At 65.6% G+C, this 114,110-nt stretch carries 99 protein-coding genes, 5 tRNA genes and 3 rRNA genes (2 of these 107 cut by a window edge); 51 read left to right on the top strand and 56 right to left on the bottom strand.

What is annotated here, in order from left to right:
* Positions 1-57, top strand: partial view of a TonB-dependent receptor plug domain-containing protein gene (locus CDA09_RS03525; protein WP_286164480.1) — the 3' portion only. Its footprint begins 1,995 nt before the window's first position; only the last 57 of its 2,052 coding nucleotides appear in the window; its start codon lies beyond the left edge, outside the window; its stop codon occupies positions 55-57.
* 16 nt (positions 58-73) lie between these two features.
* Here the strand turns inward: CDA09_RS03525 and CDA09_RS03530 are convergent, their stop codons facing one another.
* Positions 74-1,012 carry a nucleoside recognition domain-containing protein gene (locus tag CDA09_RS03530; protein ID WP_121427358.1) on the bottom strand — a complete coding sequence of 313 codons (939 nt, stop codon included), beginning with the start codon at positions 1,010-1,012 and terminating at the stop codon, positions 74-76.
* A 132-nt stretch (positions 1,013-1,144) separates the two neighbouring features.
* Between CDA09_RS03530 and CDA09_RS03535 the strand changes: the two genes are divergently transcribed.
* The gene (locus CDA09_RS03535) at positions 1,145-1,570 is read left to right on the top strand and encodes an acyl-CoA thioesterase (RefSeq protein ID WP_121427359.1); all 426 of its coding nucleotides are present in this window, start codon (positions 1,145-1,147) and stop codon (positions 1,568-1,570) included.
* Positions 1,571-1,651: 81 nt separating this feature from the next.
* Here the strand turns inward: CDA09_RS03535 and CDA09_RS03540 are convergent, their stop codons facing one another.
* The 3 genes from CDA09_RS03540 to CDA09_RS03550 are packed head-to-tail and all read right to left on the bottom strand — an operon-like array spanning position 1,652 to position 5,322.
* The gene (locus CDA09_RS03540) at positions 1,652-3,829 is read right to left on the bottom strand and encodes a malate synthase G (RefSeq protein WP_121427360.1); all 2,178 of its coding nucleotides are present in this window, start codon (positions 3,827-3,829) and stop codon (positions 1,652-1,654) included.
* Positions 3,830-3,847: 18 nt separating this feature from the next.
* A complete protein-coding gene (locus CDA09_RS03545) occupies positions 3,848-4,618 on the bottom strand; it encodes a sulfite exporter TauE/SafE family protein (RefSeq protein ID WP_121427361.1) in 771 nt (256 codons plus the stop codon).
* On the bottom strand, positions 4,618-5,322 hold the full coding sequence (locus CDA09_RS03550) for a haloacid dehalogenase type II (protein ID WP_121427362.1): 705 nt from the start codon (positions 5,320-5,322) through the stop codon (positions 4,618-4,620). Before CDA09_RS03550 ends, CDA09_RS03545 begins: the two co-directional genes overlap by 1 nt.
* A gap of 177 nt (positions 5,323-5,499) precedes the next feature.
* Between CDA09_RS03550 and CDA09_RS03555 the strand changes: the two genes are divergently transcribed.
* From CDA09_RS03555 to CDA09_RS03595, 9 genes are all read left to right on the top strand, one after another.
* Positions 5,500-6,417: a LysR family transcriptional regulator gene (locus tag CDA09_RS03555; RefSeq protein WP_121427363.1), complete on the top strand. Its 918-nt coding sequence runs from the start codon at positions 5,500-5,502 to the stop codon at positions 6,415-6,417.
* Positions 6,418-6,496: 79 nt separating this feature from the next.
* Positions 6,497-6,572, top strand: a tRNA-Thr gene (locus tag CDA09_RS03560).
* 164 nt (positions 6,573-6,736) lie between these two features.
* Complete coding sequence (locus tag CDA09_RS03565) at positions 6,737-7,162, top strand: cupin domain-containing protein (protein WP_121427364.1); 426 nt, start codon at positions 6,737-6,739, stop codon at positions 7,160-7,162.
* A 305-nt stretch (positions 7,163-7,467) separates the two neighbouring features.
* Entirely contained in the window at positions 7,468-8,892 is a 1,425-nt protein-coding gene (locus CDA09_RS03570; RefSeq protein WP_121427365.1) for a circularly permuted type 2 ATP-grasp protein, read from the top strand.
* A 51-nt stretch (positions 8,893-8,943) separates the two neighbouring features.
* Positions 8,944-9,921 carry an alpha-E domain-containing protein gene (locus tag CDA09_RS03575; RefSeq protein ID WP_121427366.1) on the top strand — a complete coding sequence of 326 codons (978 nt, stop codon included), beginning with the start codon at positions 8,944-8,946 and terminating at the stop codon, positions 9,919-9,921.
* A gap of 50 nt (positions 9,922-9,971) precedes the next feature.
* Positions 9,972-10,700 carry a proteasome-type protease gene (locus CDA09_RS03580; RefSeq protein WP_121427367.1) on the top strand — a complete coding sequence of 243 codons (729 nt, stop codon included), beginning with the start codon at positions 9,972-9,974 and terminating at the stop codon, positions 10,698-10,700.
* 55 nt (positions 10,701-10,755) lie between these two features.
* The gene (locus tag CDA09_RS03585) at positions 10,756-14,136 is read left to right on the top strand and encodes a transglutaminase family protein (RefSeq protein ID WP_121427368.1); all 3,381 of its coding nucleotides are present in this window, start codon (positions 10,756-10,758) and stop codon (positions 14,134-14,136) included.
* A 9-nt stretch (positions 14,137-14,145) separates the two neighbouring features.
* A complete protein-coding gene (locus tag CDA09_RS03590) occupies positions 14,146-16,773 on the top strand; it encodes a circularly permuted type 2 ATP-grasp protein (protein ID WP_121427369.1) in 2,628 nt (875 codons plus the stop codon).
* Positions 16,774-16,775: 2 nt separating this feature from the next.
* Positions 16,776-17,699 (top strand): transglutaminase family protein, encoded by a 924-nt coding sequence (locus tag CDA09_RS03595; protein WP_121427370.1) that lies wholly within the window; start codon positions 16,776-16,778, stop codon positions 17,697-17,699.
* Between the two features lie 32 nt (positions 17,700-17,731).
* Here CDA09_RS03595 and CDA09_RS03600 read toward each other — a convergent pair whose 3' ends face one another.
* Genes CDA09_RS03600 through tssJ form a run of 6 tightly spaced genes read right to left on the bottom strand, consistent with a single transcriptional unit; the run spans position 17,732 to position 25,435 of the window.
* Positions 17,732-18,478, bottom strand: a complete 747-nt coding sequence (locus tag CDA09_RS03600; protein WP_121427371.1) for a hypothetical protein — start codon at positions 18,476-18,478, stop codon at positions 17,732-17,734.
* Entirely contained in the window at positions 18,475-19,842 is a 1,368-nt protein-coding gene (locus CDA09_RS03605; RefSeq protein WP_164844364.1) for a LysM peptidoglycan-binding domain-containing protein, read from the bottom strand. The genes CDA09_RS03600 and CDA09_RS03605 overlap by 4 nt, the downstream gene beginning before the upstream one ends.
* Positions 19,835-22,654, bottom strand: coding sequence for a type VI secretion system Vgr family protein (locus CDA09_RS03610; protein ID WP_286164367.1), 2,820 nt, complete (start codon positions 22,652-22,654; stop codon positions 19,835-19,837). The genes CDA09_RS03605 and CDA09_RS03610 overlap by 8 nt, the downstream gene beginning before the upstream one ends.
* Positions 22,655-22,660: 6 nt before the next feature.
* Positions 22,661-23,419 (bottom strand): DotU family type IV/VI secretion system protein, encoded by a 759-nt coding sequence (locus CDA09_RS03615; RefSeq protein WP_121427373.1) that lies wholly within the window; start codon positions 23,417-23,419, stop codon positions 22,661-22,663.
* Positions 23,416-24,759: a type VI secretion system baseplate subunit TssK gene (tssK, locus tag CDA09_RS03620; RefSeq protein WP_121427374.1), complete on the bottom strand. Its 1,344-nt coding sequence runs from the start codon at positions 24,757-24,759 to the stop codon at positions 23,416-23,418. Before tssK ends, CDA09_RS03615 begins: the two co-directional genes overlap by 4 nt.
* Before the next feature lie 19 nt (positions 24,760-24,778).
* Positions 24,779-25,435: a type VI secretion system lipoprotein TssJ gene (gene tssJ / locus CDA09_RS03625; RefSeq protein WP_121427375.1), complete on the bottom strand. Its 657-nt coding sequence runs from the start codon at positions 25,433-25,435 to the stop codon at positions 24,779-24,781.
* A gap of 87 nt (positions 25,436-25,522) precedes the next feature.
* On the opposite strand from tssJ, the gene CDA09_RS03630 reads away from it, so the two are divergent.
* The 8 genes from CDA09_RS03630 to tssH are packed head-to-tail and all read left to right on the top strand — an operon-like array spanning position 25,523 to position 34,868.
* The gene (locus CDA09_RS03630; protein WP_286164368.1) at positions 25,523-26,191 is read left to right on the top strand and encodes a tetratricopeptide repeat protein; all 669 of its coding nucleotides are present in this window, start codon (positions 25,523-25,525) and stop codon (positions 26,189-26,191) included.
* A gap of 53 nt (positions 26,192-26,244) precedes the next feature.
* Positions 26,245-26,766: a type VI secretion system contractile sheath small subunit gene (tssB, locus tag CDA09_RS03635; protein ID WP_121427376.1), complete on the top strand. Its 522-nt coding sequence runs from the start codon at positions 26,245-26,247 to the stop codon at positions 26,764-26,766.
* Positions 26,763-28,250: a type VI secretion system contractile sheath large subunit gene (gene tssC, locus CDA09_RS03640; RefSeq protein WP_217351279.1), complete on the top strand. Its 1,488-nt coding sequence runs from the start codon at positions 26,763-26,765 to the stop codon at positions 28,248-28,250. The genes tssB and tssC overlap by 4 nt, the downstream gene beginning before the upstream one ends.
* 30 nt (positions 28,251-28,280) lie before the next feature.
* Positions 28,281-28,817 carry an Hcp family type VI secretion system effector gene (locus CDA09_RS03645; RefSeq protein WP_121427377.1) on the top strand — a complete coding sequence of 179 codons (537 nt, stop codon included), beginning with the start codon at positions 28,281-28,283 and terminating at the stop codon, positions 28,815-28,817.
* Positions 28,818-28,860: 43 nt separating this feature from the next.
* The gene (tssE, locus tag CDA09_RS03650; RefSeq protein WP_121427378.1) at positions 28,861-29,340 is read left to right on the top strand and encodes a type VI secretion system baseplate subunit TssE; all 480 of its coding nucleotides are present in this window, start codon (positions 28,861-28,863) and stop codon (positions 29,338-29,340) included.
* A gap of 1 nt (position 29,341) precedes the next feature.
* On the top strand, positions 29,342-31,168 hold the full coding sequence (gene tssF / locus CDA09_RS03655; protein WP_121427379.1) for a type VI secretion system baseplate subunit TssF: 1,827 nt from the start codon (positions 29,342-29,344) through the stop codon (positions 31,166-31,168).
* Positions 31,132-32,202 carry a type VI secretion system baseplate subunit TssG gene (gene tssG / locus CDA09_RS03660; protein ID WP_121427380.1) on the top strand — a complete coding sequence of 357 codons (1,071 nt, stop codon included), beginning with the start codon at positions 31,132-31,134 and terminating at the stop codon, positions 32,200-32,202. The genes tssF and tssG overlap by 37 nt, the downstream gene beginning before the upstream one ends.
* A 23-nt stretch (positions 32,203-32,225) precedes the next feature.
* Complete coding sequence (gene tssH / locus CDA09_RS03665) at positions 32,226-34,868, top strand: type VI secretion system ATPase TssH (protein WP_121427381.1); 2,643 nt, start codon at positions 32,226-32,228, stop codon at positions 34,866-34,868.
* A gap of 166 nt (positions 34,869-35,034) precedes the next feature.
* Here the strand turns inward: tssH and CDA09_RS03670 are convergent.
* The 5 genes from CDA09_RS03670 to rpsU all read right to left on the bottom strand — a co-directional run bounded on the left by CDA09_RS03670 (position 35,035) and on the right by rpsU (position 39,815).
* Positions 35,035-35,111: transfer RNA gene (locus CDA09_RS03670), tRNA-Ile, on the bottom strand.
* A 42-nt stretch (positions 35,112-35,153) separates the two neighbouring features.
* Positions 35,154-37,148 carry an RNA polymerase sigma factor RpoD gene (gene rpoD, locus CDA09_RS03675; RefSeq protein ID WP_121427382.1) on the bottom strand — a complete coding sequence of 665 codons (1,995 nt, stop codon included), beginning with the start codon at positions 37,146-37,148 and terminating at the stop codon, positions 35,154-35,156.
* A 49-nt stretch (positions 37,149-37,197) separates the two neighbouring features.
* The gene (gene dnaG, locus CDA09_RS03680) at positions 37,198-39,021 is read right to left on the bottom strand and encodes a DNA primase (protein ID WP_121427383.1); all 1,824 of its coding nucleotides are present in this window, start codon (positions 39,019-39,021) and stop codon (positions 37,198-37,200) included.
* A gap of 37 nt (positions 39,022-39,058) precedes the next feature.
* Positions 39,059-39,505: a GatB/YqeY domain-containing protein gene (locus CDA09_RS03685; protein WP_121427384.1), complete on the bottom strand. Its 447-nt coding sequence runs from the start codon at positions 39,503-39,505 to the stop codon at positions 39,059-39,061.
* A gap of 97 nt (positions 39,506-39,602) precedes the next feature.
* Positions 39,603-39,815, bottom strand: coding sequence for a 30S ribosomal protein S21 (gene rpsU, locus CDA09_RS03690; protein WP_011238288.1), 213 nt, complete (start codon positions 39,813-39,815; stop codon positions 39,603-39,605).
* Positions 39,816-39,960: 145 nt separating this feature from the next.
* Between rpsU and tsaD the strand changes: the two genes are divergently transcribed.
* Positions 39,961-40,989, top strand: a complete 1,029-nt coding sequence (gene tsaD / locus CDA09_RS03695) for a tRNA (adenosine(37)-N6)-threonylcarbamoyltransferase complex transferase subunit TsaD (RefSeq protein ID WP_121427385.1) — start codon at positions 39,961-39,963, stop codon at positions 40,987-40,989.
* A 12-nt stretch (positions 40,990-41,001) separates the two neighbouring features.
* Here tsaD and plsY read toward each other — a convergent pair whose 3' ends face one another.
* On the bottom strand, positions 41,002-41,595 hold the full coding sequence (gene plsY / locus CDA09_RS03700; protein ID WP_121427386.1) for a glycerol-3-phosphate 1-O-acyltransferase PlsY: 594 nt from the start codon (positions 41,593-41,595) through the stop codon (positions 41,002-41,004).
* 41 nt (positions 41,596-41,636) lie between these two features.
* Between plsY and CDA09_RS03705 the strand changes: the two genes are divergently transcribed.
* Positions 41,637-42,014 (top strand): dihydroneopterin aldolase, encoded by a 378-nt coding sequence (locus CDA09_RS03705; protein WP_121427387.1) that lies wholly within the window; start codon positions 41,637-41,639, stop codon positions 42,012-42,014.
* Positions 42,015-42,063: 49 nt separating this feature from the next.
* Here CDA09_RS03705 and CDA09_RS03710 read toward each other — a convergent pair whose 3' ends face one another.
* The 9 genes from CDA09_RS03710 to CDA09_RS03750 all read right to left on the bottom strand — a co-directional run bounded on the left by CDA09_RS03710 (position 42,064) and on the right by CDA09_RS03750 (position 50,702).
* The gene (locus tag CDA09_RS03710) at positions 42,064-42,426 is read right to left on the bottom strand and encodes an H-NS histone family protein (RefSeq protein WP_121427388.1); all 363 of its coding nucleotides are present in this window, start codon (positions 42,424-42,426) and stop codon (positions 42,064-42,066) included.
* A gap of 161 nt (positions 42,427-42,587) precedes the next feature.
* Complete coding sequence (ybaK, locus tag CDA09_RS03715) at positions 42,588-43,076, bottom strand: Cys-tRNA(Pro) deacylase (RefSeq protein WP_121427389.1); 489 nt, start codon at positions 43,074-43,076, stop codon at positions 42,588-42,590.
* A 52-nt stretch (positions 43,077-43,128) separates the two neighbouring features.
* Entirely contained in the window at positions 43,129-43,980 is an 852-nt protein-coding gene (gene xerD, locus CDA09_RS03720; RefSeq protein WP_286164481.1) for a site-specific tyrosine recombinase XerD, read from the bottom strand.
* Between the two features lie 59 nt (positions 43,981-44,039).
* Positions 44,040-44,531 (bottom strand): methylated-DNA--[protein]-cysteine S-methyltransferase, encoded by a 492-nt coding sequence (locus tag CDA09_RS03725; RefSeq protein ID WP_121427391.1) that lies wholly within the window; start codon positions 44,529-44,531, stop codon positions 44,040-44,042.
* A gap of 144 nt (positions 44,532-44,675) precedes the next feature.
* On the bottom strand, positions 44,676-45,953 hold the full coding sequence (locus tag CDA09_RS03730) for a glutamate-5-semialdehyde dehydrogenase (RefSeq protein ID WP_121427392.1): 1,278 nt from the start codon (positions 45,951-45,953) through the stop codon (positions 44,676-44,678).
* Positions 45,954-46,025: 72 nt separating this feature from the next.
* The gene (holA, locus tag CDA09_RS03735) at positions 46,026-47,033 is read right to left on the bottom strand and encodes a DNA polymerase III subunit delta (protein WP_121427393.1); all 1,008 of its coding nucleotides are present in this window, start codon (positions 47,031-47,033) and stop codon (positions 46,026-46,028) included.
* On the bottom strand, positions 47,030-47,539 hold the full coding sequence (locus tag CDA09_RS03740) for an LPS-assembly lipoprotein LptE (protein ID WP_121427394.1): 510 nt from the start codon (positions 47,537-47,539) through the stop codon (positions 47,030-47,032). The genes holA and CDA09_RS03740 overlap by 4 nt, the downstream gene beginning before the upstream one ends.
* 12 nt (positions 47,540-47,551) lie before the next feature.
* A complete protein-coding gene (leuS, locus tag CDA09_RS03745) occupies positions 47,552-50,173 on the bottom strand; it encodes a leucine--tRNA ligase (RefSeq protein ID WP_121427395.1) in 2,622 nt (873 codons plus the stop codon).
* 202 nt (positions 50,174-50,375) lie between these two features.
* Complete coding sequence (locus CDA09_RS03750) at positions 50,376-50,702, bottom strand: hypothetical protein (RefSeq protein WP_121427396.1); 327 nt, start codon at positions 50,700-50,702, stop codon at positions 50,376-50,378.
* A 338-nt stretch (positions 50,703-51,040) separates the two neighbouring features.
* On the opposite strand from CDA09_RS03750, the gene CDA09_RS03755 reads away from it, so the two are divergent.
* Positions 51,041-53,260: a UvrD-helicase domain-containing protein gene (locus CDA09_RS03755; protein ID WP_121427397.1), complete on the top strand. Its 2,220-nt coding sequence runs from the start codon at positions 51,041-51,043 to the stop codon at positions 53,258-53,260.
* A 43-nt stretch (positions 53,261-53,303) separates the two neighbouring features.
* On the opposite strand, the gene CDA09_RS03760 is transcribed toward CDA09_RS03755, so the two are convergent.
* Positions 53,304-54,083, bottom strand: coding sequence for a ParA family protein (locus CDA09_RS03760; RefSeq protein WP_121427398.1), 780 nt, complete (start codon positions 54,081-54,083; stop codon positions 53,304-53,306).
* 380 nt (positions 54,084-54,463) lie between these two features.
* Between CDA09_RS03760 and CDA09_RS03765 the strand changes: the two genes are divergently transcribed.
* The 5 genes from CDA09_RS03765 to dnaE all read left to right on the top strand — a co-directional run bounded on the left by CDA09_RS03765 (position 54,464) and on the right by dnaE (position 62,051).
* Positions 54,464-56,767 carry an NADP-dependent malic enzyme gene (locus CDA09_RS03765; protein WP_121427399.1) on the top strand — a complete coding sequence of 768 codons (2,304 nt, stop codon included), beginning with the start codon at positions 54,464-54,466 and terminating at the stop codon, positions 56,765-56,767.
* Between the two features lie 78 nt (positions 56,768-56,845).
* On the top strand, positions 56,846-57,046 hold the full coding sequence (locus CDA09_RS03770; RefSeq protein ID WP_121430719.1) for a DUF2905 domain-containing protein: 201 nt from the start codon (positions 56,846-56,848) through the stop codon (positions 57,044-57,046).
* Positions 57,047-57,092: 46 nt separating this feature from the next.
* The gene (locus CDA09_RS03775) at positions 57,093-58,067 is read left to right on the top strand and encodes a quinone oxidoreductase family protein (protein WP_121427400.1); all 975 of its coding nucleotides are present in this window, start codon (positions 57,093-57,095) and stop codon (positions 58,065-58,067) included.
* A gap of 14 nt (positions 58,068-58,081) precedes the next feature.
* Positions 58,082-58,471 (top strand): hypothetical protein, encoded by a 390-nt coding sequence (locus CDA09_RS03780; protein ID WP_286164370.1) that lies wholly within the window; start codon positions 58,082-58,084, stop codon positions 58,469-58,471.
* 85 nt (positions 58,472-58,556) lie between these two features.
* On the top strand, positions 58,557-62,051 hold the full coding sequence (gene dnaE, locus CDA09_RS03785) for a DNA polymerase III subunit alpha (protein WP_121427401.1): 3,495 nt from the start codon (positions 58,557-58,559) through the stop codon (positions 62,049-62,051).
* A 71-nt stretch (positions 62,052-62,122) separates the two neighbouring features.
* Here dnaE and CDA09_RS03790 read toward each other — a convergent pair whose 3' ends face one another.
* The 5 genes from CDA09_RS03790 to CDA09_RS03810 all read right to left on the bottom strand — a co-directional run bounded on the left by CDA09_RS03790 (position 62,123) and on the right by CDA09_RS03810 (position 67,827).
* A complete protein-coding gene (locus CDA09_RS03790) occupies positions 62,123-62,722 on the bottom strand; it encodes a peroxiredoxin (protein ID WP_121427402.1) in 600 nt (199 codons plus the stop codon).
* 200 nt (positions 62,723-62,922) lie between these two features.
* Positions 62,923-63,213 carry an acylphosphatase gene (locus CDA09_RS03795; RefSeq protein ID WP_121427403.1) on the bottom strand — a complete coding sequence of 97 codons (291 nt, stop codon included), beginning with the start codon at positions 63,211-63,213 and terminating at the stop codon, positions 62,923-62,925.
* On the bottom strand, positions 63,206-64,897 hold the full coding sequence (locus tag CDA09_RS03800) for a SulP family inorganic anion transporter (protein ID WP_121430721.1): 1,692 nt from the start codon (positions 64,895-64,897) through the stop codon (positions 63,206-63,208). The genes CDA09_RS03795 and CDA09_RS03800 overlap by 8 nt, the downstream gene beginning before the upstream one ends.
* 131 nt (positions 64,898-65,028) lie before the next feature.
* Positions 65,029-67,173 (bottom strand): methionine--tRNA ligase, encoded by a 2,145-nt coding sequence (gene metG, locus CDA09_RS03805; protein ID WP_121427404.1) that lies wholly within the window; start codon positions 67,171-67,173, stop codon positions 65,029-65,031.
* 78 nt (positions 67,174-67,251) lie between these two features.
* Positions 67,252-67,827, bottom strand: coding sequence for an OmpA family protein (locus CDA09_RS03810; protein ID WP_121427405.1), 576 nt, complete (start codon positions 67,825-67,827; stop codon positions 67,252-67,254).
* 169 nt (positions 67,828-67,996) lie between these two features.
* Between CDA09_RS03810 and apbC the strand changes: the two genes are divergently transcribed.
* From apbC to CDA09_RS03825, 3 genes are all read left to right on the top strand, one after another.
* Positions 67,997-69,088 (top strand): iron-sulfur cluster carrier protein ApbC, encoded by a 1,092-nt coding sequence (apbC, locus tag CDA09_RS03815; protein WP_121427406.1) that lies wholly within the window; start codon positions 67,997-67,999, stop codon positions 69,086-69,088.
* A gap of 111 nt (positions 69,089-69,199) precedes the next feature.
* Entirely contained in the window at positions 69,200-69,766 is a 567-nt protein-coding gene (dcd, locus tag CDA09_RS03820; RefSeq protein ID WP_121427407.1) for a dCTP deaminase, read from the top strand.
* Positions 69,767-69,906: 140 nt separating this feature from the next.
* On the top strand, positions 69,907-72,159 hold the full coding sequence (locus tag CDA09_RS03825) for an arginine/lysine/ornithine decarboxylase (RefSeq protein ID WP_121427408.1): 2,253 nt from the start codon (positions 69,907-69,909) through the stop codon (positions 72,157-72,159).
* A 49-nt stretch (positions 72,160-72,208) separates the two neighbouring features.
* Here CDA09_RS03825 and CDA09_RS03830 read toward each other — a convergent pair whose 3' ends face one another.
* On the bottom strand, positions 72,209-72,709 hold the full coding sequence (locus CDA09_RS03830; RefSeq protein WP_121427409.1) for a dihydrofolate reductase: 501 nt from the start codon (positions 72,707-72,709) through the stop codon (positions 72,209-72,211).
* Positions 72,706-73,500, bottom strand: a complete 795-nt coding sequence (locus tag CDA09_RS03835) for a thymidylate synthase (protein WP_121427410.1) — start codon at positions 73,498-73,500, stop codon at positions 72,706-72,708. Before CDA09_RS03835 ends, CDA09_RS03830 begins: the two co-directional genes overlap by 4 nt.
* Positions 73,501-73,661: 161 nt before the next feature.
* Between CDA09_RS03835 and CDA09_RS03840 the strand changes: the two genes are divergently transcribed.
* The 8 genes from CDA09_RS03840 to CDA09_RS03875 all read left to right on the top strand — a co-directional run bounded on the left by CDA09_RS03840 (position 73,662) and on the right by CDA09_RS03875 (position 82,712).
* A complete protein-coding gene (locus tag CDA09_RS03840) occupies positions 73,662-75,107 on the top strand; it encodes a cyclic-di-GMP receptor FimW-related protein (RefSeq protein ID WP_121427411.1) in 1,446 nt (481 codons plus the stop codon).
* 433 nt (positions 75,108-75,540) lie between these two features.
* Positions 75,541-77,076 (top strand): 16S ribosomal RNA (locus CDA09_RS03845).
* Between the two features lie 74 nt (positions 77,077-77,150).
* Positions 77,151-77,227 (top strand) — tRNA-Ile (locus CDA09_RS03850).
* 11 nt (positions 77,228-77,238) lie between these two features.
* Positions 77,239-77,314, top strand: a tRNA-Ala gene (locus tag CDA09_RS03855).
* 269 nt (positions 77,315-77,583) lie between these two features.
* Positions 77,584-80,466: ribosomal RNA gene (locus CDA09_RS03860) — 23S ribosomal RNA — on the top strand.
* Positions 80,467-80,551: 85 nt separating this feature from the next.
* A 5S ribosomal RNA gene (gene rrf, locus CDA09_RS03865) occupies positions 80,552-80,665 on the top strand.
* Together the 16S, 23S and 5S rRNA genes with 2 tRNA genes alongside form the textbook arrangement of a ribosomal RNA operon.
* 144 nt (positions 80,666-80,809) lie before the next feature.
* Positions 80,810-81,973 carry a UbiH/UbiF family hydroxylase gene (locus tag CDA09_RS03870; RefSeq protein ID WP_121427412.1) on the top strand — a complete coding sequence of 388 codons (1,164 nt, stop codon included), beginning with the start codon at positions 80,810-80,812 and terminating at the stop codon, positions 81,971-81,973.
* 16 nt (positions 81,974-81,989) lie between these two features.
* Positions 81,990-82,712, top strand: a complete 723-nt coding sequence (locus CDA09_RS03875) for a DsbC family protein (RefSeq protein ID WP_174718408.1) — start codon at positions 81,990-81,992, stop codon at positions 82,710-82,712.
* Positions 82,713-82,766: 54 nt separating this feature from the next.
* Here CDA09_RS03875 and mltA read toward each other — a convergent pair whose 3' ends face one another.
* Complete coding sequence (gene mltA, locus CDA09_RS03880) at positions 82,767-84,023, bottom strand: murein transglycosylase A (RefSeq protein ID WP_286164371.1); 1,257 nt, start codon at positions 84,021-84,023, stop codon at positions 82,767-82,769.
* Positions 84,024-84,076: 53 nt separating this feature from the next.
* On the opposite strand from mltA, the gene CDA09_RS23250 reads away from it, so the two are divergent.
* The 3 genes from CDA09_RS23250 to CDA09_RS03890 are packed head-to-tail and all read left to right on the top strand — an operon-like array spanning position 84,077 to position 86,044.
* A complete protein-coding gene (locus CDA09_RS23250) occupies positions 84,077-84,238 on the top strand; it encodes a hypothetical protein (protein WP_164844341.1) in 162 nt (53 codons plus the stop codon).
* A complete protein-coding gene (locus CDA09_RS03885; protein WP_121427414.1) occupies positions 84,231-85,106 on the top strand; it encodes an ATP-binding protein in 876 nt (291 codons plus the stop codon). The genes CDA09_RS23250 and CDA09_RS03885 overlap by 8 nt, the downstream gene beginning before the upstream one ends.
* On the top strand, positions 85,103-86,044 hold the full coding sequence (locus tag CDA09_RS03890) for a Nudix family hydrolase (protein ID WP_121427415.1): 942 nt from the start codon (positions 85,103-85,105) through the stop codon (positions 86,042-86,044). Before CDA09_RS03885 ends, CDA09_RS03890 begins: the two co-directional genes overlap by 4 nt.
* Here the strand turns inward: CDA09_RS03890 and CDA09_RS03895 are convergent.
* The 12 genes from CDA09_RS03895 to CDA09_RS03950 all read right to left on the bottom strand — a co-directional run bounded on the left by CDA09_RS03895 (position 86,035) and on the right by CDA09_RS03950 (position 97,633).
* Positions 86,035-86,238, bottom strand: coding sequence for a DNA gyrase inhibitor YacG (locus CDA09_RS03895; RefSeq protein WP_121427416.1), 204 nt, complete (start codon positions 86,236-86,238; stop codon positions 86,035-86,037). The genes CDA09_RS03890 and CDA09_RS03895 overlap by 10 nt on opposite strands.
* Positions 86,239-86,249: 11 nt before the next feature.
* Positions 86,250-87,005, bottom strand: coding sequence for a cell division protein ZapD (gene zapD / locus CDA09_RS03900; RefSeq protein ID WP_121427417.1), 756 nt, complete (start codon positions 87,003-87,005; stop codon positions 86,250-86,252).
* A 123-nt stretch (positions 87,006-87,128) separates the two neighbouring features.
* Positions 87,129-87,746, bottom strand: coding sequence for a dephospho-CoA kinase (gene coaE / locus CDA09_RS03905; protein WP_121427418.1), 618 nt, complete (start codon positions 87,744-87,746; stop codon positions 87,129-87,131).
* The gene (locus CDA09_RS03910; RefSeq protein ID WP_121427419.1) at positions 87,743-88,474 is read right to left on the bottom strand and encodes an SPOR domain-containing protein; all 732 of its coding nucleotides are present in this window, start codon (positions 88,472-88,474) and stop codon (positions 87,743-87,745) included. Before CDA09_RS03910 ends, coaE begins: the two co-directional genes overlap by 4 nt.
* A gap of 42 nt (positions 88,475-88,516) precedes the next feature.
* Entirely contained in the window at positions 88,517-89,881 is a 1,365-nt protein-coding gene (locus CDA09_RS03915; protein ID WP_121427420.1) for a TrpB-like pyridoxal phosphate-dependent enzyme, read from the bottom strand.
* 48 nt (positions 89,882-89,929) lie between these two features.
* Positions 89,930-90,658: a type III pantothenate kinase gene (locus CDA09_RS03920; RefSeq protein WP_121427421.1), complete on the bottom strand. Its 729-nt coding sequence runs from the start codon at positions 90,656-90,658 to the stop codon at positions 89,930-89,932.
* Entirely contained in the window at positions 90,655-91,464 is an 810-nt protein-coding gene (locus CDA09_RS03925; RefSeq protein WP_286164372.1) for a biotin--[acetyl-CoA-carboxylase] ligase, read from the bottom strand. The genes CDA09_RS03920 and CDA09_RS03925 overlap by 4 nt, the downstream gene beginning before the upstream one ends.
* A gap of 102 nt (positions 91,465-91,566) precedes the next feature.
* Complete coding sequence (ntrC, locus tag CDA09_RS03930) at positions 91,567-92,985, bottom strand: nitrogen regulation protein NR(I) (RefSeq protein WP_121427422.1); 1,419 nt, start codon at positions 92,983-92,985, stop codon at positions 91,567-91,569.
* A gap of 43 nt (positions 92,986-93,028) precedes the next feature.
* Positions 93,029-94,099, bottom strand: a complete 1,071-nt coding sequence (gene glnL / locus CDA09_RS03935; RefSeq protein ID WP_121427423.1) for a nitrogen regulation protein NR(II) — start codon at positions 94,097-94,099, stop codon at positions 93,029-93,031.
* Between the two features lie 59 nt (positions 94,100-94,158).
* Positions 94,159-94,626 (bottom strand): DUF4124 domain-containing protein, encoded by a 468-nt coding sequence (locus CDA09_RS03940; protein ID WP_121427424.1) that lies wholly within the window; start codon positions 94,624-94,626, stop codon positions 94,159-94,161.
* A gap of 137 nt (positions 94,627-94,763) precedes the next feature.
* Positions 94,764-96,173 carry a type I glutamate--ammonia ligase gene (gene glnA, locus CDA09_RS03945; RefSeq protein WP_121427425.1) on the bottom strand — a complete coding sequence of 470 codons (1,410 nt, stop codon included), beginning with the start codon at positions 96,171-96,173 and terminating at the stop codon, positions 94,764-94,766.
* Between the two features lie 278 nt (positions 96,174-96,451).
* On the bottom strand, positions 96,452-97,633 hold the full coding sequence (locus tag CDA09_RS03950) for a cation diffusion facilitator family transporter (RefSeq protein ID WP_121427426.1): 1,182 nt from the start codon (positions 97,631-97,633) through the stop codon (positions 96,452-96,454).
* Positions 97,634-97,687: 54 nt separating this feature from the next.
* On the opposite strand from CDA09_RS03950, the gene CDA09_RS03955 reads away from it, so the two are divergent.
* From CDA09_RS03955 to CDA09_RS03980, 6 genes are all read left to right on the top strand, one after another.
* The gene (locus tag CDA09_RS03955) at positions 97,688-98,140 is read left to right on the top strand and encodes a rhodanese-like domain-containing protein (RefSeq protein ID WP_121427427.1); all 453 of its coding nucleotides are present in this window, start codon (positions 97,688-97,690) and stop codon (positions 98,138-98,140) included.
* Between the two features lie 74 nt (positions 98,141-98,214).
* Positions 98,215-99,315, top strand: a complete 1,101-nt coding sequence (nadA, locus tag CDA09_RS03960) for a quinolinate synthase NadA (RefSeq protein WP_121427428.1) — start codon at positions 98,215-98,217, stop codon at positions 99,313-99,315.
* 22 nt (positions 99,316-99,337) lie between these two features.
* Positions 99,338-100,087, top strand: coding sequence for an endonuclease/exonuclease/phosphatase family protein (locus CDA09_RS03965; RefSeq protein WP_121427429.1), 750 nt, complete (start codon positions 99,338-99,340; stop codon positions 100,085-100,087).
* Positions 100,084-101,241 carry a cardiolipin synthase ClsB gene (clsB, locus tag CDA09_RS03970; protein WP_121427430.1) on the top strand — a complete coding sequence of 386 codons (1,158 nt, stop codon included), beginning with the start codon at positions 100,084-100,086 and terminating at the stop codon, positions 101,239-101,241. Before CDA09_RS03965 ends, clsB begins: the two co-directional genes overlap by 4 nt.
* Positions 101,242-101,337: 96 nt before the next feature.
* Positions 101,338-101,571 carry a DUF2789 domain-containing protein gene (locus CDA09_RS03975; protein WP_121427431.1) on the top strand — a complete coding sequence of 78 codons (234 nt, stop codon included), beginning with the start codon at positions 101,338-101,340 and terminating at the stop codon, positions 101,569-101,571.
* A 63-nt stretch (positions 101,572-101,634) separates the two neighbouring features.
* Positions 101,635-102,345, top strand: a complete 711-nt coding sequence (locus CDA09_RS03980) for an SDR family oxidoreductase (protein WP_121427432.1) — start codon at positions 101,635-101,637, stop codon at positions 102,343-102,345.
* A gap of 17 nt (positions 102,346-102,362) precedes the next feature.
* Here the strand turns inward: CDA09_RS03980 and gluQRS are convergent, their stop codons facing one another.
* Complete coding sequence (gluQRS, locus tag CDA09_RS03985) at positions 102,363-103,289, bottom strand: tRNA glutamyl-Q(34) synthetase GluQRS (RefSeq protein ID WP_121427433.1); 927 nt, start codon at positions 103,287-103,289, stop codon at positions 102,363-102,365.
* 16 nt (positions 103,290-103,305) lie between these two features.
* Positions 103,306-104,196 (bottom strand): ChbG/HpnK family deacetylase, encoded by an 891-nt coding sequence (locus tag CDA09_RS03990; RefSeq protein WP_121427434.1) that lies wholly within the window; start codon positions 104,194-104,196, stop codon positions 103,306-103,308.
* Between the two features lie 99 nt (positions 104,197-104,295).
* Between CDA09_RS03990 and CDA09_RS03995 the strand changes: the two genes are divergently transcribed.
* The 4 genes from CDA09_RS03995 (at position 104,296) to CDA09_RS04010 (ending at position 108,068) form a co-directional block, all read left to right on the top strand.
* Entirely contained in the window at positions 104,296-105,294 is a 999-nt protein-coding gene (locus CDA09_RS03995) for a glycosyltransferase family 2 protein (RefSeq protein WP_286164373.1), read from the top strand.
* A complete protein-coding gene (locus tag CDA09_RS04000; protein WP_174718409.1) occupies positions 105,291-106,937 on the top strand; it encodes a glycosyltransferase family 39 protein in 1,647 nt (548 codons plus the stop codon). Before CDA09_RS03995 ends, CDA09_RS04000 begins: the two co-directional genes overlap by 4 nt.
* Positions 106,934-107,359, top strand: coding sequence for a GtrA family protein (locus tag CDA09_RS04005; protein WP_121427435.1), 426 nt, complete (start codon positions 106,934-106,936; stop codon positions 107,357-107,359). The genes CDA09_RS04000 and CDA09_RS04005 overlap by 4 nt, the downstream gene beginning before the upstream one ends.
* Before the next feature lie 64 nt (positions 107,360-107,423).
* Positions 107,424-108,068, top strand: coding sequence for an RluA family pseudouridine synthase (locus tag CDA09_RS04010; RefSeq protein WP_121427436.1), 645 nt, complete (start codon positions 107,424-107,426; stop codon positions 108,066-108,068).
* Positions 108,069-108,128: 60 nt separating this feature from the next.
* On the opposite strand, the gene ychF is transcribed toward CDA09_RS04010, so the two are convergent.
* The 8 genes from ychF to CDA09_RS04050 form a co-directional block, all read right to left on the bottom strand.
* The gene (ychF, locus tag CDA09_RS04015) at positions 108,129-109,220 is read right to left on the bottom strand and encodes a redox-regulated ATPase YchF (protein ID WP_121427437.1); all 1,092 of its coding nucleotides are present in this window, start codon (positions 109,218-109,220) and stop codon (positions 108,129-108,131) included.
* 14 nt (positions 109,221-109,234) lie between these two features.
* Entirely contained in the window at positions 109,235-109,837 is a 603-nt protein-coding gene (gene pth / locus CDA09_RS04020) for an aminoacyl-tRNA hydrolase (protein ID WP_121427438.1), read from the bottom strand.
* A gap of 48 nt (positions 109,838-109,885) precedes the next feature.
* Positions 109,886-110,494 carry a 50S ribosomal protein L25/general stress protein Ctc gene (locus CDA09_RS04025; RefSeq protein ID WP_121427439.1) on the bottom strand — a complete coding sequence of 203 codons (609 nt, stop codon included), beginning with the start codon at positions 110,492-110,494 and terminating at the stop codon, positions 109,886-109,888.
* Positions 110,495-110,571: 77 nt separating this feature from the next.
* Entirely contained in the window at positions 110,572-111,522 is a 951-nt protein-coding gene (locus tag CDA09_RS04030; RefSeq protein ID WP_121427440.1) for a ribose-phosphate pyrophosphokinase, read from the bottom strand.
* 74 nt (positions 111,523-111,596) lie between these two features.
* Positions 111,597-111,673: transfer RNA gene (locus CDA09_RS04035), tRNA-Gln, on the bottom strand.
* Between the two features lie 20 nt (positions 111,674-111,693).
* Positions 111,694-112,548, bottom strand: a complete 855-nt coding sequence (gene ispE, locus CDA09_RS04040) for a 4-(cytidine 5'-diphospho)-2-C-methyl-D-erythritol kinase (protein WP_121427441.1) — start codon at positions 112,546-112,548, stop codon at positions 111,694-111,696.
* Positions 112,530-113,120 (bottom strand): outer membrane lipoprotein LolB, encoded by a 591-nt coding sequence (locus CDA09_RS04045; protein ID WP_121427442.1) that lies wholly within the window; start codon positions 113,118-113,120, stop codon positions 112,530-112,532. The genes ispE and CDA09_RS04045 overlap by 19 nt, the downstream gene beginning before the upstream one ends.
* Positions 113,117-114,110 carry the 3' portion of a tetratricopeptide repeat protein gene (locus CDA09_RS04050; RefSeq protein ID WP_121427443.1) on the bottom strand. Its footprint extends 722 nt past the window's final position, so 994 of the gene's 1,716 nt are visible here — the last part of the coding sequence; its start codon lies beyond the right edge, outside the window; it ends in the stop codon at positions 113,117-113,119. Before CDA09_RS04050 ends, CDA09_RS04045 begins: the two co-directional genes overlap by 4 nt.

Below are 114,110 nucleotides of genomic sequence, written 5' to 3' on the forward strand. Positions count from 1 at the left end.
GCGCCGCCGCAGTTTCTCGATCCGCGCTACTGGGCCAGCCTGACGCTGGAGTTCTGACGCGCCGTCCGCCGGTTCACGCGAGCAGTGCGTGACCGACGGTGCGCGCGAGGATGCCCACGCCCGCGCCGACCGCAGCCGGCTTCCAGACGCCGGCGACGCGTTTGCCCGCGGAGATGAGCACGGCGACCCCCGGAACGTCCAGCGGGTGGATGAGGAAGCCGGCGCTGCGGTTCAGCATCGCGACGCTGGCGGTACCGTCCCGCAGCATGTCGTCCATCACGCCCATCATCGCCGTGCCGCCGCCGATGTACTTGGTCAGGGTCGGCAGGATCAGCGCCGGGTCGATCGATATCGCGGCGAGCACCGGCGCGAGCGCGCGGGTGAGAAGGTCCACAGCGCCGCTCGAACGCAGCGCCATCACCGCGACGAGTGCGAGCACGAGCATGGGAATCGCGCCGACGGCGATCTTGAAGGCCTCCGCGCCGGCGCGGTTGATGACGTCGAGCACGCCCTTGGCGTCTTCGGCGACATGGTGGTGCAGGGTTTCGTCCACCGGGCCTTCGCTGGCCGACAGCCTGCGGCCGAAGCCGTGGTAGGTGACGGCTGCGGCAACCAGGCCGCCGACGACCGACAGCGCGAGCGTGAGGCCGAAATCGAGCCCCATCGCGATCATCGGAAAGGCCGCGTTGGCCTGCGACATCGCCATCACCATCGCCAGCGTTGCCGCCAGATGGCGGTCCGAGGCGCCGCGGCTCTCCATCATCGTGAGCGTCGCGATCGGAGCGGCGAAACTGACGAAATTAATCTGCAGGGCGGCAAAAACGCCCAGGCCGGTGAGCCCGGCAGGGCGCAGCAGCGGGGCCAGCGCATGCACGAAGCGGTCGAGCACGCCCTTCGCTTCGAGCAGGCGCATCAGCGACAGCATCACGACCATCACCGGCAGCAGGACGAACAGGGCGAGTTCGACGGCGGAACGGCCCGCGCGCAGGATGATGTCGGTGATGATGTCCATGCAGGGAACCCGAAATTGTGCAGTGCGGCGAATGATACCCGAGCATACAGGTCGGATGCCGCTATTGCCTTGGCGCCGCGTCGGGGCCTATCGTTCGCTTTCCAACAATTCGAAAGGACGAGGAGAAACGGCATGGCGATGGAGGAGACGGCGCGCGGCACGGCGCATGAATGGCAGCGGGATCACATGGGGCACATCAACGTGCGTGCCTACATGGAATTTTTCGATGCGGCCTGCTGGCAGTTTTACGGGATGCTCGGACTGAGTCCGTCGCGGCTGCGCAGCGGCGAATTCAAGCTGGCCGCGGTGCAGCAGAACATCACATACAAGAAGGAGCTCTACCCTGGCGACACCATCGTCGTGCGTACCGGGGTTGTCGAGATGCGCGAGAAGGTGCTGCGCTTCCGCCACGAACTCGCGAACACGGAGACCGGCGAAGTGTGCGCGATTTGCGAGTTTACCGTGGTGTGCCTGAACCCCGAAACACGCCGTTCGCAGCCGTTCCCGGATGCGGTGGTCGAACGCGCCCAAGGGCTGCTGCTGCCGCTCGTGACCTGAGCGGGCGAAAACGAAAACGGCACCGCGTTCGCGGTGCCGTCGATGGCGTCAGCAGGCCGCCGGCGCGGCCCGCAGCACGACTCAGCGTTGCGCCTTCTTCACCTGGCGCCACTGGTGCAGCAGCGGTTCGGTGTAGCCGCTCGGCTGCGCCCGGCCCTTGAACACGAGGTCCTTGGCGGCCTGGAAGGCGATCGACTGGTCGAAGTTCGGGGCCATCGGCTGGTACAGCGGATCGCCGGCATTCTGCTGGTCGACGATCACCGCCATGCGCTTGAAGGTTTCCGTGACCTGCGCCTCGGTGGTCACGCCGTGGCGCAGCCAGTTGGCGATGTGCTGGCTGGAGATGCGCAGCGTCGCACGGTCTTCCATCAGGCCGATGTTGTTGATGTCCGGCACCTTCGAGCAGCCCACGCCCTGATCGATCCAGCGCACGACGTAGCCCAGGATGCCCTGGGTGTTGTTGTCGAGCTCCTGCTGGATCTCGGTCGCGCTCCAGTTCGCGGAGGCCGCGACCGGTACGGTCAGGAGGTTGTTGAGGAGGGTGTCACGCTCGGCGGCGAGGCTGATCTTCTCCATCTCCTGCTGCACGGCATGGACATCCACCTGATGATAGTGCAGCGCATGCAGGGTCGCGCCGGTGGGCGAGGGCACCCATGCGGTGGTGGCGCCGGCCTTCGGGTGGCCGATCTTCTGCTTCAGCATCTCGGCCATCAGGTCCGGCATCGCCCACATGCCCTTGCCGATCTGCGCCTTGCCGCGCAGGCCGCAGTCGAGGCCGACCAGTACGTTCTGGCGCTCGTAGGCCTGGATCCACGCCGAGGTCTTCATGTCGCCCTTGCGGATCATCGGGCCCGCTTCCATCGCGGTGTGCATCTCGTCGCCGGTGCGGTCGAGGAAGCCGGTGTTGATGAAGGCGACGCGCGATTCGGCGGCCTTGATGCAGCCGGCGAGGTTCACCGAGGTGCGACGCTCCTCGTCCATGATGCCGATCTTCATCGTGCTGGCGGGCAGGCCGAGCAACTGCTCGACGCGGCCGAACAGTTCGTTCGTGAAGGCGGCTTCGGCCGGGCCGTGCATCTTCGGCTTCACGATGTACATGCTGCCGGTGCGCGAGTTGCGCTTGAGCTTCAGGTCGCGCATCGAGATCAGCGTCGTGACGACGCCGTCCATGATGCCTTCGGGGATCTCGGTGCCGTCGGCAAGCAGGATCGCGGGGTTGGTCATCAGGTGGCCGACGTTGCGGATGAAGAGCAGCGAGCGGCCGTGCAGGCGCAGCGTGCCGCCGTTCGGCGCGGTGTATTCGCGGTCCGGGTTCATCCTGCGCTCGACCATCTTGCCGCCTTTCTCGAAGGTCTCGACCAGATTGCCGGTGATCAGGCCCAGCCAGCTGCGATAGACGACGACCTTGTCTGCGGCGTCGACCGCGGCGGTCGAGTCCTCGCAGTCCATGATCGTCGTGACCGCGGCTTCGACGAGCACGTCCTTGATGCCGGCGGCGTCGGTCTTGCCGATCGGGTGGTTGCGGTCGAACTGGATCTCGAGGTGCAGGCCGTTGTTCTTGATCAGCACGGCAGACGGAGCCGCCGCGTCGCCCTGGAAGCCGGCGAATTTTCCAGCATCGGCGAGGCCGGTCTGGCTGCCGTCCAGCAGCGTGACGACGAGCTTGCTGCCGGTGACCGCGTAGGCCTTGGCCTGGTCATGGCTGCCTTGTGCGAGCGGAGCGGCCTGGTTGAGCAGGTTGCGGCCGAAGGCGATGACGCGCGCGCCGCGCACCGGGTTGTACGACGAGCCGGCTTCTGCGCCGCCGTCCGAGGGGATCGCGTCGGTGCCGTACAGCGCGTCGTAGAGGCTGCCCCAGCGTGCGTTCGCGGCGTTGAGGGCGTAACGGGCGTTCATGATCGGCACCACGAGCTGCGGGCCGGCCTGCTCGCTGATCTCGCTGTCGACGTTGGTGGTCGTGATCTTGAACGGCGCGGGTACCGGCTGCAGGTAGCCGATCTTCTCAAGGAAGGTGCGATAGGCCGGCATGTCCTGGATCGGGCCGGGGTGGGCGCGGTGCCAGTTGTCGAGTTCGGTCTGCAGGCGGTCGCGTTCGGCGAGCAGCGCGCGGTTCTTCGGCGCGAGTTCATTGGCGAGCTCGCTGAAGCCCTTCCAGAACGCGCCGGCGTCGATGCCGGTCCCCGGCAGGGCTTCGGTTTCGATGAAACGGTGCAGCTCGGCGTCGACCTGCAGTTGGTGGCATTGGATTCTCGTGCTCATGATTCCTCGCTCTCTAGGTCAGAGTGTCTTAAGAAAATAGTAGGTGGTGAGGATGCTGCCCACCCCGATGATGAAACGGCGCAACCACGCGGCCGGGACCTTGCGGGCACCGACCGCCCCCCAGTAGCCGCCAATGGCGGCGGTGACGATCATGACCAGCGTGTGCGGCCAGCTCACCGCGCCGGCGACGGCGAAGGTGACGACGGCGACGCTGTAGATGATCGCGGACAGCCAGTTCTTGAGTGCGTTGATGTCGTGGATGTCGCGGTGGCCCTGGATCGCGAGCGCGGCGATCATCACGATGCCCATGCCGGCACCGAAGAAGCCGCCGTAGATCGATACGCCGAGCTGGAACAGCAGGCCGCCCGCGCTGCCGTGCGACGGACCGTCGACGGGGCGCTGGCGCAGTCGCGTGAGGAGAGCGGAGATCCTGCCGCTGGCGGCGAACATCACGGTCGCGGTCAGGAGCAGCCACGGGATCAGCTGCGAGAAGGTGTCGTCCCCGGTGGAGAGCAACAGCACGCCGCCCGCGATGCCGCCGACGAGCGCGACCAGCGACAGCGCGGCGAGGCCCGTGCGGAAGCGCGCGAGCTCGCGGCGGCAGGCCCAGGCGCCGGACAGGCTCGCGGGCCACAGCGCGACCGCGTTGCTCGCGTTGGCGACCACCGGCGGTACGCCGATCGTCAGCAGCGCCGGGAAGGAGAAGAAGGTGCCGCCGCCGGCGATCGAATTCATCGCGCCCGCCATCGCCGCGGCCAGTCCGATGAGGAGGATTTCGCCGGCGGTCATCAGCGGGAGGCCGGCGCGCAGCGCGACTGCACGAACTCGACGATGTCGGTGAGACGCTGGCCGACGGCGGTGGGCGTCACGCCCAGCTCTTCCTGCGGCAGCTGGGTGCGGTTGATCCAGAACGTCGTATAGCCGAACCAGGTTGCGCCCGCGGCATCCCAGCCGTTCGAGGAGACGAAGAGGATTTCCTTCGCGGGCACACCGAAGGCGTCGGGACCGAGCTGGTAGGCGGCATCGGACGTCTTGTACTGGCGCACCGCGTCCACCGACAGGACGTGGTCGAAGAGTCCGGTCATGCCCGCGCTCTTGATCGCGACGTCGAGCATCTGCGGCGTACCGTTCGACAGCACCGCCATCGGGATGCCGAGCGCGCGCAGCGCCCGCAGCGCGCCGAGGTTTTCGGGAAAGGGCGACAGGCAGGCGTACTGGTTCATCAGCTGGCGTCGCTGCGAGTCGTTCATCGTCAGCCCCAGCCTCTTCGCCGCAAACACCAGGCCGTCCCCCGTGATTTCGAAAAAAGGCTTGTAGCGGCCGGACAGCGTGCGGATGAAGGAATACTCGATCTGCTTCAGGCGCCACAGCGCGGTCAGCGCCTCGCCCTTGCCCGGAAAGAGCTGCTCCGCAAGCGCGCCCACCGAGTACACGTCGAACAGCGTGCCGAAGGCGTCGAAGGCGACTGCGCGGATGCGCTCGGAGGGTTTCATGTGGGGGTCCCGTGTTGAAATTTGCGCCTTGCGTGGCCGGCATCGCTGCCGGCCACGTGGACGTCTGCACTTTCGGGTGGCGTCTCCTCCACCCTTCGTTGAGGATGAAGTGTATTGAACTCTTGTATAAGACTGAATACCCTGTACGGTCAATTTATCTTTTACTAAAAGTACAAAATGGACGCGTTCAAGCAGGTCGAAACCTTCGTTGGTGTCGCGACCAGGGGCAGTCTGTCGGCCGCCGCCCGGGCGGAGGGGGTCACGCCAGCCGTGATCGGGCGCCGGCTCGATGCGCTCGAGCAGCGGCTGGGCGTGAAGCTGCTGACGCGCACGACGCGCAGCATCTCGCTCACCTTCGAGGGCGCGGCCTTCCTCGAGGACTGCCAGCGCATCCTCAACGACCTCGCGAATGCCGAGGCCTCGGTGAGCCTCGGGGGAGTCAAGGCGAGCGGCCATATCCGCGTGTCCGCTCCGGCGGGTTTCGGGCGGCTGCATGTCGCGCCGCTGCTGCGCGAATTCCTGGAGATGAATGCCGACGTGTCGTGCACGCTCGATCTCACCGACCGCGTCGTGGATCTCGTCAACGAGGGTATCGACTGCGCGATCCGCATCGGCGAGTTGTCCGATTCCAGCCTCGTGTCGATCCGGCTGGCGGACAACCGGCGCGTGGTGGTCGCGAGTCCGGCCTATCTGGCCCGCCACGGTTCGCCCGAGACGCCGCCGGATCTCTCCGCCCACAACTGCCTGTCGCTGGGCCAGCAGCGCGGCTGGCTGTTCTGCGACGAGAAGGGGGAGACGCTCACGGTGAAGGTCGGCGGGCGGCTCGAATGCAACGACGGCGCGGTGCTGCACCAGTGCGCACTGGCCGGCGACGGACTCGCCTGGCGCTCGCTGTGGGAAGTCGACGCCGACCTGCGCGCCGGGCGCCTCGTGACCGTGCTCGACGAGTTTGCCGCGCCGACGATGGGCATCTACGCGGTGTTCCCGCAGCGCACGCGGCTCGCGTTGCGGGTGCGGCTCTTCATCGATCACCTGAAGAACCATTACGGGCGCCCGGATTACTGGCTTTCGTCGCCGCCGTCGATCGTCGAGTGAGCCGCGCTGGCGGATTCGCATCATCCGGAGGCAGGCACTTGTACGATCAAAAATCGTGCGGTATATTCTCGCCTCTTTCGCTGGTGTAGCTCAGTTGGTAGAGCAACTGATTCGTAATCAGTAGGTCGGGGGTTCGATTCCTCTCACCAGCACCAAACATGACAGGGGCTTGCAGCGATGCAAGCCCCTGTTGCTTTTGGGGCGCACGCCCGCACCGTCGGCGGGGCGTTCTCGACAGCGCCGGTTCGGCGGACTACCCTGAGTAGGACGCGATGCCTGCGACGCATTCGCGCCGCGTCGTCGCTCGCAGGAAGTGCGCATGTCGACCCCGAACCCGATTCCTTCCCGGACTGTGGTGGCCGTTCGTCCCGACCGCGAAATCGCCACGCGGCAGCGGCTGCCTTACTTCGTCGGCATCTCGGGCGAAACGGCCGGCAGCCGGGGCCTGTCGATGCACGTGGTGGTCATTCCCCCCGGCGGCGTCGCCGCTCCGCATCGTCATCGCGGCTACGAGACCGCGATCTACGTGCTGGAAGGCAGCGTCGAGACGCGCTACGGGCCGGGGCTGCGCGAGCGGGTGGTGAGTCGCGCCGGGGAGTTCCTCTTCATTGCGCCGGATGTCCCACATCAGGCTTTCAATCTCAGCGACAGCGAACCGGCGCGCGCGATCGTTGCGCGCAACGATCCGGCCGAGCAGGAGAATGTCGTTCCGTACGATCCTGCCGAAGACGGCGGCGAGCCTTGAGTTGTCCGCGCCCGGACCCGGCTTCGGTGCGCGGGCGGCGAATCGGGGGCCGCAGAGTGCACGATTTTTTCCTAGGATAAAGTTTATTGCTCCTTGTCCCATGGTGCCCCGCGCGGCGGTGTAAGGCGGGCGGGGGACGCTTTCCGGTGCAGATGCACGGCGAATGTCGGGAGCGAGCACAGGCTTGGTGCCTGTTCATGCGGAAATCGTGCGGATGACATGACTTTGCGTATCTTCACCGGGGAAGCGCGCCGTGGAACGGTCTTCGCTGATGTTCGATCAATTGCATCGGGAATCGGATCATCATGACGACGCTGTCTTTCGACGAAATGCACGACGCGGATGCGAAGACGCGCGCGCACTACGCGCCGTTCGAGGCGTGGGCGCGCGGGCTGTCGCCGGACGTGATGGCGCGCAAGCGGGCCGAGGCCGATCTTGCGTTCCGCCGCCTGGGCATCACTTTCGCGGTGTATGGCGAGGAGGCAGGCACCGAGCGGCTGATCCCCTTCGACACCATCCCGCGCATCATCCCCAATGCGGAATGGAAGACGCTGCGCGCCGGCCTCAAGCAGCGCGTGAAGGCGCTGAACATGTTCCTGGACGACATCTATAACGACCAGGACATCCTGCGCGCGGGCCGCATTCCTGCCGAGGAGGTGCTCGACAACGCGCAGTTCCGCCCGGAGATGAAGGGCTTCAAGGTACCGAACGGTATCTACGCGCATATCGCGGGCGTGGATGTCGTGCGCGCGGGGGCGGGGGAGTTCTACGTGCTGGAGGACAACCTGCGCGTGCCGTCGGGCGTGTCCTACATGGTCGAGAACCGCAAGATGATGATGCGGCTCTTCCCGGAGCTGTTCGCGCAGCAGAAGATTGCGCCGGTCGAGCATTACCCGGACCTGCTGCTGGAGACGCTGCGTGCGGTGGCGCCGGCCGGTGTGGAGGATCCGACGGTGGTGGTGATGACGCCGGGGGCGTTCAACTCCGCCTACTTCGAGCATTCCTTCCTCGCGCAGCAGATGGGGGTGGAACTGGTGGAGGGGCGCGACCTCTTCATCGAACACGACGCCGTGTACATGCGCACGACGCGCGGGCCGAGGCGCGTGGACGTGATCTATCGCCGCATCGACGACGATTTCCTCGATCCGCGCGCCTTCCGGCCCGATTCGATGCTGGGCGTGCCCGGCCTGCTGAAGGCTTACCGCGCGGGGCGGGTGACGCTGTGCAATGCGATCGGCACCGGCGTCGCCGACGACAAGTCCATCTACCCCTATGTCGGCGAGATGGTGCGCTTCTACCTTGGCGAAGAGCCTATCCTCAACAACGTGCCGACCTACCGCTGCCGCGAGAAGGACAAGCTGCGCCATGTGCTGGCGCATCTGTCCGAGCTGGTGGTGAAGGAGGTGCACGGCGCGGGCGGCTACGGGATGCTGGTGGGACCGGCCGCGACGAAAGCCGAGATCGAGCACTTCCGCGCGGTGTTGAGCGCGCATCCGGAGAAGTACGTCGCGCAGCCGACGCTGGCCTTGTCGACCTGCCCGACTTACGTCGAGAGCGGGATCGCGCCGCGTCACATCGACCTGCGGCCTTTCGTGCTCTCGGGCAAGGAGGTGTCGCTGGTGCCCGGCGGGCTCACGCGGGTCGCGCTGCGGGAGGGCTCGCTGGTGGTGAATTCCTCGCAGGGGGGCGGGACCAAGGACACGTGGGTGCTGGAGAACGGCAATGCCTGAGCCGCTCCGTCCCCGCTCCCCGACCGCGTCCGCCGCGCCGGAGTCCGGATCATGCTGAGCCGCACGGCCGATCACCTCTACTGGATGGCCCGTTATTCCGAACGCGCCGAGAATCTCGCGCGTCTGCTCGACGTGACCTACCAGATGTCGCTCGTCCCGCATGACGCCGAAACCGAGCGCAGCAACTGGAACGCGATCATCGCGCTGAACAGCCTCGAATTCGCGTACGCGAAACGGCACGACGAGATCACGGCGACGAACGTGCTGCACTTCATGGTGCGCGACGAGACGCAGCCGTCGTCGATCTACAACTGCCTGCGCGCGGCGCGCGAAAACGCCCGCGCGGTGCGCGGCACGCTGACGGCGGAGATGTGGGAGACGATCAACGAAACCTGGGTGCTGTTGCGCGACCAGAGCTTCGACGAGATCCATGTCGGGGGAATCGCGGCCTTCTTCGACTGGGTGAAGCAGCGCGCCTCGCTGATGCGGGGGGCGATGTTCGGCACGATGCTGCGCGACGAGGCCTTCCAGTTCATCCACCTGGGGGCCTTGCTCGAGCGCGCCGACAACACCGCGCGCATCCTCGACGTGAAGTACCACAGCCTCGCCGGCGTGCATCACGGCGAGGCGGACGATCTCGGCGAAGCCAGCGATTTCTACCACTGGGGCGCGTTGCTGCGCTCGGTGTCGGCGTTCGAGGTGTATCGCAAGGTCTATCGCGACGTGATCACGCCCGAGCGCGTCGCGGAACTGCTGATCCTGCGCGAGGACCTGCCACGGGCGCTGCATTCGTGCACGGAGGGGATCGTCCGGATCCTCGGCAAGGTGCGCAACAGCCGCTCCGACGAGACCGTTCGCCGCGCCGGCCAGCTCTACGCGGTGCTGCGCTACGCCCGCATGGACGACATCTTCGCGCGCGGGCTGCACGCGTGGCTGGACGATTTCATCGACGCGATCGGTGACCTGAGCGCGCGCATCAGCGACGATTTCCTCGTCGGCGGTGAGCCGGGCGAGCCCACCACCCCTTGATCCGCTGCGGTCGGCACCTGCGGCCCGTGGCCCTTTAGCGAGCGAATGCCATGACCTACTGCGTCGCGATGTGCCTCGAAAAGGGGCTGGTCTTTCTGTCCGACTCGCGCACCAACGCGGGGGTCGATCACATCAACACCTTCCGCAAGATGCACGTCTGGCAGCGGCCGGGCGAGCGCGTCGTCGTGATGCTCACGTCGGGCAACCTGTCGGTGAGCCAGTCGATCGTGAACATCGTCAGCGAGCGCCTGGCGCTCACCGATTCGGCCAACCTCTTCAACGCGCCGAACATGTTCGAGGTCGCACGCCACGTCGGCGACGTCGTGCGCGAGGTGCACCGGCGCGATGCGGACGCGTTGCGCGACTTCGGCGTCGAGTTCAACGCCTCGCTGATCGTCGGTGGGCAGATCTACGGCGAGACGCCGCGCCTCTTCAACATCTATGCCGCGGGCAACTTCATCGAGGCCACCGAGGACACCCCCTACATCCAGATCGGCGAATCGAAGTACGGCAAGCCAATCATCGACCGCGTGCTGCGCTACGGCTCCGCGCTTTCCGACGCGGCCAAGTGCGCGCTGGTGTCGATGGATTCGACGATCCGCTCGAACCTGTCGGTGGGCCTGCCGCTCGACCTGTGCGTGGTCGAGCGCGACGCGCTCTCCGTGAAGTCCCACCTGTCGATCGACCAGGATCACGCGTACTACATGCAGATTCGCGGGCAGTGGGGCGAGCGGCTGCGCGACGCGTTCGCCGAACTGCCCAACCCCGACTGGCTGTGAGCGTGCCGCATCGCAGCGGCTCGCCCGGTGCCCCGACAATCCGCGGAGATCCAGCGTGTCGATCCATGTCGCCCTGAGCCACGTCACCCATTACCGGTACGACCGGCCGGTCCGGCTCGGGCCGCAAGTCGTGCGCCTTCGACCGTGCCCGCACAGCCGCACGCGCATCCTGTCGTACGCGCTGAAGGTGCTGCCGGGCAAACACTTCATCAACTGGCAGCAGGATCCGCAGGGCAACTACCTTGCGCGCCTCGTCTTCCCGGAGCCGACGCGGGAATTTCGCGTCGAGGTGGACCTCGTCGCCGAGATGGCGGTGCTGAATCCGTTCGATTTCTTCCTCGAACCGGAGGCCGATCATTTCCCGTTCGCGTACGGCGAGGCGCAGCGCGTCGAGCTCGCCCCCTACCTGCACCGCATGAGCATCGGCAAGGGGCTGGGGGAACGCTTCGCCGCTTATCTGGAGGCGATCCCGCGCGGCAGGCGCCGCACCATCGACTTTCTCGTCGACCTGAACGCGAAGCTGCGGCAGGACATCGGCTACGTGATCCGCCTCGAACCCGGCGTGCAGACGCCCGAGGAGACGTTGGCGCTCGGCAGCGGCTCCTGCCGCGACACCGCCTGGCTACTGGCGCAGCTGCTGCGCCACCTGGGGCTGGCGGCGCGCTTCGTGTCCGGCTACCTGATCCAGCTTGCCGCCGACGTGAAGTCGCTCGACGGCCCGAGCGGCCCCGAGGCGGACTTCACCGACCTCCACGCCTGGTGCGAGGTCTATCTGCCGGGCGCGGGCTGGATCGGCCTCGATCCGACCTCGGGCCTCCTGGCCGGCGAAGGCCACATCCCGCTCGCGTGCAGCCCCGAGCCCTCGTCGGCGGCGCCGATCAGCGGCCTCGTCGACGACTGCGAGTGCGATTTCGCGCACGCGATGAAGGTCGAGCGCATCCGGGAGGCGCCGCGCGTCACCAAGCCCTACACGGACGCGCAGTGGGCACGCATCGAGGCGCTCGGCCACGAGATCGACGCGCAGCTCGCGGCCCACGACGTGCGCCTGACGATGGGGGGCGAGCCGACCTTCGTGTCGATCGACGATCCCGATGGCGACGAATGGAACACCACGGCGCTGGGGCCCACCAAGCGCCTGTTCGCCGCGGCGCTGTATCACCGCCTGCGCCAGAAATACGGCGCCCGGGGCCTGATGCACTTCGGCCAAGGGAAGTGGTATCCCGGCGAGCAGCTGCCGCGCTGGTCGCTGAACGCCTTCTGGCGCCGCGACGGCGAGCCGATGTGGCGCGATGCCGCGCTCTACGCCGACGAGCGCAATCCGGCCGGGGCCGACGCCGCGGCTGCGAACCGCTTCCTCGCGGGCGTCGCCGGGCGGCTCGCGCTCGATCCGAAGCACGTGTTCGACGCCTTCGAGGATGTCTTCTACTACCTGTGGCGCGAACACCGCCTCCCGGCCAACGTCGATCCCTTCGACGCGCGGCTCGACGATCCGATGGAGCGCGAGCGCCTGATGCGCGTGTTCGCGCACGGCCTGCCGAACGCCGTCGGCGCCGTGCTGCCGATCGCGCGTGACCCCGCCGGGCAATGGGTCTCCGGGCCGTGGTTCCTGCGCTCCGAGCGCTGCTACCTGACCCCGGGCGATTCGCCGATGGGCTACCGCCTGCCGCTCGATTCGCAGCCCTGGGTCAGCCGGCGGGATTATCCCTACCTGCACCAGCCCGACCCATCGCAGGCTTTCCCGCCGCTCGCGACGCATGCGCAACTGCGCCACCAGCTGCGCGAGCAGTCGGCGCGCGCCCGTGCCGAAGAGGCCAGAGCCCGCGAGGCGGCCGCTGCCGCTGCCGCTGCCGCGCGCATTCCCGGCAAGCACGAATCCGCCGCGTGGATCACGCGCACCGCGATGTGCGCGCAGCCGCGCGAAGGCACGCTGTACATCTTCATGCCGCCCACCGAGGCACTCGACGACTACCTCGCGATCGTCACCGCGGTCGAGGATACCGCCGCGGCGCTCGGCCAGCCGGTCATCCTCGAAGGCTACGAGCCACCGTCCGATCCGCGCCTGGCGCACTTCAGCATCACCCCCGACCCTGGCGTGATCGAGGTCAACATCCACCCGGCCGCCAACTGGGACGAACTCGTCGACCACACCACCTTCCTCTACGAGGCCGCGCGCGAATCCCGCCTGTCGACCGAGAAGTTCATGCTCGACGGCCGCCACAGCGGCACCGGCGGCGGCAACCACTTCGTGCTCGGTGGCGCGACCACCGCCGACTCGCCCTTCCTGCGCCGCCCCGACCTGCTCCGGAGCCTGATCGGCTACTGGCACAACCACCCCTCGCTGTCCTATCTCTTCTCCGGCCTCTTCATCGGTCCGACCTCGCAGGCGCCGCGCATCGACGAGGCGCGCAACGACTCGGTCCACGAGATCGAGGTCGCGTTCCGCGAGCTGGAGCGGCAGATCGGCCTCAGCGAACAACACTCGGGGCAATGCCCGCCCTGGCTCGTCGACCGCCTGCTGCGCAACCTGCTCATCGACGTCAGCGGCAACACCCATCGCGCCGAGTTCTGCATCGACAAGCTGTATTCGCCCGACGGCCCGGCCGGCCGCCACGGCCTGCTCGAACTGCGCGCCTTCGAGATGCCGCCGCACGCGCGCATGTCGCTCACGCAGCAGCTCCTGCTGCGCGGGCTGGTCGCGCGCTTCTGGCAGCAACCCTACGCCCCCGAGCGTCTCGTGCGCTGGGGCACGGAACTGCACGACCGCTACATGCTGCCGCATTTCGTCGAACAGGATTTCGCCGACGTCATCGCCGAGCTGAACGCCTTCGGCCTGCCGATCCGCGAGGAATGGTTCGCGCCGCATTTCGAGTTCCGCTTCCCCAAGGTCGGCGACTTCGCCGTGCGTGGCATCGAGGTCGAACTGCGCCACGCGCTCGAGCCCTGGCACGTGATGGGCGAGGAGGGCGCCGCGGGCGCCACCGTGCGCTATGTGGACTCCTCGCTTGAGCGCCTGCAGGTCAAGGTGAGCGGCATGGCGCCCGACCGCTACGTGCTGGCGGTCAACGGTGCAGCGCTGCCGCTGCAGGCCACCGGCACGGTCGGCGAGGCGGTCGCCGGGGTGCGTTACCGAGCGTGGCAACCGGCGTCCTGCCTGCATCCGACCATCGGTGTCGACGCGCCGCTGGTGTTCGACCTCGTCGACACCTGGATGCAGCGCTCGCTCGGCGGCGCCCAGTACCACGTCGCCCACCCCGGTGGGCGCCATTACGAGACTTTCCCGGTGAACGCGTTCGAGGCCGAATCGCGCCGCCTCGCGCGCTTCTTCCGCATGGGCCACACGCCCGGCGGTCGTCCTTCACGGATCGACACCGCGCAGCGCAACGCCGAATTCCCCTTCACGCTAGACTTGAGAGGATCAAGCAAAGCCAGGCCCTGACTTTCCGCGATGCCGCACAAGCTGCTCTCCCTCTACGTCCGCCCGACCGGCCGCTACGATGAAATGCTGGCGGGCGCCGAGCAATTGCGGCCGCACTGGCGACCGCTGTTCGAGGCCCTCGACGCCTCGACGCCCGACCAGATGCGCGCGCGCCAGGCCTTCGTCACCGAGCGCATCCGCGAGAACGGCACCACCTACAACGTCTATGCCGATCCCCACGGGGCCGACCGGCCGTGGGCGCTCGATCCGCTGCCCTTCATCCTGCCGGCCGACGAGTGGACGCATATCGAGGCCGCCGTCGCGCAGCGCGCCGATCTCCTCGACCGGGTGCTCGCCGACCTCTACGGACCGCAGCACCTGATCCGCAGCGGCGCGCTGCCCGCCGCGCTGGTGTACGGCCACAACGGCTTCCTGTGGCCCTGCCAGGGCACGCAGCCGCCGTCCGGCCATTTCCTGCACGTCTATGCCGCCGACCTCGCACGCTCGCCGGACGGCCGCTGGTGGGTGATCGCCGACCGCACGCAAGGGCCCTCGGGCGCCGGCTACGCGCTCGAAAACCGGCTGATCGTGTCGCGGCTGTTTCCGGAGCTCTTCCGCGACCTGCGCGTGCATCACCTCGCGGACTTCTTCCGCCACATGCAGGACAGCCTCGCGCGCTGGGCCCCCGTCGAGCGCGGCGAGACGCCGTTCACCGTGCTGCTCACGCCCGGCCCCTACAACGAGACCTACTTCGAACAGTCCTACCTCGCCCGCTACCTCGGCTTCCCGCTGGTCGAAGGCCAGGACCTCACGGTGCGCGGCGACGCCGTGTATCTGAAGACGCTGGGCGGCCTCCGGCGCGTCCATGTGATCCTGCGCCGGCTCGACGACGACTACACCGATCCGCTCGAACTGCGCGGCGAATCCTCCCTCGGCGTGCCGGGCCTCGTCGAGGCGGCGCGGGCCGGCCGCGTGCTGGTTGCCAATGCGCTGGGCAGCGGCGTGCTGGAATCCGCGGGCCTGCTCGCCTTCCTGCCCAAGCTCGCCGAACGCCTCCTCGGCGAACCGCTCGCGATGCCGGCTGTCGCCAGCTGGTGGTGCGGCGAAGCGCCGGCGCTCGACTACGTCGTCGAACATCTCGCCGAACTTGTCATCAAGCCCGCCTATCCCTCGCAACGCATGCAGGCCGTGTTCGGGCGGGAGCTGGACGCCCGCGGACGTGCGCACTGGACCGAACGCCTGCGCCATCGCCCGCACGCCTACATCGGCCAGGAACTGGTGCAGCTGTCGCAGGCGCCGGTGATGCCCGACGCCGGCAGCCCGACGCTCGACCGCCGTCTCCTCGCGCGTGCGATCGGGGTGCGCGTCTATGCAGTCGTCACGCCCGACGGCTGGCGCGTGATGCCCGGCGGACTCACGCGCGTCTCGGGCAGCGGCGACGTGGACATCCTGTCGATGCAGCGCGGCGGCTCGTCGAAGGACACCTGGGTCCTGTCCGATGTGCCGGTCAGCCAGTTCAGCCTGCTCAAGGGCGAACTCGGCGCCGGCGACATCGTGCGCGCCGGCCCCGAGATCGCCAGCCGCAGCGCCGAGAACCTGTTCTGGCTCGGCCGCTACGGCGAGCGCGTCGAAAACAGCGCCCGCCTGCTGCGCTTCGCGTGCGACCGGCTGAACGAGGAAGGCGAATCGGCGTCCGCGGCGGCTCGTCTCGGCGCTGCGGCACTCGGTGCCGCAGCGGGCGACTTCTTCGGCGAACCCGGCGTCCTCGCCACTGCCGTCGGCTACTGCGAGCGCTTCGGCCTGCTGCCGCCCGAGGAAGACCGGTCCGTGGCACGTCGCCTCGTCGAAGGGGCGCTTGACGAGAACGCCTCCGGCAGCCTCGCCGCCACCCTGCGCCGTGCCGTCTGGGCCGCCACCCAGGTGCGCGATCGTCTGTCCATCGACCACTGGCACTCCCTCAACCGCCTGCATGACATTCTGCGCCGGCAGCGCCTCGACGGCGGCGCGCCGTCCGACATCGCGACGCTGCTGTCGACCCTGGACCGCGTGCTGCTCGCGTGCGTCTCGCTTTCGGGCTTCGCGATGGACGAGATGATGCGCGACAGCGGCTGGCGCTTCCTGATCCTCGGCCGCCGCATCGAGCGCCTGCAGTGCCGCAGCCGCATCGTCGCGCATTTCCTCGAAGCCTGCGGCGGCCAACCGGCCGGCGTCGATGCGCTGCTGGAGCTGGCCGACTGCGCCGAAGCCTACCGCCAGCGCTATCTCCGCACTCCCGACGTCCTGCCGACGCTCGACCTCGTCGTATTCGACACCGACAACCCGCACGCCGTCGCCTTCCAGACCGACATGCTGCTGCGCTACCTCGAATCGCTGCAGCGCGACCTCGCCGCATCCGGGGCGGCAGAGGGGGAGGCCGACTATGGCATCCCCGTGTTCCGCGATGCCGTCGGTACACTGAACGCGTTTTCCCTGCACGAGCTGGAACTCACGCTGCCGGACGGGACGGTGGCGGCGCAGCGCTGCGCCAACTGTGCCGGGTGCAGCGAACTCGCACGAATCCTGCACATCGTTCACGACGCCTCGGCAACCCTGTCCAACCGCATCGCCGAACGTTTTTTCACCCACGTCCGCCCCGCTGCGCGCATCCTTTCCGCCTGAACATGCGCTACCACGTCCTGCACACCACCGAGTATCACTATTCGCAGCCGGTGCAGACCGCGCGGCATCTCCTGCACCTCGTCCCGCGGCCCGTGCCCTGGCAGATGCTCGAACGACAGGCGCTGCGCATCGACCCCGAACCGACGACGCGCGCGCACGGCATCGACGTGTTCGGCAACCCGGCTGACCGCATCGAATTCGCCGCCTCGCACGACCACCTGCACGTCGAAAGCGAGCAGACGCTCACGCTCGCCCCGCGACCGTGGCTCGCCACGCCGATCGACGGTCCTGCCTGGGAGAAGGTGCGCGACGCCCTCGACTATCGTGCAACCCCACTCGGGGAGTCGATCGCCGCTGCCCAGCACATGCGCTTCGAATCACCCGGCGTGCGCGTCAAACGCGAACTCGAAGACTACGCCGCCCCTTCGTTCGTCGCCGGCCGCCCGGTGATCGACGCCGCCCGCGACCTCGTGCGCCGCATCCACACCGAGTTCCGCTACGACCCCGAAGCCACCCGGGTCGGCACCTCCGTCCTCGAAGTGCTGGAAATGAAGCGCGGCGTCTGTCAGGACTTCGCCCACCTGATGATCGGCTGCCTGCGCTCGCTCGGCCTCGCCGCGCGCTACGTCTCCGGCTACCTGCGCACCGACCCCCCGCCCGGTCAGCCAAGGCTGACAGGCTCCGACGCCTCACACGCCTGGGTCGCCCTGTTCGTCCCCGAACTCGGCTGGATCGAACTCGACCCGACAAACGATTGCCTGGCCGACGAAAACCACCTGGTTCTGGCGTGGGGGCGTGATTTCGGCGACGTCTCGCCGATCCGCGGGGTCATCCAGGGAGGAGGAGAGCATACGCTGAAGGTGGGTGTGACGGTCACGCCAACGGACGTTGTTGGCACGCCGTTTCCGGTCGATGGCTCCGCTTGAGGTATCGCCCTACTCGCGGGCGCACGATATTGCTACTTGCGCTGCTTTGTCGCTTCCGTCCCGCGACAGCGCTTGAGCGCCACTCGGGCGTCCGGGATCGTTTCGAGCGCATTCGGGTTCGGAATGCAAGCGCCATCCTCCGCGACCGATATCCTGCCGTCGGCGAGGGTCAGCCGCAGCAGCGACGTCATCCGCGTCCAGCCTTTGCCGACCTCGTTCGCCGCGCGCGCCGCAGGCCGATCGATCGGGAAATACTGGAAGGTCACGAACAGCTCATTGCGTTCCTTGTCGGCAACGCCCATCGCCAATACCGCGTTGCAGTATGTCTCGTACCCCTCCTGCGGGCGGAAGCGATAGACGCCGATGTTCTCCAATTGTGCATTGAAAAACATCAGGTGGCAGGAAACCTTGTAACGCTGGCCTTCCTCACATTGATACGTGGGGGCCCTCGTGAACGAGGCGGGCGTGCAGACCTCGTCAGGACGGTCCTTCGCCATGAACAATGCGGGTTTGACGTAGTACTTCGTACCCTCGATGTAGAGTCTGAAGCCCAAATCCAATTCCGGCCGACGGCTAGCCGCCTTCTTGCCGGCGCTTGTGGCGCTGAGTGCGATGGCAGTCGCGAGCGTAGCAGCTTCCAGCCTGCTGCCTTCCCATTGTTCCAGGGGAACTCCCGGCTCAGACCTCCAGTTACCATCCACTGCGATTTCGGCTCTGGCGCCCATTGAGGAGAGCAGCAACATCAGAGCCGTAATACCTGCGAAAAGCCGCATGTTCATGTTTTCGAATATTCCTCGTAGGCGGCCCTGAGCATTTCGTCGTAACGATAGGTCTTGTAGTCCGGGCCGTTGTAATTGAAGGCGAGCGCGGCCCAGTTTTTTATCTTGACGGCGTCCCAGAGCGAGATCTCCTTCCCCAGCGCTTTGTTCTTCGGGTTCTTCCATGCTGGTGCCTTCCGGCGGATGAAAGCGGCGAGGAGTTTGATTTGGGCGTGTTCTGAGATACACGCCTCTCTGACGAAATTGTCGACAAAATCGTAACCACAGAGCTTATGGTTCTCCCCCATGATCTGGAACTTCCCCCATGAGCAGGATTTCAGCGCGGCTTCGGGGGCGAGACGGTATGCGTTGATCAGGCGCAGGTAGCCCCGGGCGTAATTGCCATACACGTCGTCCGCATCGACGGTGCCGTCGTGCATCAGCATATTCCTACTGCCCAATTCGGCATTCTTTCGATAGCTGCGTGGCCACGCGATGTCGGGGTGCCCATTGTCGTATTTTCCTTGGGTTAGGCGGCTGAAGTAATGACGTTCGAACACCAGCGCCGGAATCTGTGCGCCGTCGCGGCTATTGAGCCGCCAGAACGAGCTGCGGCCGCCGCTTTCCACGCGCGCGATCGCCCTGAGCACCGCAGGTTCACAGCTCAGGCCATCCGCAATGATCTCCCATTCGTCATCGCCGATGCTTCCTCCCTCGTACCACGCGAACAGCGCCATCAGGCCCGCGGGAAGATCGACGCTGACTTCGATTACCGGTTGTCCCTGTGGCCCCTTTGCGGGGCGTTTTTTCACGTTCCGGTTGTTCTTCGCCGCCGTGCCTTGCGCCGGCCGCGGAGCCGTGGGCTGAGTCTTGCTTGGTGTGGCGGCTGGGTTTGTCGGTTCGGGCAGTCGAGTTGGTGCGCTCGGTGGATGTGCCTCCGTTCGCCCGTCCACCACCAGGGCGTCGCTCACGAAACTCAGCAGTTTGTGCCCATGGCCTGACACGGCGTCGACCAGGCAGGTCCAGTTGCCCTCTACGGTTCGGACCCAGACTGCGACCTGCGATGCGGCAGAGCGCGTGATCTGGTGGGCAATCCGTCCGGACTCGTCAGTCACGCCAATGACGGTCCTGCCGTCATACTCGCAGCGAAAGGGAAGGTTGCTGATCGGGCAGCGCAATGCATCGAGAAATACAGCGCTGAACCCGAAGGCGGTCCGTTCGGAAAGGTAGAGCGTCTGACCGACATTTAGCCGGTGAGGGTTGGCGAGCCCGTTCAGGCGTTGAAGGTCCTTCACCGAACGATCCGCTCGCTTGGCGATGCCGGCGAGCGTGTCGCCATCGCGTACAAGATACGGATCGCGCAATACTTCCGTCGGCTCAGGCATCGTCGTCCTCCCCGAGCGGACTCGCATCGGCGAGCTCGACGTCCTCCTCCACGCTCCATTTTCGGGAGCCGAGCCAGAAGCGTACTTCATCCGGCGTGGCTGTCAGTATTGTTGATGAATGATGCATCGTGTCCGGTCTTGTCAGGTGCCCGATCGATTCCCCTGCGAGACGGACATCGATATGCGAGCTTGCGATATCGGGAAGCCACGACGATGGGAAATCCGCGTAGCCGAGCGTCTGGCTGTAGACCTGCTGAAGCGGCGTTGCCGGCGCGTCGAGCGTGGTTGCGCCGCTGGGCAGTCGCGGCAGCGATGCCGCGTTGCTGGCCGGCCCCTCGAACGCATGCCCCGCCCCCTTCACCGAAAACGTCCCCGGGCAGGCGAAAGTAATGTCGCCGCCCTGCAGCGTTACCGAGGACTGGCCCGCCTGCAGCACGATGCGGTCCTTGGCGGAGATGTGGATCTCGTCGTTCGAACTGGTCACCGCCACCGACTGGTCGGCGAGGATTTCCATCGCGTCGGTGTGCGCCTGCACGGTCTGGCTGCCGGCCGCGGCAATGCTCCTGATGCCGCCCGAGTGGCTGAACCAGCTGGCCCCTTCGCCGATCGTGGCGCTGAAGGCGTGTGCGGCGGCGACATGAAAGTCCTGCTGCGTGGTGGCATGCAGACGGCCTCCCGCGAAGAGCAGGGCCGCTGCGGGCGTGGAAAGACCGATGTCGTCCGGGCCCTCGGTGACAATGTACGGTTGCGAGAACCGCTCGGTCGGGGCGTCCGGCTCGCGGCTGCCGGGCCGGGCTTTCCGGGCAGCCTGGCCGCCGACGCTCCCCTCGAAGCGGCCCGCGCGCGAAGTGTCGATTGCGTCGATGAAGGCGCTTTGCCCGGCGTTGGCGGCGAGTGGCCGAGCGGACTGCGCTGCGGCGGCATCGGACAGTGCCTGTGCGGTGCGTTCCGCCTCCCGCAATTGGCTGACTGCATCGGCGACGTCCATCTGTGTCGAGGACGCGTTCGGGCGGGTGGCGGCCGAGATCAGGATGCCCTCGCCGGCGCGGATCGCCATCCAACCGTCGGTGCGCAATTCGAGCCCCGTCCCGCGCCAGGGGCCACGCACCGCGCTTCGTGGGTCATGCTCGACGAGGTGGCCGAGTGAAAGCTGCGATGCGGCGTAACTGCTGGCGAGTCTCGTGCGCAACTGGCCGGGTGCGTCGTCGGCGAGCCATTGGTTGAAGCCCGTATCGCCCCCGTGCGTGTCGCTCGTCCAGCCCGAGATCACGCCGGGGTGGTTGGCCGTGCTTGCGTCGCCGGCGCTGAAGGGGGGAAGGCCGACGCCGTTGTAGAGCTGACCGACCACAAGGGGGCGATCGATGTCGCCTTCGACGAAATCCACCAGCACTTCGGTGCCCGTCCGCGGCAGGAAGTGGCTCCCCCAGTCCGGGCCCGAAAGCCATTCGGCAACGCGCACCCAGGTGCCGCTGCGCTCGTCTCCCGGCGCGTTCTCGCCGCCTGTTTCGGAAGGCGTCGCCGCGAGCCCGCCGTCATTCGGCCTCTCGCCCCGTTGCCAGTGAAACTGCACCTTGATCCGGTGATCGCGGTCGGACGTCAGTGCGGCAGATGCCTCGCCGACGACCACCGCGGTCTCCGCATGTGCCAGCGGCTTGCGGCGCGGTGCAGGCAGGATGGGTGCTGCGGCAGGCTGAATCACGAAGCCGTTGCGATAGCTGCCGGGCTCGATGTCGTGGATGGGCAGGAGTGTCGTGGCGCTGCTGCCCAGGTTGTTGGCGGCGCGATGGTCGACGCTGAGGACGGCAAACTCCGCGTGCTCGCCGCTGAACGCGGCGTGGCCTTCCAGGGCGAATTGTGTCCCCGCAGTCATCGTGCGCATCGTGCCTTCGCCGCACAGGCGCCGATAGCGGCTTTCGTACCCGGCGAGGGCAAGATCCACCCGCTGCGCAGCCGATTCATCGGATTCGAAGCGGTACGCGCCACTGCCATCGTAATCCTCCAGACGGGGCAGGTCGTCGTGGTTGACTGCACTGCGAGCATGGGCACTGGTCGAGGCGAGGGTCCGATAATCCCATGCGCCGTGGCTTACGGCGTTCGTGCCGATACGGTAGGCGTCCGCGAGCGTCTGGATGGTGTCGGTGGCCTCCGTGGCGTCGGCGCGGTGATACCGGATGCGCTCCTGAAGTGATCGGGCGCGTTCGGCGTGGCGATCGAAGAAGATGACCGCGTGCCGGGAGCGGTCCGCCGCCTCGCCGGTCTCGGGCGCCTGCTCATGTTCAAACCGGAAGGAGATGCCTTCCTCGGCGAGCAAGCGCAGCAGGAAATCGAGATCGCTTTCGCGGTGCTGAATGCAGAGGCTGCGCTGGCGCAGCGTCTGGGTCACCTCGAAACGCCAGTTTGCATGAGTCGTGTAGCCGACAAACACGGCGTCGCATATTCCGCGCAGGTCAAGGTCCTGAAAGATGCGGCTGCGCCGCCCTTGGGCGAGCAGGGCGATCCAGGGCTCCAGCGTCAGTCGGTAACGTGCCAGCCCGCCGTCGCTGCCGAGCGGGGCTGCGTGCGTACAGTAGCCATGCCAGGTCCGCATGCCGCCGTCCGCCAGACGCAGGCGCAGTGCGAACTCCCTGCCCAGCACGTCCGGAAGGGGGATGTGTGCATCGGCCGCGATACAGTCGACGTCGAAACGGAACAGTTCGTTGACCGCTTCGCGTCCCGCCATTCGTTCGACGAGCAATGCCGTCGCGACGGGGGATCGGATTTCGATCAGGCGCGCGCGCTGTGACAGCAGGGAATCGGGTTCTGCGGATCGCATTTGCGGTCAGGGCAGCGTGATGGTGATGTGGGGACGTTTGGCCGCCACCTTGATGATGTCGTGATAGGGCGCAAGGGCTTCCCGCGTGGTGTATTCCAGATGGCTGCGGATGCCGGTGAAGGCGCCGAGCGCGCTCAGCGCAACCATGGCGACGGTCACCCATGCGGGCAGGCTGCGTCGCAGTTCATGCGAGATGCTGTCGGGGCGGGCGCCGTGGGGGGCGAAACCCGCCTTGCGGCCCTTGATGTGAGCGATCTGCTCGCCCAGCTGCGCGGTCAGGTAGGCCAGTCGCTCCGGCCCTTCGAGCAGATACTTGCCGCGAAACCCGAGCAGCAGGCACATGTGGAACACTTCCAGCGCCTGTATCCGGCGGGATCCCCCGTCGCGGGCGACGCCGAGCTTGTCGAAGAAGTATTCGCCGGCAAGCTGGTCGCCAAACAGGCTCAGCTGCAGCGGACGGCGCTCCCAGTCATCGCGGATCGAAAGCCGCGAAGCCAGGATCGCCTCGTCGACGGTTGCGCAGAACGCATATTTGGCGTCGAAGATGTCCTCGGGCGTGAAATCGTGCCGCTTCGCCTGGCGTTCGAAATCCGCGAGAAAACCGGTCACGCAGTCGGAAAACTCGCGCGCGTCGCGCGGCGTCTTCGAATTCCGCAGCAGGAACACCATGTAGAACCCCTCGTACAGCAGATCCGCAAGAGTGGTTTGAGGCGTGGAAGCCGCTTGTCCAGTGGGGGCGGCGAATATCGACGGATTGGCGTTCATGACGTGACGGCGATCAGTTCGAGTTTGAGGTCGGGATACCCCGCCGGGGCATAGATCGTGATGCTGCGCGCCTTGACCATGCGCTCGTACAAGGGGCCGTGCGGGTCGAGGCTGAAGTAGCAGGCTCCGGGACGCACGGGTATCGCGGGCGGTACCTGTGCGCAGTGCGTGAGGGACACGCCGCCCATGGCCGAAAGCACGAGCTTTTCGACATCGTCGGGAGCCCCCGCCTTGAAGCGGGCCGGGACCGACTCGATGATCTCCGACAGGGGAAGTGCTGCCGACACCGCCATGAAGAACCGCGAGTCGTGCGAGATCTTGTCCGAATCGATCCTGCCCAGATGAAACGACGGTTTCTGCTCGACCAGCGCAATCGCGAAATATCGTGTCGAGATCACGGCTTCGAGCAGACTGCGCAGGATGCCGTCGATCTTCTCGAAGCACGAAGCGGGGCGTCGGTGATCGTATGCGGGTAGATCCGCAAGCGTGTGGGATTTCGAGAACGTCATCAGTCCGCCTGCAAGGCGCAACAGTTCCTGAAAGAGACGTTCGGGATGGAGTGACGGATTCCGTTGGATGTGGGCGAGCGCTGCGAACGCGCTGCTCGCGGTGTGCAGGAGCCAGAATGACGCGACGTCCCCCGATCGGAATTCGATGACGTTTTTCGTCGGTTCGCGGTGGAATCCATACAGTGCATCGACTTTCGCCTGGAGCGCGTCGAGCAGTCGCCGCAACATCAGGCACAAGGCCGGCGCGCCATCGACGCGCAGGCTCGGAGCGATGAAGGAGGGATCGAATTCGTACCCGTTGGTCGTGGTCCTGCGGATGCGCAGGAGCGGGATCGTCAGGTACTGATCGGACGCCTGCGTGCTTGCGATCAGGCGCGACTGCTTGCGCAGGACGCTGATTTCCGCCTCCACTGCGTCGGTAAACAGGTCGGGAACCTGGTGCGTGTCGAGCACGTAACGGCTGTTGGTGGTGCCGCCTTCGCCCGCGTCGTAGTTGCTCCCGAAATCCCGCAGATGGTGCAGCGCGAGGTGAAGTTCGACCGGGCCGCCGTCCCAGTCGAACGGGTCGAGCGCGAGGGGAGACGGGAGCCGGTCCTCGCCCGGTGCGCAGTAGATTTCGCCGTCAGGCAGCACCACGTCGAGGCGATCGACGCGCAAGGTCCCGCCCGCGAGTGCGTCACGGTCGAGTTCAAGCGCACGCAGGCCCCATGCAAACGGCTCCGCCGCGAGCATGGCCTTGCGGACGTATGCCTCGTGGCGGGCATCCTGCTGCTGGAAGTGCTGGGGGCGGAGAAACAGTCCTTCGCCCCACAAGATCTTGTTGGGTGTCACGGAGTTCGGGTTTCCTGGTTCAGATGCAGCGCACGCCCGAGAGCGAGCGGGAAGATACGGTCATTGCGGAACCGGAAAGCTCACCGGTTCCCGCCGTCATCGCGCAGGCGTGGAACCCGATGGCGATGCCGGCTTTCTGCGATGCGTCGCGGTCGAACGCCAGCTTCCACCGGTTCGCCGCCGGTTTATGAAACTGCGCGACGACACCGATGACCTTGACACGTCCCGGTACCTGCTCCTCGAACCGGTAGATCCGGCCGGGGAGAAGCGTCATTTCGCGAACGGTCACGAGATCGTTCTGTAGTGCATCGCGTTCCGCGTCCGGGTCGCTGGCCTGCCCGTACGTCAGGCGCGCGAACGCGGTGTCGCTGCGCAACTGGTAGATGCGCACGACCAGTGCCAGCGGTTCACCGCCAGCCGTGGCGTTGGTCGCCGGGCCCGTCGACAAGGTCATGGCAAGCGGCTGCGGCGCATCCGGATCGGGGTGATCCTCCGTCTTGCGCAGCCCAGCCGCTTCCATGGCCACACCTGCGATCGTCCCTGCAATCTGGAGTGCAGGTGCAGAAGTGCAACCTGTAGCGCTCGCGGCGAGCGACAGGATGAGGGCAGCGGTCCCGAAGCGCGGGAATCGGCCCGCCATCGTTTCGATAGCAGATCCAATATGTGACAAATGCATAAAAAATAATGCCAAAAGATTGCACTATGAATCAATGCAAATGTACTATGCCGAGATTCTTGCTGCAATGATGTAAATGACATAAAAATGCTTTCAGAGGTGGTGATGGCAATCGGAAAACTACGAACGACGGGCGCTCTGGCGACGGTCTTGCTGGTTGCTGGATGTGCGTCCGCGCCGCAGAAGATGTCGCAGGGCGAGTTTTCGCAGTACTTGCAGACGACGACCGTGCAGGTCGATCAGCTGCTCTCGGAGAGCAAGCGGGACGAGGCGGTCGGCCTTCTGTCGAAGGCGGCCGATCTCAACCCCGCAGCCAAGGATCCGTGGGTGCGCATCGCGAAGATTCAGTTCGATGGCGGCAAGTACGGCGAAGCGATCATTGCGGCCGGTGAAGTGTTGCACCGCGATCCGTCGGATCGTGTTGCAAAGAGCGTCCGTGCCGTAAGCGGCCTGCGTGTGGCGACCGAGTCGCTTGCTGACTTGCGTACCGATGCCGAAATGACCGGTTCCGCGCGCGGCGACGCCGCTGCGCTTGCCAAGGTGATGCGCGAATCGCTGGGCGAGTCGGTGCTCATTCCGCCGCCTACACCTGAAGAACTCGAGGCTCGGCGGTTGGCCGAGGAGCGGGAAAAGAACCAGAAGCAGAAGGTCAGGCCGAAGGTGCGCCTAAAGAAGGTCACGCCTGCGGCGAGTGCGGCTGAGCCGGTCACGCCGAGCGCTCCCGGCGGCGCTGGCCCATTCAGCGGTCTTCGATAAGAGTGCCCACCGGGACGCCTGCTTGATTGGCGACGTCTCGCCAGGAGGAAACCATGTCCAGGAAGGAAAGCGTTCAGAAGCGTCTGCAGAAGGTCAGGCCGCCGCGCGTGCAATTGACCTATGACGTGGAGAAGGGTGACGCCATCGAACAGAAGGAGTTGCCTTTCGTTGTCGGCGTGCTCGGCGATTTCGCCGGTCGGAGCGAAGCGGGGCAGGCGAAGCTGCGTGACCGCAAGTTCGTTGGCGTCGATACCGACAATTTCGATGACGTGATCGCTGCGGTCGCGCCGCGTGCGTCGTTTCGGGTCAGGAACCGGCTTTCAGGCGAGGGGGGTGAGTTCGGCGTCGATCTGACTTTCAGCGCTTTCGAGGATTTTCGTCCCGAATCCGTCGTCCGGCAGGTCGAGCCCCTGCGCAAGCTGATGGAAGCGCGCGCCAAGCTTGCCGAACTTCGGAACAAGTTGGCGGGCAACGAGAAACTTGATGATCTCCTCAGCAATGTGTTGACGAGCACGGAGAAGCTGCGCGCCATCGGCGCATGCGGCAACGCCGCAGCGTCGGGGGAGGAGCGATGACCACGATGCACGCCGGTGCGGTCGATACCGTCGCTGCGGGATCCGAGGCCCTTCTCCTCGACCGTATCATCGAAGAGAGTCGCGTCGCCCGCTCTGAGTCGGAGCGACACCACGCGCGCGACATCATCGGTGAGTTGGCCAGGCAGGTTCTCGATGGCGAAGTCGTCGTGTCCGAAAATCTGTCCGCGTCTCTCGATGCACGTCTGGCGGAGCTCGATCGTCTGATCTCGTCGCAACTCAGCGAAGTGATGCACGCGGCCGAGTTCCAGGCGCTGGAGAGTGCGTGGACCGGCCTGCACTATCTCTGCCGCCAATCCGCGACCGGCCCTCAGTTGAAGATCAAGCTGCTGAACGCGACGAAGCGCGATCTCGTCAAGGATTTCAAGACGGCGATCGAGTTCGATCAGAGCGCGCTTTTCAGGAAGGTCTACGAAGAGGAGTTCGGCACCTTCGGTGGTTCCCCCTTCGGCGTCCTGCTCGGCCAGTTCGAAATGACGCGCCAGCCGGAAGATCTCTATCTGCTCGAGCAGATGTCGCATGTCGCCGCCGCCGCCCACGCGCCGTTCATCACTGCGGCGTCGCCCGAGCTGTTCGGCCTCGAATCCTACGTCGAGTTGAGCCGGCCGAGGGATCTCTCGAAGGTATTCGATACGGTCGAATACGCCAAGTGGAAATCCTATCGCGACTCCGAGGATGCCCGATACGTGGGGCTGACCCTGCCGCGTTTCCTCGGGCGTCTGCCTTATAACCCGATCGACGGGATCACCACGGAGGGATTCAATTTCGTGGAGGAGGTCGATGGTGCCGATCATTCGAACTACCTGTGGTGCAATGCCGCGTTCGCCTTCGGGGCCCGACTGACCAATGCGTTCGAGAACCATGGCTGGTGCGCCGCGATCCGCGGCGTCGAGGGCGGAGGCCTGGTCGAGGATCTGCCGACGCACACCTTCCGCAGCGGCGAGGGCGAGGTGGCGTTGAAATGCCCGACCGAGATCGCCATCACCGACCGGCGCGAGAAGGAGCTCAGCGATCTGGGCTTCATTCCGATGGTCCATTGCAAGAACACCGATTATGCGGCGTTCTTCGGCGCTCAATCGACGCAGAAAGCCCGCCGCTATGACACCGATGCGGCAAACGCGAACGCCTCGTTGTCGGCGCAGCTCCAGTACATCTTTGCAGTGTGCCGAATCGCCCACTACATGAAGGCCATGATGCGCGACAAGATCGGCAGCTTTGCCAGTGCCGCAAATGTCGAGATGTACCTGCAGCGCTGGATCGATCAGTACGTCACGGCCGACGATACGGCATCGCAGGAAACCAAGGCGCAGTTTCCGCTGCGGGAAGCATCGATCGAAGTGGGCGAAGTGCCAGGGCGTCCCGGTGTATACCGTGCAGTCTCGTTCATCCGCCCGCATTTCCAGCTCGACGAGCTTTCCGTGTCTCTAAGACTGGTCGCCGAACTGCCCCAGTCCGGAAAAGCCTGATTGTTCGACTATCTCAAGGATTGAAAAGCCATGAAGGATATCTACATCGAGTTCAAGGGCAGCGACATCAAGGGCGACTCGCGCGATACGAAGCACAAGGATCAGGTCGAGGTGTATTCGTGGGTACACAGCATCCGTCAGCCGAAATCGGCCACCGCTTCAAGCGCAGGCGGACACACGGCCGAGCGCTGCGAACATGGCGAGATGATCTTCACGAAGGACATCGACGGCGCGAGTCCGAAGCTCTATCAGGCCTGTTCCGCAGGACTCATCATCAACGATGCGACCATTTGTTTCTATCGCGCGTTCGGCGGCAAGAACACCACCGGTAATCCGAGCGGTACGCAGAACCGTCACCAGTACCTCAAGATCGAACTCAAGAACGTGCTGATTTCGTCGGTATCGCCGTCCGTATCGAGTGAAGGCATTCCGTCGGAAACCTTCGCGCTGAAGTACTCCGCGGTCAAGTGGACGTATGACGAACTCAATATCGACGGGAACAAGTCGGGCAAGGTAAATATCCAGGGGGCCTGGAACCTGGCGAAGAATGCGCCGAGCCTGACCTGACCGGCTCGCCGCGTTCGAGGGCGTAGCCGGGCATGCTGTCATCGTGAAAGGTTTCGAGCCCACCTTCTTCGACAAGTTGTTCGACGACAGCCCGGCCGAGTCGGCTCGGCGCAGCCTGTCGATCGAACAGCTGAAGGATGCGGTTGCGCAGGATCTGGAAGCGCTCCTCAATGCGCGCACGATCGTCGATGAGTCGGTTGCCGCAAGCTATCCGCAGGCAATGCGTTCGCCGCTTACCTACGGGCTCGCAGACTTCGCGGCCATGAGCCTGAACAATCCCGAGCATCGGGCGGCGATCTGCCAATCGATCGAACTGGCGATTGCCCGCCACGAGCCCCGTCTGCGCAATGTCGAGGTTCAGCTCGAACTCGAGCGGCGTTCGGTCAACGCGCTGTACTTTTCGATCAAGGCCTTGCTGGTGGTCCGCCCCGCCCGGGAACCGGTGAATTTCGACGCATTGCTGCAACCGACAACCCTCCTGTATTCGGTGAATCGGCGGGTGCCGCGAAGCGGAACGAACTGAGATGGATGATCTGCTTCCCTATTACGAACGCGAACTCGCATTCCTGCGTGGCCATTCGCGCGAATTTGCCGAGCGTTACCCGAAGATCGCCGGGCGACTGCTCGTCAATGGCGATGGGTGTGACGATCCGCATGTCGAGCGGATGATCGAATCTTTCGCGCTGCTGTCGGCGCGAATCTCGCGGAAGCTCGAGGATTCCTATCCGCAATTTACCGAGGCCCTGCTGCAGGTTCTCTATCCGCACTATCTGCGGCCGTTTCCCGCCTGTTCGATCGCTCATTTTGACCTGGGCGGCGGGGAGCTGCAGCTTTCGGGGGCGGCGGCCATCACGCGTGGGAGCGAACTCCGGTCGCGACCCGTGAATGGGGTTGCCTGCCGCTTTCGTACTGCCTGGCAGGTCGATCTGTTGCCGCTGCGTGTAGACCTGTTTCGTTTCGCCCCTGTCGCGTGGATGCCTGCGTCGGTGTGTGCACCGTGTGGCGTATCGGGAATGCTGACGCTGGGCTTATGCGTTCTCGGTGCGGGTGCGCGCGCCGTCGATCGGGTGCGTCTGTACATCGATGCCGAGTCTTCCGTTGCCGCAGCGCTGCGTGACGCCCTGTTTCTGCGGGTTGCGCAGGCGTGGGTCGAAACTGAGGAGGGTGTATGGCGTGCGCTGGAAGGCAGCCCGATCGGGGAAGTGGGTTTTGCCGACGACGAATCGCTCATCGATTTCCCCGACAATTCCCATGACGCGTACCGGCACCTGACCGAATATTTCGCGTTCCCGGAAAAATACAGTTTCTTCGACCTTTCGCTTGATCGATTGCCGCCCTCGTGGCGTTCGGGGGCATCGCTCCGGTTTCATTTCGCGCTGAAGGACGTGCGCCCGGAGGGGGAGACAGCCCGGCTTCTCGCCGAAGTGACGAAGGAGTCCGTGAAGCTCGGCTGCGTCCCGATCGTCAATCGCTTCGAGCGTCCCGGCGAGCCGATCCGCTTGAGCGGACACACGTCGACGTACCCCGTCGTTGCCGATGGACGGCAGGCGCATGCCTACGAGGTGTATTCCATCGACACGGTGCGTTGTGTCAGCCGAGGGGCGGAAGGCGAATCGCACACCGAATATCGCCCGTTCTTTTCCCTGCGGCACTGTGAAACGCAGGAACGGGACGGCCATTACTGGCACGCCGAGCGCGACGCACGCATTGCCGAAAGCAGCCCCGGGTACGAGACGGCACTGACGATTGTCGGTACGGATTTCGATCCGGTGAGTCCGCGGTCCGACGTCCTGAGCCTCTCGCTCACCTGCACGAACAGGGACCTTCCTGCGCGCCTTTCGATCGGCCTGGACGGAGGCGACCTGTTCACCGAAGGCGGAGGCGTCGTGCGGGCGATCCGGTTGCTGCGAGCGCCGACCAGGTCGTGCCGGTTCGACCATCAACGTGACGGCCTGTGGCGCCTGATATCCCATCTGTCGCTCAATCATCTCTCCCTTACCGGCAGCGGCCTCGCCGCCTTCAAGGAAATGCTCGGGCTCTACGACATGCGCCGGACAGCAGTGTCGCGGCGGCAGATCGATGGCATCCGTGGCATTGAACAACGCGCAAAGACGTGCTGGATGGTGGGGCGTCCGTTTGCGGGCTTTGTACGGGGTGTCGAAGTGCGGCTGACGGTCGACGAAGACAGCTTCGTCGGGGTCGGTCTGGATGTCTTTTCGCGCGTGATCGACCGGTTTCTGGGTCTGTACGTGCACCTGAACAGTTTCGTGCAGCTGGTGCTCATTTCCGTCAGAACAGGGGAGGAGCTTGTTCGATGCAAGCCGCGCTCGGGCGATTCGATCCTGGGCTGATCGAGCAGCTCGTTCAGGCGCCCTACCGGTTTGAATTTTTTCAGGCCGTACGGCTGCTCGACGGCCTGTTCCGTCATGAACCCGGTGCGTGCAGGCACGGCGCGGATGCCCTGTCCGACCGTATCCGGTTCCGGAACACGTTGTATCAGGGTTTCGCGCCCGCCGAGATCGAAGCGCTGGAGGTGCGGCATGACGCGAGCGACGAGGGCGACGGACCTGGCCGCCTGCGGAGGGTCGAGATCACCCCGTATTGCATCGGACTTCTGGGCACCCATGGCGTGCTGCCTGCGCACTACACGGAGCGCATCTCCGAACGTGAGCGCTACTACCGGGATCGCGCAGCACGCGCCTTGCTCGACATCTTCGCGAACCGCGCGATCAGCCAGTTCTATCAGGCGTGGAAAAAATACCGGTTGCCGCTGCAGTACGAGTGCGACCGTCGTAATCGCTTCCTGCCATTGGTGCTGTCCGTGGCGGGCTTGGGTTTCGACGCCTTGCGCGACCGGATGCGGGCGGAGCCGGGTCGCGTCGAGGATGAAGCGATTGCGCGTGTTGCGAGCCTGCTAGGGCAGCATCCACTGTCCGCGGGGGCGCTGAAGCGCATTCTCGGGGGCCACTTCCGTATTCCCGTCCGTGTCGAGCAGTTTGTGGGCGCATGGTATGTGCTGCCCGACGATCAGCGTACCGCGCTGGGCGGCCGCAACGCTGCGCTGGGGCGCACCGCACTCGCGGGTGATCGTGTGTGGCAGCGCAACCTGAGGGTCCGTGTCCATCTGGGGCCGCTGTCGGCGGGCGCGTATCACGCATTTCTCCCGGGCGGCGAAGCCGCGGCGGCCTTGGCCAAATTGCTGATGCTCGCGACCGGACACCAGTTCGAATACGAAATCTGTCCATGCCTGCGTGCCGAGGACGTCCACTCCGCGACGCTCGACATCGGCAAGCCCGTGCGACTCGGCCGTGACGCCTTTCTCGCTTCACGTCCATCTGCGCACGATCGCAACGATGCCGCTTACGCAGCGCGCCCCCTCAATTGATAACCGAACCTTTCTCCATCGCCATGAGTACTTCCCTGAAGACATTGATCCGCAAGCTCGACGCGAGTTGTCGGGGCGCCCTTGAACGTGCGGCCAACCTTTGCATGGCGCACGGCCATTACGAGATTGATCCGGAGCATGTGTTCCTTGCCCTGTGCGAGCAGATTGCGAGCGACCTTGCCGTGATCGTGAAGCGTTGCGGCGTCAGCGTAGCGGCGCTGCGCGCTGATCTCGAATCCGAAATGGGGCGGTTCCGCTCGGGCAACACGAGGACCCCGGTATTCTCCGCGCAGCTGCAGCGACTCCTGGAGCATGCCTGGCTGATCGCATCGCTTGAAGCGCGCATGCCCCGCATCCGCTCCGGGCACCTGCTCCTGGCCATGTTGACGGAGCCGGCGCTGTCGCAACTCGCGCTGCGTGCGTCGCCGCTGTTCGGGCGTGTCCGCGTCGACGAACTCAAGCACAAGTTCGACGAGTTGACGGACGGGTCGATGGAGGCGCGCGAGGTGCTCGATTCCGAGGCCGGGCAGGGCGCTGTGCCGGAACGGGCGAGTGAGCCGGACTTCGTCGATGGACGCCGCTCGCAGCCCGCGCTCGATCGGTTTACGACCAACCTGACCCAACGCGCACAAGAAGGCAGGCTCGATCCGGTGATCGGGCGCGATGCCGAGATTCGGCAGGTCATCGACATCCTGATGCGGCGGCGGCAGAACAATCCGATCCTGACCGGCGAGGCCGGTGTGGGCAAGACGGCCGTCGTCGAGGGGCTGGCGCTGCGCATCGCCGGCGGAGACGTTCCGCCCGCGCTGCAGGGCGTCGGCCTGCATGTGCTCGACATGGGGTTGCTGCAGGCAGGGGCGAGTGTCAAGGGCGAGTTTGAAAACCGGTTGAGGGGCGTGATCGACGAAGTTCGGGCCAGCCCCACGCCCATCGTCCTTTTCATCGATGAGGCGCACACGATCATCGGGGCGGGTGGGCAGGCAGGGCAAAACGACGCGGCCAATCTGCTGAAGCCTGCGCTCGCGCGGGGCGAGTTGCGAACGGTTGCGGCCACGACCTGGGCGGAATACAAGAAGTACTTCGAGAAAGATGCGGCCCTCGCGCGACGCTTCCAGGTCGTCAAGGTCGAGGAGCCATCCGAGCCAGTCGCGGCGGCGATGCTGCGCGGCATCGTGCCGTTGATGGAGCAGCATTTTGGCGTGCGCGTGCTGGACGAGGCGGTGACCGAGGCGGTGCGGCTGTCGCACCGCTATGTCAGTGGTCGGCAACTTCCCGACAAGGCGATCAGTGTCCTCGACACCGCCTGTGCGAGGGTGGCGCTGGCGCACAGCGCAACGCCCGCCCGGATCGAGGATGGCGAAAAATGGGTTCTTCATCTGTGCGCCGAGGCCGAAGCGCTGGAACGCGAGGCGAGCGACGGTGCTGTACATGCGAAGCGTCTGACCGAACTCCGCGAGCAGATTGGGTCTGTGGAAACCGAGTTGCTGGGTCTGCGTCAGCGTCATGAGCGCGAGAAATCATTGGTCGCGCAGATCGGCACTGCTCGCACGCGTTCGTGTGGTGAGGGAAAACACTCCGGGGATGGGGAGTCTCAGTCACTGATTGCCGAATTGCGCGCACTCCAGGGAGACGACCCGATGGTACCCGTTCAGGTCGACGGCAGCGTCGTCGCCGGTATCGTCTCTGCATGGACCGGTATCCCTCTGGGCAGGATGGTCAAGGACGAGATCGCGACGGTGCTTCAGCTCAAGCCGCTGCTTGAGGAGCGCGTGATTGGTCAGTCCCACGCGCTCGAAGCTATTGCCCAGCGCGTGCGTACAGCCCGTGCGAATCTCGAGGATCCGGATAAGCCCAAAGGCGTGTTCCTGTTCGTGGGTCCGTCCGGAGTAGGAAAGACCGAGACCGCCATTGCACTCGCGGACATCCTGTACGGTGGCGAGCGGAAGATGGTTACGTTGAACATGAGCGAGTATCAGGAGGCGCATTCGGTCTCCGGCCTGAAGGGGTCACCGCCGGGCTACGTCGGGTATGGGGAAGGCGGCGTGCTGACCGAGGCAGTGCGCCGGAACCCCTATTGCGTGGTGCTCCTGGACGAGGTCGAGAAGGCGCACCCCGACGTGCTGGAACTCTTCTTCCAGGTATTCGACAAGGGGGTACTCGACGACGCGGAGGGCAGGGAGGTCGATTTCCGTAATACGCTCATCATCCTCACGAGCAATGTCGGCTCGAGTCAGATCATGCAGGCCTGCCTGAACAGGATCGCGGACGACATGCCCTCGGCGAAGGAGCTTGGCGATTCCCTGCGGCCGGTGCTGTATCAGAATTTCAAACCGGCGTTTCTCGGGCGCATGCAAGTCATTCCCTATTACCCGATTTCTGATGACGTGCTGGCCGAAATCATCCGACTCAAGCTCAGACGTATCGGCGAGCGGATTGCCATCAATCATCAGGCGCGCTTCGAGTGGGATGAAAAACTGGTCGAATCGACACTGCAGCGTTGCACCGAGATCGACTCGGGGGCGCGCAACGTCGACCATATCCTCAACGGAAGCCTCCTGCCGGACATCGCAGAGACCACCTTGGCCCGCATGGCCGACGGCATCGCCATCAATGCCATCAAGGTGACGACCGACAAGCGGGGGGCGTTCCGCTATACGATCCGGTAGGTGGGGGCAGGCCGGCGGCGCCCTGTCATTGTGTCAGGTGTCGTCGTCCTTGCAATTGGGGCGCGGTCGAGTGCCGGGAAACACTCCACCCGTGCAGCATCTGTCCCGCGGCGCCAAAAAGAACTTAGGCGAGCCCTGGCGGACTGGCCTAAGTATTTGACGAATATGGTGGGCCCAACAGGACTTGAACCTGTGACCAAGCGATTATGAGTCGCCTGCTCTAACCAACTGAGCTATGGGCCCGGAAAGCGGGCACCCGTGCAAGGACGGGCGCTGAGTCGGTCGTCAGGCGTCGCTGTCGAGGAAGCTGCGCAGGCGCTCCGAGCGGCTCGGATGGCGCAGCTTGCGCAGTGCCTTCGCTTCGATCTGGCGGATGCGCTCGCGGGTGACGTCGAACTGCTTGCCGACTTCCTCAAGGGTGTGGTCGGTGTTCATTTCGATGCCGAAACGCATGCGCAGCACCTTGGCTTCGCGGGCGGTCAGCGAGTCGAGCACTTCGCCGGTGGCGTCGCGCAGGCTGGAATACATCGCTGCATCGGCAGGGGCCAGCGTGGCCTGGTCTTCGATGAAGTCGCCCAGATGCGAATCGTCGTCGTCGCCGATCGGCGTTTCCATGGAAATCGGTTCCTTGGAGATCTTCATGATCTTGCGGATCTTCTCCTCGGGCATCTCCATCTTTTCGGCGAGCGTTGCCGGATCCGGCTCCTGGCCGGTTTCCTGCAGGATCTGCCGGCTGATGCGGTTCATCTTGTTGATCGTTTCGATCATGTGAACCGGGATACGGATCGTACGCGCCTGGTCGGCGATCGAGCGGGTGATGGCCTGGCGGATCCACCACGTCGCGTAGGTCGAGAATTTGTAGCCGCGGCGGTATTCGAACTTGTCCACCGCCTTCATCAGGCCGATGTTGCCTTCCTGGATCAGGTCGAGGAACTGCAGGCCGCGGTTGGTGTACTTCTTGGCGATCGAGATCACGAGGCGCAGGTTGGCTTCGGTCATCTCGCGCTTGGCGCGGCGCATCTTGGCTTCGCCGGTCGACATCTGGCGGTTGATGTCCTTCAGCTCCTTGAGCGGAATGCCGATGCGGGTCTGCAGATCGATGAGCTTCTGCTGCTCTTCGAGCACGGCGGGATGCACGCGCATCAGGCCTTCGGCGTAGCTCTTGCCAAGCGCGATTTCGTCCTTGAGCCAGTCGAGGTCCACTTCCTTCCCCGGGAACACCTTGATGAAGTGCTGGCGCGGCATGCCGGCGCGGTCGACGCACAATTGCAGGATCTGGCGCTCATGGCTGCGCACCTGCTCGACCATGTGACGGACGGAGTCGCACAGGCGCTCGATGGACTTCGCAGTGAAGCGGATGTTGAGCAGTTCGTCCGAAATCTGCTGCTGGAGCGCGAGATACCCGGAATCCTGCGAGCCGCGCTCGGCGAGGGCGGCCATCTTTTGCTCGTTGAGTGCGCGGATCACGGCGAAGCGCGCGAGGGCTTCGGTCTTGAGTTGCAGGAGCGTCGCGGCGTTGGCGGCGGCTTCCTTCTCTTCGGCGCTTTCGTCGTCCTCGTCGCCGACGTCACCCGCGCCTTCCTCTTCTTCCGCGTCCTCGTCGCCCTCGTCGGCTTCGGAAAGCGCGGCAGCCTCTTCCTCGGCGGCGGCATTCGGGTCGATCAGGCCGTCGATGAGCTCGTCGATGCGCATCTCGTCGCGTGCGACCTTGTCGGTGCTCTCGAGCATCTCGACGATGGTCGTCGGGCAGGCGGAGATCGCCTGGACCATGTGGCGCAGGCCATCTTCGATGCGCTTGGCGATCTCGATCTCGCCTTCGCGGGTGAGCAGCTCGACCGTGCCCATTTCGCGCATGTACATCCGCACCGGGTCGGTGGTGCGCCCGAACTCGGAGTCGACCGACGACAGTGCCTGTTCGGCTTCTTCTTCCGCAACATCCTCGTCCACCGTGCTGGGCACGGCATCCGACATCAGCAGGTCTTCGGCGGCCGGGGCCTCGTCGAACACCCGGATGCCCATGTTGTTGAAGGTGGCGATGATGCCTTCGATCTGCTCGGCGTCGGCGACGTCATCGGGCAGGTGGTCGCTGATTTCGGCGTACGTGAGGTAGCCGCGCTCCTTGCCGAGCGTGATCAGTGTCTTGAGGCGGGTCCTGCGGATTTCGGCATCGAGGGGCGCGAGTTCCGGCCCCTCGGTGATCAGTGCGGCCTTGTCCTTGGCCTTGGAGGCTCGTCCTTTTGGGCTATCCTTGCGCGAATCCTTGATTTTTTCGCGGGCCATGGCACTCCTTGAGTCGGGCGAAAGGTAAGTTGGGTAACCTGCAATTATACTAAACGTCCTGGACTTTGCGGGCGTTGACAAGGCTCATTTTCTCGATAAGCAGTTCTGCGAGACGGTGCCTGTCCATCGGTGAAAGTCCGGAATCGCGCTCCTGCGCCGTCAAAGCGGCGATTTCGCGAGCGATTGCGTTGGTGTGAAGCTTGTTCAGCGCGTCTGCGAAGAGCACTTCGACAACATCTTCGTCAAATTCCGCATCGACCAGTTCCGCGGCGACGCGAGCCAGCGTATCTGCGTGCGGTGTGTCCCGAAATTGTTCGACCAGTGCACCGAGCCCGGCGTTCGTTCTCAGGTCGCCGGTACTCGACATATCAACGATCGCGATCAGTGCGCGCCCCTCCGCGGAGTCCGACGGAACGAGGTCGACGGGGAGTCGCGCCGCCCACGCCGGATGCTGCAGCACCAGGCGCAGCAGCGTGTTTGGGGCGTTTGCCTCGGATGGCCGGCGTCGCCGCGTCGGCCCCGGATAGCCGGGCGAGCCGTAGTCGCGTCGGCCGCCGAAGCCGGCATCACGTGGTGGGCGTGAATTCGTGGACGGCTTGAGGCCGAAGGCCGTCTCGACCTCGCCCTGGCTGAAGCCCGAGGCGTCGGCGATGGCCTTGATGATCTGCAGGCGCAGCATCGGTGCGGCGATGCGGGTGACAAGGGGCTTGGCGTCATGCACGAGCTTGGCGCGGCCTTCGGCCGTGTCGAGCGGGCATTCGGCGCGCAGTTCGTTGAGCAGGAAGCTCGTCAGCGGTGTGGCGGCTGTTGCTGCCCGATTGAACGCCTCGGCGCCGTTGGCGCGGACGAACGAGTCCGGGTCGTGCTGTTCGGGCAGGAACAGGAAGGCGAGGGTGACGTCGTCACGCAGCGCCTCGAGTGCGGATTCGAGTGCGCGCCGGGCGGCCTTGCGCCCGGCGTTGTCGCCATCGAAGCAGAACACGATGCGCTGGGCGTGGCGCAGCAGGGTGCTGATGTGATGAGGCGTGGTCGCGGTCCCGAGGGTCGCGACGGCGTTGGTTACGCCGAATTGCGCGAGCGCCACGACATCCATGTAGCCTTCGACGACGATCGAGTAACCGGCGTCCCGGATGGTTTTCTGTGCCTGCGGGAGGCCATACAGCTCGCGGCCTTTCTCGAACAGCGGTGTCTCGGGGGAGTTCAGGTACTTCGGCTCGCCCGAATCCAGGACGCGTCCGCCGAATGCGATGATGCGGCCGCGGCGATCCTGGATCGGGAACATGATGCGGTTGCGGAAGCGGTCGTAGCGTCGTCCGGCATCGTTCTCGATGACCAGTCCCGCGTCGAGCAGGGCTTTGGCGTTGTAGTCCGGGAAGGCGTGGTGCAGGCCCTGCCAGTCGTTGGGGGCGAAGCCGATGCCGAAGCGCGCGGCAATCTCGCCAGAGACGCCGCGCCGCTTGAGGTACTCGATTGCGGTCGAAGACGACTTGAGCTGCTCGCGATAGAAGTGGGCGGCGGCCGTCATCGCGTCGATGAGGCCGTCGTGCGCGGACACCGTTTCGGGGCGGAAGCCGGGGCGGGTCTCCTGGGGAACCTGCAGTCCGGCGTACGACGCGAGTTCCTTGACGGCCTCGATGAAGGACAGGCCGCTGTACTCCATGAGAAAGCCGACGGCGCTGCCGTGGACGCCGCAGCCGAAGCAGTGATAGAACTGCTTGCTCGGGCTTACCGAGAACGAGGCGGATTTTTCCCCGTGGAAGGGGCAGCAGGCGAAGTAATTCGCGCCACTCTTCTTGAGCGTGAGGTGGCGTTCGATGACGTCGACGATGTCGACGCGCGCGAGCAGATCCTGGATGAACGACTGCGGGATCATTGCTGCGGCCGCCCGCGGTGAGACGGGCGGCAGGCGTTCAGGTCGAGAGCTTTGCGCGGACGCGCCGCGATGCTTCCGCCATGTCGGCGCGCCCGGCGAGGCGTGCCTTGAGTTGCGGCATCACGCGCCCGAGGTCGGCAATGCCCGCGGCGCCGGTTTCCGCGATCGCTGCGGCGATTTCGGCGTCGAGTTCGCTGTCCGACAGTTGCGCAGGCAGGTAGGCCGAGAGCACTTCGATCTCGAAGCGTTCATTGGCGGCGAGGTCGGGGCGGTTCGCGGCGTCGTACTGGCTTGCGGAGTCACGGCGCTGTTTGACGAGCTTTTCGACCGTGCTCATGATGCCGGCGTCGTCGAGTTCGACTCGATCGTCGATCTCGCGCTGCTTGATGGCCGCGATGAGCAGGCGCACGGCCGAGAGGCGGGCGCTTTCCTTGGCGCGCAGGGCGGCCTTCATGTCGTCCTGAATGCGTTGCTTGAGGGACATGAGCGAAGCTCCGAGTGAAAATGAAAAACGCCACGCCGGGCGCAAGTCGAATGACTCGCGCCCGGCGTGGGCGGCCGGCCGATTGATCCGGCTGGGATCAGTACAGCTTCGGCGGCAGGGTCTGGCTGCGCAGGCGCTTGTGGTTGCGCTTCACGGCGGCGGCCGACTTGCGCTTACGCTCCGCGGTGGGCTTTTCGTAGAATTCGCGGGCGCGAAGCTCGGTCAGCAAACCGGTTTTTTCGATGGTGCGCTTGAAGCGGCGAATGGCGACTTCAAACGGCTCGTTCTCCTTGACGCGGATACCCGGCATTGCGACTTCCTTGTGTATTCTGGTAGGCGGAAAAATGCGAAGTATAACGACTTGAGTTCGACACGCCAAGTGGAAACTTAACTTCCCGCTGTGCGGCGCCGTACAATGGCGTCCTGCACATTGGCGAGGCTATTGGCTGGGGATCATGAAAGTTCTGGGAATCGAGACGTCGTGCGACGAGACGGGTGTGGCCGTGTTCGATGTCGAGGCGGGTTTGCTTGGGCATTGCGTGCATTCCCAGATCGATCTGCATGCGGCCTATGGAGGCGTCGTTCCCGAGCTCGCGTCGCGCGATCACATCCGGCGTCTCCCGGTTCTCGTGCGGCAGGCGCTTGCAGAGGCCGGGTGCGGCCTTTCCGATATCGATGCGATTGCCTATACCGCCGGGCCGGGCCTTGCCGGGGCGCTGCTGGTCGGTGCGAGCTATGCCGAGGCGCTGGGAATGTCGCTCGGCGTGCCGGTGCTGCCGGTGCATCACCTCGAAGGCCATCTTCTGTCGCCGCTGCTGTCGGCCGATCCGCCTGCATTTCCGTTCGTTGCGCTGCTGGTGTCGGGGGGGCATACCCAGCTGATGCAGGTGACCGGGGTCGGGGAGTACGTGCTGCTGGGTGAATCGCTCGACGACGCCGCAGGCGAGGCGTTCGACAAGACGGCCAAGCTGATCGGCCTTGGCTATCCCGGCGGGCCGCAGTTGGCGCAACTGGCCGAGCGGGGGCGTTCGGGGCGCTTCCGCTTGCCTCGGCCCATGCTCAAATCGGGCGATCTCGACTTCAGCTTCAGCGGGCTGAAGACTGCGGTGTTGAATGTGGTGAGTGCGTCGGACTGGAATTCCGGCGATGCCCCAGATCTCGCGGCGGACTTTCAGGAGGCGGTCGTCGAGGTCCTGTGTGCGAAGGCGCTGAAGGCGCTGGAGCAGACCGGCCTGTCGCGGCTCGTCGTGGCTGGCGGGGTGGGCGCGAACCGCCATCTGCGTCACCGTCTTGATTCGGCGACGCGGCGCAAGGGGTGGCGGGTGTATTACCCGGAGCCCGAGCTATGCACGGACAATGGTGCAATGATCGCCTTTGCCGGTGCGCGGCGCCTGGCTGCCGGCGAGGTGGCGGGGCAGGATTGCGCGGTGCGGATTCATCCGCGCTGGCCGCTGGCGGCGCTGCGGGCGCCCGGCGCAGCGTGAGCGGAGGAGGGCTCAGGCCTTGTGGCCGCCGATGCGGCCTTCCGTTCCGTTGAGCAATTTCCGGATGTTCGCGTTGTGGCGCCAGATCAGCAGTGCTGCGATCAGGGTGAGAATGCCAACGACTGCAGGCTGCCCCGCCAGGAAGTAACCGGCGAAGGGCGTTGCGAAGGCGGCGCCGAGCGCAGCGGCCGAGGAATAGCGGGTGGTGAAGGCGATCGCGAGCCATACTGCAAGGGCGGTCAGCGCGATCCAGGCATTGATGCCGAGCAGCACGCCGAGTGCCGTGGCGACCCCCTTGCCGCCGTTGAAGCGCAGAAAGACACTGAATACGTGGCCGAGGAATGCGGCCAGTCCGGCGAGCGCGACGTCGGTCGCGTCGAAGCCGAGTCGGGTGGCGCCCCATGCCGCAAGCCACCCCTTGGCGCAGTCGCCGACGAGGGTCAGCAGGGCGGCAGATTTGTTTCCGCTGCGCAGGACGTTCGTTGCGCCGGGGTTGCCGGAGCCGTATTCGCGCGGATCGGCAAGGCCGAAGAGGCGGCTGGAGACGATCGCGAACGGAATGGAGCCGAGCAGATAGGCGGCAATCAGCAGGAACAGCAAGGTCATTTTTTCACCTAGAATTGCCGCGATTCTAATCGGGAAGCGACATGGATTTCATTTTCATCGAGGATCTGAGGGTAGAGGCCTGGGTCGGTATCTATTCGCGCGAGAAGGCTGCGCCGCAGATCGTCGAGCTCAATCTCACATTCGGCGTCCCCGATTCTGCCGCCGAGCAGGACGACATAGCCGACACCATCGATTATGCTGAGGTGATCGAGCGCATCCGCAAGGAGCTCGCCGAGCGCCACTTCAATCTGATCGAGACCCTGGGCGAATTTGTCGTCACACTGCTGTTGGACGAATTTGGTGCGCCCTGGGTAAAGATCCGCGTCGCCAAGCTGGGCGTGATGAAGGGCGTGCGCCGCGTAGGGGTATATATTCAGCGTGGTCGGGAAGGAGTCTCCCTCCCCCCGACCACCGACTGAATGGGGCGTCCGGTGCGGGGCGCGGCCACGCCCCTTTGAGCGTGGCTTATTAAGCTCCGACCGCTTCGAGTTCGGTAAGCGGCTTGTTTTGCGCGAGCCAGTCGATCACCCATTGAGGTTTGCGACCACGGCCGCTCCAGCCCACCGTCGGGTTTGCCGGGTTGCGATATTTGACCGGGACAACTCCGGGCTTCTTGCCGGCGGCTTTTGCCTTCCGTTTGGGGGCGCTCTTTTCTTCGGCGGCGGCCGCATTCGGCAGCAGGTCGCTCAGTGACAGGCCTTCTTCGGCTGCCATCTTCTGCATCTTCTTGAGGAGGTCGCGGCGGGCGGAATCGCTGCGTCGACGGATCTCCGTTTCGACCTTGGATTGCAGGCGGCGCAATTCGGTCAGCGACATCTGGGCCAGTTCCATGTTTTCTCCGGTTTCAATTGTTCTTGATCTGATGAGGGCAATCTCCCGAGTCCGTGTTCGATCGGATCTTTAGGCGATTGGCCTGAGTTATTTTGCCAGCAATTCCGGAGAATTAGAATCCCGAGTGAAATGAAATTTCAATCGGGAGCATGTGCGAGCGATCAAATGGCCGCGCTGACGAGTTCGGGCTGCAATACGCGCATTATCTCGTGAGGTCTGACTCCGACCAGGAAGCCGCGTCGGCCGCCATTGATATAGACAAGCGGAAGGTCGAGGATGGTGCGTTCCATGTAAATCGGCATGCGCTTGCGCAGCCCGAACGGCGAAGTGCCACCGACGAGGTAGCCGGAATGACGGTTCGCGGTTTCCGGGGCGCAAGGGTCAATGCGTTTGCGGCTTGCCTGGCGGGCAAGTTCCTTCGTGGATACCTTGCGGTCGCCGTGCATGAGCACGATCAGCGGAGCGGCGGTTTCGTCTTCCATGACCAATGTCTTGACCACGGAGTGCTCGGGGACATTGAGTTCGCGTGACGAAACCTTGGTTCCGCCATGCGCTTCATAGTCGTAGAGATGCGTGGAGAAGGGAATGCCGTGTTGCCGGAGGAAACGCGTGGCCGGCGTTTCGGGGGCGTGCGCATCCTGTTTGGTCATGATGGTGCTCCGGATTGTTTGTGTACTTGGAAACCGATTTTTTCGGAATGATTCACCCGCGCGGATGATGTCGTGCGTGCAGGGCCTTGAGGCGTTCGCGTGCGACGTGCGTGTAGACCTGGGTGGTCGATATGTCGGCGTGACCCAGGAGCATCTGGACAACCCGCAAGTCCGCTCCGTGATTGAGAAGGTGGGTGGCGAATGCGTGGCGCAGGGTGTGAGGGGAGATGCCGGTGACCGGAATTCCCGAAACCAGTGCGTATTGCTTAATGATGCGCCAGAACATCTGGCGCGTCATTCCGGAACCGCGCCGGCTGACGAAAACTTGGTCGCAGGTCTTTCCTGCGAGGAGGGCAGGGCGGGCCGTTCGCAGGTATTGTGCGAGCCAGTCGATCGCCTCCTCGCCGAGGGGAACCAGCCGTTCCTTGCTGCCTTTTCCCATTACTCGCACGAGGCCGTCGGAGAGGCTGGTCGAAAATACTTTCAATCCGACAAGTTCCGATACGCGAAGGCCCGTGGCATAAAGAACCTCGAGCATGCTGCGGTCGCGCAGGCCAATTGGAGTATCGACGTCGGGGGCGGCGAGCAGGGAATCGACCTGGGCTTCGGAGAGTGTTTTGGGAAAACGTTCGCTGCGCATTGGCGGATCGAGCAGTATCGTCGGATCCGCTGCGATGCGCCCTTGCGCGAGGAGATGCCGGTAGTATCGGCGCCAGGCCGCGAGCAGTCGTCGCTGGCTTGCGGGTTTCGAATGGCAGCTAAATTCGGCGAGATAGGCGGCCAGGTCGGGTTCGCGCGCGTGCTGGAGCTGCCCGCCACGTTCCTGCAGCCAGAACGCGAATTGTGCGAGGTCGCTGCGGTAGCCCGACAATGTGTTGCGCGCGAGACCGTGCTCGAGCCACATCGCATCGTTGAAGCCATCGAGTTCGGCGCGGATGGCGGCGTCGAGGCGGTCCTCGATGCTCACCGTTCGGCCTCGAACGCCAGCAGCCAGCGTTTGGCGTCGAGGAGATAGCCGCCAGTGGAATTGGCGAAGCCGCCCAGCCCCGACGCCGCAACGACGCGGTGACACGGGATGACGAGGGGGAAGGGGTTGGCGCCGCAGGCCTGCCCGACGGCGCGCGCGGCGCTGTTCAATGCGCCGGCGATATCGCCGTAGGTGCGCAATCTGCCACGCGGAATAGCTGCAATCGAAGACCACACGCGCTGTTGAAAGGGTGTTCCGCGCGGCGCGAGCGGGAGATCGAACGGGCGGTCGGGGTCGTCAAGCCAGGCCAGGAGTTGGGTCGTGGCCCGTTCGGCCAGCAGGCTGTCGGGGGCGACGGCGGGCGCGCCCGGGGGCAGGAAGACCAGTTCCCGGATCGTGTCTTCGTCGGCACGCACACCGAACCCGCCAAAGGGCATTGCGAGAATGGCTGAGTATGCAGAGGCCGGATCGTCTTGGTCAGGTTTCATGGTGTGACCCGAGAGGCCAATGCGTGGCCTTCCGTCTTCAGTCCTTTGGAACGGGAACGCCCATCCTGGGACGGGCATTCCCGTTTAATACGGGCGGCAGTGCGCAGCGCCGTTTATGCTTTGAACGGCCTTATTGGTCGTTGTTCAGCGCCGGGTCTCGCCGTTGCCGAAGACGATCCATTTCTGGCTCGTCAGGCCTTCGAGGCCGACCGGGCCGCGCGCATGGATCTTGTCGGTCGAAATGCCGATCTCCGCGCCCAGACCGTATTCGAATCCGTCGGCGAATCGCGTGGAGGCATTGACCATGACCGAGGACGAATCGACCTCGCGCAGGAAACGCATTGCGCGCGTGTAGTTCTCGGTGAGGATCGCCTCGGTATGCCCGGAACTGTACGTGTTGATGTGCGCGATCGCTTCGTCGATGCCCGATACGACCTTGATCGCGATGACAGGCGCAAGGTATTCCTCGCTCCAGTCCTGTTCCGTTGCTGCGACGAGACGGGCGCCGGCTATGGCGGCGTCGCGCAGGATCGCGAGCGATTCGCTGCAGCCGCGCATTTCGACTTCCTTTGCGGCAAGCATGCGGCCGATTTCCGGCAGGAAACGGGCGGCGACGGCGCGATCGACGAGCAGCGATTCGGCGGTGTTGCAGGTGCCGTAGCGCTGCGTCTTGGCATTTTCGACGATGGGTACGACCTTGGCCGGATCCGCATCGGTTTCGACATAGACGTGGCAGTTGCCGTCGAGGTGCTTGATCACCGGCACCCGGGCTTCGCGCGAGATCCGTTCGATCAGCCCCTTGCCGCCGCGCGGGACGATGACATCGACGAATTCGGGCATCGTGATCAGATGACCGACGGCGGCCCGGTCGGTGGTGTCGACGACCTGGACTGCGGTTTCGGGCAGCCCGGCGGCGGCGAGCCCGGCGCGCACGCAGGCCGCGATGGCCTGGTTGCAGTGCAGGGCTTCCTTGCCGCCGCGCAGGATCGCGGCGTTGCCGGACTTCAGGCACAGGGCGGCGGCGTCGGCCGTGACGTTGGGACGCGCTTCGTAGATGATGCCGATGACGCCCAGCGGAACGCGCATCTTGCCGACCTGGATGCCCGAGGGGCGGCGCTTGAGGTCGGTGATCTCGCCGACCGGGTCGGGCAGCGCGGCGACCTGTTCCAGGCCTTGCGCCATCGCCTCGATGCCTTTCGCGTTGAGGGTCAGGCGGTCGATCATCGCCGGCTCGAGTCCGGCCGCGCGTGCTTCTTCGAGGTCGCGCGCATTGGCGGCGAGGAGATTCTCCCGCCGCTCTCGGATCGTGGCAGCCATTGCAAGCAGCGCGGCGTTCTTCTCGGCGGTCGAAGCGCTGGCGAGCTGGCGCGATGCGGCGCGGGCCTGACGGCCCAGCGTCTGCATGTATTCCTGAATGTCCATGAAAATTCCGGTGTTGCCGTGCAAAAAAACATTAGAGCACCGATCGGTGCGGTGCGGCCAGTGCCGGGGCGGCTAGTGGCGGACGAACCGGAGCGTGAGCTGCAGGAACTCGTCCCACACGTCGCCGGTAACGAGTCCCTTGATGATCCGGTCGATGCGCGCCGCATGCAGCAGGGCGGCGCGCAAGGTCGCGGCCTTCAGGCGCGGCAGCGCGCGCTGGATGGCCTGGCGGCGTCGTTCGTCGAAAACGCGCTCGGCTTTGAGCAGGGGCGCGAGTTGCTGGCCGGCGGCCACGCCAGCGGCGAGGTTCGCAAGCGTGCGAATCTCGTTCGCGAGTGCCCACAGCACGAGCGGCGGCGCGGCGCCTTCGCCCTGCAGGCCTTCGAGCAGGCGCGTGCAGCGCACGGGGTCGCCTTCGAGGATCGCCTGGCGCAGCTTATCGATGTCGTAGCGCGCAACGTTGAGGACCGCGTCCTGCACGTCTTCCAGGGTGAGGCGTGCTTCCCCGTGCAGGAGGCCGAGCTTGAAGATTTCCTGGTGGGCCGCGAGAAGGTTGCCTTCGACGTGGTCCGCGATGAACGTGAGGGCTTCGGCGGGGGCGGACTGGTGCTGCCGCGCGAGTCGTGCGGCGATCCAGTCCGGGAGCCGTTCGCGTTCGGGCGCGTTCAGTTCGGCGGCGATGCCGGCATCGCACAGGGTGGTGAACCAGGTGGCCTTGCGCGCCGCCCAGTCGAGTTCCGGGAGGGTGATCAGCGTGACGATGCCGTCGCCGGGGCGGCGCGCGTGCCGCTGCAGCGCCTCGCCGCCTTCCCGCCCGGGCTTGCCGTTCGGAATGCGCAGGTCGATGAGTTTGGCGCCGCCGAAGAGCGAGAAATTGCCGGCGGCCGCGTTGAGACTGTCCCAGCGGAATCCCTGGCCGACGACCAGCGTCTCGCGTTCCTCGAAGCCCTGGCGGCGCGCCGCGGCGCGGATCAGGTCGGCCGCTTCGAGCACGAGCAGCGGTTCGTTGCCGTGCAGGAGATAGAGCGGGGCGAGCGGCTTGTCGAGAAGGGCGGGGAGCTGGTCGGGGCGCAGGATCACGGCTTGTAGGCGGCGAGCCGGCGCATCAGCTGGTCGACGAGGTCGCCTTGCATGTCGCGGTAGAGCAGGGCCTCTTCCTGCTCCTTGGCGAGCGCCTGCGAGTCGTCGTAGGTGTATTCGCGCTTGGCCGAGATCGTGGTCGGGTGGATGCGTTCGGTGCCCGCGCGATCGACCAGACGGAAGGTGAGGGTATGACGCAGTTCGTACTCGCGCACCTTGCCCGCGCCGGTGAGGGTGAGAATCTCGCGGTCGGGCTGGTTGCGCAGGATCTCGAGCCGCATCTCGGCTTTCGTCGGGTCGTCGACGATCTCGGTGGTGCCGCTCGTGCGGATGCGTCGGCGCAGTGCGGCGCCGAAATCGCTTTGCGCAGTGACGTTCATGTGGATGGTCGAGAACGCGAGCGGGCGCGGCCCGCGCAGCTGGAAGCCGCAGCCCGCCAGTGCGGTGGTTGCCCCGAGGGTGCCAAGGGCTCGCAGCAGGCTGCGGCGGGAGCGTGAAGGAATCATCCGCGTGCGTCCTCAGACCACGATGTTGACCAGGCGGCCCGGCACCACGACGACCTTGCGTGGCGGCTTGCCTTCCATGAACTTGTGTGCGGCCTCGGAAGCCAGGGCGATGGCTTCGATCTGCGACGAACTCGCGCCCGCGGCGACCTTGATGCTGCCGCGCAGCTTGCCATTGACCTGCAGCACGAGGTCGAGCTCGTCCTGCTTGAGCGCGGCTTCGGACGGCTCGGGCCATACCGCGTTCAGCACGTCGCCGGCGAATCCGCAGTCCTGCCACAGTGCGTGCGTGATGTGCGGGGTGATCGGCGCGAGCAGGCGAAGCAGGATGGCCAGCCCTTCCTCGGCGACCTCGGCGTGGGCGGCGGCGTTGTCGCGCGGCGCCTTTTCCAGCGCGTTGAGCGTCTTCATCGCCGCCGAGACGACGGTGTTGAACTGGTGCTTGCCGAAGTCGTAGTTGGCCTGCTTCAGGCAGCCGTGGATCTCGCGGCGCACGGCGGCAAGCGCCTCGGGCAGCTGGCCGGTCGCGAGTGCGCGCGTCGCCGGCAGTTCGGCGCGGATTTCATTGGCGAAGCTGTGACCGAGGGCCCAGACGCGGCGCAGGAAGCGGTAGGCGCCTTCGACGCCCGAATCGGACCATTCGAGCTGCTGGTCCGGCGGCGCGGCGAAGATGATGAAGAGGCGCGCCGTGTCGGCGCCGTACTGGTCGACGAGGGCCTGCGGGTCGACGCCGTTGTTCTTCGACTTCGACATCTTCTCGGTGCCGCCGATGACGACCGGTTGGCCGTCGGCGGCGAGCGTCGCTGCGGTGATGCGGCCCTTGTCGTCCCGTTCGATCTGGACGTCGGCGGGATTGATCCACTGCTTCTTGCCGCCCGCGGCTTCGCGATAGTAGGTCTCTGCGACGACCATGCCCTGCGTCAGCAGGTTGGTGAAGGGCTCGGAGACGTTCACCAGGCCCTCGTCGCGCATCGCGCGCGTGAAGAAACGCGAATAGAGCAGGTGCAGGATCGCGTGCTCGATGCCGCCGATGTACTGGTCGACCGGCGCCCAGTAGTTCACGCGTCCGTCGACCATAACCTTGTCGTTGTCAGGCGAGGCGTAGCGCAGGAAGTACCACGACGACTCGACGAAAGTGTCCATCGTGTCGGTCTCGCGACGGGCCGGCTTGCCGCACTTCGGGCAACTGCACTGGTAGAACTCGGGCATTTTCGCGAGCGGCGAGCCGCGCCCGGTGATCTCGACGTTCTCCGGCAGCACCACGGGCAATTGCTCGTCCGGCACGGGTACGTCGCCGCAGTCGTCGCAGTGGATCATCGGGATCGGGCAGCCCCAGTAGCGCTGGCGCGAGATGCCCCAGTCGCGCAGGCGGTATTGCGTGCGTTTGGCGCCGAGGCCCTTTTCGGCAAGATCGGCGGCGATCGCATCGATGGCGTCCTGGAAGTGCAGGCCGTCGTACTTGCCGGAATTCACGAGACGGCCGTGCTCGCTGTAGGCGTCCTGCCACGGCGCGACGGTGCCGGCATAGGCGTCGCGCGTCGAGCCGACGACCATGCGGATCGGCAGGTGGTATTTCGTCGCGAACGCGAAATCGCGCTCGTCGTGCGCCGGAACGGCCATCACCGCGCCTTCGCCGTAGCCCATCAGCACGTAGTTGGCGACCCACACGTCCATGAATTCGCCGGAGATCGGGTGGACGACGCGCAGGCCGGTCGGCATGCCCTTCTTTTCCATCGTCGCGAGGTCGGCTTCGGCGACGCCACCGTGGCGGCATTCGTCGATGAAGGCGGCGAGTTCGGGGTTGTTCGCCGCGGCCTGCAGCGCGAGCGGGTGCTCAGCGGCGACGGCGACGTAGGTCGCGCCCATCAGCGTGTCGGCGCGGGTCGTGAATACCTTCAGCACGCCCGACTTGCCGATCGTCGACAAGTCGTAGGGGAAGTGCACTTCGGCACCTTCGGAGCGGCCGATCCAGTTCTTCTGCATCAGCTTGACCTGCTCGGGCCAGCCGGGCAGGGCGTCGAGCGCGTCGAGAAGCTCATCCGCGTAGGCGGTGATCTTCATGTAATACATCGGGATTTCGCGCTTCTCGACCACGGCGCCGCTGCGCCAGCCCCTGCCGTCGATCACCTGTTCGTTGGCGAGCACGGTCTCGTCGACCGGGTCCCAGTTCACGGTGCCGAGCTTCTTGTAGATCAGGCCCTTCTGGTACAGGCGGGTGAACAGCCACTGCTCCCAACGGTAGTAGTCCGGCTGGCAGGTGGCGAGTTCGCGTGCCCAGTCGATCGCGAAACCGAGACGCTTGAGCTGCGTCTTCATGTAGTCGATGTTCGCGTAGGTCCACTTCGCGGGCGGTACGTTGTTCTGGATCGCGGCGTTCTCGGCCGGCATGCCGAAGGCGTCCCAGCCCATCGGCTGCAGCACGTTGTAGCCGCGCATGCGGTGGTAGCGCGCGAGGACATCGCCGATCGTGTAGTTGCGCACATGGCCCATGTGCAGCTTGCCCGACGGGTAGGGGAACATGCTCAGACAGTAGTACTTGGGCTTGTTCGCATCCTCGGCGACGCGGAAGGCCTGGGTGCTTTCCCAGTGCTGCTGGGCGGCGGATTCGACCGCGGCGGGGGTGTATTTGTCCTGCATTTGCGGGCGGGAGTCGAGACGTGGAAAACACGCGAGTATACCGCGAAGCCGTTGAGCCTCGTGCGGCGTCTCTGCGTGCCACGTCCGGGCCAGCTGTACGCGGACAAAAAAAAGCATCCGGAGGGAGCCGGATGCTTGAAATCTCCTTTGAAGGAGAGGGAGGAAGACGGTGTCGCGGCGTGGGCCGCGGGAGCGCGGAGTTTCAGGCGGCCTTGCGCGGGGTGCCTGCGTGGCGCTGCCAGTTCGCGTGAAAGACGGAGACCATGTCTTCCATCGCGGTCAGCGGCAGGCGCCAGAGACGATTCTGGCAGCGCACCATCGGGGTCACGCGCGGTGCACAGAAGCTGGCGCGCTCGGCTTCGAGCAGGCGCTGGAAGGCGCTCATGGCCTCACCCCAGTATTCGGAGTTGCCCACCCATCCCGTTGCCGCGGTTGCCTCGCGCACGGCCTGCTGCCAGAGCGTCGTGGCGCGCTCGATGGTTACGCCGGCCTTGCGGGCATACCAGGGCAGTAGTTTTGGGGTTTGCATGATCCTTTCTCCTGACGGCCATCGTTGGCCTTTGTTTGCGCCGCGCGGATCCGCCTCTTGAGCGGAGCGTGTTGGACGCGGTTAATGCGATGCAGCATCGGAATTTGTTGCAATTTTCTTCAATCCGGCGGAGCTGTTCCTTGATTTTTCTCAACGGATTGTTGCTATGCACAATTCAAAACTACGCCGATCGTTATATCTTTTCAACTTGATGTTGCATTGCCGCAACGGTTGAAGTATTCAACTATATCAGATTCGTTTCGTTCGTGGGCGCGGCGATCCGGGAAGAAACAAGGTGCCGCTCCCGGTTAGAATCGCGGCCTGACCAGGAAGCCCGCATGTCCGATCTGCTTGCCAATCTCAATCCCGAACAACTCCAGGCCGTCACCCTGCCGCCGCAGCACGCGCTGATCCTTGCCGGTGCAGGTTCGGGCAAGACCCGCGTGCTCACGACCCGCATCGCGTGGCTGGTGCAGATCGGCCAGGTCGATCCGCAGGGCGTGCTGGCCGTGACCTTCACCAACAAGGCGGCGAAGGAGCTGCTGGCGCGCCTGTCGGCGATGCTGCCGCTTTCCTTCGGCCATTCCGCCCGCGGGATGTGGATCGGCACTTTTCACGGCCTGTGCAACCGCCTGCTGCGTGCCCACCACCGCGACGCGGGGCTGCCGCAGCTGTTCCAGATCCTCGATTCGGGCGATCAGCTCGCCGCGATCAAGCGGCTGCTGAAGGCGCTCAATGTCGATGACGAGAAATTTCCGCCACGCGAACTGCAACATTTCATCAATGCCCAGAAGGAAGCCGGTCTGCGCCCGCACGCCGTGGAGGCCTGGGACGACTACACCCGTCGCCGGGTGGAACTTTTCGCGGAGTATGAGGCGCAGTGCCAGCGCGAGTCTGTTGTGGATTTTGCGGAGTTGCTGCTGCGCACCTACGAGTTGCTCGAGCGCAACGAGCCGATCCGCCGCCATTACCAGCGCCGTTTCCGGCATATCCTCGTCGACGAGTTCCAGGACACGAACCGTCTGCAGTACCGCTGGCTGAAGCTTCTCGCCGATGACGGGGCGGAAGGCGCGGCCAGCCTGTTCTGCGTGGGCGACGACGACCAGTCGATCTACCGCTTTCGCGGCGCCGAGGTCGGCAACATGCGCGACTTCGAGCGCGAATTCCGCGTTGCCAACGTGATCCGGCTGGAGCAGAACTACCGCTCGTACGGCAACATCCTCGATGCGGCGAACGCGATCATTCGCCACAACACGGCGCGCCTGGGCAAGAACCTGTGGACCGAGCGCGGCGCGGGCGAGCCGATCCGCATCTTCGAAGCCTATGCGGACATGGACGAGGCGCGCTGGATCGTCGAGGAGATCCAGTCGCTGGTGCGCGACGGCATGAGCCGTTCGGACATCGCGTTGCTGTACCGTTCGAACGCACAGTCGCGGGTGCTGGAGCACCAGCTTTTTTCGGCCGGCATCCCCTATCGCGTCTATGGCGGGCTGCGCTTCTTCGAGCGGCAGGAGATCAAGCATGCGCTGGCCTACCTGCGGCTGATCGCGAATTCCGACGACGATACGGCGTTCAGCCGCGTCGTGAATTTTCCCACGCGTGGCATCGGCGCGCGCTCGCTCGAAGCGCTGCAGGATGCGGCGCGCACCTGGAACGCAAGCCTGTATTCGTCGGTGCCGCACCTGTCGGGCAAGCCGGGGACGGTGCTGGCGCAGTTCGTGCGCCTGGTCGAGGATCTGCGTCGCGACACCGCGCGCCTGCCGCTGCCCGAAACCGTCGACCACGTGCTCGACGCGAGCGGCCTGCGGGACTTCTACCGTAGCGAGAAGGAAGGACAGGAGCGGCTCGAGAACCTCGACGAGCTCATCAACGCGGCGGCGAACTTCCTCGGCGAGTCGGGCGCGGATGCAGAAGCGCTCGCGCAGCCCCATGCACTGCTCGCCGATTTCCTCGCCCACGCGTCGCTCGAAGCCGGGGAGCATCAGGCCGATGCCGGCAGCGACGCGATCCAGCTGATGACCGTGCATTCATCGAAGGGGTTGGAGTTCGACGTGGTTTTCCTCTCCGGGCTGGAGGAGGGGCTGTTTCCGCACGAGAACAGCGCGCTGGAGAACGAGGGGCTGGAGGAGGAGCGGCGGCTGATGTATGTGGCCGTCACGCGGGCGCGCGAGCGGCTGTACGTGAGCTTTGCGCAGAGCCGCATGCTGCATGGGCAGACGCGCTACAACCTGCGTTCGCGCTTCCTCGAGGAGATTCCGGAAGGGCTGACGAAGTGGCTGTCGCCGCCGAGCCCGCGCAACATGGGAGCGCGCAGCGGCGTGGGGATGCGTGGGGAGCCCGCGCGTGGCAGCTTCGCGCCGAGGGCGCCACAGGCGCCGGCGCGCAGCCAGGATCTCGGCGGCCTTCGGGTCGGCCAGCTCGTGACCCACGCGAAGTTCGGCCAGGGGGTGATCGTCGCGGCCGAAGGCAGCGGCGCCGACGCGCGGGTGCAGATCAATTTCGGCTCGGCCGGGATCAAGTGGCTGATGCTGGCCGTGGCGAAGCTCAGCCCGGCGTGACGTGCAGCGCCCCGCGTCGACGCGGGGCGCCGGTTCAGGCGAGTCAGGCTCCGTAGGTGCGTGCGAGCCGATCGTGCAGCGCGACGTATTCCTGCGCGAGCTTGTGTTTCGGGTCGAGGTGGATCATCGGACGCGACTGTTCGTGCGATTCCTTGATCTTCACCGAGGCCGAAAGGTAGGGCGCGAGCACCGGCAGCCCCTCGTCGATGAGCTCCTGCACGACCTTGTGCGGCAGGCCGGCGCGGGCCTGGAACTGGTTTACGACAATGCCTTCCACTGCCAGGTCGCGATTGTGGTCGGCCTGGATCTCCTGCACGTTCTCGATCAGCGCGTACAGCGCGCGCCGCGAGAATTCGTCGCAGTCGAAGGGGATCAGGCAGCTGTCCGCCGCGATCAGCGCCGAGCGGGTGTAGAAGTTCAGCGCCGGCGGGGTGTCGATGTAGATGACGTCGTAGTCGCCGGCGAGTTCGTTGAGCGCATCACGCAGCTTGTAGATCTTGTAGCGCGATTCGAGCTTGCCCTGCAGATCCTCGAGGTTGGGGTGCGAGGGCATCACATCAAGGTTGGGAAAGGGGCTCGCGACGATGAATTCTTCATTCTTCTTCGGGTTGAGCTTGAAATTGAGCGTCTGGTCGAAGAAGTCGGCGAGCGTGGTTTCCAGGTTTTCCCCCGAAATGCCGAGCAGGTACTGGGTCGAGTTCCCCTGCGGATCGAGATCCACGACCAGCGTGCGCTTGCCCTGGTGGGCGCTGATCGCCGCCAGGTTGCAGGTAATGGTCGACTTGCCGACTCCGCCCTTCTGATTGAACACCACGCGTCGCATCTTGGATTTCCCTTGTCGATTCGGTGAGATTGTGCCAAAAAATGTCGAACGGGATGTGCTTTCCGAGGGGCGGCCAGCCGTTGCCGCGATCCGTATGCGATCGGGTTTACCCTTATGGAGCATCTGCCCAAGCCCATGGACCTGCGCTACACTTGCGCCTCGCCGAGCGCGGTGTCGGCGGGGCATCGATCGCCCCGACCGTGCGAGCTCCGCTGTTCGCTCCGCGCGACAGCTCCCGGCTCCGGGAGCGCCGGACGGACCATGCCAAATGGCTGCGGATGGTCGCAATTGGCGAGACGCCCGAACGGGCGTAGGTTTTCGCCGCGCTGGAAAAGACACCACGGCAACAACACATCTCACCGACCCGGAGAGGGAGAACAATGGATCAGGATTTCATCGCCGCGGCACTCGAGTATCACCGGTCGCCGACGCGCGGCAAGATTTCGGTCGTGCCGACCAAGAGCCTCGTCAACCAGCGCGATCTGGCGCTGGCCTATTCGCCCGGCGTCGCCGCAGCGTGCGACGCGATCGTCGAGGATCCGGCGAATGCGCGCGAATACACCTCGCGCGGCAACCTCGTCGCGGTCGTGACCAACGGCACCGCGGTGCTGGGGCTCGGGAACATCGGCCCGCTGGCGTCGAAGCCGGTCATGGAAGGCAAGGGCTGCCTGTTCAAGAAGTTTGCCGGCATCGACGTGTTCGACATCGAACTGGCCGAGAACGACCCCGACAAGCTGATCGAGATCATCGCGTCGCTCGAGCCCACGCTGGGCGGCATCAACCTCGAGGACATCAAGGCGCCCGAGTGCTTCTACATCGAGAAGAAGCTGCGCGAGCGCATGAAGATCCCGGTCTTCCACGATGACCAGCACGGCACCGCGATCATCTCCACCGCCGGCCTCATCAACGGCCTGAAGGTCATCGGCAAGGACATCGCCAAGGTCAAGCTCGTGTGTTCCGGGGCCGGTGCTGCGGCCATCGCGTGCCTGGACCTGATGGTCGCTCTGGGTCTCAAGCGCGAAAACGTATACGTCTGCGACTCCAAGGGCGTGATCTACGTCGGTCGCGAAGAGAACATGGAGGCCAACAAGGCCCGTTACGCGCAGAAGACCGATTCGCGCACGCTCGCCGACGTCATGGTCGGTGCGGATGTGTTCCTGGGCCTGTCGACGGCCGGGGTGCTGAAGCCGGAAATGGTCGTGTCGATGGCCGATACGCCGCTGATCTTCGCGCTCGCGAACCCGAATCCCGAGATCCTGCCGGATGACGCAAAGAAGGTTCGTCCGGACTGCATCATCGCGACGGGCCGTTCGGATTTCCCGAACCAGGTGAATAACGTCCTGTGCTTCCCCTTCATCTTCCGCGGCGCGCTCGATGTCGGTGCGACGACGATCAACGAGGAGATGAAGCTTGCGTGCGTGCGTGCGATCGCCGGACTGGCCCAGGCGGAGCAGAGCGACATCGTCGCGTCGGCCTACGGCGGCGCCGACCTGCGTTTCGGCCCCGAGTACATCATTCCGAAGCCCTTCGATCCGCGCCTGATCGTCAAAATCGCACCGGCCGTCGCGAAAGCGGCGATGGACTCGGGCGTGGCGACCAAGCCGATCGCGGACCTGAGCGCCTACGCGGCCAGCCTGTCGGACTTCGTGTACCAGTCCGGTATCGTCATGAAGCCGGTGTTCGGTGCCGCCAAGTGCGTGCCGGCCGAGTTCAAGCGCGTGGTCTACGCCGAGGGCGAGGACGAGCGCGTCCTGCATGCGGCCCGCGTGGTCATCGAGGAAAACATCGCGCGCCCGATCCTCATCGGCCGTCCCGGCGTGATCGAGATGCGCATCCAGAAGATCGGCCTGAACCTGGTTCCGGGTCGTGACTTCGACATCATCAATCCCGAATCGGACCCGCGCTACAAGGAGCTGTGGCAGGAATACCACCGCATGCTGTGCCGCGACGGCGTGACGCCGGAGCTGGCGAAGGCCAAGATGCGCCGCGACACGACGCTGATCGGCTGCATGGTGCTGCGTCGCGGTGATGCGGACGCGCTCGTGTGCGGCACCTTCGGCACTTACGACTACCACTTCAAGCAGGTCCAGGACGTGATCGGCCTCAAGCCGGGCGCGAAGCTCTTCGCGTCGATGAGCCTGCTGCTGCTGCCCAAGCGCACGCTCGCGATCACCGACCCGTACGTGAACGAGAATCCGAACGCCGAGGAAGTGGCGGAGATCGCCCGCATGGCGGCCGAGGAGCTGCGTCGCTTCGGCATCGAGCCGCGTGTTGCGCTGGTGTCGCATTCCAACTTCGGCAGCTCCACGTCCGCGTCCGCGCGCAAGATGCGCGAAGCGGCGGCGATCCTGCGCCAGATCGCGCCGGGCCTCGAGTGCGACGGCGAGATGCACGGCGACTCGGCCCTGTCGCCGGAAATCCGTTGCCGCGTGAATCCCGAGTCGACGCTGGTCGGCGAGGCCAACCTGGTCGTGATGCCGAACATCGACGCGGCCAACATCTCCTTCAACATGATGAAGATGGCCAACAGCGACGGCGTCTCGATCGGGCCGATGCTGCTGGGTGCGCGCCTGCCGGTGCACATCCTCACCCCGTCGGCGACGGTGCGGCGCCTGGTGAACATTACGGCCGTTTCGGTGGTCGACGCCTACGAGCAGCGCATGCAATCGGGCGCTGCCGTGTAAGCGTCCGGCACGGTGCAGGCGGAGTTCGATAGCGGACTCCGCCGGCGCGCATTTTTCGGGGAGGCCGAGGTAGCGATCATGCAAAGACTGCTGATCAGCCTCGGCCTTCTCGTTCTTGCAGCCGGCCTGTTCTGGCCCTGGCTCGCAAGGATTCCGTTCGGCCGCCTGCCGGGGGACATTCACATCCAGCGTGACGGTTTCGATCTGTATTTTCCGATCACGACCGGGCTGCTGGTTTCTGCCGCTCTGAGTCTGCTTATCTGGCTCTTCCGCCGTTAACAGCGTTTACAATCCTTGAAACATTTTCAGAAGCGAGGACTTTGACATGGCTCATGCGATTCGTTTTCACCGGACAGGCGGGCCAGAAGTGCTCCAGTGGGAAATGGTCGATGTCGGTGCGCCCGGCGCAGGCGAGGTGACGGTCCGGCATCACGCGATCGGCCTGAACTACATCGATACCTACCATCGCAGCGGGCTTTACCCGATGCCCCTGCCTTCAGGGCTCGGCGTCGAAGGTGCGGGCGTGGTCGAGGCGGTGGGAGAAGGAGTCACCGACTTCGTGCCCGGGGACCGGGTCGCCTATGCCGGCGGTCCGCTCGGCGCCTATTCCGAGGTGCGCAACCTGCCCGCGCACCGCGTCGTGAAGCTGCCCGCGGGACTGTCGTTCGAACAGGGCGCGGCGATGATGCTGCAGGGCCTCACCGCGCAGTACCTGTTGCGCCGCACCTATCGCGTCCAGCCGGGCGACACGGTGCTGATCCACGCCGCAGCGGGTGGAGTCGGGCTGATCGCGTGCCAGTGGGCGAAGGCGCTGGGCGCGACCGTGATCGGCACCGTGGGGTCCGACGCGAAGGCCGAATTGGCTCGGGCGCACGGCTGCGATCATCCGATCGTCTACACGCGCGAGAAGTTTGCCGAGCGCGTCCGCGAGATTACCGGCGGCGAGGGCTTGCCGGTCGTGTATGACTCGATCGGCAAGGACACCTTCATGGATTCGCTGCGCTGCCTGCGCCCGCTCGGCACGATGGTGCTGTTCGGTGCGGCGTCCGGCCCGGTTCCCCCGTTCGATCTCGGGCTGTTGAACACGATGGGATCGCTCTACATCACGCGCCCGGGCATCGCCGCTTATACCGCGAAGCGCGAGGATCTGGTGGCGATGGCGAACGAGCTCTTCGCGGTCGTGGAATCCGGCAAGGTCAGGATCGAGATCAACCAGCGTTACGCGCTCAAGGATGCGGCGCAGGCGCACCGTGATCTCGAGGCGCGCCGGACCACCGGTTCGACAGTCCTGTTGCCTTGAACGGCGGGAACGAGATGAGCTGGAGTTCCCGTACGTCGCGGGCCGCGCTTTTCGCACTGTGGGCCGTGCTGGCGTTGCCGCTCGCGCCCGAGGCGGCCGCACAGCTCGGGCCGGCGGCCGCGATGGATCCGGCGCGCACAGCCTCCCTTTCAGCTGCGAGCCGACGCATCGAGGATCACTTTGTCGCGGAGGTCGCCCGGATCGCCGGCACCACGCCGAACAGGGTGCGCCGGGCCATGCCGGACGAGCGGCGCATCACGTCCGCCGCATCGCGGCTGATCTCGGCGCTGGAGGTCGACCTCGGCGCGCCGCTCACGCCCGAGCAGCAAGCCGAAATCCTGGAGGCGGATCACGCGCGCAAGCTGTCCCTGATGAAGGCGCGCGAGGCGGCAGGGGGCCGTTGAGGGCGTGTTGCGCAGGCTTCGTTGCCGGGCGGGCAGCAGCCCAAATCGGTCTCGGGGGTGGCGGGGCATCGGGTAAAATTCGCCCATGACCGCCTCTCACGAACCTCGCTTCATCCACCTCCGTCTGCACTCCGAATACTCGATCTCGGACGGTATCGTCCAGATCGACCAAGCGATCGCACGCGCCGTCGCCGACGGCATGCCGGCGCTGGGGATCTCGGACCTTGCCAACCTGTTCGGCATGGTCAAGTTCTACAAGGGCGCGCGCGGCAAGGGCATGAAGCCCATCATCGGCGTCGACGCCTGGATCACCAACGGCACCGACCGCGACAAGCCCTTCCGCGTCCTGCTGATCTGCAAGAACCGCAAGGGCTACGGGCAGATGTGCGAGCTGCTCACCCAGGCCTATCTCGACAACAAGTACCGCGGTCGCGCGGAGATGCGCCGCGAATGGTTTGCCGACGGTGCCGCGTCCGAGCTGCTGTGCCTGTCGGGCGCGCGCGACGGTGATATCGGCCAGGCATTGGGGAACGGCAACGTCGAGCTCGCCGAGCGCCTCGCCGCGGAATGGGCCGCGCTGTTCCCCGAGGCGTTCTACATCGAACTGCAGCGCGCGGGTCACCCCGGCGCCGAGGCTTACGTGCGTCAGGCCGTCCAGCTCGCCGGCAGGCTCGGACTGCCGGTGGTCGCGACGCATCCCGTGCAGTTCCTCAAGCGTGAGGACTTCAAGGCGCACGAGGCGCGCGTGTGTATCGCGCAGGGGTACGTGCTGGCCGACAAGCGCCGTCCACGCGACTACACCGAGGAGCAGTACCTCAAGAGCCAGGCCGAGATGTGCGAGCTCTTCGCCGACCTCCCCGAAGCGCTCGAGAATTCGGTGGAAATCGCACGCCGCTGCTCGGTTACCGTGCAGCTTGGCAAGAACTTCCTGCCGCAGTTCCCGACGCCGGAAGGCATGACGCTCGACGATTATCTGATCGCCGAGGCCAAGGCAGGGCTCGAAGTGCGCCTGAAGGAGCTGTATCCGGACGATGCCGAGCGCGAGCGCCAGCGCCCGACCTACGAGGCGCGGCTGAAGTTCGAGACCGACACCATCGTGCAGATGGGCTTTCCCGGCTACTTTCTGATCGTTGCCGACTTCATCAACTGGGGCAAGCAGAACGGCGTGCCGGTCGGCCCCGGCCGCGGCTCGGGTGCCGGTTCGCTCGTCGCGTACAGCCTGCGCATCACCGATCTCGACCCTCTCGCCTACGCGCTGCTGTTCGAGCGCTTCCTGAACCCGGAACGCGTGTCGATGCCCGACTTCGACATCGACTTCTGCCAGGACAACCGCTACCGCGTCATCGAGTACGTGCGCGAGCGCTACGGCAAGGACGCGGTCAGCCAGATCGCGACCTTCGGCACGATGGCCTCGAAGGCCGTGGTGCGCGACGTCGGCCGCGTGCTCGATCTGCCTTACGGCCTGTGCGACCGGCTGTCGAAGCTGATCCCGATCGAGGGCGCGAAGCCCGTCTCGCTGGCGAAGGCCTACGAGCTGGAGCCCCAGATCGGCGAGATGATGCAGGACGGCAACGACGGCGAGTCGGTGCAGGAGCTGTGGGGATTGGCCGAGCCGCTCGAAGGGCTCTCGCGCAACGTCGGCATGCACGCGGGCGGCGTGCTGATCGCGCCGGGCAAGCTCACCGACTTCTGCCCCTTGTACATCGCCGACGGCGACGATGCGACGCCGGTGTCGCAGTTCGACAAGGACGACGTCGAGGCGGTCGGCCTGGTGAAGTTCGACTTCCTCGGCCTGCGCAACCTCACCATCATCGAGCTCGCCGTCGACTACGTCGAGCGCCTCACCGGCGAGAAGCCCGATCTCGCCGCGCTGCCCTTCACCGATCCGGCGGCCTACCAGATCCTGAAAGACGCGAACACCACCGCGATCTTCCAGGTGGAATCGGACGGGATGAAGAAGCTCCTCAAGAAGCTCGCGCCCGACCGCTTCGAGGACATCATCGCGGTGCTCGCGCTCTACCGTCCGGGCCCGCTCGGCTCGGGCATGGTGGACGACTTCATCCTGCGCAAGAAGGGCCAGCAGGAGATCGACTACTTCCACCCGGATCTCAAGCCCTGCCTCGAACCGACCTACGGCGTGATCGTGTATCAGGAACAGGTGATGCAGATCTCGCAGATCATCGGCGGCTACACGCTCGGCGGCGCCGACATGCTGCGCCGCGCGATGGGCAAGAAGAAGGCCGACGAGATGGCCAAGCACCGCGAGACGATCGCTGCGGGGGCAAAGCAGAAGGGCTACGACCCGGCGCTCGCCGAGCAGCTTTTCGACCTGATGACGAAGTTCGCGGAGTACGGCTTCAACAAGTCGCACACCGCCGCATACGCGGTCGTCACCTACCATACCGCGTGGCTCAAGGCGCATCACTGCGCGGCCTTCATGGCCGCGACGATGTCCGCCGACCTCGACAACACCGACACGATCAAGATCTTCTTCGAGGACACGATCGCGAACGGCATCAAGGTCTTGCCCCCGGATGTGAACCAGTCCGACTACCGCTTCGTGCCGACCGACCGCAAGACGATCCGCTACGGCCTCGGCGCAGTGAAGGGGGTCGGCGAACCGGCGGTGCGCTCGATCCTCGCCGCCCGGCAGTCCGGCGGCCCGTTCAAGGATCTCTTCGATTTCTGCGCCCGCGTCGACCGCCGCATGGTCAATCGCCGCGTGATCGAGGCGCTGATCCGGTCGGGGGCGTTCGACCTGATCGAACCCAGCGGCGCCGCCGACCGTGCGAGGTTGCTCGCGACCGTGAGCCTCGCGATGGAAGCTGCCGAGCAGGCGGCGGCGAACGCGATGCAGGGCGGCCTGTTCGACCTGGTGCCCGAGGCCGCCGGAGCGGCGCCCGAGTACGTGAGCGTGCGCCCGTGGACGGAGCGCGAGCGGCTGAAGGAGGAGAAGCTCGCGATCGGCTTCTTCCTCTCTGGCCATCCGTTCAACAGCTTCAAGGACGAAGTGCGGCGCTTCATCCGGCGCTCCCTCTCGCAGCTCGAGCCGTCGCGTGATCTCGCGATGCTCGCGGGCGTCGTGATGGACGTGCGCACGAAGATGACCAACCGCGGCAAAATGGCCTTCGTCGTGCTCGACGACGGCACGCAGGTGCGGGAGGTGTCGGTCTTCTCCGAAGTGTTCGACGCTAACCGGACCCGGATCGTCACCGATGAGGTGCTGGTCGTCGAAGGCAAGGTCAGCAACGACGACTTCACGGGCGGCCTACGCATCATTGCCGACCGGCTGATGACCCTGGGCGAAGCCCGCTCGCGTTTTGCGAAGGCGCTGCAACTGACGGTCAATGGTGAGGTGAAGCGCGCCGGCAGTGCCGCCGCGGCCGCCGACAAGCTGGAAACCCTGCTGACGCCTTTCCGCGACGGCGTCTGCCCGATCTCCCTGCGCTACCGCAACGATCAGGCCGAAGGCGAACTCCCGCTCGGGGCGGGCTGGCGCGTGCGCCTGGATGACGCCCTGCTCGACAGCCTGCGCGAGTGGCTGCCTCCGGGCGCGGTCGAAGTCCTGTATCCGAACTGAGCACACATGAAAAAGGCCGCTGCCCTCGCGGGCGCGGCCTCTGGATGCCCGCTACGCGGGCAGGACTGCGATCAGAGCGCTTCGGCGTGCTGCGCCAGGTACTCCGCCACGCCGCTGGTGCTGGCCTTCATGCCGGCCTTGCCCTTGTTCCAGCCGGCCGGGCAGACTTCGCCGTGCTCTTCGGTGAACTGCAGTGCGTCGACCATGCGGATCATCTCGTCGATGTTGCGGCCCAGCGGCAGGTCGTTGACGACCTGGTGGCGCACGACGCCGTTCTTGTCGATGAGGAAGGAGCCGCGGAACGCGACGCCGCCTTCGGCTTCGACGTCATAGGCACGGCAGATCTCGTGCTTCACGTCGGCAACCAGGGTGTATTGGACCTGGCCGATGCCGCCCTTGTTGACCGGCGTGTTCTTCCACGCGAGGTGGGTGAACTGGCTGTCGATCGACACGCCCAGCACTTCGACGCCACGCTTCTTGAACTCATCGAGGCGATGGTCGAAGGCGATCAGTTCCGACGGGCACACGAAGGTGAAATCCATCGGGTAGAAAAACACCACGGCATATTTGCCCTTGGTGACTTGAGAGAACGTGATGCTGGTGATTTCGTTGTTGCCGAGCACCGCGTTGGCGGTGAAATCCGGGGCCTTCTTGCCGACGAGAACTGCCATGTTGGTGATCTCCAGAGTGGGTTGAATGACCGAAGGATTATGTTGCCATGATCCCGAAAGTTCCAATTGTCTTTCCCTTGACCTTGCGATAGAAATTTTCAATTGCATGGTCGCAAGGATCCATTCGGAGGCCTTCGACGAGGCGACGTAGCAGCATGCGCGAGCGCCCCCGCGGCTTCGAGGACGCTGGCATTCCGCGACTATTCGGTCGGAAGCATCAGGAAGCGCAACTGTTCGGGGCGTTCACCGCCGCCGATCTCGACACCATCCACCCGGGCGTGCGCGGGGCCCCGGCGGGCCCAGCGGATGAAATCATCGACGGCGGCCGCGGGGCCGGCAACAAGGGCCTCGACGCGGCCGTCAGTGCGGTTGCGCACCCAGCCATGCAGGCCCAGACGCTCGGCCTCGACCAGCGCGCTCGCGCGGAAGGCGACACCCTGGACGCGCCCCCGGATCATCAGGTGACGCACGACGTAATCCGCTTCATGCATAGGCCACCTCCGCGTCGCGCGGGCCGCAGCGCTGCGCGCGCAGCAGTGCGTCCGTGATGTTCCCGGCGAGATTGTCGGTGCCGAGGACTTCGCCGAACCCCGAGCGTTGGACGATCGAGGCAGGTTGTTCGTTCAGGTCGCACAGGATCAGCTGGGTGCCGCGTTTCTCCAGCGCGCGATGCAGTGCCTGCAGCATGTCGAGGCCGGTCGTGTCGATGTTGATGACCTTCTCCATGTCGAGGATCATCGCGTCGGGATGGCCGTCCTGCATCAGCATGAGGTTCTCGAGCTTGTTCGCAGCACCGAAGAACAGGCTGCCGAACACCCGATAGGCAAGGAGACGTGGCGTGCCGTCGTTGCGTGACAGCGCTTCGACGCCGTAATGTTCCTCGAGTGCAATGCGCTCCACCCGTGTCAGGTCGGACATGCGATAGATGAAGAACAGGCTCGCGAGCACCATGCCGAGCTCGACCGCCAGCGTGAGGTCGAACACGACCGTCACGAAGAAGGTGCCCAGCAGGATGATGCGGTACTGGCGTGAATAGCGGGTCAGGTCTTTCCACGCGAAAGCGTGCCATTCGCCCATGTTGACCGAAACGATGACGACGACTGCGGACAGCGTCCCGAGCGGGATGTAGCTGGCGAGCGGAGCGAGTGCCAGCACCACGGCCAGAAGCACCAGCGAATGGACCATCCCCGCGATGGGGGTGCGTCCGCCGGAGCGGATGTTGGTCGCCGTGCGTGCGATCGCGCCGGTTGCAGCGAAGCCGCCGAACAGAGGTGCCACGACGTTCGCGACCCCTTGGGCCATCAGTTCCTGGTTGGGATCGTGCCGGTCGTCGATCTGGTTGTCGGCGACGCGGGCGGACAACAGCGATTCGATGGCGCCGAGCAGGGCGATCGTCAACGCCGGCGCGATCAGCTTCCCGAGCGTGCCCAGCGACAGCGCGGGCAGGCCGAAGGGCGGGACCTCCTGGGGAATGCCGCCGAAGCGGCTGCCGATCGTGTCGACGGGAAAATGGACGAACCCGTTGATTGCCGTCGCGATGACCAGGACCGCCAGCGGACCGGGCAGGCGGCGCATCCACGCCACGCGGGCTGCCATGCGGTTCCAGCTCAACAGCACCACGAGCGAGGCGACGGATACCGCGACCGTGGGGAGATGGATCGTGTGCGCAGCACCCAGGAGTGCTTCCATCTTGCCGAAGAATTCGCCCGGCATCTTGTCGATCGACAGGCCGAGGAAATCCTTGACCTGCGAGATGAAGATCACGACCGCAATCCCGTTGGTGAAGCCGATCACGACCGAAACGGGGATGAATCGGATCATGCTGCCGAGGCGGAAGGCGCCCATCGCGAGCAGCAGCATTCCGGACATCATCGTCGCGATCAGCAGGTTCTGGACACCATAATCGACGACGATCGCGTAGATGATGGGGATGAAGGCGCCGGTCGGGCCGCCGATCTGCACCTTCGAGCCACCCAGGGCCGCAATCAGGAAACCGGCGACGATGGACGTCCAGATGCCCGCGGTCGGGCTCATGCCCGAGGCGATGGCGAAAGCCATCGCCAGGGGCAGCGCAAGCACGCCGACGGTGATGCCGGCAGAGAGATCTTGCGTGAAGGAACCCCGCCCGTAGCCGGGCAGGGTGTCAAACAGTTTGGGGCGAAAATTGATCACGATGCTTCCTCGATTCCTCTGTGTGCCGTTGCGTGTCCGAAGCGCTGGTGCGGTACCAGCGTCCGGGCGCCGTGCGCAGCCGCACGATCCAGCGTTTCGAGGGAGTGAGGGGCATCGGGCTCGCCTCCGCCGCCCTACTTGACGCGCATCCCCGCGACGGCGCCGGCATCCGGCGACAGGATGTAGAGGCCGCCGGCCTTGCCGTCCGCATCGGACGCCGCGAGGACCATGCCCTCGCTCATGCCGAACTTCATCTTGCGCGGCGCGAGGTTGGCCACCATCACGGTCAGGCGCCCGACCAGCGCCGCCGGGTCGTAGGCCGACTTGATGCCCGCGAACACCTGCCGCGGCTTGTCCTCGCCGATGTCGAGCTGCAGGCGGATCAGCTTGTCCGCCCCGTCGACGTGCTCGGCGCCGACGATCCGCGCGATGCGCAGGTCGACCTTGGTGAAATCGTCGATCGAGATGTGCGGCGACGCGGTTTCGGCGGACTGGGCCTCGTGCTGCTGTTTTTCTGCATGGCGCTGCTGCGACGACGCGGTCCCGGCTGCGGGCGCCGCGGCGGCGGGTGCGAGCGATTCGCGGTTGGCCTCGAGCAGCGCGTCGATCTGCTTGCGCTCGACGCGCGTCATCAGGTGTGCGTAAACGTTGACCGCGTGGCCGGCCGGCAGCGCCTGCCATTCACCGAACCAACCCAGTACGCCGATCGCGAGGAAGGCCTCGACCTTGGCGGCGAGCGCCGGCAGCACCGGCTTCAGGTACAGCGTGAGGTCGCGGAAGAGCGTCAGCGCGGTACTGCACACGACGTGCAGATCGGCCTCGCGCCCTTCCTGCTTGGCGAGTTCCCACGGCTTCCGGTCATTCACGTACTGGTTGGCGAGGTCCGCCAGATGCATGATCTCGCGCAGCGCGCGGCCGTAGTCGCGCTCCTCGTAGGCCTGGGCGATGCTTCCGGCCTCGAAGGCGGACTGGAACGCAGCCGTCGCGGCCGCATCGGCCGTCCCGAGTTTGCCGCCGAAGCGCTTCGTGATGAAACCCGCGCAGCGGCTGGCGATATTCACGAACTTGCCGACGAGATCCGAATTGACCTTCGCGATCATGTCGTCGAGGTTCAGGTCGACGTCTTCCATCGTGCCGTTCGACTTGGTCGCGAAGTAATAGCGCAGCCACTCCGGGTTCAGTCCCTGGGTCACGTACGAGCGCGCCGTGATGAAGGTGCCGCGGCTCTTGCTCATCTTCGCGCCGTCGACGGTCAGGAAACCGTTCACGCACAGTTGCGAAGGGGTGCGCAGGCCGGCGAATTGCAGCATCGCGGGCCAGAACAGGGCGTGGAAGTAAAGGATGTCCTTGCCGATGAAGTGGACCATTTCGGTGCCGGCGGCCTCGGCGCGCGCGGCCTCGACGAAGTCTTCGACGACGATGTCGCCGCGCTTGTCGGCGAGGTTGCGGAAGCTCGCCAGGTAGCCGATCGGCGCGTCCAGCCAGACGTAGAAGTACTTGCCCGGCGCGCCGGGGATCTCGAAGCCGAAGTAGGGCGCGTCGCGCGAGATGTCCCAATCCGACAGCGTGTTCTCGCCTTCCTGGCCTGCTTCGCCGAGCCATTCCTTCATCTTGTTGGCGGCTTCGGCCTGCAGGCGACGGGTGCCGGCTGCGTTCGTGCCGCGCGTCCACTCACGCAGGAAGGCGACCGCGCGCGGATCGGACAGGCGGAAGAAGTAGTGCTCGGAGGTCTTCAGCACCGGTTTCGCACCCGACACGGCCGAGTACGGGTTCTTCAGCTCGGTCGGTGCATACGCCGCGCCGCACACCTCGCAGTTGTCGCCGTACTGGTCGGCCGCGCCGCACTTGGGGCATTCGCCCTTGATGAAGCGGTCCGGCAGGAACATCTCCTTCACCGGATCGTAGAACTGCTCGATCGAACGCGTCTCGATCAGCTTCGCGGCCGTCAGGCGCTTGTACACCTCTTCGGCGTACGCGCGGTTTTCCTCGCTGTGCGTGCTGTGATAGTTGTCGAAGCCGACACCGAAATCGGTGAAGTCGCGCAGATGCTCGCCATGCACGCGGCCGATCAGCGCTTCGGGCGTGATCCCTTCCTTTTCCGCACGCAGCATGATCGGCGTGCCGTGCGTGTCGTCCGCGCAGACGTAGTGCACCGTGTTCCCGCGCATGCGCTGGTAGCGCACCCAGATGTCACCCTGGATGTAACCGACCAGGTGGCCGAGGTGGATGTCGCCGTTGGCGTAGGGCAGGGCGTTGGTGACGAGGATCTTGCGGGACATGTTCGGTCAGAGAAATCGAAAACGGGAGTTTAACAAACGCACGCGCCCTTTTCGTCCGGTGCGGATGCGATCGAGGGGCTATCGGGCAAACGGCCGGATGATGATTTCCACGCGGCGATTCTTGGCGCGCCCCGCTTCCGTGCCGTTGTCGGCGACCGGCTCGGACTCGCCGCGTCCGTCCGCCTGCAGGCGCGTCAGCGCGATGCCGTGCGTGCGCAGGTACTCGACGACCGCCTCCGCGCGGCGGATGGAAAGCCGCATGTTGTACAACTCGCTGCCGACGCCGTCGGTGTGGCCCAGGACCAGGATTTCCGTCTCCGGCTTTTCGGCAAGCACCGCGGCAATGCGGTCGAGGGTCGCCCTGAGGCCGGCGCGCGGCTCGACGCCGTCGCGCGCGAAGGCCTCCGCGCCGGGAATCAGCATCTGCAGGTTGCCGTCGTTGCGGGTAATGATCGACAGATCGCTCGCGCTGCTCAACGCGCGTGCAATGCGGGCGCGTTCGGTGTTCCAGTCCACCTTGGGCAGATGGCCGCCCTCCGTCCGCGGGGCCGGCTGCGGTGCGGATGACCGTTCGGGTTGCGGTTCGGCCGGGGTCGCACATGCGGAAAGCAGTGCTATCAGCGCCGGGAGCATCCATGCCTGAAATCGGGTCATGCTTGAGTGGGTCCTTGATGACGGGCAATCTCGCGAGGCGCGGATTTTACCGCGTCAGCACCCACGCAATGACCCTTTCGCATCCGAGGGTGAGCGTCGGCGCCGCCTTCGGTATGATGTAATTCTTGTCGCCCCGTTCGCGGGCCCGTGATTTTCGAGGAAGCCAGTCATGAGTCTCACCCCCGAGTCCGTTACCGAAGTGCTCAAAACCGTCGTCGACCCGAATACCGGCAAGGACCTCGTGTCATCCCGGTGCATCCGGAATCTCCAGGTGTCCGGCGGGAGCGTGGGTTTCGAGATCGAACTGGGTTATCCCGCCAGGACGCAGATGGCGATGATCCGCGATCTCGCCATCGGTGCGGTCCGCACCTTGCAGGGCGTCGAGCAGGTCGACGTCAGGGTCGGCAGCAAGATCGTCGCCCATTCCGTGCAGCAGGGCGTGAAGCTCCTGCCGGGCGTGAAGAACATCATCGCGGTGGCGTCCGGCAAGGGGGGCGTCGGCAAGAGCACGACGGCGGCGAACCTCGCATTGGCCCTTGCAGCGGAAGGCGCGCGCGTCGGTATCCTCGATGCCGACATCTACGGACCGTCGCAGCCGCAGATGCTGGGAATCGGTGAGCACAAGCCGCACTCGCTCGACGGCAAGACGATGGAGCCGCTCGAGGCGCACGGGCTGCAGGCGATGTCGATCGGCTTCCTCGTCGACATCGAGACGCCGATGGTGTGGCGCGGACCGATGGCCACCCAGGCGCTCAACCAGTTGCTCAAGGAAACGAACTGGAAGGATCTCGACTACCTCGTCATCGACATGCCGCCGGGCACCGGCGACATCCAGCTCACCCTGTCGCAGAGCGTCCCGCTCACCGGCGCCGTCATCGTTACGACCCCGCAGGACATCGCGCTGCTTGACGCGCGCAAGGGCCTCAAGATGTTCGAGAAGGTCGGCGTGCCCATTGTCGGTGTCGTCGAGAACATGAGCATCCACATCTGTTCGAATTGCGGCCACGAGGAACCGATCTTCGGCACCGGCGGCGGCGAAAAGCTGTGCGCCGATTACAACATCCCCTTCCTCGGCGCGCTGCCGCTCGACCTGCAGATCCGCAAGGAGGCCGATGGCGGCACGCCGACCGTGATCGCCGATCCGGACGGGCGCATCGCCGGCCTCTATCGCGAAATCGCGCGCAAAGTGGCCGTGCGCGTGGCCGAGAAGGCCAAGGACATGACGCACAAGTTCCCCAATATCGTCGTCAAGAACACCTGACCGGCGCGCGTCACCGGATTGGTGCTTTTGATCCGGCGACGCTTGCCCTACACTACGCGGATTTTTCGCGTCCGGCCTGTGCCGGACAGGTCGTCGAGGAAAACGCGCCCCATGTCCATCAAGTCCGACAAGTGGATCCGCCGCATGGCGGAACAGTACCGGATGATCGAGCCGTTCGCACCCGAGATGGTGCGCCACAACGACGGCGGCAAGATCGTCTCATACGGCACCTCGAGCTACGGCTACGACGTGCGTTGTGCCAACGAATTCAAGATCTTCACCAACATCAACTCGACGATCGTCGATCCGAAGGATTTCGACGCCCGCAGCTTCGTCGATTTCGTTGGCGAGGTGTGCATCATTCCGCCGAACTCCTTCGCGCTCGCCCGCACCGTCGAGTACTTCCGCATCCCGCGCAGCGTCCTGACGGTGTGCCTCGGCAAATCGACGTACGCGCGCTGCGGCATCATCGTCAACGTCACGCCGCTGGAGCCCGAGTGGGAAGGCCACGTGACGCTCGAATTCTCGAACACCACGCCGCTCCCGGCGAAGATCTATGCAAACGAAGGCGTCGCGCAGATGCTGTTCCTCGAGTCGGACGAAGTGTGCGAAACGTCCTACAAGGACCGCGGCGGCAAGTACCTCGGCCAGACCGGCGTCACCTTGCCGAAGATCTGATATCCCAAACCCCCGCCGCGCGAGGAGCAACGCTAGACAGGGCCGGCTGACGGCCCTTTGTGCTTTCCGGTAACGCGGGAGCAAACTCTTTCGGGCACGATCCCCGTTTGCCGCCAGGCGGCGTGCTGGAGAACACTGGAATGCGCTTTCATTTTCCGATCATCATCATCGACGAAGACTTCCGCTCGGAGAACGCGAGCGGACTGGGGATTCGCGCCCTTGCGAAAGCGATCGAGGACGAAGGCATGGAAGTGCTGGGTGTCACCAGCTATGGCGACCTGACCTCTTTCGCGCAGCAGCAGAGTCGCGGTTCGGGCTTCGTGCTGTCGATCGACGATGAGGAATTCTCGTCCGCGGAAGCCGCCGACAAGGCGATTGCCGACTTGCGCGCCTTCGTCGAGGAGATCCGTTTCCGCAATGCGGACATCCCGATCTTCCTGCACGGCGAAACGCGCACCAGCCGACATATCCCGAACGACGTGCTGCGCGAGATGCACGGCTTCATCCACATGTTCGAGGACACGCCCGAGTTCGTCGCACGTTATATCGTGCGCGAAGCGAAGAACTACCTCGAGTGCCTGCCGCCGCCGTTCTTCCGCGCGCTCACGCACTACGCCGCTGACGGCTCGTATTCGTGGCACTGCCCGGGCCACTCGGGCGGCGTCGCCTTCCTCAAGAGTCCCGTCGGGCAGATGTTCCATCAATTCTTCGGCGAGAACATGCTGCGCGCCGACGTCTGCAACGCGGTCGAGGAACTCGGCCAGCTGCTCGACCACACCGGTCCGGTGGCCGCGTCCGAGCGCAACGCGGCGCGCATCTTCAACTGCGACCACCTCTACTTCGTCACCAACGGCACCTCGACCTCGAACAAGATGGTGTGGCACACCAGCGTTGCGTCGGGCGACATCGTCGTCGTCGATCGCAACTGCCACAAATCCATTCTCCACTCGATCATCATGACGGGCGCGGTGCCGGTGTTCCTCACGCCGACGCGCAACCACTACGGCATCATCGGTCCGATCCCGCTCGACGAATTCCGGATGGAGACGATCCAGAAGAAGATCGAGGCCAACCCCTTCGCGCGCGGCGCCGCGAACAAGAAGCCGCGCATCCTCACGATCACGCAGTCGACCTACGACGGCGTCGTCTATAACGTCGAGACCATCAAGGAAATGCTCGACGGCAAGATCGATACGCTGCACTTCGACGAAGCATGGCTGCCGCACGCCGCCTTCCATGACTTCTATGGCGACTACCACGCCATCGGGGCCGACCGTCCGCGCTGCGAGACGTCGATGATCTTCTCCACCCAGTCCACGCACAAGCTGCTCGCAGGCCTGTCGCAGGCCTCGCAGATCCTCGTGCAGGATTCGCAGACGCGCAAGCTCGACCGCGACATCTTCAACGAAGCCTACCTGATGCACACCTCGACCTCGCCGCAGTACGCGATCATCGCATCGTGCGACGTTGCCGCGGCGATGATGGAACCGCCGGGGGGACCGGCGCTCGTCGAGGAATCGCTGTCGGAAGCGGTCGAATTTCGTCGCGCGATGCGCAAGGTCGATGCTGAATTTGGCGATGACGACTGGTGGTTCCAGGTGTGGGGTCCCGAGTACCTGCCCGACGAAGGCATCGGCGATCGCGAGGACTGGGTGCTCAACGCCGGCGAGCGCTGGCACGGCTTCGGCAATCTCGCGCCGGGCTTCAACATGCTGGACCCGATCAAGGCCACAATCATCACTCCGGGCCTCGACGTCGACGGCGATTTCGACGAGTCCGGCATCCCCGCCGGCATCCTCACGCGCTACCTCGCCGAGCACGGGATCATCGTCGAAAAGACCGGCCTGTACTCCTTCTTCATCATGTTCACCATCGGCATCACCAAGGGCCGCTGGAACACGCTGGTGACGGAGCTGCAGCAGTTCAAGGACGACTACGACCGCAACCAGCCGCTGTGGCGCGTCATGCCCGACTTCATCGCCAAGCACCCGCGCTACGAAAAGGTCGGCCTGAAGGATCTTTGCGGCCAGATCCACTCCTTCTACAAGGCCCGCGACGTCGCGCGCCTGACCACCGAGATGTACCTCTCGGACATGGTCCCGGCGATGAAGCCCGCCGACGCTTTCGCCAGGATGGCTCACCGCGAGATCGAGCGTGTCGCCATCGACGAACTGGAAGGCCGCGTCACCGCGATGCTCGTCACGCCCTATCCGCCGGGAATCCCGCTGCTGATTCCCGGCGAGCGCTTCAATGCGACGATTGTCCGCTACCTCAAGTTTGCGCGCGACTTCAACGCCGCGTTCCCCGGCTTCGAAACCGATATCCACGGGTTCGTGCGCGAACAGTCGAACGGGCGCGTCGATTATTTCGTCGACTGCGTTAAACAGGGCTGAGCGTTTTGTCGGGCTCGCGGCGGCGGATCGTCGCCGCGCCCGATGTCCTTCAGGACTTGCGCCGGTATTCGACGAAGGCGAAAGGAAAGTCGTTGGCCGCATCCGCGGCGTGGGATTCGCGGCTCGTCTCGATGAACCGCGAGCGATCGAAAGCGGGAAAAAAGGCGTCGCCGCTCACCTCGGCGCCGACCTCGGTCAGGACCAATGCGTCGGCGCGGTCGAGCAGTTGGCGGTAGATCTCGGCCCCGCCGATCACAAAGACCTTTCCCGTGCCGACCGCGGCGAGCGCTGCGTCGAGGCTCGTGAAGACCTCCGCGCAGTCTGCGACGTAGCTCGCGTCCCGGGTCACGACGATGTTGCGGCGTCCGGGCAGCGGCCGGCCCAGCGACTCCCAGGTCTTTCGCCCCATCAGTATCGGGGACCCGATGGTCGTCGCCTTGAAGTGCGCCAGATCGGCCTTCAGGCGCCAGGGCAGCGCATTGTCCCGGCCGATCACCCCGTTGCGGGCGACCGCGGCGATCAGCACGACTTCCGGCTGCATCGCGCTCATACGGCGACGTCCGCCTTGATGTGGGGATGCGGTTCGTACCCTTCCAGCGTGAAGTCCTCGAAGCGGAACGCAAGAATGTCCTTCACGTCCGGGTTGAGGATCATCCTGGGCAAGGGCCGCGGATCGCGCGACAGCTGCAGCCTGGCCTGCTCGACGTGGTTCGAGTAGAGGTGGCAGTCGCCGCCCGTCCAGACGAAGTCGCCCGGCTGCAGCTCGCACACCTGTGCAACCATCATCGTAAACAAGGCATACGACGCGATGTTGAACGGCACGCCGAGGAAGATGTCAGCGCTGCGCTGATAGAGCTGACACGACAGGCGCCCCCCCGCAACGTAGAACTGGAACAGCGCATGGCAGGGCGGCAGCGCCATACCCTCGACTTCGCCCGGGTTCCACGCCGAAACGATATGCCGGCGCGAATCCGGGTTACGTTTCAGCCCGTCGATCAGCCGGGCGATCTGATCCACGGCCCGGCCGTCGGCCGTCTCCCAGCGCCGCCACTGCTTTCCATACACCGGCCCGAGGTCCCCGTTCGCGTCGGCCCATTCGTCCCAGATCGACACGCCGTTTTCCTTCAGGTAGCGGATATTCGTGTCGCCTTGCAGGAACCACAGCAATTCGTGGATGATCGAGCGCGTATGCAGCTTTTTCGTCGTGAGCAACGGGAAACCGTCGCCGAGATCGAAGCGCATCTGCCAGCCGAACACGGACAGCGTGCCGGTGCCGGTACGGTCCGACTTTTGATGGCCGTGCTCGAGCACGTGCCGCATCAAATCCAGATACTGTTTCATGTGAGCGTCCGTCGCGGAGAGACCGGGATTCTACATCGTGCCGCAAACCTGCAAGGCATCACGAACGGTGCTGACATGCATGTGTTAGCCTCGTGATCGAAGCGATCCGGCGGAAGGTGCGGGCCGCACGACGGAATAAGGAGCGACCGGAGGGGGAGGTCATGTCAGACGAGTCGATCAGTGGTCGTGTGCAGGCCATCCAGGGCACGGCGCGAGCCCTTTCCGGTCAGGCCAGGCTGGTCGAAGTGCTCGCCGAATTCCGTGCACTTGACCAGAAGCTCGCGAAGCTTCCGGCTCCTCACTCCGGTCCGCTGGAGGCGTGCCATCGGGCAATCGCCAGTCTGGATGACGACGTGCACGAGTGTCTGGCGGGCGCCCGCGAGATCCTCGCGTCAGTCGCCGATGATAGCCATTGCCGCACCCTCCTGCACGCTGGCCGCGACACCCTCGGGTCCCTGCTCGATCACGTCGAGCGATGCCTGCAGGCATATGAGAAGGGCAGTCACGGCGTGCCGGAGCGGCCCATCCTCGCCGATTTGCGGTGGCGTCTTGCGCGGACGGCGGCCGACCGCGTGATCTGGGGGTGCTGTAGCAGCGGGCCGCCACACCCCCGGTTATGGCGTTGGCTGGGGATGGCCTTTGTGCACGCCCCCGACGCGCGCGACCTCTCGGGCGCAGTCTCTGAAAAGACGGGAACGCGAGCGCGCCACTCTGTCGAGTTCCATTATGTGCGGGCCATCGCCGCATGCACGGCGTCGCTCGATCTCCTTGCGCCGCGGCTTCTGGGGTCGGTGGACGGCTTGTTGCACCTGGCTACGCCAGTCCTGAGGCTGGAGCCTGATCGCTTCGACGGCGCCACCCATTTCGTCGATCCCCTGGGGGACGAGGCCCCCCACAGAATTGCCGGAGTCACCGAAAATGTGCCCGGGCGCTGGTTCTTCACTCCCTTGGCCGCATCCGCGGTCTTGAACGAATACCGCCATGCGCCCGCTGGGTCCGCTCCGACGGCTTGGTCCGATGCCCAGGACGCATCGCTCCAGGCGCTCGCAGTCGAGCATCTCCTTAGGCACTGGTCGGATATTCCTCCGATCCGGCGTCACAGGCGGCACCTGCTGGACGGAAAGCTCACCGCCGTGGCCGGAATCGAAGCACTCAAACGCGTTTTCGCGGGCGAGTTGCCCGAGCGGCGGGAGGAATGGCAACTGCGCGACGCAAGCCGTAGCGGGATCGGCGTGATCACCGCGAATCGATCGATTCGCATTGGCCAACTCATCGGTGTCCATCTTGTTGACGGAAAAGGTTGGCAACTCGGTCTCGTGCGACGTACCTGGGCACAGGGCGGCGACACCAATGTGGTCGGCCTTGAGCTGCTGTCGAGCAAACCCGTCGTGGCGCGCGTCGATGACGGTCGCTGTCCCGCCGAAGTCTTGCTGTGCGATCCACTGCTGCGGGGGGAGGCGGTACGAGTCGTCGTGCCATCGCGTACCCTCGGTGCTCCCTCGGTTCCCTTGTTCGTGACCCGAAACGGCAGCGTGCAGAAACTCAAGCCGCTCGACGCCTCCTATGTCGGTGAGGGGTTCGAACTGCGCGTGTATCAGGTCCTGTAGCTGACGCCCTGAACTATAGACGTGACAGCGCAGTCCTTCTGGTTGCGCCAGATGCGCCCCGTCACTATTAGCGGTCCGCTATGCTCGACGTCCTGCATTTTTTCGCGAAGCGCTTGACGGTTTTTCTGAGGTGTATATAATTCGCGCCTCTTCAGCGCTGCGGCGGATTTCGGCGGCGGCGGTGGGGCAGGAAAGAGGTGGTCAGGGCGGCGGCGGGTTTAAAAAAGTTTGCTGCGATGCTTGACGAAGTTGAGGTAGTTTGTCAGAATCTCTTTCTCGCTGCTTCTGCAGCGGTTCTTTAAAAAATTGGACAACCGATAAGTGTGGGTGCTTGGTTGGCGCGGCTGAGAACTGCTTCGGCGGTTTTAATGTTGCAAAGATTGAGTGCTCAGATGTAAGTCAGTAATGATTTCTTTGAGTGCTTTGTTGGATTGAACTTAAGAGTTTGATCCTGGCTCAGATTGAACGCTGGCGGCATGCTTTACACATGCAAGTCGAACGGCAGCGGGGGCTTCGGCCTGCCGGCGAGTGGCGAACGGGTGAGTAATGCATCGGAACGTGCCCAGTCATGGGGGATAACTACGCGAAAGCGTAGCTAATACCGCATACGCCCTGAGGGGGAAAGCGGGGGATCGCAAGACCTCGCGTGATTGGAGCGGCCGATGTCGGATTAGCTAGTTGGTGGGGTAAAGGCCTACCAAGGCGACGATCCGTAGCGGGTCTGAGAGGATGATCCGCCACACTGGGACTGAGACACGGCCCAGACTCCTACGGGAGGCAGCAGTGGGGAATTTTGGACAATGGGGGCAACCCTGATCCAGTCATGCCGCGTGAGTGAAGAAGGCCTTCGGGTTGTAAAGCTCTTTCAGACGGAAAGAAAACGCTTCCCCTAATACGGGAGGTGGATGACGGTACTGTCAGAAGAAGCACCGGCTAACTACGTGCCAGCAGCCGCGGTAATACGTAGGGTGCGAGCGTTAATCGGAATTACTGGGCGTAAAGCGTGCGCAGGCGGTTGTGTAAGACAGGTGTGAAATCCCCGGGCTTAACCTGGGAACTGCGCTTGTGACTGCACGGCTAGAGTACGGCAGAGGGGGGTGGAATTCCACGTGTAGCAGTGAAATGCGTAGATATGTGGAGGAACACCGATGGCGAAGGCAGCCCCCTGGGCCGATACTGACGCTCATGCACGAAAGCGTGGGGAGCAAACAGGATTAGATACCCTGGTAGTCCACGCCCTAAACGATGTCGACTAGTCGTTCGGAGAGGTAACTCACTGAGTGACGCAGCTAACGCGTGAAGTCGACCGCCTGGGGAGTACGGCCGCAAGGTTAAAACTCAAAGGAATTGACGGGGACCCGCACAAGCGGTGGATGATGTGGATTAATTCGATGCAACGCGAAAAACCTTACCTACCCTTGACATGCCTGGAATCCTGCAGAGATGCGGGAGTGCCTTCGGGAGCCAGGACACAGGTGCTGCATGGCTGTCGTCAGCTCGTGTCGTGAGATGTTGGGTTAAGTCCCGCAACGAGCGCAACCCTTGTCGCTAATTGCCATCATTAAGTTGGGCACTTTAGCGAGACTGCCGGTGACAAACCGGAGGAAGGTGGGGATGACGTCAAGTCCTCATGGCCCTTATGGGTAGGGCTTCACACGTCATACAATGGTCGGTACAGAGGGCTGCCAAAGCGCGAGCTGGAGCCAATCCCTTAAAGCCGATCGTAGTCCGGATCGTAGTCTGCAACTCGACTACGTGAAGTCGGAATCGCTAGTAATCGCAGATCAGCATGCTGCGGTGAATACGTTCCCGGGTCTTGTACACACCGCCCGTCACACCATGGGAGTGGGTTTCACCAGAAGTAGGTAGCTTAACCTTCGGGAGGGCGCTTACCACGGTGAGATTCATGACTGGGGTGAAGTCGTAACAAGGTAGCCGTATCGGAAGGTGCGGCTGGATCACCTCCTTTCAAGAGACAGGCCGTGTTGGCCAAGTATCCACAACTTATCGGTTGTTCAGGCAAGAGCCTCGAGTTTGACGAGAGGGTCTGTAGCTCAGCTGGTTAGAGCACCGTCTTGATAAGGCGGGGGTCGTTGGTTCGAACCCAACCAGACCCACCACCGAGACGAGAGGGGGATTAGCTCAGCTGGGAGAGCACCTGCTTTGCAAGCAGGGGGTCGTCGGTTCGATCCCGTCATCCTCCACCACCCGTTGGGTGGGCTCGGCTAGGTGGCTCGACGAAGGGTTAAGCCGTGTGCACGGGATGTGTGCAGGGCTTAGGCCTTGGTGCCAGTGTTCTTTAACAAAGTGGAAGAAGTAAAGTGTGCGGCAGCCGGTCGAAAGGCGGGTTGCTGCATGGGTTGGTGTGATTGCATTTTTGCGTTCATCGGCGCTTTGAACCAGCGGCCGGTGGATGCGCACAAGCGTGAGTTCGTCTGTAGCGGTTGAACCCTGGCGACAGGGTCCAGCGTTATAGGATCAAGCGACTAAGTGCATGTGGTGGATGCCTTGGCGATCACAGGCGATGAAGGACGTGCAAGCCTGCGAAAAGCGGGGGGGAGCTGGCAATGGAGCTTTGATCCCCCGATGTCCGAATGGGGAAACCCACTCCTTCGGGAGTATCCCGCGCTGAATACATAGGCGTGTGGAAGCGAACGCGGCGAACTGAAACATCTAAGTAGCCGCAGGAACAGAAATCAACCGAGATTCCCCAAGTAGTGGCGAGCGAACGGGGAAGAGCCTGCACGACTAAACCATCGATTTAGCAGAACGGTCTGGAAAGTCCGACAATACAGGGTGATAGTCCCGTATGCGAAAAATGGGTGGCGGGTCTGAGCGTGCGACAAGTAGGGCGGGACACGTGTAATCCTGTCTGAAGATGGGGGGACCATCCTCCAAGGCTAAATACTCGTGATCGACCGATAGTGAACCAGTACCGTGAGGGAAAGGCGAAAAGAACCCCGGGAGGGGAGTGAAATAGATCCTGAAACCGCATGCATACAAACAGTGGGAGCCTCGCAAGGGGTGACTGCGTACCTTTTGTATAATGGGTCAGCGACTTACGTTCAGTAGCGAGCTTAACCGAATAGGGGAGGCGTAGGGAAACCGAGTCTGATAAGGGCGACATAGTTGCTGGGCGTAGACCCGAAACCGGATGATCTATCCATGGCCAGGATGAAGGTGCCGTAACAGGTACTGGAGGTCCGAACCCACTAATGTTGAAAAATTAGGGGATGAGCTGTGGATAGGGGTGAAAGGCTAAACAAATCCGGAAATAGCTGGTTCTCCCCGAAAACTATTTAGGTAGTGCGTCGTACGGACACTTGCGGGGGTAGAGCACTGTAATCGTTGGGGGGGTCACTGCGATCTACCCCGCGATAGCAAACTCCGAATACCGCAAAGTGATATACGGCAGACAGTCCTGGGGTGCTAACGTCCTGGGACAAGAGGGAAACAACCCAGACCGCCAGCTAAGGTCCCAAATACATGGCTAAGTGGGAAACGAAGTGGGAAGGCATAGACAGCTAGGAGGTTGGCTTAGAAGCAGCCACCCTTTAAAGAAAGCGTAATAGCTCACTAGTCGAGTCGTCCTGCGCGGAAGATGTAACGGGGCTCAAGCCATGAACCGAAGCTGCGGATCTCGCAAGAGATGGTAGGGGAGCGTTCCGTAAGCCTGCGAAGGTGTCTCGAGAGGGATGCTGGAGGTATCGGAAGTGCGAATGCTGACATGAGTAGCGATAAAGGGTGTGAAAAGCACCCTCGCCGAAAGCCCAAGGTTTCCTGCGCAACGTTCATCGACGCAGGGTGAGTCGGCCCCTAAGGCGAGGCAGAAATGCGTAGTCGATGGGAAACAGGTCAATATTCCTGTACCGATTTTAGATGCGATGGGGGGACGGAGAAGGTTAGGTCAGCCGGGTGTTGGACGTCCCGGTTTAAGCGTGTAGGCGTGCCCCGTAGGCAAATCCGCGGGGCTGAGCCAAGGCGTGATGACGAGGTCTCTTTGAGACCGAAGTGATTGATACCATGCTTCCAGGAAAAGCCTCTAAGCTTCAGTCTAAGATCGACCGTACCGCAAACCGACACAGGTGGGCAGGATGAAAATTCTAAGGCGCTTGAGAGAACTCAGGAGAAGGAACTCGGCAAATTGATACCGTAACTTCGGGAGAAGGTATGCCCCAGTAGCTTGTAGGAGTACATCCGAAGGGCGAAGGGGCCGCAGAGAATCGGTGGCTGCGACTGTTTATTAAAAACACAGCACTCTGCAAACACGAAAGTGGACGTATAGGGTGTGACGCCTGCCCGGTGCCGGAAGGTTAAGTGATGGGGTGCAAGCTCTTGATCGAAGCCCCGGTAAACGGCGGCCGTAACTATAACGGTCCTAAGGTAGCGAAATTCCTTGTCGGGTAAGTTCCGACCTGCACGAATGGCGTAACGATGGCCACACTGTCTCCTCCTGAGACTCAGCGAAGTTGAAATGTTTGTGAAGATGCAATCTCCCCGCGGCTAGACGGAAAGACCCCATGAACCTTTACTGTAGCTTTGCATTGGACTTTGACGGGACTTGTGTAGGATAGGTGGGAGGCTTTGAAGCGGTGACGCCAGTCGCCGTGGAGCCAACCTTGAAATACCACCCTGGTGTCGTTGAGGTTCTAACCTGGGCCCGTGAATCCGGGTCGGGGACCGTGCATGGCAGGCAGTTTGACTGGGGCGGTCTCCTCCCAAAAGGTAACGGAGGAGTACGAAGGTCGCCTAGGTACGGTCGGACATCGTACTGATAGTGCAATGGCAAAAGGCGGCTTGACTGCGAGACCAACATGTCGAGCAGGTGCGAAAGCAGGTCATAGTGATCCGGTGGTTCTGTATGGAAGGGCCATCGCTCAACGGATAAAAGGTACTCTGGGGATAACAGGCTGATTCCGCCCAAGAGTTCACATCGACGGCGGAGTTTGGCACCTCGATGTCGGCTCATCACATCCTGGGGCTGTAGCCGGTCCCAAGGGTATGGCTGTTCGCCATTTAAAGTGGTACGTGAGCTGGGTTTAAAACGTCGTGAGACAGTTTGGTCCCTATCTGCCGTGGGCGCTGGAAGTTTGAGAGGACCTGCTCCTAGTACGAGAGGACCGGAGTGGACGTACCCCTGGTGTACCGGTTGTGACGCCAGTCGCATCGCCGGGTAGCTAAGTACGGAAGAGATAACCGCTGAAAGCATCTAAGCGGGAAACTCGCCTCAAGATGAGACTTCCCCGGGGCCTCGAGCCCCCTGAAGGGTCGTTGAAGACCACAACGTTGATAGGTCGGGTGTGGAAGCGCAGTAATGCGTTAAGCTAACCGATACTAATTGCCCGTGAGGCTTGATCCTATAACCCTGGATCGCTCAACAAACTCACACAACGCATCACACCAACCAACAACACTTTACTTCCCCCCTTTGTTACCCCTTACAGTCTGACGACCATAGCGTCCCGGAACCACTCCTTCCCATCCCGAACAGGACAGTGAAACAGGATCGCGCCGATGATAGTGCTCTACGTGAGTGCGAAAGTAGGTCATCGTCAGACTACCCCACTCAAAAAAGCCGCTCTCCTGCCATCCAGGATGAGCGGCTTTTTTTCGTCAACCGGCCAAGTCGATACGCGTCGAGCGGCCGTGACTTGCAGCGGGGCATCGTGCAGAATCGCGTCTCGTCACCGGATTAGTGTTTCATGGATTTCGATCTGATCATCGTAGGCGGGGGGCTTGCAGGCGCTAGCCTGGCGGCCGCACTGCAGGGTACCCGTTATCGGGTTGGGCTGATCGAGGCACGGCCGCCTGTGCCGGTCGACGGCTGGGACCCGCGGGTCTATGCGATCAGCCCGGCTTGCGCGGATTTCCTGCGGGAAATCGGCATCTGGCAGCACCTCGACGCGGATCGGATCGCGCCGGTGCACGCGATGGCGATCCATGGTGATGCGGGCGGTGCGCTGGAGTTTTCGGCCTACGACAGCGGTTTGTCCGAACTTGCGTGGATTGTCGAGTCCGGCCGGCTGCAGCGTGAGCTGTGGGAGACGGTGCGGCGCCAGCACAACGTCACCATGCTCGTCGGCGGTGCTCCGGAGGCGATCGCGATCGAGAAGGGGTGTGTGTCACTGGTACTTCCCGGCAGAAAAACAATCCACGGGCGGCTGGTGGTTGGCGCGGACGGGGCGAACTCCTGGGTGCGCACGCAGGCGGGCATCGATGCCGAGATCAGTCCGTACGGCGAGTGCGGAGTGGTCGCGAATTTCCGTTGTGCAATGGATCATAGGGGCCGTGCGTTCCAGTGGTTCCGCGGCGACGGCATCCTCGCGCTGCTGCCGCTGCCGGGGCGGATGGTCTCGATGGTATGGTCCTGCACCGACGAGTTTGCCGCAGGGCTGCTTGCCCTCGACGCCGAGGCGTTGTGCAGGCGCGTGGCGGAGGCGAGCGGGGGCGCCGTCGGCGACCTGGCGCTGGTCACGCCGGCGCAGGCATTCCCGCTGCGTTTCATGCGCGTGGCGACGATGGTTAAGGAGCGGGTCGCGCTGGTCGGTGATTCCGCGCATGCGATCCATCCGCTGTCGGGGCACGGGATCAACCTCGGTTTCCAGGATGCGCGTGCGCTGGCCGCTGCGCTGAAGGAACTGCCGGCCTGGCGCGATCCGGGCGAGATTTCGGTGTTGCGCGCTTACGCGCGGGCACGCGCGGAAGAGCCTTTCTTGCTTCAATACATGACACACGGGCTCAACCGTCTGTTCGGGGCGCACAATCCCCTGCTGTCGATCTTGCGCAATGTTGGGTTGAACCTCACTGACCGCTTGCCGGTCGTACGGAACGCGCTCGTGCGTTATGCGGTGAGCGGCCGATTCTGAATCCATGGAGATGCTGATGTTGAAGAAGGTAGTTCGCCCGCTCGTCGCGGCGCTTGGCTTTTTGGTGCTCGCGCAGGGCGCTGCCTGGGCAGACGAGTCAGATGTGAAAAAGGCGGTCGAAGCCTTTGTGGGTTCCCCCGCGGTGGAGTCGGTGGCCAAGGTGCCCTATGGCGGCCTCTACGAGGTGGTATTGAAGAGCGGCGAACTCATCTATACGGACGACAAGGTCACGTTCTTTCTCGACGGCCGCGTGATCGATACGAAGACGCGGAAGGATGTCACTGCGGCGCGCATGGCCCAGTTGTCGTCGATCGATTTCGCGTCCTTGCCGCTGGACCACGCAATCAAGCAGGTGCGCGGCAACGGTTCCCGTGTGCTGGTGACCTTCGAGGATCCGAACTGCACCTACTGCAAGCGCCTCGGCAAGGAGCTGGTGCAGATGAAGGATGTCACGCTCTATACCTTCCTGTACCCGATCCTGAGTCCGGATTCGACCGAGAAGGCGCGCAACATCTGGTGCGCGAAGGACCGCGCGAAGGCCTGGAACGAGTGGATCCTCGAGGCGAAGACGCCGGCTGTCGCGAAATGCGACAGCGCGGTGGTCGATCGCAACGTGGCGCTCGGGCAGAAGCTGCGCGTCAACGGCACACCGACCCTGTTCCTGGCGGACGGGCGTCGGCTGGGCGGCTACGTGCCGGCGGCTGAATTGGAGCAGCACCTCGCGAGCGTGGCGAAGTAGCGCTCGTACCGGGGGCGCGACTGGCGCGCCCTCGTTTCTCTTGGTGCGTGCGTGTTACAAGGCGCCGCTTTCGTTCGGCAGGATGACCCACAGCTGCCCCTGCTGACGCATGCGGCCCGCCTGGATGCCGGCGTCGGGCCCGGGACCCCAGAAGAAGTCCGCGCGCACGGCGCCCTTGATCGCGCCCCCGGTGTCCTGTGCGAGCATCAGCCGGCGCAGCGGGCGATCGCTGTTGGGTGTCGTCGTGGCGAGGAAGACAGGCGCGCCGAGCGGGATGGTGCGCGGGTCGACGGCGAGGCTGCGGCCTGCGGTGAGGGGCACGCCGAGCGCACCGGTGGGACCGCCGTTCGATGCCGGCATTTCCTTGAAGAATACGTAGCTCGGGTTGCTGTGCAGGAGCTCCGCGAGTCTGCCGGGGTTCGCCTTCGCCCAGCTCTTGATGCCGTCCATCGAAGCCTTTTCGAGCGGCAGCTCGCCCTGGTTCACCAGCCAGCGGCCGATCGACTGGTAGGGGTGACCGTTCTGGTCGGCATAGCCGATGCGGATCTGGCTGCCGTCGGGCAGCTCCACGCGTCCGGAGCCCTGCACCTGGAGAAAGAAGAGGTCGATGGGATCGGCGGCCCACAGCAGCGTCGGCGCGGGCGAGCGGTCCTGCATGCGGTCGAGTTCGGCACGCGTCCAGTAGGGCACGACCTTGTTGCCGACGAGGCGCCCGCGCAGGCGCTGGCCGCGCAGATCGGGGTAGAGATCGCCGAAATCTATCGTCAGCATGTCGCTCGGCACGCCGTGAACCGGCCAGGCGAAGCGCTCCGACCGTGTGCGGTTGCCCTTGATGACGGGTTCGTAGTAGCCGGTGATCAGCCCGTCTGCGCTGCCGTCCGGGTTACGGACGGCCCACGGGCTGAACCGGCGTTCGATGAACTGGCGGATGACGCCTGCGTTCGGGGTTTCGCCCAGGCGTTGCGCTTCGTCACATGCGCGCTGCCAGCGCGGTTGTTTCGCGAGCGCCTTGCAGGACTGACGCAGGGCAGGCCAGGCCTGCGCGAGATCGTCGTTGTGCCAGTCGGGTAGCTCGTTCCAGCTCGCGCGGTGCAGGGCTTCCGCTGCGGTGGGCGCCACGGGCGCCTGGGCGGGGGCCGGGGCGGTCGGAGCGGGGCAGCTCGGGCATGCGGGGCAGGGCTTGACCGCGGCGCAGGGGCCCGTCGCGGTGGCTGCCGGGACCGGCGGCTGGCTGGCGCAGGCAGCGAGGAGCAGGAAGGGAAGGAGACACAGCAGGCGCTGAGGGGTCGGTATGGGGACGCGCCGGTTCATGGGGAGGATCGGGTAGACTCGTGAAACGTGGGGCCGCCAGTATACCGGCTCGCATGGATCTGCCCGAATCGCTATTCCGGCCGGAGAGTGCAATGTGGGTGATTTTTCTGGAAGCGGGTGTCGCACTCGCGCTGCTGTTGGTGATCGTCTGGGCGACTTGGCCAAGGCGTCGTGAGGATGATGCGGAGAAAGGAAGAACGAGTCGAGATGAATGATCTGGTGCAGTTGGTGGCGCGTGCGGAGAAGTTGATCGGGCGTCTGGAACAGTTGTTGCCGCGTCCGGTCGAGGCCCCGGACTGGCCGGCGGCAACGGCCTTTCTGTGGCGCAGGCGGAACGGGCACGCGAGCCTGGTACCGGTAAGGCGCCCGCACGAAATCCGGCTCAAGGACCTGCGCGACGTCGATGGGCAGAAGGCGCGCATCGACATGAACACGCGCCAGTTCCTCGCGGGCGGGCGGGCGAACAACGTGCTGCTGACCGGGGCGCGCGGCACGGGCAAGTCGTCGCTGGTGAAGGCGCTGCTGAATGCGTACGCCGCCAAGGGGCTGCGCCTGATCGAAGTCGACCGCGATGACCTGATGGATCTGCCCGAGATCATCGAGATGGTCCAGGGGCGCCCGGAGCGCTTCATCCTGTTCTGCGACGATCTGTCCTTCGAAGACGCGGAGCCCGCGTACAAGGCGCTGAAGAGCGTGCTCGACGGGTCGGTCGCGGCGGTGCCGGACAATGTGCTGATCTATGCGACCTCGAACCGGCGGCATCTGATGCCCGAGTATCACGACGAGAACCGGCAGGCGAAGCACGTCGATGGCGAGATTCATCCGGGCGAGGCGGTCGAGGAGAAGATTTCGCTGTCGGAACGTTTTGGCCTGTGGATCTCGTTCTATCCGTTCAGCCAGGACGAGTATCTGGAGATCGTCGCGTACTGGCTGAAGAGCTTCGGGCTGAGCCGCAAGGCGATCGACGAGGCGCGGCAGGAGGCGTTGCAGTGGGCGCTGATGCGCGGTTCCCGTTCCGGCCGGGTCGCGTGGCAGTTCGCGCGCGACTGGGCGGGGCGCATCGAGGCGGGAACCGGGCAATGACGAAGCGTGTCGAGGTCGCGGCGGGGGTGATTTTCCGCGGGGACGGCCGCTTCCTGCTCGGGCAGCGGGGGCCCGATACGTTTTACGCGGGCTACTGGGAGTTCCCCGGCGGCAAGGTCGAGCCGGGCGAGTCGCCCGCCGACGCGCTGATCCGGGAGCTGGACGAGGAGCTGGGCATCCGTGTCCGCGCCGTGCGTCCGTGGATCACGCGTGAGCATCGCTACGAGCATGCGCATGTGCGGCTGCATTTCTTCGAGGTCGCCGAGTGGGAGGGCGAACTGCACGATCACGTGCATAGCGCGCTGTTGTGGGAGCGCGTGGAAGCACTGCAGGTCGGTCCCATGCTGCCGGCGAACGGCCCGGTCCTGAAGGCCTTGCGGCTGCCGCGCTGGATGGGGATCACGCACGCGGGCGAGGTCGGTGTCGCCGTGCAACTCGCACAGATCGACACGGCGCTCGCGCGCGGCGTGAAGCTGATCCAGGTGCGCGAGCCGGGGATGGCGGTGCCCGAGTTTGGCGCCTTCGTGGGCGAGGTCGTGAATCGCGCCCGGCGGCATGGGGCGCTGGTCGTGGTGAACGGCAGCGTCGATGTTGCGGCGAGGGTCCGGGCTGACGGCGTGCACCTGTCGGCCGCGCAGCTCATGGCACTGGAGCAGCGGCCCGGGCTGGAGTGGGTCGGGGCGTCGTGCCACACGCGCGCGGAGCTGGAGCGGGCTGCGGCGCTGGGCGTGGACTATGTGCTGCTCGGCTCAGTGCTGGTGACGCCCACACATCCGGGACAGGCGGGGCTGGGGTGGGAGCGCTTCGCTGAGCTCGTGCGCGGACTGCCCATGCCGGTGCTCGCGCTGGGCGGGCTTCAGCCGGACGACATGGAGTGCGCGCGGCGCGCGGGGGCGCACGGCATCGCCGCGATACGCGGCAGTTGGGCTCAGCCCTGAGACGACTGGCCGGAGGGCCCGTGTTCGCCTGGGTCGCCCGGGTCGGCGGCCGGGACGCGGTAGTCCTCCGACGCCCAGGCCCCGAGGTCGATCTGCTTGCAGCGTTCGGAGCAGAACGGGCGGAAGCGGTTCTCCGGCACCCAGCGGACCGGGGTGCCGCAGTGCGGGCATTTGACGGTGCGGACCTGAGACATGGCTTGCGGCCTCAGAGGCTGCAGAAGGTAAGTTCGAATTCTACGTCGCGGTCGGACAGTCGTGGGCGGATGACCGTTTCCGACAGCATGAAGCGGACGTTGAGCGCGTACTTGTTGGCGCTGATCTCGGGCACGACCGCGTCGGCCGGCGACAGGCGCAGGCGCAGCATCTGGGCGCTGCGTCCGGCCATCATCAGCTGGTAGGTGCCGCTGCGGGCGACCTGTGTTTCGGGGCGGCCGCTGGCGCGCAGCAGGCGCAGGACGATCGCGAGGCCGTCGCGGATCGGCAGCATCGGGTGCACCCAGTTCGAGAGGTCGTGCCGGCGCTGGTCGGCGTCGCGCTGCAGCCAGAAATGGTAGGAGGGCAGATCGAACTGGCACACGCCGCCGGGGATGGAGGCACGGCTGCGGATCGCCATCAGCCATTCGTTCTCGCGCAAGTACTGGCCGATCTTGCCCGCCATGGCGAGCAGCGACGACGACGCCTGCTCGATCTCGTAGAGGGCGCCCGACAGGGCTTCCTCGGAGATCTCGGGGTTGTTGCGGAAGGAGATGAGGATCTGGCGCTGGCGCTCGAGTTCCTGCACGAGGTCGACCTTGAGGTCGGCGCGGCCCGCGACTTCCAGGATCTCGAACAGGGTCAGCAACGTGACGTGATGGTCTTGCGGGGCATCGCCGCGCGAAAAGTGCGCGAGCTTGTAGTACAGGTCTTCCAGACGCAGGAGGGTGCGGATACGCTCGTTAAGAGGATATTCGTAGCTGATCACCGCATTTGCGCCTGAAAAAAACCGGATCTCCCGTTAGTGCCGGGATGATAGCACAGGGGATATAGAGCGACCCGTACGTTTGCGGGCCGAATATGACCGAAAAGCCTTTGTCCGCGGGCCTTTTCAGGCAACCGCGCGGGCGGCGGCGAGGTACTTTTCGTGTAGGCGGTCGACCTGTGCGATCAGCGCACCGAGGTCGCCGCTGTTGTTGATGACGTCGTCGGCGGCCGCGAGGCGTTGTTCACGGCTCGCCTGCGTCGCCATGATCGCGCGCACCTGGTCCTCGGGCAGCTTGCTGCGGGTCATGACGCGGGCAATCTGGACGTCGACGGGGCAGTCGACGACACACAGGCGGTGGCAGCGCTCGCGATACTTGCCGGATTCGACGAGCAGGGGCACGACCAGCATGACGTAGGGCGTGCTTGCCGCGTTCACCTGGCGGAGGCTTTCGGCGCCGATCGCGGGGTGGAGGATCGCTTCGAGCCGGCGCCGTTCGTTCGGGTCGGCGAAGGCGCGGTCGCGCATCGCCTTGCGGTCGAGCGCGCCTTCCGGCGTGATGACCGCATCGCCGAAGGCCTCGCGGATCGCGGGGATCGCCCTGCCGCCGGGCGCGGTCAGTTCGTGGGCGATGACATCGGTGTCGACGATCGCGACGCCGAGTTCGGCGAAGCGGTCGGCGGCGGCGCTCTTGCCGCTGCCGATGCCGCCCGTGAGGCCGACGACGTAAGGGGTGTCGCTCATGGTGTGCACTCGCTGATGGTGGCGCCCGACCGGCGAACGGTCGGCGAGCTGGTGACGGCCCTGAGCGCGGTGGCCGGACCGTGCACCTCGATACGGTGAATGGTGGTCGATCGCGTGGCGATGCCGGCGCCCCGCACCTGCCGCGCCTGGAGGTTGGCAAGGTGCTGCTGCGCCTTGGCTTCGGTCTTGAACAGGCCGAGCGAGATCGCGTACTGGTTGGGGCCGGCGTCGTTCACGATGAAGAGCTCGGAGATTCCCTGGGCGCGCAATTCGGCGGCGCGCCGTTCGGCGGCTTCACGCCCGCCGGACGGAGGAATGCGTACCCACCAGGCGCTGGGCGTGCTGCTGGTCTTGTGGTCGGTGCGCAGTCCCGGTTTTCCGGCGATGACATTCTGCAGGACGGCGTTCGCCTCGTTCTCGGCGAGCCCGCCGATCTCGACGCAGGCCGCTGCCGGGGGAGTGGCCGCTGCCGGCGCGGCCGGTGTTGTCGCCCGGCCGTTGCCGGCTTCCGGCGCTGCGGCCGTCGGCTCCGCGGGGGGGGCCGGCGGCGGGGTCTCGGTCTCTCGCGGCAGGGTGTCGCTGCCGGGGCGCAGGATGATGCGATCCGGATTGAGCTGGTTGCTGAGGCGCTCGGACTCGCCTTCCGGGGCAGCGGTGCCCAGCCAGCCCCGGATGGATGCCAGGGCGAGCAGGTTGAGCAGCACGAGGATGACGAACACGATGCGCATGGGCGAACTTTACCGGAGAGGCGGCCGATTCGTGCAGCCCGCTCAGAACTTCGGCAGGTGCGCGAGCGACGCGGCGACCGCCTCGGCCGGGTAGTCGTAGTTCTCGAGCTGGCCGGAGAAGAAGCGGTCGTATGAACTCATGTCGAAGTGCCCGTGGCCGGTGAGGTTGAAGAGGATCACCTTGGGTTCGCCGGTCGCCTTGCACGCGAGCGCTTCGTCGATGGCGGCGCGGATCGCGTGGCAGGATTCGGGCGCCGGGATGATGCCTTCGCTGCGCGCGAACATGACCCCCGCGTCGAAGGTGGCGAGCTGGGGCACGGCGACCGCTTCGAGCAGGCCCTCGTGGTAGAGCTGCGACACCAGCGGCGAGTCGCCGTGGTAGCGCAGGCCGCCCGCGTGGATGCCCGGGGGCATGAAGTCGTGGCCCAGCGTGTACATCTTCATCATCGGCGTGAAGCCGGAGGCGTCGCCGAAGTCGTAGGCGTACTGGCCTTTCGTCAGCGTCGGGCAGGAGGTCGGCTCGACGGCGACGCAGCGCAGCTTCTCGGCACGCTTGTCGCCGGAGGCCTTGTCGGCGAGGAAGGGAAAGGCGATGCCGCCGAAGCTGGAGCCGCCGCCGCAGGGGCCGAGCACGACGTCGGGGTAGAGGCCGATCTTGTCGAACTGCTTCTTCGCCTCGAGACCGATGATGGTCTGGTGCAGCAGCACGTGGTTGAGCACCGAGCCGAGGGTGTAGTTGGTGTCGGCGCGGCCCGCGGCTTCCTCGACCGCTTCGGAGATCGCGAGGCCGAGCGAGCCCGGGTTGTCCGCATCCTTGGCGAGCGCGTCGCGGCCGGTCTGGGTCATGTCGGACGGGCTCGCGAATACCTCGGCGCCCCAGGTCTGCATCATCAGGCGGCGGTAGGGCTTCTGGTGATAGCTCACCTTGACCATGTAGACGCGCACGTCGAGGCCGAACATCTGGCCGGCGAAGGAGATCGACGAGCCCCACTGGCCGGCGCCGGTCTCGGTGGCGAGGCGCTTGATGCCGGCCTGCTTGTTGTAGAAGGCCTGCGGGACGGCGGAGTTGGGCTTGTGCGAGCCGGCCGGGGAGACGCCTTCGTTCTTGAAGAAAATCTTTGCCGGGGTGCCCAGCGCGCGTTCGAGGCGCACGGCGCGCATCAGCGGGCTGGGGCGCCAGATCTTGTAGATCTCGCGCACTTCGTCGGGAATCGCGATCCAGCGTTCGGCGCTCATCTCCTGTTCGAGGATCTGGCCCGGGAAGATCGCCATCATCTGCTCGGGGCTGACCGGCTTGCCGTCCGGCCCGAGCGAGGGGGTGGGCGGATTGGGCATGTCGGCGACGACGTTGTACCAGTGCGTCGGGATCTCGTTCTCTTCGAGCAGGATGCGGGTCGGTTCGGTCATGTTGTGGTCTCCCTCGGTGTCTTGCGGCAGTGTGGCGATGCGCCCGCGCTAGGGTGTGTCGGGCTGTGTGGCGGCGACCGCGAGGCCCTTGAGGACCAGGTTGTCGACGCGGCGAAGCGGGATGTCGAGCAGTTCGGCGAGCGCGTCCGCACCGCCGCCGCTCAGGAGGCACAGGGCCTGCGGCGCGTGGGCGATCTGGCGGAACATGCGCTCGACGGCGCCGGCCTGCGCATTGAGGCAGCCGGATACGATGGCGTCGGCGGTGTTGTGTGGTGCCTTGGTGAAGCGCCCGTCGGCGAAGGGCAGCTGGGCGGTGTCGCGGGCGAGCGAGCGGCGCATCAGGTGCTCGCCGGGCAGGATGACGCCGCCGCGGAAGAGGCCGTCGGCGTCGAGGATGTCGATGGTCGTGGCGGTGCCGGCGTTGATCACGAGGCAGGCGGCCGGATGCAGCGCGCGCGCGCCGATCAGCGCGGCCCAGCGATCGGTGCCGAGCTGGCCGGGGGTGTCGTAGGCATTGCGTACGCCGCAGCACGTGGCCGTGGAGCACAGCCATTCGGGCGCGGGCGCGCGGCCGCGCAGCGCCTCGGCGATGGCGTTGGCGACGTGGCTTCCGGCGACGTTGGAGCCGAAGACCCGGTCGATGCGCACTGGGGCTGCCGCGACGGTTGCGAACTCGTCGAGGTGCCCGTGTTCCAGCGCGCCCTCGTCCTGCCACGCGCCACCGGCGAACAGGCCCCATTTGACGCGGGTGTTGCCGGCGTCGATCAGCAGGATCACTGCACGGCCCTCAGCGAAACGTCGCCGGTGAGGATGCGGATCGGGCCCTCGTCGGTGCGAAGGAGCAGCGCGCCGTCGTCGTCCACGCCGATGCAGATGCCGGTGAGTTCGCGCCCGTCGCCGCTGACGCGCACCGGCAGATCGGCGAAGGCATTGCGTTGCTGCCAGGCGCCGCGCAGCGCCGGGAAGCCGGCTGCGGCGTAGGTGTCGAACAGGACGTGCAGCTCGGCGAGGACGGCGGCGAGCAGCCGGTTGCGGTCCGGCAGCGGTTCGAGATGCTGGCCGAGGTCGGTGACGGCCGGCTGGTCGGGAATGTGGGCGTCCGCGGGCAGGTGCAGGTTGATGCCGATGCCCACGACGGCGGCCGGGGTGCGGCCGCGGCCGGGCAGGAGTTCGACGAGAATGCCGGCGAGCTTGTGGCCGTGCACGAGCACGTCGTTCGGCCATTTCAGTTGCAGGCCCTGCACGCCGAGCTTTTCCAGCGCACGGACGACCGCCAGGCCGGCGACGAGCGAGAGCCCCGCCGGCACCGGGGCGCCGGGTGCAAAGCGCCACAGCGTCGAGAAGGTGAGGCTGCCGCCCGGCCAGGACTGCCACTGCCGTCCGCGCCGTCCGCGCCCCGCGGTCTGACGTTCGGCGACGACGGCGTGGATGCGTCCGTCGTCGGCCGGGGTCGTGTCCATGAGCACGCTGTTCGTCGACGCGCATTCCTCCAGCACCTGCACGTCGAAAGTGCCGGCGAGATCGCCGAGTTGCTGGAGGATGGCGGCGGCGTTCAGCGGCGCGTCGGAGGTGGATGAGCTCAAGCCGGTCTTCCCGTGCGATACGTGAAAACCTGCATTATCCGACATTGCATGCGCATGCACGAGTGCGGTGCGCGGCATCCCGGCCGCCGGGCGGAGCAGACGTCAGGCGGCCGGCGGCGGCGCCGCGCGTTCGTCGTCCATGCCGAGTTCCTGGATCTTGCGCGTGATCGTGTTGCGGCCGATCCCCAGGAGTTGCGCGGCCTCGATGCGGCGGCCGCCGGTCGCGCCGAGGGCGCGCCGGATCAGGGTGCGCTCGAAATCGCGCGTGAGGCGGTCGAACACCTCGCCGGGCGAGGCCGCGATCAGGCGGTCGGCTTCGAGCGCGAGGCCGTCGGCCCAGCTGATCGGGGCCTCGCGTTCGGGCTGGGCCTTCATGTCGGGAGGCAGGTCGGCGATCTCGACGACCTGGCCGGGCGCCATCACGGTGAGCCAGTGGCACAGGTTCTCGAGCTGGCGCACGTTGCCGGGGAAGGGCAGGGCCTGCAGGTACTTGATCGCGGCGTCCGAGACGCGCTTTGACTCGACGCCGAGGTCGCGTGCGCTCTTCTGCAGGAAGTGCGGGATGAGCAGCGGGATGTCCTCGCGGCGCTCGCGCATCGGCGGCAGGCGCAGGCGGATCACGTTGAGGCGGTGGAACAGGTCTTCGCGGAAGAGGCCCTGACGCACGCGCTCCTCGAGGTTCTGGTGCGTGGCGGCGATGACGCGCACGTTGGCGCGGATCGGCTGCTGGCCGCCGACGCGGTAGAAGTGGTTATCGGACAGCACGCGCAGCAGACGCGTCTGCAGCTCGGCGGGCATGTCGCCGATCTCGTCGAGGAAGAGCGTGCCGCCGTCGGCCTGCTCGAAGCGTCCGCGCCGCTGCGCCGCCGCCCCGGTGAAGGCGCCGCGTTCGTGGCCGAACAGCTCCGATTCGAGCAGGTCGCGCGGGATCGCCGCGGTGTTGATGGCGATGAAGGGGGCGTCGGTGCGCGGGCTGTGACGGTGCAGGGCGCGCGCGACCAGCTCCTTGCCGGTGCCCGATTCGCCATTGATGAGCACGGTCGCGTGCGACTGGGCAAGCCGCCCGATCGCGCGGAAGACTTCCTGCATCGCCGGGGCCTGGCCGAGGATCTCCGGGGCGAGGGTGGCGCTCTCGGGAGCACCTTTCTGGTGCGAGCTTTGCGCGATCGCGCGCTGAACCAGTGCAACGGCCTGGTCGACGTCGAAGGGCTTGGGCAGGTATTCGAAGGCGCCGCCCTGGAAGGCGGAGACGGCGCTCTCGAGATCCGAGTAGGCGGTCATGATGATGACCGGCAGCTGCGGGTGAAGCGTTTTCGCGCGCTTGAGCAGGCCGAGGCCCGACTCGCCGGGCATGCGGATGTCGGAAATCAGGACCTTGGGCGGGACGGGTTCGACTTCGAGGGCCGACAGCGCTTCCTGGGCGGACGCGAAGCTGCGGTGGGAAATGTCCTCCCGGCCGAGCGCTTTTTCGAGCACCCAGCGGATGGAGCGGTCATCGTCAACGATCCAGACGGTGTTCATTACGCATGCACCTTTTTGGTGCGACCGGCCGCCCCGTCGGGGGTCAGGCACGGTCGATAATCGGCAACAGGATGGTGAAGCAGGTGCGGCCCTTGCGGCTTTCGACCTCGATCATGCCCTGGTGCTGTTCCACGAAGCTCTGCGCCAGCGACAGGCCCAGCCCGCTTCCCCCTTCACGCCCCGAAACCAGCGGATAGAAGATCTTGTCGCGGATCTCGTCCGGGATGCCGGGGCCGTTGTCGATGACTTGCAATTCCAGTGCCAGCTTGAAGCGGCGCTTCGCGAGCGTGACCTGGCGCGCGACGCGCGTGCGCAGGCGGATCTCGCCGCGGCCGTTCATCGCCTGGGCGGCGTTGCGCGCGATGTTAAGGATGGCCTGGATGAGTTGTTCGCGGTCGGCGGTGAGTTCCGGCAGGCTCGTGTCGTAGTCGCGCCGGATCGCGATCTCGGGGAATTCGGCGAGGATCAGGCGGCGCACGCGTTCCAGCACGTCGTGGATGTTGAGCTGGTTGGGGCGCATCATGCAGTGCGAGGTCAGCAGCCGGTTCATCAGGTCCTGCAGGCGGTCGGCCTCGGCGATGATCACTTCGGTGTATTCGCGCAGTTGCGGGTCGGCGAGCTCGCGTTCGAGCAGTTGCGCCGAGCCCCGGATGCCGCCGAGCGGATTCTTGATCTCGTGCGCGAGGTTGCGGATCAGTTCGCGGTTGGCCTGCTGCTGTTGCAGCAGCTGCTCCTCGCGGGCCACCCGCAGCTGTGCGTCGATCGGGCGGAATTCGAGCAGCAGCCGCAGGTCGGCTGCCTCGGCGGGGCTCACGGTGCAGTCGACGTGCAGCGGATCGGCGTCGGGGCGCGCGATCTTGAGATCCTGCCCGGTGTAGCTCCAGTTCCTGCGCAGGGCGTTGTCGAGCGCGGCGGCGAGTCCTGCCGGCTCGCCGAGGAGCTGCGACAGGGGCGCCCCGATCAGGCGCCGGTGGCTGACGGCGAAGAGGTTTTCGGCGCCGGCGTTGAGGTAGCGGATCAGGAGGTGGTCATCGACGACGACGACCGCCGACGAGAGGAGATCGAGCCCCGCGAAGGGGCCCGCGAGACCGGGAGGCTTGGGCGTATTCGGCATGTGTGTGTTCTCGAAGTCCCGGGTGGTCTCGCAAAAAACACGCCAGAATGCATGTGCCCTTATTTGAGGTTGCCGATTTCCTTCTTCAGCGCGTCGATATTGCGCTGGTGCAGTTCTACTTGTTCGCGCAGGGGTTGCAGGCGGTTCTGCACGACGGGCAGCCGGCGCTCGGCGCTCGGGTAGCGTCCTTCCGTCTCGCCAAGGGACTTGTTGGCTTCGGCGAGCGCGCTTTCCTCGGTCGCGAGTTCCTTTTCGAGGACTTCCCGCCGCGTGTCGTCGCGGGCACGCTGCGCGTCGGGCGACACGCGCGGGAAGTTCGACGGGGTCGGCTGCGATGCAGATGGTGCGCGCTTCGCGGGGGTGGGCACGGACGACACGGCCTGATCCTCGGCGAGTTGCTTGCAGCCGCGTCCCTGGTTGCGGTCGTTCGTGTAGGTGACGGCGCCGTTGGCATCGACGCACTTGTAAACCTGGGCTTGTGCCAGCGGTGATACGAGCAGAAGAAGCAGTACCGGAAGTATTCGCATGTCCGTCGGTCGGAGAGTCGGGGATGCGTCCGGAACCACGGCGGACGGATCCCGCAAGGCAATTCGTGGGGCATTAGACCGCATAAAAAAGGGACGGGCAATGCCCGTCCCTTTTCGACCTCAGCGCAACGCGAAGGTTACAGGCTGTAGTACATGTCGAATTCCACCGGGTGGGTGGTGATGCGCATGCGATCGACTTCTTCCATCTTCAGCGCGATGTACGCGTCGATGAAGTCGTTCGAGAACACGCCGCCGCGGGTCAGGAACTCGCGGTCCTTGTCGAGGTACTCGAGCGCCTGGTCGAGGCTGGTGCACACGGTCGGGATCTTTGCATCCTCTTCCGGCGGCAGGTCGTACAGGTTCTTGTCGGCCGGGTCGCCCGGGTGGATCTTGTTCTGGATGCCGTCGAGGCCCGCCATCATCAGGGCCGAGAAGCACAGGTACGGGTTGGCCAGGGGATCCGGGAAGCGCGATTCGATGCGGCGGCCCTTCGGGTTGGCGGTGTAGGGGATGCGGATCGAGGCCGAGCGGTTGCGCGCCGAGTAGGCGAGCTTGGTCGGGGCTTCGTAGTGCGGCACGAGGCGCTTGTACGAGTTGGTGCCCGGGTTGGTGATCGCGTTCAGTGCGCGGGCGTGCTTGATGATGCCGCCGATGTAGTACAGCGCGATCTCCGACAGGCCGGCATAGCCGTTGCCTGCGAAGAGGTTCTGGCCGTCCTTCCAGATCGACTGGTGCACGTGCATGCCCGAGCCGTTGTCGCCGACGATCGGCTTCGGCATGAAGGTGGCGGTCTTGCCGTACTGGTGCGCGACGTTATGCACGATGTACTTGAGGATCTGGGTCCAGTCGGCGCGCTGGGTCAGGGTGCTGAACTTGGTGCCGATCTCGCACTGGCCGGCGTTCGCGACTTCGTGGTGATGCACTTCGACCGGCACGCCGGCCGCTTCGAGCGCGAGCACCATCGCGGCGCGCACGTCGTTGAGGCTGTCGACCGGGGGAACCGGGAAGTAGCCGCCCTTGACGCGCGGACGGTGGCCGGTGTTGCCGCCTTCGAACTTGTCGGCGGTCGACCACGCGGCTTCTTCCGAGATGATCTTGCTATACACGCCCGACATGTCGACGTTCCACTCGACGGAGTCGAAGATGAAGAATTCGGGTTCCGGGCCGAAGAACGCGGTGTCGCCCAGGCCGGTGCTCTTCAGGTAGGCCTCGGCGCGCTTGGCGATCGAGCGCGGGTCGCGGTCGTAGCCCTTGCCGTCCGACGGTTCGATGACGTCGCAGGTCAGCACCAGGGTGGTTTCGTCGAAGAACGGGTCGATGTAGGCGGTGCGGGCTTCCGGCAGCAGGATCATGTCGGAGGCCTGGATGCCTTTCCAGCCGGCCAGCGAGGAGCCGTCGAAGGGGTGGCCGTGCTCGAAGTGGTCTTCCTCGAAGGCCGAGACCGGCAGGCCGACGTGGTGCTCTTTGCCACGGGTATCAGTAAAACGCAGGTCAACGAAGCGGACCTCGTTTTCCTGAATCATCTTCATGACGTCTTGAGCGTTCATATTCACTCCTGGTGAGAAGAGGCAAAAGCGGTTGGTTAATAACGGCAAACTTCCGTTGAGGCGAAAGCAAGCAGTATCTGTGCCATACGTGTATCGGACTGTGCCGGGCATTGTGCCACAAGGGCGGCTGAACGTAGCGCGGCCGCACGCGAACGCATTGATCGCGAAGGGGGTTGGCAGGGCGGAAGACGGGCCTTCGGCATCGCCCATCCGCGGCCCACGATGAATGCGTGCCGAAAGGCACCGGAATGGTGCGCGATTCCGTCCTGAAGGCACTGTTATGGTGCAATTCGGCTCAGGATGGTGATGGCGCGGTAGTGGGGGTGTTCGGCGAGCAGGGTCTCGATGCGCAGGCGCAATTCTTCGCGGCTGGTTTCGGCCAGATCGTCCGTGCTCAGGATCACTTCGGCCTCGATGCGGTCGCCGAGGTAGTGGATGAGCACGCGCGGCGGCGCCGCGAGGGCGTCGCCGAACAGGTCTTCCAGCGTACGCACGATTTCGGTGCGACCGGGCAGAGGGGCAGGGCCGGCGCTCGGGGCGAGGATCGCGTCGTCTTCGGAATCGACGTGCACCAGCACTTCGCGCACCTCGGGGTGGGCGGCGCGGACGCGGAAGTACACGGTGTCGGAGATCCGGTGTCCCTCGGACACGGTGATGCGGGGATCGACCTGGATGTGGGCGTCGCACAGCACGCGGTCGGCCATGCGCCGCGTGCGCAGGTCATGCAGGCCGATCACGCCCGGGGTGGTGCGGATGGTGTCGCGGATGCGCGCGACGTCCTGCTCCGACAGGCCGGTATCGATGAGCTCGCGCACGGCGCGCCAGACGAGGCGCACGCCCATGTGCACGATCAGGAAGCCGACGACGGCGGCCGCGAGCGGTTCGAGGAAGCGGTGGCCGGCGAGGCTGCCGCCGATGCCGATGGCGACGACGAGCGAGGAGGCGGCGTCCGAGCGGGCGTGCCAGGCGTTGGCTTCGAGGACGGGGGCCTTCAGGCGCCGGCTTGCGGCGAGCGTGTAGCGGAACAGGATTTCCTTCGCCACGAGCGTCACCAGCGCCATGCCCAGCGCCGCCGGATGCAGCGGCGGCGCGGCGGCCATGTGCTGCAGGCGCAGGCCGGAGCTCCACAGGAAGCCCACGCCGACGACCGCGAGCACCGCGCCCAGCAGCATCGACACCGCGGTCTCGATGCGGCCGTGGCCGTAGGGGTGGTCGCGGTCGGCCGGCTCGGCGCCGCGTCGCCCGGCGACCAGGACGAGGAAGTCGGTGAATAGGTCCGAGAGCGTGTGCGCCGAGTCGGCGACGAGGCTGAAGGCGTTGGCGAACAGGCCGACGGCGATCTGGCCGGCCGACAGCAGCGTGTTCGTGACGATGGCGGTCAGCGCGGTGCGCTGGATGCCGCGCGCGCGCGCGGCATCCCGTCCTGTGCTGCGCGTGTTGCGTGCTGTTGGGTGGTCCATGGCGTGAGCGGTATACTCGGTGTTCGATCGAACGATTCTATCCGGATGGCTGCAATGGGAAAATTGACCGACCTGCTCCGCCTCGCGCAGCAGCGTGCGCAGGAGATGGGGCTGCCCTATGCGGGGGCGCTGACACCGGCCGAAGCCTACGAGGTCTGGCAGCTCGCGCCCGGCGCGAAGTTCGTCGATGTACGCACCCGCGCCGAGTGGGACTGGGTCGGCCGCGTCCCCGGCGCCGTCGAGATCGAATGGATGGGCTATCCCGGCAACCAGCCGAACCCGCATTTCCTCACCCAGTTCCGGCGCGAGGTCGATCCCGAGGCGCTCGTGATGTTCATGTGCCGTTCGGGGGCGCGCTCGGACAAGGCCGCGCGCGCTGCGACGGAGGCCGGTTACCGGAACTGCTACAACGTGCTGGAAGGCTTCGAGGGCGACCGCGACGCGCACCACCAGCGCAACCGCATCGGCGGCTGGCGCCATGCCGGTCTGCCGTGGCAGCAGGGCTGACCGACGCACCTATTTGACACGCCGGCGGACAGCCGGTTTGATTGACATCCTTCCGACCGATTTACCGAAAGACGATGCAGACCGCCACCATCAGTTTCGATCGATTCAACGTCCTGCGCGACGACGAGGCCCAGGAGCGCATCCGCGCGGCGCGCGCGCGGCTCGGCGAGCGGGCCGTGCTGTTGTGCCACCATTACCAGCGCGCGGACGTGTATCAGCACGCCGACCTCACCGGCGACTCGCTGAAGCTGTCGCGCCTCGCCTCGCAGACGGATGCCGAGTTCATCGTGTTCTGCGGCGTGCATTTCATGGCCGAAGTCGCCGACATCATGTCGCAGCCGCACCAGAAGGCGATCCTGCCGGATCTGGCAGCGGGCTGCTCGATGGCGGACATGGCCAACCTCGCGAAGGTGGAGCGCTGCTGGCGCGAGCTGCGCGAAGTGCTCGGCGCGCCCGACGCGCTGATCACGCCGGTCACCTACATCAACTCGGCCGCCGACCTGAAGGCCTTCTGCGGCGAGCACGGCGGCATCGTGTGCACCTCGACGAACGCGCCGGTGATCCTCGACTGGGCCTTCGCGCAGCGCGAGAAGGTGCTGTTCTTCCCCGACCAGCACCTCGGCCGCTGGACCGGCTACAAGAAGGGCATCCCGCTCGAGCAGATGGTGGTGTGGGATCCGGATCTGGAATACGGCGGCCTCACGCCGGAGCAGATCCGCAACGCGAAGATCCTGCTGTGGAAGGGGCACTGCTCGGTGCACCAGATGTTCCAGGAGAGCCATATCCGCCGCTGGCGCATGCAGCATCCGGAGGGGCTGGTGATCTCGCACCCGGAGAGCAGCCTCGAGGTGTGTGTGAATTCCGACTATGTCGGGTCGACCGAGTACATCATCAACGTGATCAAGGCCGGGGCGCCCAACACGCGCTGGCTGGTCGGCACGGAGCTGAACCTGGTCAACCGCCTCGCCGAGGAAGTGAAGCCCGAGGGCAAGATCGTGCAGTTCATGGCGCCAACGGTATGCATGTGCTCGACGATGCAGCGCATCGACCCGCAGCATCTCGCGTGGACGCTGGAGAACCTCGCCGACGGCAAGCCCGTCAATCACATCCAGGTGCCGCCGCACGAGGCCGGGCTCGCCAAGGTGGCGCTGGACCGGATGCTCGCGGTGTCCTGAGCAACGGTGCGGAGGCGGGAGCATGAAGCTGCGCATCTGCACCTACAACATCCACAAGGGGTTCTCGCAGTTCAATCGCCGCATGGTGATCCACGAACTGCGCGATCGCCTGCGCAGCCTGGATGTCGATCTGGTCTTCCTGCAGGAGGTCCAGGGCCTGCACGTCGGGCATGCCAGCCGCCATCCGAACTGGCCCGAGCCGCCGCAGCACGAGTTCCTTGCCGAGGACGTGTGGGGTCAGACGGCCTATGGCGGGAACGCCGTGTATGACCACGGCCATCACGGCAATGCGATCCTGAGCCGTTTTCCCATCGTCTCCGCGAACAACCAGGATGTCTCCGACCACCGCTTCGAGCGTCGCGGGCTGCTGCACTGCGAGGTGCAGGTGCCCGGGGTCGAAGTGCCGGTGCATTGCGTGTGCGCCCACCTCGGGCTGTTCGCGGGCAGCCGGCGGCGGCAGATGGAGGCCATGGCCGTGCGCATGGAGCGCCTGGCGCCGGGCGGCGCACCCCTGATCATCGCGGGGGACTTCAACGACTGGCGCAACCGGGCGCAGGACTTGCTGGTCGAGCGGCTGCGCGTGCGCGACGCGTTCGACGCCGGGCGTGGTCGTCCGCCGCGCAGTTTCCCGAGCAGGATGCCGGTGTTCCGGCTCGATCGCATCTACGTGCGGGGTTTCTCCGTCAGCCATGCCGTGGTCCATTCCGGCTTGCCGTGGTCGCGGATCTCCGATCACGCAGCCCTGACCGCGGAACTGGAGCCCGCCGGGTGAGCGCCTTCGTCGGCGGCAATGCAGTCACCCTGCTGGAAAACGGCGCCGACTATTTTCCCGCCCTGCGAGAGGCGATCGAGGCGGCCGAGCGGGAGATTTTCCTCGAGACCTACATCTTCGAGAACGACGGCGTCGGCCGGACGATCGCCGCCGCGCTGAGCCGCGCGGCCGCGCGCGGGGTTGCCGTGCGGGTGCTGGTGGACGGATTCGGCGGGCGCAGCTTCGTGCGCGCGCTGATGCCGGGCCTGCTGGCCGACGGCGTCGGCGTGCTGATCTATCGGCGCGAGCTGGAGAACTTCGCGCTGCGCCGTCGCCGCCTGCGCCGCATGCACCGCAAGCTCGCGGTCGTCGACGGGCGCGTGGCTTTCGTCGGCGGCATCAACATCATCGACGACCTGACGCACGACGGCCCACCCAATCCCCGCTACGACTATGCGGTGCGCGTCGAGGGACCGCTGGTCGAACCGATCCTGCACTCGATGCATCACCTCTGGCGCCTGGTCGCGTGGGCGGGGCTGCGCCGGCGGAATCCGCAACCGCTCATTGCGCCGGCGCGGACCGAACCGGCAGGCAGCGTGCGGGCGGGCTTCCTGATCCGGGACAACCTGCGCCATCGCCGCGACATCGAGGAGGCTTACCTTGATGCGATCGACTCCGCCCGGCGGGAGGTGCTGATCGTGTGCGCGTATTTTTTCCCCGGGCGGCGTTTTCGCCAGGCGCTGGTGGATGCGGCGGCGCGCGGGGTGGAAGTGCGGCTGCTGCTCCAGGGGGTGTCGGATCACCCGATGCTGCATTACGCGACGCGCGCGCTCTATCCTTTTTTCCTCGCCCGCGGCATCCGCCTGTTCGAATACCGGCACAGCTACCTGCACGCGAAGGTGGCGGTCGTGGATGAGCGCTGGGCGACCGTGGGGTCGAGCAACATCGACCCCTTCAGCCTGCTGCTCGCGCGCGAGGCCAACGTCGTGATCGAGGACGCCGGCTTTGCCGGCCGCTTGAGGAAGAGCCTCGAACGCGCGCGGGCGGCGGGGGCGCGCGAGCTGCGGCGCGAGGATTGGGGACGGCTGCCGCGCATGGGCCGCGCGGCGAGCTGGCTGGCGTACCAGTGCGTGCGCCTGGCGCTCGGCATCGCGGGCTATGGCGGACGGCACTGAGCACGGCGGCTGAACTTCGCGGTGTTGTCGCGGTTCCAAAGGAAGTGCGCAGGGGGCGATGCGTCTGCCGGCGCGTCGATACCAAGGAGGTGTGCCATGGAACAGCCGCTCCACTCGATGAGCAACCTGTTCGCCCAGCTCGGGCTGGCGTCGGACGATTCGGCGATCGACCGCTTCATTGCGGCGCATGCGCCGCTGCCGTGCACCGTCGCGCTGGCGCAGGCGCCGTTCTGGACGCCGCAGCAGGCGGCTTTCCTGGCCGAGGAGCTGATGGAGGACGCGGACTGGGCGGAAGTCGTCGACCAGCTCAACGCGCGCCTGCGTTCCTGAAACCGTCGTCCGCGGCGGCTCGCCCCCTGCATCCGGGGGCGAGCCGTGCCGGGAGTCGTCATCATGGAAAATCGCATCATCTCGGTCGTCAGCGGCGCGAGCCGCGGGCTGGGGCGCGCGGCCGCGCACCGGCTCGCGATGATGGACGGGTACCTCGTCATTGCGACGGCGCGCAACCCGGAAGACCTCGCGACCTTGCGCTCGAAGCTCGGGATCAGCGGGCACGTGGTCGAGGCGCACCCGCTCGACATCACCGACGATGCGTCGGTGAACGCGCTGCGCGACTGGATCGCCGGGCGCTTCGGCCGTGTCGATGTGCTCATCAACAACGCCGGCGTCCTGATCGACCGCCATTCGACGAGCATCCTCGATCTGCCGCTCGAGCAGGTGCGCGAGACGCTGGAGACGAACCTGATCGGAACGTTGCGCCTGACGCAGGCGCTGGTGCCGCTGATGCGCGCGAGCCGTGCGGGGCGGGTCGTCAACCTTGCGTCGAGCATGGGGCAGCTGGCGGAAATGGATGCCGGCACGCCGGCTTACCGCATGTCCAAGACCGCGCTCAATGCGCTCACGCGCATCCTCGCGGCCGAGCTCGCGGGGACTTCGATCAAGGTCAATTCGGTGTGTCCGGGCTGGTGCCGCACCGATCTCGGCGGGCCGGAAGCGCCGCGGCTGCCCGAGGAGGGCGTCGAATGCGTGGTGTGGGCGGCGACCCTGCCCGACTACGGCCCGACGGGCGGCTTCTTCCGCGACTGCCAGCCGATCCCGTGGTGAGCCTGCGAGGGCGACGCCTACTCTTGCGCGGTCGTGAGCAACGCGGGGGCGGTGGCCTGCCCGCGTCGCGGAACGCACGCCAGCGCCCAGTGCGCGATCGCCCACGCCCAGAGCTCCGCCGGTGATCCCTTCTCCAGCCCCGTCGGCGGTCGCTGCCCGAGGAATTCGAGGGCCGCGGCGAGCGCCGCGGGGGGCTGCAGCCCGTCGATCGGGGCGGCGAGCGTCTGCTTGGAGAGCTTTTCGCCTGCTGCATTGACGACCACCGGCAGGTGCGCGTAGCCGGGCGTCGGCAGGTGCAGGCGCTGCTGGAGGTGGATCTGGCGGCCCGTCGAGCCGAGGAGGTCGGCGCCGCGCACGATGTCGGTCACGCCGGCGGCCGCATCGTCGACGACGACCGCGATCTGGTAGGCGAACTGCCCGTCGCCGCGCAGCACCACGTAGTCGCCGACGTCGCGGGCGAGGCCCTCCTCCTGCCAGCCTTGCACGCGGTCGTCGAACACGACGGTGCCTTCGGCGCGCACGCGCCACGCGTGCGGCGTCCGGCCCGGCGGCAGGCCGTTGCGGCAGGTGCCCGGGTAGATGCGCGAGCCGTCGCGCGCGAGCGCCGAGTCGGCCATCTCGCGGCGCGTGCAGGCGCAGGGAAAGACCTGCCCGGCGAGCCTCAGCTGCTCGAATGCGGCGCGGTAGGCGTCGAGGCGGCGGCTCTGCCAGACGATGTCGCCGTCCCACTCGAAGCCGAAGCGCGCCAGCGTCGCGATGATGCCGTCGGCGGCGCCGGGCACGTTGCGCGGCGCGTCGACGTCCTCGATGCGTAGCAGCCACAGGCCCCGGCGGGCGCGCGCTTCGAGGTAGCTGCCGACCGCAGCGACGAGGGAGCCGAAGTGCAGCGGCCCGGTCGGGGACGGGGCGAAGCGGCCGATGTACGGTGGCGGTGCGGGATGCATGGGAAGCGCCGGCCGTCTACGCGGGGCGGCGGAAGTCGGCGAAGCGGGCAGGGTGGAAGCCCGCCTCCGCGAGGTCGTCGGCGAAGGCAGGGGAGGCGAGGTAGGCGAGCTCCGTCTCGCGGGGCGTCGTCAGGACGTCGCACGCGCGCAGCTCGTCGTCCACGCGCCCCGGATGCACGTGCACGAGCGGCCGCGGGCCGCTGCCCGCGAGAAAGGATTGCATCAGCGTGCGGAACGGAACGCGCCCGGAGAAATCGTGCAGGCCGGCGAACCCGTCGTTGGCGGGCAGGCCGTGGCGGCGCAGCAGGCGTCGCAGTCCCAGCCCGAGCGAGGAGATCAGCAGCGCCTTCGGCAGCGCCGTACCACGGCGCACGCAGCGCGCCAGCGGCTCGCAGCAGTCGCGCACCCACACGGGCGTCGACGGGTAGCGCCGCAGCAGCTCCGCGACCAGCTCCTCGCGGATGCCCGGCAGCACGTGCGCGTGCTGATGGCCGTCGATGTAGTCGGGCGGGCCGTTCCACGCGTCCTCGAAGGCATCGAGCTGGGCACGCAGCTCGTCGCGGACCGCTTGGCGCGGCAAGGTTCGGGCGAGCGCGCGTGGCAGCAGTCGCCCCATCGGCGGCAGGCGTGCGGCCTGCGCGAGGCCGGGGGCGGCGGTCAGCGGCACGTGGTCCGTGAGCGTCAGGTGCAGGCCCACGTCCGCAGGATGGCGGGCGGTGGTCAGGCGCAGCAGGCCGGCGCGCCGTTTCCAGTCGGGCAGCGCGGTCATGCAGCTCGTCGCCGACAGGCGGCCGGCACCGATGAGTTCGGCGATCGCCTCGCTGACCCCCGGCGCGATGCCGTAGTCGTCGGCGCAGACGATGATCGGACGGGGCGGGCGGCGTTCGGGGAGCGGCTGATCGGTCATGGCCCCCCTTATAGCGGCTCCGTCGTCAACGCGCCAGAGCCCGTTTGCGTTTATCCTCCGAGGTTTACCCGTTTCGCCCACATCATTCGCCGGAATAACGTGTCTCCGTCCAACACCAGCGCCGCCTTGCGTGCCACTCCGTCTTCCGTTTCCCCGCCGCTGCTGTCGGTCGTGATTCCGTTGTACAACGAAAGCGGCTCGCTCGAGGCGCTGCACCGGCGCCTGAAGGCAGCCCTCGCCGACCTGCCCGTAGCCGGGCACGAGCTCGTCTTCGTCGATGACGGCAGCCGCGACACCACTTTCGACGAGGTCGCCGCGCTGGCGGTCATCGACCCGGCCATCCGCGCGATCCGCTTCGCACGCAACTTCGGCAAGGAGGCCGCGATGGCCGCCGGGCTGCGCGCGGCGCGCGGCGACATCGTCGTGCTGATCGACGGCGACCTGCAGCATCCGCCCGAGTTGATCCCCGAGATGCTCGCCTGCTGGCAGAAGGGGGCGAAGATGGTCACGGCGGTGCGCCGTTCGCGCGAGACCGATCCCTGGCTGCGGCGCCAACTTTCGCGCGGCTTCTACGGTCTTTTCAAGCGCGTCTCGGAAGTCGCGCTGGAAGAAGGTGGCGGCGATTTCCGCCTCTTCGACCGTGCGGTCGTCGACGCGATCAACAGCCTGCCCGAGCGCACCCGCTTCATGAAAGGCATCACCAGCTGGGTCGGCTTCCGCCAGGAAACGATCGACTTCGAACCCGCCGAGCGGGCCGCGGGCGCTTCCGCATGGTCGCTGCTGCGCCTGCTGCGCTACGCGATCGACGGCCTGTCGGCCTTCAGCACGCTGCCGCTGCGCGTCTGGTCGATGATCGGCATGGTCATCTCCGGGCTGTCCGTGCTGTATGGCGGCTGGCTGGTTGTGCGCACCGCGATCTTCGGCATCGACGTCCCCGGCTACGCCTCGATCATCGTCTCCGTGCTGTTCCTGTCGGGCATCCAGCTGATCAGCCTGGGCGTGCTCGGCGAGTACGTCGGACGCATCTTCACCGAGGTCAAGCAGCGGCCGCTGTACCTGGTCTCCGAACGCATCGGATTCGACGAGGTCGCCAAGTGAACGCCCCCGCCCTCACGCCGGATGTGCCGGTTTCGTCCGCCGGCCTGCTGTCGCCGCAGCTCGCCTTCCGCCTCGCGCTGCTCGTATTCGCCGTTCTCGGCGCCTACGTGCTGTTCGCGTTCGACCAGCACGGCATCAGCAACGACGAGGAGGTGCAGCACGTCTACGGCCGCCTCCTGCTCAACTTCTATGCCTCGGGTTTCGCCGACCGCAGCGCCTTCGCGTACAAGAACCTCTACCTGTACGGCGGCCTCTTCGACCTGATCGCGGCGTCGCTCGAGCGCATCGTGCCGATGAACGTGTGGGATCTGCGCCACCTGCTGTCGGCGGGCTTCGGCCTGCTGGGCCTCGCCGGCACCTGGCTGCTCGCGCGCCTGCTCAGGGGTGAGGCTGCCGGGCTGGTCGCGCTCCTGCTGCTGGCGCTCACCGGCGCGTGGTCCGGCGCGATGTTCACGCACACCAAGGACGTGCCCTTCGCGGCGACGATGGTGTGGGCGCTGTACTTCACCACGCGCTTCACGATGCGCCTGCCGGCGGTGAAGGCGGGGGATCTCGCCGGGCTCGGCGTCGCGATCGGTTGCGCCTTCGGTCTGCGCGTCGGCGCCGTGTTCGCGGTGTTCTACCTCGGCGTCGCGGTGCTTGCGGCGTCGTGGCTGCATGGGCACGACCTGCGCGGGCGGATCGCCGTGTTGCGCCGCGCCGTGCTCGCACTGCTGCCCGCGGCAGCGCTCGCCTTCGCGCTCCTGGGCCTGTTCTGGCCGTGGGCGGTGCAGTCGGGCGGCAACCTCGTGCAGGCGATGACGACCTTCTCGCATTTCTCCTTCGAGTTGTACACCATCCTCGATGGCGCGGTGATGAAGAACGGTGACGTGCCGGGCCGCTACCTTGCCACTTACCTGCTGGTGCGCCTGCCGGAACTGTTCCTGCTCGGAGTCGCGCTTGCCGTGCTGGGCGGAGTGCGCCAGCTGCCGGGCCTGTTCGCCTCGTCCGCGGCGCGCCTGCAGGCGCTGCGCTGGCTGCCGGTGGCGCTGGCTGCCGGCTTCCCGCTCGTCTACACACTGCTCGCCGCGCCGCCGCTCTACAACGGCATCCGGCACTTCACCTTCCTGCTGCCGCCGCTGGCGGTGCTTGGCGGCGCAGGGCTCGTCGCGACGGCCACGCGCCTCGCGCCGCGGCCCGCACTGCACCTGGTTGCGGTCGGGGCCTGCGTGCTGCTGGCGGTCGCCCATCTGGCCACGCTCGTGCGCCTGCATCCTTACGAGTATGTTGCCTACAACGGCTTCATCGGCGGGCTGCGCGGTGCCGACGACCGGTGGGAACTGGACTACTGGGGCGACTCGCTGCGCGAGGCGGCGGGCGTTCTCGACGCGTACGTTGCGGCCGAAGGCGGCACTCGGCGCACCTGGGCCGTCGCCGTGTGTGCCGAGCCGATACAGGGCTCGGCCTGGCTGGCGCCCGGGCTGGAGGTAACCAGCGACTGGCGCACGGCCGATTTCTTCCTTTCGCCGACGCAGATGAATTGCGACGAGGTCGAGAAGGGCGACATCGTCGCCGAGGTCTCACGCGAGGGGGTGGCGCTCGCCGTCGTGCGCGACCGCCGCATGCTCAGGGGCGCCGACCGCGCGCCTCGCCCCACGCCATGAGCGGAGCCGCCCGACCGTCGGGCCACCTTGGGCGCTTCCTGCGTTTCGCGGCCGTCGGTGCGGTCGGCACCATTGCCCACTACACGCTGCTCCTCGCGCTGGTCGAAGGCGTCGGCGTCGACCCGGTTGCCGGCTCGGTCGCCGGCTTCCTGCTCGGTGCGCTCGTGAATTACACGATGAACCGCACGCTCGTGTTCCGCTCCGACCGCGCCCACGTCGAGGCGCTGCCGCGCTTCCTCGCGATCGCCGGCATGGGACTGTGCTGGAACGCGCTGCTGATGTATCTCTTCGTCGATCTTGCAGGCGTGCATTACCTTCTCGCGCAGGTCGTCACGACAGGGATCCTGCTTGGTTGGCATTACCTCGGCAACGCGCTGTGGACCTTTCGCAAGCACCCCGCAGGCACGCGCACCGGGCAGTAAAATCGCCGTCTCGCAATAACCCGTCGCCGGCGCCTTGAACGCGCTCGCTCACACCCCAGATACCGTGCCGCACCTCGAACCCCGGATCGTCCACGTCGACGACTACATCATCGTCGCCGAGAAGCCTGCCGGCCTGCTGTCCGTGCCCGGGCGCGGCGAACACAAGCAGGACTGCCTGATCGCCCGCATCCAGCGCGCCTACCCGGACGCCCGCATCGTCCATCGCCTCGACTTCGACACCTCGGGGCTGATCGTCCTCGCCCGCGGCGCGGAGATGCATCGCCGCCTGAGCATGGCGTTCGAGAAGCGCCAGGTCGACAAGCGCTACGTCGCGCTCGTGCATGGTCATGTGCTGTCGCAGGGCGGCGAAGTCGACCTGCCGCTGATCGTCGACTGGCCGAACCGTCCGCGCCAGATGGTGGATCCGGTGAACGGCCGGCGCGCGCTGACGAATTACCGCGTCGTCGAGCGCAGCGGCACCGGTGGGGAGGCGGTCTCGCGCGTCGAACTCGAACCGGTCACCGGGCGATCGCACCAACTGCGCGTGCATATGATGACGATCGGTCACGCGATCCTCGGCGACACGCTCTACGCCCCGCCTCAAAGCGCCGAACGGCACCCTCGGCTGCACCTGCATGCGGCGATGCTCGCCTTCGCGCATCCCGAGACCGGGCGCCCGATGAAGTTCGTGAGCCCCGTACCGTTCTGAGACTGCCGGAAATGGAAAGGCCCGGCGAACCGGGCCTTTCGCGGCGTGCGGGGGGAGCGTTTAGACGTTGAACAGGAAGTTCATCACGTCGCCGTCCTTGACCACGTATTCCTTGCCTTCGGCGCGCATCTTGCCCGCTTCCTTCGCGCCGGCTTCGCCCTTGTACGCGATGAAGTCCTCGTAGGCGATCGTCTGCGCGCGGATGAAGCCGCGTTCGAAGTCGGTGTGGATGACGCCCGCCGCCTGCGGTGCGGTGTCGCCGACGTGGATCGTCCAGGCGCGCACTTCCTTCACGCCCGCGGTGAAGTAGGTCTGCAGGCCCAGCAGCGTGTAGCCGGCGCGGATCAGGCGGTCGAGGCCCGGTTCCTCGAGGCCCATCGACTCGAGGAAGTCCTTCTTGTCGGCGTCGTCGAGGTCGGCGATCTCGGCTTCGATCGCGGCACACAGCGCGACGACTTCGGCCCCTTCGGCCTTGGCGTGGGCGCGCACCGCGTCCAGGTGCGGGTTGTTCTCGAAGCCGTCCTCGGCGACGTTCGCGGCGTACAGCACGGGCTTCGCGGTGATCAGGCAGAAGGGCTTGAGGCTCGCCCATTCTTCCTTGCTGAGGTCGAGCGCGCGCACCGCCTTGGCTTCGTTGAGCTGGGCGAGGCACTTCTCGAGCACCGCGACGAGGATCTTCGCTTCCTTGTCGCCCGCCGCGGCGGGGCGCTTGTAGCGGTTCACGGCCTTCTCGACGGTCGCCATGTCGGCGAGCGCGAGCTCGGTATCGATGACTTCGATGTCGCGGATCGGATCGACGGTGCCGGAGACGTGCACGACGTTGTCGTCGGCGAAGCAGCGCACGACGTGCACGATCGCGTCGGTCTCGCGGATGTTGGCGAGGAACTGGTTGCCCAGGCCTTCTCCCTTGGACGCGCCGGCGACGAGCCCGGCGATGTCGACGAACTCGACGATCGCGGGCTGCACCTTCTGCGGCTTGACGATCTCGGACAGCGCCGTGAGGCGCGGATCGGGCACCTCGACGATGCCGACGTTGGGCTCGATCGTGCAGAAGGGGTAGTTGGCCGCTTCGATGCCGGCCTTCGTGAGGGCGTTGAAGAGAGTCGACTTGCCGACGTTGGGCAGGCCGACGATTCCGCATTTGAGGCTCATGAGCGCGATTCGTCCTAGGGTTTCGCCGGCTTCGGCGCGGCCGGGCGGGCGTTGATTCGGGTGCTGGCGGTGTTCCACTCGCCGCGGGCGATCAGCGGCCAGGCCGCGAGCGCGCGTTCCATGGCTTCGTCGATCAGGGTCTGTTCCTCGCGGCGCGCGGCCTTCAGCACGAAATTCACGACCTCGTTGCGGTCGCCCGGATGGCCGATGCCGATGCGCAGGCGCCAGTAGTCGTTGGTGCCGAGATGCGCCGAGGTGTCCTTGAGGCCGTTGTGGCCGCCGAGGCCGCCGCCGAACTTCAGGCGCAGCTGGCCGGGCGGGATGTCGAGTTCGTCGTGCACGACGAGGATCTCGGCCGGGGGAATGCGGTAGAAGCGCGCGAGGGCGCCGATGGCCTGGCCCGAGCGGTTCATGAAGGTCTGCGGCATCAGCAGCCAGATGCCGGCGTCGCGCGCGTTGGCGACCAGACCGTGGAAGCGGGATTCGTGGTTGAAGCGTACGCCGAGCGCGTCGGCGAGGCGCTCACAAAACCAAAACCCGGCGTTGTGCCGGGTCTCGATGTATTCGGCGCCGGGATTGCCGAGGCCGACGACGAGACGCGGAGTTGCGGCGCTCATCGTATCGGTTCCTGCATCATCCCGGCGCTGCGACCCGAGGCGTCAGCCTCAGGCGGCGGCTTCGCCTTCGGCGCTTTCTTCTTCAGCGGCAGCGCCCTTGACGGTGACGGCAGTCGCGACGACCGGGTCGCCTTCGCCGTGTGCAACCAGCTCGACGCCGGCCGGCAGCGCGAGCTGCGACACGTGGATCGATTCACCGGCCCCGAGGCCCGACAGATCGACCTGGATGAACTCCGGCAGGTTGCCCGGCAGGCACTGCACATCGACTTCGGTGATGGTGTGCGAGATCAGGCAGCCGCCGAGCTTGACGGCCGGGCTGGCGTCGCCGTTGGCGAAGTGCAGCGGCACCTTCAGGTGGATCTTCTGGCTCGCGTCGACGCGCTGGAAGTCCATGTGCAGGACTTGCTGGCGGAACGGGTGCCACTGGGTGTCGCGCAGCAGGACGGGCTGCTTGACGCCGTCAAGGTCGATCGACAGGATCGACGCATGGAAGGCTTCCTTGCGCAGCAGGTGATAAAGCTCGTTGTGGTCCAGCGCGATGGTCTGGGCGTCGCCCGAGCCGTAGATGATGCCCGGGATCTGGCCGGCGCGACGCAGGCGGCGGCTCGCACCCGTGCCCTGTTCCACGCGCTTGGTGGCCTTGAACTGGATTTGCATTGTGATACTCCTGGGTTGTAACGATCCGTCCGCGACCAGACGGATGGGTTGAGTCCCCGCAAGCGCGGGGACGAATTTCATTCCATGAACAGCGAGCTGACCGATTCCTCGTTGCTGATGCGCAGCATCGTGTCGGCGAGCAGCGAGGCGACCGAGACCTGGCGGATGCGCGGGCTGGCCCGGGCGTCGTCGCGCAGCGGGATCGTGTCGGTGACGACCAGCTCGTCGAGGTCGGAATCGGAGATGCGCGAGATCGCGGCGCCCGACAGCACCGCGTGGGTGCAGTACGCGAGCACGCGGCGGGCACCGCGCTCCTTGAGCGCGGTGGCGGCCTTGCACAGCGTGCCGGCGGTGTCGACGATGTCGTCCATGATCACGCAGGTGCGGTCCTTGACCTCGCCGATGATGTTCATCACCTCGGAGACGTTGGCCTTCGGGCGGCGCTTGTCGATGATCGCGAGGTCGCATTCCATGCGCTTCGCGAAGGCGCGGGCGCGCACGACGCCGCCGACGTCGGGCGAGACGACCAGCAGGTCGTCGTAGTTCTGCTTGTCGAGGTCGGCGAGGAGGACCGGCGCGGCGTAGACGTTGTCGACCGGGATATCGAAGAAACCCTGGATCTGGTCGGCGTGCAGGTCCATCGTCAGCAGGCGCTGGACACCGACGGCCTGCAGCATGTTGGCGACGACCTTCGCGGTGATCGGCACGCGCGCCGAACGCGGGCGGCGGTCCTGGCGGGCGTAGCCGAAGTAGGGAATGGCGGCGGTGATGCGCCCGGCCGATGCGCGCTTGAGGGCATCGACGAGGACCACCAGCTCCATCAGGTTCTCGTTCGTCGGCGAGCAGGTCGGCTGGAGGATGAAGATATCCTTGCCGCGCACGTTCTCGAGCAGTTCGACGTTGACCTCGCCGTCGGAGAAGCGACCCACCGTGGCCGAACCGATGGAAATGCCCAGTCTGCGCACGACATCCGCCGCGAGCTTGGGGTTGGCGTTGCCGGTGAAGACCATCAGGCTGCCGTAGGCCATGTCCGAATCTCCGATGCCGCTAGAATGGCAGGGTAAAAACGACTCGGGCAGGCGCGAGGCCTGCCCGGGTAAGTTGGCTGGGGAGGAAGGATTCGAACCTTCGAATGCCGGAATCAAAATCCGGTGCCTTGACCAACTTGGCGACTCCCCAATGAAACCTTTTTCGCCTGCTCAATCGAGCCAGTCGCTCAGCGGATGTCTCGCCAGACTCCTCGCCTTCCATGCCCGCATCGGCGCTGGGCATTTTCCGACGATATCGCTTGCTTCCATCTCGCCGCCAACCTCGGCAAACACGCAGGCGCCTGACCCGGTCATCCGCGCGGGCGCGAACTGCGCCAGCCACTCGATTGCAGTACCGACCTCGGGATACAGATTGCATGCAACCGCTTGCAAATCGTTACGGGTGGCACTTGCTGCGAAGTCCGTAATTCTGATTGGTTCCGTATCGCGCGTCAACTCCTGCGCGCGGAATATTTCTGCGGTGGGCACCGTCACGGGTGGGGCGACGACGACATACCAGGCCGGCGGGAGGGGCAGTGCCTGCAGTTCCTCGCCCACACCCTCGGCAAAGGCGTCGCGCCCGAAGATGAAGAAGGGGACGTCGGCGCCGAGCCGCAGCCCGAGTTGCGCGAGCGCGGCGCGGCTCAGGCCGGTGCCCCACAGGCGGTTCAGTGCGATCAGCGTCGTGGCGGCGTCCGAGCTGCCGCCGCCCAGGCCGCCGCCCATCGGCAGGCACTTGTCGATCGAGATGTCGGCGCCGAGGCGGGTGCTGCTCGCCTGCTGCAGGAGCCGGCCGGCGCGCACGACGAGATCCTGCTCCTCGGGCACGCCGGTGACCGCCGTCGTGCGGCGCACGGCGCCGTCCTCGCGCAGCGCGAAGCTGAGGCTGTCGCCCCAGTCGAGCATGCGGAAGGCGGTCTGCAGCAGGTGGTAGCCGTCGGCGCGGCGGCCGACGACGTGCAGGAAGAGGTTGAGCTTGGCCGGTGCGGGGCAGTGTTCGAGGCGGGTCAGCGGTGGGGTGTCCATTGGTCGATGACGAGCCGGATGCGGGCCTGGCCCCACTCGGCGTCGATGCGACGCGGCGGGGCGTCGGCCGCGGGACCGGCGTATTCCATGTAGTCGATGATCCAGCCGGCGTCGGAAATGCGCGCCGGCCGGCCGGCTGCGTCGAGGCTCAGCACGCGCGCGCCGGGGCGTGGGGCGGCCTGCACCCAGTGCTGCAGGCCGTCGATCGGGGCGGGTACGCCGAGCAGGCGGGGCAGGATCGCGTCGGCGTTGTCGGCCCGTTCCGTGCGCCCGTCCGCGGTGAGCAGCATCGCCCCGTGCGGCGTGCGCACGAGCTGGCCGACGATCTGGCCGAGCGGGCTGTAGACGGTCCATTCGTCGCCGGTGGGCGAGTGCGACCAGGTCACGGCGCCATTCGCCGCACGCTCGCCGTCGCTCGCGGACAGCCGGCCTTCGAGTTCGAAGGCGCTGACCGCGGGGCGGTGCGCAGCCGTGAGGTTGCGCACCGCCTGGCTTGCGCAGCCGGCGAGGAGCAGCGCCGCGAGCGCCGCCGTGGCAGCCTGCCGGGCGGCCCGGGAGAGGGTGCGCCTCATTGGCCGCGCAGGCGCTTGACGACCGACTTCAGCGCATCGTTGTCGGGGTTGTTCTTCAGCGCCTCGTCCCAGACGCGCGACGCATCGGCCGGGCGCTTGAGGTTCCATAGGACTTCGCCGAGGTGGGCGGCGATCTCGGGATCCTGCCGCAGCCCGTAGGCCTTTTCGAGGTGGGCGAGGGCGCCGGTGGGGTCGTTGCGGCGGAAGCGCACCCAGCCCATGCTGTCGAGGATGAAGGGGTCGTCGGGCGTCAGTTCGAGCGCGCGCACGATCAGCGCCTCGGCTTCCTCGAGGCGCACGCCGCGATCGGCGAAGGAGTAGCCCAGCGCATTGTAGGCGTGTGCGAACTCGGGGCGCAGCGCGATCAGCTTGCGCAGCCGCCCTTCCATGACTTCGAGCTTGCCGAGGCTTTCGGCGAGCATCGACGATTCGTACAGCAGGTCGGTGTCGTCCTCGTTCTTGCTCAGGGCACCGTCGACCAGTTCGAACGCCTCGGCCTCCTTGCCCGCGGTGCGCAGGATCTGGGCTTCGGCCAGCAGCAGGCGCTTGCGGTCGGCCTCGTCGGCGGTCCTGACGCGGTGCAGGTGTTCGCGTGCCTCCGCCACGTTGCCGTCGCGCGCGAGGATCGATGCGATGCGCAACTGGGCGTCGAGATATTGCGGTCCCGGTTCGACCGCGCGGTACCAGCGCAGGGCCGTGGCGCTGTCCTTGCGCCGTTCGGCGACCTGGCCGAGGTTGAAGCGGATGCTGTCTTCGTCGGGGTGGCCGGCATTCAGCGCGTGTTCGAGCTGTGTCGCGGCGGTGTCGTAGTCTTCGAGCTGGGCCGACAGCAGGCCGACCGCGTACATCAGCTCGCGGTCGTCCGGAGCGCTGTCGAGAAGCTGGCGGAACTCCTGGCGCGCGGCCTCGAACTGCCGGGTGGACACCAGCGCGCGAGCGTGCGCGAGGCGGGCATTCCGGCTGTCGGGGTGGCGTTGCAGGTAATCCGTG

It is taken from the genome of Azoarcus sp. DN11, from assembly GCF_003628555.1.
Taxonomy (GTDB): Bacteria; Pseudomonadota; Gammaproteobacteria; order Burkholderiales; family Rhodocyclaceae; genus Aromatoleum.

Bases quoted from the DNA above. Each gene is read 5' to 3' on its own strand.
- CDA09_RS03965 (WP_121427429.1), top strand. From the start codon at position 99,338: ATGAAGCTGCGCATCTGCACCTACAACATCCACAAGGGGTTCTCGCAG.
- CDA09_RS03630 (WP_286164368.1), top strand. From the start codon at position 25,523: ATGCTTTCAGAGGTGGTGATGGCAATCGGAAAACTACGAACGACGGGC.
- CDA09_RS03575 (WP_121427366.1), top strand. From the start codon at position 8,944: ATGCTGAGCCGCACGGCCGATCACCTCTACTGGATGGCCCGTTATTCC.
- leuS (WP_121427395.1), bottom strand. From the start codon at position 50,173: ATGCAGGACAAATACACCCCCGCCGCGGTCGAATCCGCCGCCCAGCAG.
- CDA09_RS03795 (WP_121427403.1), bottom strand. From the start codon at position 63,213: ATGCATGAAGCGGATTACGTCGTGCGTCACCTGATGATCCGGGGGCGC.
- CDA09_RS03725 (WP_121427391.1), bottom strand. From the start codon at position 44,531: ATGAAACCTGACCAAGACGATCCGGCCTCTGCATACTCAGCCATTCTC.
- CDA09_RS03810 (WP_121427405.1), bottom strand. From the start codon at position 67,827: ATGACCCGATTTCAGGCATGGATGCTCCCGGCGCTGATAGCACTGCTT.
- ntrC (WP_121427422.1), bottom strand. From the start codon at position 92,985: ATGAACACCGTCTGGATCGTTGACGATGACCGCTCCATCCGCTGGGTG.
- CDA09_RS03775 (WP_121427400.1), top strand. From the start codon at position 57,093: ATGGCTCATGCGATTCGTTTTCACCGGACAGGCGGGCCAGAAGTGCTC.
- tsaD (WP_121427385.1), top strand. From the start codon at position 39,961: ATGAAAGTTCTGGGAATCGAGACGTCGTGCGACGAGACGGGTGTGGCC.
- rpsU (WP_011238288.1), bottom strand. From the start codon at position 39,815: ATGCCGGGTATCCGCGTCAAGGAGAACGAGCCGTTTGAAGTCGCCATT.
- gluQRS (WP_121427433.1), bottom strand. From the start codon at position 103,289: ATGCATCCCGCACCGCCACCGTACATCGGCCGCTTCGCCCCGTCCCCG.
- CDA09_RS03550 (WP_121427362.1), bottom strand. From the start codon at position 5,322: ATGAAACCCTCCGAGCGCATCCGCGCAGTCGCCTTCGACGCCTTCGGC.
- CDA09_RS03875 (WP_174718408.1), top strand. From the start codon at position 81,990: ATGTTGAAGAAGGTAGTTCGCCCGCTCGTCGCGGCGCTTGGCTTTTTG.
- CDA09_RS03685 (WP_121427384.1), bottom strand. From the start codon at position 39,505: ATGTCCCTCAAGCAACGCATTCAGGACGACATGAAGGCCGCCCTGCGC.
- mltA (WP_286164371.1), bottom strand. From the start codon at position 84,023: ATGAACCGGCGCGTCCCCATACCGACCCCTCAGCGCCTGCTGTGTCTC.
- metG (WP_121427404.1), bottom strand. From the start codon at position 67,173: ATGTCCCGCAAGATCCTCGTCACCAACGCCCTGCCCTACGCCAACGGC.
- CDA09_RS03540 (WP_121427360.1), bottom strand. From the start codon at position 3,829: ATGAGCACGAGAATCCAATGCCACCAACTGCAGGTCGACGCCGAGCTG.
- CDA09_RS03645 (WP_121427377.1), top strand. From the start codon at position 28,281: ATGAAGGATATCTACATCGAGTTCAAGGGCAGCGACATCAAGGGCGAC.
- CDA09_RS04045 (WP_121427442.1), bottom strand. From the start codon at position 113,120: ATGAGGCGCACCCTCTCCCGGGCCGCCCGGCAGGCTGCCACGGCGGCG.
- glnA (WP_121427425.1), bottom strand. From the start codon at position 96,173: ATGAACGCTCAAGACGTCATGAAGATGATTCAGGAAAACGAGGTCCGC.
- CDA09_RS03600 (WP_121427371.1), bottom strand. From the start codon at position 18,478: ATGAACATGCGGCTTTTCGCAGGTATTACGGCTCTGATGTTGCTGCTC.
- CDA09_RS04030 (WP_121427440.1), bottom strand. From the start codon at position 111,522: ATGGCCTACGGCAGCCTGATGGTCTTCACCGGCAACGCCAACCCCAAG.
- CDA09_RS03565 (WP_121427364.1), top strand. From the start codon at position 6,737: ATGTCGACCCCGAACCCGATTCCTTCCCGGACTGTGGTGGCCGTTCGT.
- CDA09_RS03605 (WP_164844364.1), bottom strand. From the start codon at position 19,842: ATGCCTGAGCCGACGGAAGTATTGCGCGATCCGTATCTTGTACGCGAT.
- ychF (WP_121427437.1), bottom strand. From the start codon at position 109,220: ATGAGCCTCAAATGCGGAATCGTCGGCCTGCCCAACGTCGGCAAGTCG.
- ybaK (WP_121427389.1), bottom strand. From the start codon at position 43,076: ATGACCAAACAGGATGCGCACGCCCCCGAAACGCCGGCCACGCGTTTC.
- tssJ (WP_121427375.1), bottom strand. From the start codon at position 25,435: ATGCATTTGTCACATATTGGATCTGCTATCGAAACGATGGCGGGCCGA.
- CDA09_RS03770 (WP_121430719.1), top strand. From the start codon at position 56,846: ATGCAAAGACTGCTGATCAGCCTCGGCCTTCTCGTTCTTGCAGCCGGC.
- coaE (WP_121427418.1), bottom strand. From the start codon at position 87,746: ATGAGCGACACCCCTTACGTCGTCGGCCTCACGGGCGGCATCGGCAGC.
- dnaE (WP_121427401.1), top strand. From the start codon at position 58,557: ATGACCGCCTCTCACGAACCTCGCTTCATCCACCTCCGTCTGCACTCC.
- CDA09_RS03890 (WP_121427415.1), top strand. From the start codon at position 85,103: ATGACGAAGCGTGTCGAGGTCGCGGCGGGGGTGATTTTCCGCGGGGAC.
- plsY (WP_121427386.1), bottom strand. From the start codon at position 41,595: ATGACCTTGCTGTTCCTGCTGATTGCCGCCTATCTGCTCGGCTCCATT.
- rpoD (WP_121427382.1), bottom strand. From the start codon at position 37,148: ATGGCCCGCGAAAAAATCAAGGATTCGCGCAAGGATAGCCCAAAAGGA.
- CDA09_RS03825 (WP_121427408.1), top strand. From the start codon at position 69,907: ATGCGCTTTCATTTTCCGATCATCATCATCGACGAAGACTTCCGCTCG.
- CDA09_RS03555 (WP_121427363.1), top strand. From the start codon at position 5,500: ATGGACGCGTTCAAGCAGGTCGAAACCTTCGTTGGTGTCGCGACCAGG.
- nadA (WP_121427428.1), top strand. From the start codon at position 98,215: ATGCAGACCGCCACCATCAGTTTCGATCGATTCAACGTCCTGCGCGAC.
- CDA09_RS03870 (WP_121427412.1), top strand. From the start codon at position 80,810: ATGGATTTCGATCTGATCATCGTAGGCGGGGGGCTTGCAGGCGCTAGC.
- CDA09_RS03835 (WP_121427410.1), bottom strand. From the start codon at position 73,500: ATGAAACAGTATCTGGATTTGATGCGGCACGTGCTCGAGCACGGCCAT.
- CDA09_RS03780 (WP_286164370.1), top strand. From the start codon at position 58,082: ATGAGCTGGAGTTCCCGTACGTCGCGGGCCGCGCTTTTCGCACTGTGG.
- CDA09_RS04005 (WP_121427435.1), top strand. From the start codon at position 106,934: ATGAGCGGAGCCGCCCGACCGTCGGGCCACCTTGGGCGCTTCCTGCGT.
- CDA09_RS03595 (WP_121427370.1), top strand. From the start codon at position 16,776: ATGCGCTACCACGTCCTGCACACCACCGAGTATCACTATTCGCAGCCG.
- CDA09_RS03895 (WP_121427416.1), bottom strand. From the start codon at position 86,238: ATGTCTCAGGTCCGCACCGTCAAATGCCCGCACTGCGGCACCCCGGTC.
- xerD (WP_286164481.1), bottom strand. From the start codon at position 43,980: ATGTGGCTCGAGCACGGTCTCGCGCGCAACACATTGTCGGGCTACCGC.
- CDA09_RS03710 (WP_121427388.1), bottom strand. From the start codon at position 42,426: ATGGAACTGGCCCAGATGTCGCTGACCGAATTGCGCCGCCTGCAATCC.
- CDA09_RS03910 (WP_121427419.1), bottom strand. From the start codon at position 88,474: ATGCGCATCGTGTTCGTCATCCTCGTGCTGCTCAACCTGCTCGCCCTG.
- CDA09_RS03885 (WP_121427414.1), top strand. From the start codon at position 84,231: ATGAATGATCTGGTGCAGTTGGTGGCGCGTGCGGAGAAGTTGATCGGG.
- tssF (WP_121427379.1), top strand. From the start codon at position 29,342: ATGGATGATCTGCTTCCCTATTACGAACGCGAACTCGCATTCCTGCGT.
- CDA09_RS03545 (WP_121427361.1), bottom strand. From the start codon at position 4,618: ATGACCGCCGGCGAAATCCTCCTCATCGGACTGGCCGCGGCGATGGCG.
- CDA09_RS03570 (WP_121427365.1), top strand. From the start codon at position 7,468: ATGACGACGCTGTCTTTCGACGAAATGCACGACGCGGATGCGAAGACG.
- CDA09_RS03990 (WP_121427434.1), bottom strand. From the start codon at position 104,196: ATGACCGATCAGCCGCTCCCCGAACGCCGCCCGCCCCGTCCGATCATC.
- CDA09_RS03755 (WP_121427397.1), top strand. From the start codon at position 51,041: ATGTCCGATCTGCTTGCCAATCTCAATCCCGAACAACTCCAGGCCGTC.
- CDA09_RS03615 (WP_121427373.1), bottom strand. From the start codon at position 23,419: ATGAACGCCAATCCGTCGATATTCGCCGCCCCCACTGGACAAGCGGCT.
- glnL (WP_121427423.1), bottom strand. From the start codon at position 94,099: ATGCCGAATACGCCCAAGCCTCCCGGTCTCGCGGGCCCCTTCGCGGGG.
- CDA09_RS03530 (WP_121427358.1), bottom strand. From the start codon at position 1,012: ATGGACATCATCACCGACATCATCCTGCGCGCGGGCCGTTCCGCCGTC.
- CDA09_RS03580 (WP_121427367.1), top strand. From the start codon at position 9,972: ATGACCTACTGCGTCGCGATGTGCCTCGAAAAGGGGCTGGTCTTTCTG.
- CDA09_RS03705 (WP_121427387.1), top strand. From the start codon at position 41,637: ATGGATTTCATTTTCATCGAGGATCTGAGGGTAGAGGCCTGGGTCGGT.
- ispE (WP_121427441.1), bottom strand. From the start codon at position 112,548: ATGGACACCCCACCGCTGACCCGCCTCGAACACTGCCCCGCACCGGCC.
- tssG (WP_121427380.1), top strand. From the start codon at position 31,132: ATGCAAGCCGCGCTCGGGCGATTCGATCCTGGGCTGATCGAGCAGCTC.
- CDA09_RS03950 (WP_121427426.1), bottom strand. From the start codon at position 97,633: ATGGACCACCCAACAGCACGCAACACGCGCAGCACAGGACGGGATGCC.
- dcd (WP_121427407.1), top strand. From the start codon at position 69,200: ATGTCCATCAAGTCCGACAAGTGGATCCGCCGCATGGCGGAACAGTAC.
- CDA09_RS03955 (WP_121427427.1), top strand. From the start codon at position 97,688: ATGGGAAAATTGACCGACCTGCTCCGCCTCGCGCAGCAGCGTGCGCAG.
- CDA09_RS03980 (WP_121427432.1), top strand. From the start codon at position 101,635: ATGGAAAATCGCATCATCTCGGTCGTCAGCGGCGCGAGCCGCGGGCTG.
- dnaG (WP_121427383.1), bottom strand. From the start codon at position 39,021: ATGATCCCGCAGTCGTTCATCCAGGATCTGCTCGCGCGCGTCGACATC.
- apbC (WP_121427406.1), top strand. From the start codon at position 67,997: ATGAGTCTCACCCCCGAGTCCGTTACCGAAGTGCTCAAAACCGTCGTC.
- CDA09_RS03740 (WP_121427394.1), bottom strand. From the start codon at position 47,539: ATGATTCCTTCACGCTCCCGCCGCAGCCTGCTGCGAGCCCTTGGCACC.
- CDA09_RS23250 (WP_164844341.1), top strand. From the start codon at position 84,077: ATGGATCTGCCCGAATCGCTATTCCGGCCGGAGAGTGCAATGTGGGTG.
- CDA09_RS03730 (WP_121427392.1), bottom strand. From the start codon at position 45,953: ATGGACATTCAGGAATACATGCAGACGCTGGGCCGTCAGGCCCGCGCC.
- CDA09_RS03830 (WP_121427409.1), bottom strand. From the start codon at position 72,709: ATGAGCGCGATGCAGCCGGAAGTCGTGCTGATCGCCGCGGTCGCCCGC.
- CDA09_RS03590 (WP_121427369.1), top strand. From the start codon at position 14,146: ATGCCGCACAAGCTGCTCTCCCTCTACGTCCGCCCGACCGGCCGCTAC.
- CDA09_RS03765 (WP_121427399.1), top strand. From the start codon at position 54,464: ATGGATCAGGATTTCATCGCCGCGGCACTCGAGTATCACCGGTCGCCG.
- pth (WP_121427438.1), bottom strand. From the start codon at position 109,837: ATGAGCGCCGCAACTCCGCGTCTCGTCGTCGGCCTCGGCAATCCCGGC.
- CDA09_RS03940 (WP_121427424.1), bottom strand. From the start codon at position 94,626: ATGCGAATACTTCCGGTACTGCTTCTTCTGCTCGTATCACCGCTGGCA.
- CDA09_RS03610 (WP_286164367.1), bottom strand. From the start codon at position 22,654: ATGCGATCCGCAGAACCCGATTCCCTGCTGTCACAGCGCGCGCGCCTG.
- CDA09_RS03915 (WP_121427420.1), bottom strand. From the start codon at position 89,881: ATGACCGAACCGACCCGCATCCTGCTCGAAGAGAACGAGATCCCGACG.
- CDA09_RS03840 (WP_121427411.1), top strand. From the start codon at position 73,662: ATGTCAGACGAGTCGATCAGTGGTCGTGTGCAGGCCATCCAGGGCACG.
- CDA09_RS03790 (WP_121427402.1), bottom strand. From the start codon at position 62,722: ATGGCAGTTCTCGTCGGCAAGAAGGCCCCGGATTTCACCGCCAACGCG.
- CDA09_RS03975 (WP_121427431.1), top strand. From the start codon at position 101,338: ATGGAACAGCCGCTCCACTCGATGAGCAACCTGTTCGCCCAGCTCGGG.
- tssH (WP_121427381.1), top strand. From the start codon at position 32,226: ATGAGTACTTCCCTGAAGACATTGATCCGCAAGCTCGACGCGAGTTGT.
- CDA09_RS04025 (WP_121427439.1), bottom strand. From the start codon at position 110,494: ATGCAAATCCAGTTCAAGGCCACCAAGCGCGTGGAACAGGGCACGGGT.
- CDA09_RS03535 (WP_121427359.1), top strand. From the start codon at position 1,145: ATGGCGATGGAGGAGACGGCGCGCGGCACGGCGCATGAATGGCAGCGG.
- tssB (WP_121427376.1), top strand. From the start codon at position 26,245: ATGTCCAGGAAGGAAAGCGTTCAGAAGCGTCTGCAGAAGGTCAGGCCG.
- tssC (WP_217351279.1), top strand. From the start codon at position 26,763: ATGACCACGATGCACGCCGGTGCGGTCGATACCGTCGCTGCGGGATCC.
- CDA09_RS03760 (WP_121427398.1), bottom strand. From the start codon at position 54,083: ATGCGACGCGTGGTGTTCAATCAGAAGGGCGGAGTCGGCAAGTCGACC.
- CDA09_RS03750 (WP_121427396.1), bottom strand. From the start codon at position 50,702: ATGCAAACCCCAAAACTACTGCCCTGGTATGCCCGCAAGGCCGGCGTA.